We start from the raw sequence: 115,343 nt of genomic DNA on the forward strand, positions 1-115,343 counted from the left end.
TTACCACATGACGGCCATCGGTGCTGAAAAAGGCTGAATTGACAGATTGGTTATGGGGAAGGATGGCTGTTAACTGCCATGATCCATCATCCTTCTGACTATGGATTATTGCAGTGTCATCATGACTGGCGGTCATGACATGACGACTATCGGTGCTGAAGGTGGCTGAACTGATCTGACAATTATGGCGAATGGTGGTGTTTGGTTCCCATGATTCATTGTATTCCAGGTCACATATCCTCGCCTTGCACGCACTAACGGTTAACAGATGGTGACTATCGGGGCTGAAAATTGCTGATATGACCTCCTGATCATGAGGAATTGTGGTTTTAATTTCCCATATTCCATCAGCCTTTTGGCCGTAGATTTTTGCCGTATCGTCTCGATTGGCGGTGACCAGATAGCGGCCATCAGCACTGAGGTCGGCTGAGTGCACTATAGACTCTATATCGATGGTGGCTTTTGTGACTAATTCAAAGGTTTCACATTGAGACATCAACTCAGCCCTGGTGAAAAATAACAGAGCAGGTGAATAAACACTTGTGGGCTGGAGATTTGTAAGTGTTTTGAGTAACGCCTGATCATTAGAAAACGACTCAAACCAGGCTCGGAGTTGATTCTTGTCTTTTCTGGTGATGGTCATCATCAGTTGATTCTGGTGTGCTGAAGAAAACTGTCGATACCAGGCTTTTGCCAGTGCGTTATCTTCTTTGATCAGGTCGCGGAGGCGGGTACATACCTTTTGTAAACTGCGAATATCCCTAAGCTTCAAATGGCGAAAAATCAGGGACAGCGTATCTGAGGTTAAATCCTGAAATGAAGATTTCTTTTCCTTGTCAGGTACTGTAATGGACCTGCCCGCATGGTTTCCCGTTGGTGTTAGCGATAGATCCTGGATATGCGGTAGTGGTGGTTCATTAACGGAATCATTATTTATTCCATGCATGACGGGTTCCTGCAAAGTTGCTATTTATCTTTGATCAACAAGGAGGGTTCAAAATTATTTAGTAGTCAGAGACAATTTCAGAATGAAAGTTCATAACAGGTTGGTCAGTGAAACTAACAAAATGACTTTCGGCACATGCAGAAAGGTATCACTCAGTGACAGCAGACAATAAATGATTCCTCCGTAGTTCAGTGATTTTTACTACGCCATCCACACTGGATGTGATCACCTGGCTGCCATCGGCGCTAAAGGTGGCCGATGAAATAGAGTCATCATGGACAATGTTGGCTTTTTCTAACCATGAGCCATCGTCCTGCTGACCAATGATTTTTGCCGTGTTGTCATAGCTGACAGTCACCAGATGGCGGCCATCAGGGCTGAAGGTGGCTGATGAGACCCAATTCTTGTGGGAAAAGGTGGCTTTTTCTTCCCATAAGCCATTGGCTTTTCGGCCGACTATTTTCACTGTGCGATCTTTGCTGGCGGTCACTACATGACGGTTATCGGGGTTGAAAACGGCCGAATGGACAGTTTTCCTGTGTTGAATGGTGGTATTTTTTTCCCATGATCCATCGGCTTTCTTCTCACAGATTTTCGCTTTGCCATCACTACTGGCGGTAACCAAATAGCAACCATCGGCACTGAAGGTGGCTGACATGACAGGAGCATTATGAGTAATGACACCTTCTACTTCCCATAATCTATCGTCTCTCTGGCTAAGGATTTTCGCCATTTTATCGTCGCAGGCGGTCACCACATGGCGGGCATCGGTGCTGAAAAAGGCTGAATAGACAGGTATGTAATGGGGAAGGGGAAGGGTGGCTGATAACTGCCATGATCTATCATCGTCGTTCCGGCTATGGATTTGCGTTATGCCATCATAACAGGCGGTCAGGACATGTCGACTGTCGGTGCTGAAGCTGGCTGAATTGATGCCTGCATCATGGGAAATGGTAGTGTTTGGTTGCCATGATTCATCGCACTCCCGATTAACTATCTTTACTGTGTCATCATCACCAGCAGTAAGTAGATGGTGACTATCGGGGCTAAAAATCGCTGATTTGACCCTTTCGTCATGGGCAATAGAGGTTATTTTTCCCCAGGTTCCATCAGCCTTTTGGCAGTAGATTTTTGCCGTATTGTCGCCATTGGCGGTGACCAGATAGTGGCCATCAGCACTGAGGTCGACTGAGTAGACTTCAGACTTTATATCAATGGTGGCTTTAGTGACTAATTCAAAGGTTTTACATTGAGACATCAGCTCAGCCCTGGTGAAAAATAACAGAGCAGGTGAATAAACACTTGTGGGCTGGAGGTTTGTAAGTGTTTTGAGTAACGCCTGATCATTAGAAAACGACTCAAACCAGGCTCGGAGTTGATTCTTGTCTTTTCTGCTGATGGTCATTCTCAGTTGATTCTGGTGTGCCGAAGAAAGCTGGCGATACCAGGCTTTTGCCAGTGTGTTGTCTTCTTTGATCAGGTCGCGAAGGCGGGTACATACCTTTTGTAAACTGCGAATATCCCGAAGTTTCAAATGGCGAAAAATCAGGGACAGCGTATCTGAGGTTAAATCCTGAAAAGAAGATTTTTTTTCCTTGTCAGGTACAGTAATGGACCTGCCCACACTGTTACCCGTTGGTGTTAGTGATAGAGCTTGAACTTGCGCTGGTAGTGGTTCAGTGACAGGAGGATTATTTATTCCATGCATGACTGGCTCTTGCAAAGTTGCTAATTATCTTTGATCAACAAGGGCGTTCTAGCAGCCTGTCGGACTTAAGACTGTCCTACTGCGGTTGCAATAAATTGGTCTAAAAATCCCTGTTTCTTCGTCAAATAGCTCGCTATTCTCCTCAGAAACAGAGATTTTTATCCTCAATTTCTTGCAATCCTCGCTACGGACGTTTAAGTCCGACAGGCTGCTAGTTAGTCAGAGACAGTTTCAGAATGAAAGTTCATAACAGGTTGGTCAGTGAAACTAACAAAATTTCTTTCGGTACATTCACAGGATGGCGTCACTCAGTGACAGCAGACAATGAATGATTCCTCCGTAGTTCAGTGATTTTCACTATGCCATCGAAACCGGCTGTGATCACCTGGCTGCCATCGGCGCTAAAGGTGGCCGATGAGATAGGTTTACCATGAACAATATTGGCTTTTTCTGACCATGACCCGTCGTCCTGCTGACCAATGATTTTCGCCGTTTTGTCATAGCTGGCAGTCACCACATGGCGGCTATCAGGGCTGAAGGTGGCTGATAAAACCCAATCCTTATGGGAAAAGATGGCTTTTTCTTTCCAAAAGCCATCGGCTTTTCTGCCGTAAATTTTCACTGTGTAATCTTTGCTGGCAGTCACTAGATGACGGCCATCGGGGCTGAAGGTGGCCGAGTTGACAGTTTTCCTGTGTTCAATGATGAAATTTTCTTCCCATGATCCATCGGCCTTCTTGCTATAAATCCTCGCCATGCCATCCATACTTGCGGTGACCATATAGCGAGTATCGGGGCTGAACGTGGCTGAAAGGGCATTGGCATAACTGGCGATGGTATCTTCTTCTTCCCATAATCCATTGTCTTTCTGGCGATGGATTTTCGCCGTTTTATCCATGCAGGTGGTTACCACATGGCGGCCATCGGTGCTGAAAATGGCTGAATTGACAGATTTTTTATGGGGAAGGATGGCGGTTAACACCCATGATCCATCATCCTTTCGGCTATGGATTTTCGCTGTGTTATCCCAACTGGCGGTCACGACATGACGACTATCGGTGCTGAAGCTGGCTGAACTGATCTCAAGATCATGGCGAATGGTGGTGTTTGCTTCCCAGGTTCCATTGCATCCCAGACCATATATATTTGCCGTGCCATCATCACTGACGGTTACTACATGGTGACTATCGGGGCTGAAATTCGGTGATTGGACAAATTTTTCATGTGGAATGGTTGTTTTTATTTCCCATGACCCATCAGGCTCGTGGCAGAAGATTGTTGCTGTATTGTCTCCATTGGCGGTGACCAGGTATCGTTCATCAGCACTGAGGTTGGCTGAGTAGACTTCACATCTTATGTCAATGGTAGCTCTGGTGACTAGTTCAAAGGTTTCACATTCAGACATCAGCTCAGCCCTGGTGAAAAATAATAGAGCAGGTAAATAAGTACTGGTTGGCTGGCGGTCTGTAAGTGACTCGAGTAACGCCTGATTATTGGAAAACGACTCAAACCAGGCTCGGAGTTGGTGCTTATCTTTAATGGTGAGGGTCATTCTCAGTTGCTTCTGGTGTGCTGAAGAAAACTGGCTATACCAGGCTTTTGCCAGTGCGTTATCTTCTTTGATAAGGTCTCGAAGGCGGGTAGATACCTTTTGTAAACTGCGAATATCCCGAAGTTTCAAATGGCGAAAAATCAAGAACAGCGTATCTGAGCTTAAATCCTGAAATGAAGATTCTTTTTCCTTGTCAGGTACACTAACAGACCTGCCCGTATGGTTACCTGTTGGTGTTAGCGATAGAGCTTGAGCTTCTGTAAGTGATGGTTCAGTAACGGTTTTTTTATTTATTCCATGCATGACTGGCTCTTGCAAAGTTGCTATTTAAGTACTCAACCTTTCGCAGTTCAGTGATTTTCACTATGCCATCCACACTGGATGTGATCACCTGACTGCCATCGGCGCTAAAGGTGGCCGATGAAATAGAGTCATCATGGAAAATGTTGGCTTTTTCTAACCATGAACCATCATCCTGCTGACCAATGATTTTCGCCCTTCCATCCCTGCTTGCCGTCACCACATGGCGGCCATCAGGGCTGAAGGTGGCTGATAAGACCCAGTCGTTATGGAAAAAGGTGGCTTTTTCTTCCCATAAGCCATCGGCTTTTCGGCCGTAAATTTTCACGGTCTGATCTTTTCTGGTCGTCACCAAATGACGGCCATCGGGGCTGAAGGAGGCCGATTTGACATCTTTAGTGTCTTGAATGAAGGTGTTTTCTTCCCATGATCCATCGGATTTCTTCTCATAGATTTTCGCCCTGCAATCTTGCATACCGACGGTAACCACATAGCGACTATCGGCGCTGAAGGCGGCTGACAGGATAGCCTCCTCATGGGGAAAAACCACTTTTTCTTCCCATAATCTGTCGTTCTGGCTATAGATTTTCGCGATTTTATCCCAGCAGGCGATTAGCAAATGGCGGCCATCGGTGCTGAAAGTGGCTGAATGGACAGGACTGTATTGGGGAAGGATGGCAGTTAAATTCCATGATCCATCATCCATCTGACTGTAGATTTTTGCTGTGTGATCAGTACTGGCGGTTACGACATGTCGACTATCGGTGCTGAAGCTGACTGAACAGACTGAAAGATCATGGCTAATGGTGGCCTTTGGTTTCCATGATTCATTGGATTCCAGGTCACATAGCTTCACCATGTCATACGGACTGGCGATGACCAGATGGTGACTATCGGGACTGAAAATTGCCGATACGACCCCTCTATCAAGAGGTATGGTGGTTTTAATTTCCCATGTGCCATCAGCCTTGTGGCCGTAGATTTTTGCAGTATTGTCGCCATTGGCGGTGACCAGATAGCGGCCATCAGCACTGAGGTCGGCCGAGAAGACTCTGTTGTCAGATTCTATAAGCATGAGCTCGTCAGTGCTGGTGGCTGAGTTGGCGTTATAAATTTTTTCAATGGTGGCTTTTGTGACTAATTCAAAGGTTTTACATTGAGACATCAGCTCAGCCCTGGTGAAAAATAATAGAGCAGGTGAATAAACACTCGTGGGCTGGCGAACCGTGAGTGACTCGAGTAACGCCGGATCATTCGTAAACGGCTCAAACCAGGCTCTGATTTGATTCTTATCTTTTATGCTGATGGTCATCCTCAGTTGATTCTGGTGTGCTGAAGAAAACTGGCGATACCAGGCTTTTGCCAGAGCGCTATCTTCTTTGATAAGGTCGCGAAGGCGGGTAGATACCTTTTGTAAACTGCGAATATCCCGAAGTTTCAAATGGCGAAAAATCAAGGACAGTGTATCTGAGGTTAAATCCTTAAATGAAGATTTTTTTTCCTTGTCAGGTACAGTAATGGACCTGTCCGCACTGTTACCCGTTGCTGTTAGCAATAGAGCTTGATCTTGTGTCAGTAGTGGCTCAATAACAGAATTATTATTTATTCCATGCATGACGGGTTCCAGCAAAGTTGTTATTTATCTTTGATCAACAAGGAGGTTTAGACATTATTTGGTTAGTCAGACACAATTTCAGAATGAAAGTTCAAAACAGGCTGGTAAGTGAATTAACAAAATTTCTTTCGGCATATAAGTACTCAACCATACGAAATCATATTTTCTGACTCATTGTTCAGGCACTCGCGGCAACTGCTCCTGCGTTGCTCTAGCTCCTGCATCCATGCAGTCGTGCGGCGTTGCAACTCTGGTCACATAGCTTGCTATGTTCCCGTCGTTGCGCCTTGCAGAGCACCTGCCCAATAAGCCAGAAATATTCGATTCCGTATGGCTGAGTACTTACAGGACGGTATCACTCGGCGACAGCAGACAATAAATCATTCCTCTGTAGTTCAGTGATTTTCACTATGCCATTACTACTGGCGGTGACCACATGGCTACCATCGGCGCTAAAGTTGGCCGATAAGATCCAGTCATCATGAACAACGTTGGCCTTTTCTGACCAGGAGCCATCATCCTGCTGACCAATGATTTTTGCCGTTTTGTCATAGCTGGCAGTCACCAGATGGCGGCCATCAGGGCTGAAGGTGGCTGATGTAACCGAATTCTTATGGGAAAAGGTGGCTTTACCTTCCCAAAAGCCATTGGCTTTTCGGCCGACTATTTTCACTGTGCCATCGTTGCTGGCGGTCACCAGATGGCGGCCATCGGGACTGAAGGTGGCCGAGTTGACAGTTTGCGTGTGTTGAATGACGGTATTTTCTTGCCATGATCCATCGGACTTCTCCTCATAGATTTTCGCCTTGTAATCCATACTGGCGGTGACCACATAGTGACCATCGGCGCTGAAACTGGCTGACAGGACAGCACCATCATGGGGAATGGTATCTTTTTCTTCCCAGCTTCGACCAGCCCTCTGGCTGTAGATTTTCGCCACCATATCGTTACAGGCGGTTACCAAATAGCAGCCATCGGTGCTGAAAGTGGCTGAACGGACAGAAGACTTATGGGGAAGAATGGCTGTCAACTTCCATGATCCATCGTCCTTCCGGCTATGAATTTTCGCTGTGTTATCGGAACCGGCGGTCGCAAGATGTCGGCAATCGGTGCTGAAGCTGGCTGAATTGATGAGACCATCATGGAGAATGGTGGTGTTTAGTTCCCATGATTGATCGCACGCCAGATCATATATCTTCGCCTTTCCATTCAAACTGACGGTGACTAAATGGTGACTATCGGGGCTGAAAATGGCTAACTCGACCCATCCGTCATGGGAAATGGTGGTTTTTTTTCCCCATGTTCCATCGGCCTTTTGGCCGTAAATTTTCGCCGTTTTGTCTCCATTGGCGGTGACCAGATGGAGGCCATCGGCACTGAGGTCGGCTGAGTTGACTTGATTGAGTCCCGCTAAACGGTTGCATTCGACATTGCTGGTGGCTGAGCTGGTTTTATAAGTTTTGTCAATGGTGGCTTTAGTGAATAATTTAAACGTTTCACATCCAGACATCAGCTTAGCCTTGTTAAAAAATAACAGACCGGCTGAATAAACACTTATCGGTTGGCGGTTTGTGAGTGACTTGACTAATGCCATATCATTCGAAAACGACATAAGCCACGCACGGAGTTGATTCTTATTTTTTGTTCTGATGCTCATCCTCAGTTGCTGCTGGTGTGGTAAGGAAAACTGGCGATACCAGGATTTTGCCAGAGCGTTATCTTCTTTAATAACGTCGCGAAGGCGGGTACATACCTTTTGTAAACTGCGAATATCCCGAAGTTTTAAATGGCAAAAAATCAGGGACAGCGTATCTGAGGTTAAATCCTGAAATGAAGATTTTTTTTCCTTATCAGCTACAGTGATGGACCTGCGCGCATGGTTACCCGTTGGTGTTAGCGATAGGTTTTGCGTTATTGGTAGTTCAATAGCGGAGTCATTATTTATTCCATGCATGACGGGTTCCTGCAAAGTTGTTATTTATCTTTGATCAACAAGGGCGGTGAAAAATTATTTAGTCAGTCAGAGACAGTTTCAGGATGAAAGTTCAGAACAGGTTGGTCAGTGCAACTGACAAAATGACTTTCGGTATGTGCAGGACGCTGTCAGTCAGTGACAGCAGACAATAAATGATTCCTTCGCAGTTCAGTGATTCTCACTGTGCCATCCATACTGGATGTAATCACCTGACTACCGTCAGGGTTAAAGGTGGCCGATGAGATAGAGTTATGATGAACAATGTTGGCTTTTTCTAACCATGTCCCATCATCCTGTTGACCAATAATTTTTGCCGTTTCGTCATTGCTGGCAGTCACCACGTGGCGGCTATCAGGGCTGAAGGTGGCTGTGTGAACATAGCCCTTATGGTGAATGATGGCTTTTTCTTCCCATAAGTCATCGGCTTTTCGGCCGCAGATTTTCACTGTGCCATCAGTGCTGGCAGTCACCACATGTCGGCCATCGGGGCTAAAGGTGGCCGAGTTGACACCTTTCATGTGTTGAATAATGGTATTTAGTTGCCATGATCCATCGGCCTTTTTGCTATGGATTTTCGCCTTACAATCCCTACTGGCAGTGGCCACATAATGACCATCGGCGCTGAAGGTGGCTGACAGGACTGCTCCCTCATGGGAAAAAACCTCTTTTTCTATCCATGATCTATCGGTCTGCTGACTATAGATTTTCGCAGTATCATCCTGACTGGCGGTTAACACATGGCAGCCATCGGTGCTGAAAGTGGCCGAATAGACAGCTTTCTCATGGGGAAGGTCGGCCATAAGCTTCCATGACTCATTGAGCATCTTGCTATGGATTTTCACAGTCCCGTCCAGACTGGCGGTAACCAGATGTTGGCTGTCGGTGCTGAAGGTAGCTGATACGATGCAACGATCATGGAGAATGGTGGTGTTTTGTTCCCATGATTCATCACATCCCAGATCGTATATCTTCGCCGTGCCATCCGCACTGGCGGTTACTACATGATGACTATCGCTACTGAAGGTAGCTGATTCGACCCAAGTGTTATGGGTAATGGTGTTTTTTTTATCCCATGTTCCATCAGCCTTTTGGTGGTATATTTTTGCCGAATCGTCGCCATTGGTGGTTAGCAGATAAAGGCCATCGGCACTGAGGGCGGCTGAGTTGACTTTATTGAGGCGTTTTATACGGAGGTATTCTTCGAAGTTGATGGCTGAGTTGGTATTATAAGTTTTGCCAATGGTGGCTTTAGTGACTAATTCAAAGGTTTTACATTTAGACATCATCTCAGCCCTGGTGAAAAATAACAGCGCAGGTGAATAAATACTCGTCGGCTGGAGATCGATGAGTGACTCGACTAACGTCTTCTCATTCGAAAACGACTTAAGCCAGTTACGGAGTTGATTCTTATCTTTTGCAAAGATGGTCATTCTCAGTTGATTCTGGTGTATTGAAGAAAACTGGCGATACCAGGCTTTTGCCAGAGCGTTATCTTCTTTGATCAGGTCGCGAAGGCGGGTACATACCTTTTGTAAACTGCGAATATCCCGAAGTTTTAAATGGCGAAAAATCAGGGACAGCGTATCTGAGGTTAAATCCTGAAATGAAGAATTTTTTTCCTTGTCGGCTACAGTGATGGACCAGCGCGTATGGTTACCCGTTGGTGTTAGCGATAGAGTTTGCGTTATTAGTGGTTCAATAACGGAATCATTATTTATTCCATGCATGACGGGTTCCTGCAAAGTTGTTATTTATCTTTGATCAACAAGGGCGGTTAAAAATCATTTAGTCAGTCAGAGACAGTTTCAGGATGAAAGTTCAGAACAGGTTGGTCAGTGCAACTGACAAAATGACTTTCGGTATGTGCAGGACGCTGTCAGTCAGTGACAGCAGGCAATGAAGGATTCCTCCGTAGTTCAGTGATAATCACTGTACCATCCTCACTGGCTGTGATCACCTGGCTGCAATCGGCGCTAAAGGCGGCCGATGAGATCTTGTCATCATGGGTAATGGTGGCTTTTTCTAACCATGACCCGTCATCCTGCTGAGCGATGATTTTCACCGTTTTGTCTCTGCTGGCAGTCACCAGATGGCGACCGTCAGGACTGAAGGTCGCTGATAAGGCCCAATCCTTGTGGGAAAAGGTGGCTTTCTCTTCCCAAAAGCCATTGGCTTTTCGACCGTAGATTTTCACCGTGCCATCGTAGCTGGCAGTGGCTACATGGCGGCCATCGGGGCTGAAAGTGGCTGTGTTGACGATTCCATTGTGTTCAATGGTGGAAATTTTTTTCCATGATCCGTCGGCCTTCTTGATAAAGATTCTTGCCTTGCAATCCCTGCTAGCGGTGACCAGATAGCGGCCATTGGGGCTGAACCTGGCTGATATGACAATACCATTATGGGGAATGGAGTCTTTTACTTGCCATGATAATCCATCAGCCCTCAGGCTATGAATTTTTACCGTTTTATCGTGACAGCCCGTTACCAAATGGCAGTCGTCAGTGCTGAAAGTGGCTGAATAGACAGAAGACCAATGGGGAAGGATGGCTGTATATTTCCATGATCCATCATCCTTCAGGCTATAGATTTTCGCTCTGCAATCCCAACTGGCGGTCACCACATGTTGACTATTGGTGCTGAAGGCGGCTGATTTGATGCGTCCACTATGGAGAATGATGGTTTTTGGTTCCCAAGACCCATCGCACCCCAGAGCACATATCTTCGCCGTGTAATTCAAACAGATGGTTAATAAATGTTGACTATCGGGGCTGAAAATGACTGACTCGACCCGGTTTTCATGGGGAATAGTGGTGTTTATTTCCCATATTCCATCCGCCTTGCGGGCGTAAATTTTTACCGTATAGTCTCCATTGGCGGTAACCAGATAGCGGCCATCAGCACTGAGGGCGGCTGAATACACTTTAGTAAGGAATTCCATCGGCAGGTGATCAGGAGTATCGATGACTGAGTTGGCAAGATAAGTTTTATCAATGATGGCTTTAGTGACCCGTTCATAGTTTTCACATTTAGACATCAGCTCAGCCCTGGTGAAAAATAACAGAGCAGGTAAATAAACACTTTCTGTTCGGCAATCTGTGAGCCAATTGAGTAACGCCTGATCATTAGAGAACGACTCAAGCCAGGCATGGAGTTGTTCCTTGTCTTTTACATTAATGGCCATCCTGAGTTGATTCTGGTGTGGTGATGAAAACTGGCCAAACCAGGCTTTTGCCAGGGTGTTATCTGCTTTGATAACGTCACGAAGGCGGACACATACCTTTTGTAAACTGCGAATATCCCGAAGTGTTAAATGGCAAAAAATCCTGGATAGTGTATCTGAGGATAAAGCCAGCAATGAAGATTGTTGCCTTATTTCCTTATCAGGTAGAGTGACGGACCTACCCGCATTCCAACCCACTAGTGCTAACAATCGATCTCGAACTCGTTTTAATGGAGGTTTAATACCGGGATTATTATTTATTTCATGCATGACTGGTTCCTGCAAAATTGATATTTATCTTCGATTAACAAGGTCGGTTAACAATCATTTATTTAGTTGGAGCCAGTTTCGGAACGAAAGTTCATAACAGGTTGTTAAGTGCAACTGACAAAGTTTCTTTCAGTACACGCAGAATGGCATCACTTAGTGACAGCAGACAACGAATGATAGCACTCCAGTTCAGTGATTCTCACACTGGCATCCCAACCGGCAGTGATCACACGATGGCCATCGTCGTTAAAACTCGCTGATGTTATCCAGTTAAAATGGGCAATGCTGGCTATTTCTGACCATGAGCCATCGGCCTTCTGAGCAATGATTTTGGCCGTTGAGTCACCGCTGGCAGTCACAATATGGCGGCCATCAGGGCTGAAGATGGCTGATATGACCCAGGACCTATGATAAAAGATGGCTTTTATTTCCCATGAGCCATCGGCCTTTCTGCCGTAAATTTTCACTGTGTCATCTTTGCTGGCAGTGACTACATGACGGCTGTCCGGGCTGAAGTTGGCTATCTTGACATGATCCTTGTGGTCAATGATGGCCTTTACTTCCCATAAACCTTTGTCGTTCTTAGCGCAGATTTTCGCGGTGTGATCCCTGCTGGCAGTGACCACACAGTGGTTATCGAGACTGAAGCTGGCTGAATTGACTACGTCATTATGGTGAATGATGGCTTCTAATCTCCATGGTCCATTGTCCTTCTGGCTATGGATTTTCGCTGTTTTATCCCAACTGGCGGTGACCAGATGGCGGCCATCGCTGCTGAAGGTAGCTGATTGGACAAAATCATCATGGCAAAAGGTGGCTGTTAATTGCCATGATCCATCGTCGTTCTGGCTATGGATTTTCGCTGTCTTGTCCCAACTGGCGGTCAACACATGGCGGCTATCGGCACTGAAGGTGGCTGATTGCACCGAATACTCATGGGTAATGATGGCTTTTTGTGTCCATGATTTATCGCACCCCAGACCATATATTTTTGCCGTACCATCATAACAGGCAGTCACCAGATGCTGACCATCGGGACTGAAACTGACTGAGTTGAGGTCACGGTTGTGTGAAATGTAGCCTTTTTGTGTCCATGATCCATTGGCCTCCTGGCCGTAGATTCTCACTATATTACTGGCGCTGGCCAGATGGCGGCCATCGGCACTGAGGGCGGCTGAGTTGATAGTTCTCTCTTCCTTGATGATGGAATTTGTGACCAGTTTAAACCTTTCATCATGAGACATCAGCTTAGCCCTGGTGAAATACAACAGAGCAGGAAAATAAACACTTTCCCGTTGCCCCACGAGCGAATTGACTAACTCTTTGTCATTCGAAAACGACTGCAACCAATCACGGAGTTGATAGTCATTTTTTCTACTGATGGTCATGCTCAGTTGATGCTGATGGGGTGAAGGAAACCGGCGATACCAGGCTTTTGCCAGAGCGTTATCCTGTTCGACAAGATCGCGAAGGTGGATACATACCTGTTGTAAACTGCGAATATCCCTGAGCTTCAAATAACGAAAAACCCTGGAAAGAGATAATAAGGATAAATGCTGCAGTGAAGGTTTTTCATTTTTTCCTGTGTCAGCTAGAGAGATTGTTCTGCCCGCACGGCTAGCCGCATCTGTTCTTGATTGAACTCGTTCAGGTTCTGAATGAAAGCCTTCAATGCTGGAGTTATTACCTATCCCATTCATGATTTGTTCCCAGAGACTGAGTATTTATTCTTGATTGGCAATTACGTAAAGCATTGAGCTGGTTAATTGCCGAATGGCGTCACTCAGTCAACAGCATTCAATCATTTCTCTGCAGTTCATTGATTTGCACTGTTCCATCCCAACTGGCGGTGACCACATAGCGATTATCGGCGCTAAAAGTGGCTGTCGTAACAAAGTCATCATGGGTAATGCTGGCTCTTTCTGACCACGAACCATCGGTCGCCTGACCAATGATTTTTGCTATACCGTTGTCGCAAGCCGTCGCTATAAGGTGGCCATCAAGGCTGAAGGTGGCTGAAGACACAGCGTCAGGATGTTCAAACACGGCTTTTTCTTGCCATGATTCATGAGCGTCCAGGTAGTAGATTTTCACTGTACCATCATGACTGGCAGTCACTATATGGCGGCTATCGGGGCTGAAGGCAGCTGAGTTAACAGAACGCTCGTGGTGAATGGTGGCTATTTGTACCCATAATCCATTGCTGTCCCTGCCAAAGATTTTCGCCTCTTGGTCATCGCTGGCAGTTACTACATAGCGGCCATCGGGGCTGAAACTGGCTGAATTGATGCTGTATTTATGGGAAATGATACCTTCTAATTCCCATGATCCATCGGCCTTCTGGCTAAGGATTTGCGCTGTGTGATCCCCCCAGGTGATTACTAAATGGTTGCCATCGGTGCTGAAGGAGGCAGATATCTTATTGACGTCGTCGGTCATGGGTTTGTTTTGTTCGATATAACCTCGAGAAATGCTGGCTGTTACTGCCCATGATCCATCGTCCATCCGGCTATGGATTTTCGCTGTGTGATCCCAGCAGACGGTTATTACATGGCAGCCATCGGTGCTGAAAGCGGCTGATTGGACAATACCATCATTGCGCAGGGTGAGGGTGGTTGATAATGCCCATGATTCATCGGACCCCAGGCTATATATTTTCGCCGTGTAATCGGTGCTGATTGTTAGCAAATGCTGACCATCAGGGCTGAAAATGGGTGATTTGACATTGTAGTGACTGGGAATGCTGGTTTTTTTTACCCATGATCCAACACTCTTCTGGTCATAGATAGTCGCCTTAGAGTTATTACTGGCGGTCACAAGATGACGGCCATCGACGCTGAGGGCGGCTGAGTTGATAAGATTATTTTTGTGAATGGTGGCTTCTGTATTCAGATTAAATGTTTCATATTGAGACATTAGCCGGGCTCTGGTGAAATATAACAGGGCAGGCGAATAAACGCTCTCCAGTCTGAGATTTGCCAATGGCTCGACTAACGCCTTATCCTCTGTGAAGGGGTTTAACCAATCACGAATTTGATTACTGTCTTTTGCATTGATGGACGTGCTTAGTTGATGCTGGTGTGCTGAAGAAAACTGGCGATACCAGGCTTTTGCCAGAGCATTGTCGTCTTTGACAGCGGTTTGGAGGCGCTTGCATGACAGTCCTGTATTGTAAATATCTCTAAGCTGCAAACAGCGAAAAATCATGGAAAATGAGGATAAAGACAGTAGTGATGTTCTTGGCTTTTTCTCCTCGCCAGCAACAGTGACGCTCCTGCCTGCGCTGTCAGTCGTTGGTGTTACCAATTGAGCTCGCTCTTTTGGTGGTGAGACTGGACCTTCAACGAAGGGATTATTATCTATTCCGTGCATGTTTGGCTCCTCATAAATCTGGAATTTATCTTCGATCAACAGAGACGTTCGAAAATTATGTGTTCAGCTTAGAGGCTGCTTCGGAATGAAAAGTTCATAACATGTTGTTAAGTGCAACTGACAAAGTTTCTGTCTTTTCGCACTCGCAGAAAGACGTCAGACAATGACAGCAGGTAATGCATCATTCATTCGTAGTTCAGTGATTTGCACCTCGCAGTCCCTGCCGACGGTAATCACATGGCTGCCATCGGCGCTGAAGGTAGCAGATAAGACATTGCCTTTATGGTAAATTCTGGCTTTTTCTGACCATGATCCATCGTCGTTCTGGCCGATGATTTTCGCCGTTCCGTCCCTGCTGGCAGTGACCAGATGGCGGCTATCAGGGCTGAAGCTGGCTGAATTGACCCCATCGTCATGGTTAAAGGTGGCTTTTTTTATCCATTTTTCATCAGCGTTCAGGTAATAGATTTTCACCGTGCAGTCGTTACTGGCAGTGAGCACGTAACGGCCATCGGGACTGAAGGTGGCTGACTTGACAGCACAATCGTGTTCAATGGTGATTTCTGGCAGCCATGACCCATCGGCCTGCCTGCCATAGATTTTTGCTGTGAAATCGCGGCTTGCGGTCACGATATAGTGACTGTCCGGGCTGAAGTTGCCCGTGTAGACGAGACTTTCATGGGGAATGATACCTTTCACTTCCCATGATCCATCGGTCTTCTGACTGTGTATTTTTGCTGTGTAATCAAAACCCGCTGTGACCAGATGGCAGCCATCGGCGCTGAGGGCGGCTGATTCGATACGTGCATTATGGGAAAGGGTGGATGGTAATTCCCATGATCCGTCGTCTTTCAGGCCATGGATCATCGTCGTTCCGTCCCTGCTGGTAGTCAACACATGGCGCTCATCGACAATGAGGCTTAATGCATGACGATTATTTGCCAGGGTCGCTTTATGTTTCCATGACCCATCAGCCTCCTTGTCATAGATTTTCACTGTGCCATCGCCACAGGCGGTCAACACACGGTCACCATCGAGGCTAAAAATAACTGAGTTGACCCAGTCCTCATGGGGAATGGTGGTTATATTTTCCCATGATCCGTCAGTCTTATAAACGTAGATTTGCGGCGTTCTTTCTCTTGGGTCTTCAGCGACGGTTACCATATGGCGGCCGTTAACACTGAGGAGTGCTGTTTCGATAGCCCTGTCTTCCTTGATGTTGGCTTTATTAACCAATTTAAAGGTTTTACACTCGGACATCAGCTTAGTCTTGGTGAAATATAACCGTGCAGGTAAATAAACACTCTCAGGTTTGCAATCTTTGAACGACGTCAGTACCGCCTCATCATTAGTAAATGACTGCAACCAGGCACGGAGTTGATTCCCATTTTTTGTATTGATGGTTTTCCTGAGTTGATACTGGTGTGGTGAAGAAAACTGTCGATACCAGGCTTTTGCCAGAGTGTTATCTTCTTTGATAAGATCGCGAAAGCGGGTACATACTTTTGTTAAGCTGCTAACATCCCGAAACTTCAAATGAGAAAAAATCATGGCAAGTGATAATGAAGATAAACCCTGCAATGAAGGTTTATTCTCGATTTCCTTGTCGGGTTCAGTGACGCTCCTGCCTGCGCAGATAACCTTTGGTGTTTGCAAACGAACTTGCCCGGGTGGTGGGGAGTGTGAACCATCGGTGCTCGATTTATTATCTATTCCATGCATGTTTTATTTCCCTGAAAGTGAGTACTTATCCCTGATTGGCAAAGACGTCCAATATTGATTCAGGTAGTTAGAATCGGATTTAGAGGGAAAGTTCATGACATGTTGTTTAGTTCAACTAACAAAAACAGGACTCTGATTCAGGACAATGGTTAATAATTTCTATCTTTCAACGCAGGCAGAATGGCGTCACTCAGTGACCACCCTTGTTGAGTAAGAAAAATCACATGGTTATACAGACACGCTGAAAAAGGGTTGTGGCAGCAGGCAATAAGTTACTCCTCTGTAGTTCAGTGATTATCACCCTGTTGCCACCAGCGGTCACCACATGGCTGCCATCGTCGCTAAAGCTGGCTGATTTAAGCCAGTATCTGTGGGAAATACAGGCTTTTTCTACCCATGACCCATCGGACAGCTGACCAATGATTTTCGCCGTGAAATCATCACTGGCGGTCACCAAATGGCGGCCATCAGGGCTGAAGGCCGCTGACCTGACACGATCCTTATGGTGAAAGATGGTTTTTTCTACCCATGATCCATTGTTTTTCTGGCCGTAGATTTTCACTCTGCAATCACTGCCGGTGGTCACCAGATGACGGCAGTCGGTGCTGAAGCTGGCTGATGTAACCCGGTCTCTATGAGAAATGCAGGCTTTTTCTACCCATGAGCCATCAGGATTCTGACTAATGATTTTTGCCGTCCAATCGTCGCTGGCGGTCACCAGATGGCGGCCATCAGGGCTGAAGGTGGCTGACTTGACAGGAAGCTGATGATAAAAAATGAAGGCGTTTTTTTCCCATGATCCATCGGTTTTCTGGCGATGGATTTTTGCTGTCTTATCCCAACTGGCGGTGACCAGATGGTGGCCATCGGGGCTGAAGTTACCTGAGGAAACCGCATCATTATGAGAAAATGTGGCTGTCAATTGCCATGATCCATCGTCTTTCCGGCTATGAAGTTGCGCCGTTCCATCCGAACTGCTGGTTATCACATGGCGATCATCGGTGCTAAAGCTGGCTGATATAACCGGGATATCGTGGGAAAAGCAGGCTTTTTCTGACCATGACCCATCGCACCCCAAAAGGTATATTTTTGCTGTACCATCCCGACTGGTGGTCAACACACGCTCCCCATCGTGGCTGAAAATAGCTGAGTTGACCCGGCTTTGATGGGGAATGATGGTATTTGTTTGCCATGATCCATCAGCCATGTGGCGGTAGATTTTTGCTGTATTGTCGGAACTGACGGTTAACAGATGGCGGCCATCAACACTGAGGGCGGCTGAGTAGACAAGTCCATTTTCGTGAATGGTGTCTTTTTTCACCAAATTAAATATTTTATATTCGGACATCAGCCTGGCTCTGGTGAAATATAACCGAGCAGGCACAGAAACCCCCACCGGGTTGAGGTCTGTGAGTGGCTTCAGCAACGCCTGATTATTCGTAAACGACTCTAACCAATCACAGAGTTGACTGGCATCTTTTGTTTTGATGGCTGTTCTTAGTTGATACTGCTGTGGTGAAGGAAACCGACGATACCAGGCTTTTGCCAAAGCGTTATCCTCTTTGACAGCCCTGCGAAGAAAGGTACAGGCAAGTTCCAGACTGCGGATATCTCTAAGCTCCAAACAGGAAAAAATCATGGAAAGTGATAATAAGGATATAGCCTGCAATGAAGGCTTATAATCTATTTTCTGGTCAGATACCCTGACGCTCCTGTCTCTATGGTTACCCTCTGGTGTTTGCAAATGAGCTCGCTTAGGTGGCGAGAGTGAAACTACAATTCTGGAGTTATTATCTGTTCCATTCATATTTTTTCTGTGAAAGCAGGTAGCTATCCTTGATGAGCAACGACGTTCAATCTTGATCCAGCTGCTTAGAGTCGGTTTTAGAATAAAAGTTCATGACATGTTGTGAAGTGCAGCTAAGAAAGTTTATTTCTTTCAACACAGGCCGAATGGTGTCACTCACTGACCACCCGTGTTGAGTAAGAAAAATCACAAGATTGTACAGATACGCTGAAGAAGGGGTGGGGCAGCAGGCAATAAATCACTCCACCGTAGTTCAGTGATTATTACCGTGTTGCCACCAGCGGTCACCACATGACTGCCATCGTCGCTAAAGCGGGCTGATTCAACCCTGTATCCATGGGAAATGCAGGCTTTTTCTAACCATGACCCATCGTGCTGCAGACCAATGATTTTCGCTGTGCCATCATCACTGGCGGTCACCAAATGGCGGCCATCAGGGCTGAAGGCCGCTGACTTGACAGGATCCTCATGTTCAAAGATGGCTTTTTCTACCCATGATCCATTGTTTTTCTGGCGATGGATTTTCACTGTCTTATCCCAACTGGTGGTGACCACATGGTGGTCATCGGGGCTGAAGGTGGCTGATAGAACCGTGCGATTATGGGAAATGCAGGCTATTTCCAACCATGAGCCATCGGGCTGCTGTCTAATGATTTTCGCCGTGCCATCTTCGCTTTCGCTGGCGGTCACCAGGTGGCGGCCATCAGGGCTGAAGGTGGCTGACCTGACACGATCCTGATGGTTAAAAATGAAGGCTGCTTCTTCCCATGATCCATCGGTCTTTTGGCGATGGATTCTCACTGTCTTATCCCAACCGGTGGTGACCACATGCTGGCCATCGGGGCTGAAGTTACCTGAGTAAACAGCATCATCATGGGAAAATGTGGCTGTCAATTGCCATGATCCATCGTCCTTGCGGCTATGGATTTGCGCCGTTCTGTCGAAACTGCTGGTTATCACATGGCGGCCATTGGTGCTAAAGCTGGCTGCCAGAACCGAGTCATTATGGAAAATGCAGGCTTTTTCTGACCATGATCCATCGTACTCCAAACGGTATATTTTCGCTGTGCCATCCCAACTGGCGGTTAACACTTGCTCGCCATCGGGGCTGAAAATAGCTGAGCTAACCCTTCTTCCATGGGGAATGATGGCGTTTGTTTCCCATGATCCATCCGCCATGCGGCGGTAGATTTTTGCTGTATAATCGAGACTGGCGATTAACAGATGGCGGCCATCGACACTGAGGACGGCTGAGTCGACAGATTCATTTGCGTGAATGGTATCTTTTCTCACCAGATTAAATATTTTATATTCGTACATCAGCCTGGCTTTGGTGAAATATAACTGAGCAGGCACACAAACCCCCACCGGGTTGAGGTCTGTGAGTGACTTCAACAACGCCTGATTATTCGTGAACGACTCTAACCAAGCACGGAGTTGAGTGGCATCTTTTGTTTTGATGGCGGCCCTTAGTTGATACTGCTGTGCTGAAGGAAACCGACGATACCAGGCTTTTGCCAGAGCGTTATCCTCTTTGACAGCCTCGTGAAGAAAGGTACAGGTAAGTTCTATGCTGCGGATATCTCTTAGCTCCAAATAGGAAAAAATCATGGAAAGTGGTAATCTGGTTAAAGCCTGCAATGAAGGTTTATCCTTTATTTTCTGGTCAGGTACCTTGACCCTTCTATCTGCATGATTACCCTCTGGTGTTTGCAAATGAGCTCGCTCAGGAGGCGAGTGTGAAACTTCAATTCTGGGGTTGTTGTCTATTCCATTCATATTTTTTTTCTCTGCAAGCAGGTACGTATCCTCGATAAGCAACGACGTTCAATATTGATCCAGCTAGTTAGAATCGGATTTAGAATGAAAGTTCATGACAGGATGTTAAGTGCAGCTAACAAGGTTTGTTTCTTTCAACAGGGGCAGAATGGCGTCACTCATTGACCACCCCTGTTGAGTAAGAAAAATCACAAGATTGTACAGATACGCTGAAAAAGGGGTGAGGCAGGCAATAAATCACTCCGCTTTAGCTCAGTGATTTTCACCATGTGGCCGCCAGCGGTCACCACATAACTGCCATCGTCGCTAAAGCTGGCTGACTGAACCCAGCCATCATGGGAAAGGCAGGCTTTTTCTGACCATGACCCATCGCACCCCAAACTATATATTTTCGCTGTGCCATCGCGACTGGCGGTCAGCGCATGCTCCCCATCGAGGCTGAAAACAGTTGCGTTGACCCAGCTTTCATGGGGAATGGTGGTGATTGTTTCCCAGGATCCATCAGCCATGTGGCGGTAGATTTTTGCTGTATTGTCGCGACTGCCGGTTAACAGATGGCAGGCCTCGGCACTGAGGGCGGCTGAGGCGACATTATTTTCGTGAATGGTGTTTTTTCTCACCAAATTAAATATTCTGCATTCGGACATCAGCCTGGTTTTGGTGAAATATAACCGGGCAGGGAAACAACTATCCTCGCGATTGAGATTTATGAGTGACTCCACCAGCGCCTGGTCATTCGAGAACGACTCTAACCAATCACGGAGTTGATTATCATCTTTTGTTTTGATGGCTGTGCTTAGTTGATACTGCTGTGCTGAAGAGAACCGATGATACCAGTCTTTTGCCAGAGCCTTATCATCGAAGACAGTCTCGGGAAGGGGGGGTGTAAACCCGTTCTGAACTGCGGATATCCCTAGGAGCCTGACCGAGAATAGCGCCCGTAGCGAGGACGGCAGAAAATTGAGGATGAAAATTCGGTTTTGTAAGGAGAATAGCGAGCTATTTGACGAACAAAAGCGGATTTTCAGACCAATTTGCTGCCGCCGCAGTAGGGCAGTCTATTCTCGGTCAGGCTTCTAGGCTCCAAATCGTGAAAAATCATGGCAGATGACGACGGGGAAACTGATAACGAAGGTTTTTCCTTTTCTTCCCTGTCAGATACTGTGATGCTCCTTCCTGCCCTTGTAACCGCTGATGTTTCCAATCGAGCTCGTTTGGGTGGTGGCGGGTGAAGGCCTTCAATGATGGAGATATTGTCTATTTTGTTCCTTGAAAGTGAGTATTTCATCCTTGATGAGCAAGGGGCGCTACAGTCGATACTTGAATTTAGATTCGGTTTTTGCCTGGAAGTTCAGAACAGGTTGATAAGTAAAACCAACAAAATTTTTTCATGACTCGTTCCCACGCTCCAGTGGGTGTCGCAAAACTCTCTCCAGCGTGGGAACGAGTTGACTCCCGTCATTCCCGGCTTCATTCCCGTCATTCCCGGCTTTATTCCCGTCATTCCCGGCTTTATTCCCGTCATTCCCGGCTTCATTCCCGTCATTCCCGCGAAGGCGGGAATCCACACTGACTCTCCGCCAAAACCATACTGCCCGGTGCCCCCCTGGCCTTGTCATCCCCGAGAAGACAGAGACCAACTGTTGGCCCTGGATTCCCGCCTTCGCGGGAATGACGACCTCAGAGCATGGGAACGAGCTGTTGGAGTTTTGCGACACCCTCTCCAGCGTGGGAACGAGTTGACTCCCGTCATTCCCGACTTTACTCCCTTCATTCCCGACTTTATTCTCGGCATTCCTGACTTAATTCTCGTCATTCCCGACTTAATTCTCGTCATTCCCGCGAAGGCGGGAATCCACACTGACTCACCACCAGAACCATTCTGCCCGGTGCCCCCCTGGCCTTGTCATCCCCGAGAAGACAGAGACCAACTGTTGGCCCTGGATTCCCGCCTTCGCGGGAATGACGACCTCAGAGCATGGGAACGAGCTGTTGGTGTTTTGCGACACCCTCTCCAGCGTGGGAACGAGTTGACTCCCGTCATTCCCGACTTTACTCCCTTCATTCCCGACTTTATTCTCGGCATTCCCGACTTTATTCTCGTCATTCCCGACTTAATTCTCGTCATTCCCGCGAAGGCGGGAATCCACACTGACTCACCACCAGAACCATACTGCCCGGTGCCCCCCTGGCCTTGTCATCCCCGAGAAGACAGAGACCGACTGTTGGCCCTGGATTCCCGCCTTCGCGGGAATGACGACCTCAGAGCATGGGAACGAGCTGTTGGAGTTTTGCGACACCCTCTCCAGCGTGGGAACGAGTTGACTCCCGTCATTCCCGACTTTACGCCCTTCATTCCCGACTTTATTCTCGGCATTCCCGACTTTATTCTCGTCATTCCCGCGAAGGCGGGAATCCACACTGACTCACCACCAGAACCATACTGCCCGGTGCCCCCCTGGCCTTGTCATCCCCGAGAAGGCAGAGATCGACCCTTGGCGCTGGATTCCCGCCTTCGCGGGAATGACGACCTCAGAGCATGGGAACGAGCTGTTGGAGTTTTGCGACACCCTCTCCAGCGTGGGAACGAGTTGACTCCCGTCATTCCCGACTTTACTCCCTTCATTCCCGACTTTATTCTCGGCATTCCCGACTTTATTCTCGTCATTCCCGCGAAGGCGGGAATCCACACTGACTCACCACCAGAACCATACTGCCCGGTGCCCCCCTGGCCTTGTCATCCCCGAGAAGGCAGAGATCGACCCTTGGCGCTGGATTCCCGCCTTCGCGGGAATGACGACCTCAGAGCATGGGAACGAGCTGTTGGTGTTTTGCGACACCCTCTCCAGCGTGGGAAGGAACCATATCTAAATAACCAGAAGCACCCTGTTTTATTGCATCGAACTCAGTTCTGAGCTGTCAAGAACTTCTGCTTCCGAGCCATCAATCAATTCAAGTCAGAGCAGTAAGTTGCCTCGTTCCATCCTCACTGGTGGTCTCCAGGATTCGGCCATCGTAGTAGAAGATTAATGATTCGACCGGCCCATCGTGGTGAATGGTGATTTGTTCTGACCATGATCCGTCGGCCGCCTCGCAATAGACTTTGGCCGTGTGATCGTCACTGGCGGTCACCACATGTTTGTCATCAGCGCTGAAGGTGGCTATTCCGATTTTGCCACTATGGCAAATGGTGGCTTTTACTGCCCATGATCCGTCGTCAGTCAATCCAAAGATTTTTGCTGTGTGATCGTCACTGGTGGTCAGCAGATGCCTGTCATCAGAGCTAAAGGTGACTGATCTGATCTTGTCACCATGGAAAATGCAGGCTTTTTCTATCCATGATCCATCTGCCTGTAGGTCAAAAATTTTTGCCGAGTAATCGTTACTGATGGTCACCAGATGCTTGTCATCATTGCTAAAGGTGGCTGATCTGATCTTGTCACCAAGGCAAATACAGGTTTTTTCTGTGCATGATCCATCTGCCAGGTCAAAAACTTTTGCCGTATTATCGTTACTGATGGTTACCAGATGGAGACCATTGAGGCTTAAGATAGCTGAGCTGACAGCACCTCTAGTGGGAACGGTGGACTCTGCTAATGATCCATCGACCTGCCGATTATAGATTTTCGCGCTGCCATCGGTACTGACGGTCACCGAACGGAGGATACCGATACTTCCTTCGGCTTGAAGATGGTGGCTTGGCTGTTGCAAACAGTCATACCGCTCCATACAAAATTGTCTCAGTTCAACTGCAGTAACAACCTTTCCGAAACCAACAGCTGCTGATGCGCTCTGCGGCTGAACAGGTTTTGTTAAGTGTGAGTCTGGAAGTCCGTTAGCACCGGGAGTGCTATTTAAGTTATTCATATCAAGTTCCTTTTTATTAAGTTGGATTTATCCGACATTCATGGATATTGTTTTGAAGGTCATCCAATATTGATTTACTCCATCTATTGAGAGTTCCTTTCAGGATAAAAGTTCATAACATGTTGTTAGTACGACTAACAAATAACAGAGTGTTAATTTAAAATAATCAATGGTAAGTACTCAACCATACGAAATCATATTTTCTGACTTATTGTTCAGGCACTTGCGGCAACTGCTCCTGCGTTGCTCTAGCTCCTGCATCCATGCAGTCGTGCTGCGTTGCAACTCTGGTCACATAGCTTGCTATGTTCCCGTCGTTGCGCCTTGCAGAGCACCTGCCCAATAAACCAGAAATATTCGATTCCGTATGGCTGAGTACTTAAGAAAGTTGAAGTGTGACTTTATGATAAAGTCAGTGCTGATTTTAAATGGTCGGAGTCTTATATTTTTGCATTCTGTAGCTCTAAAAAAATCTCGTATTCTGGTTTTATATTTAAGTGTCTTCTTGAAGCAGAGAATATTCTAAAATACGGACGATCATCCGAGTTTCTTAAAGTTCCAAACAGTGTGGGTACAATCTTCTGATTAAAAATAGCTTTAGAACAGGGTTTGTTCTTTTTTGTTTTAATTGTTTTATTAAATGAGTGTTTGGTGCTTTTTAGTTCTTTCCATATTTTTTTTATTTGATCCATTGTGTTGTTCGGAAAAAGTAATTTCAATTGGCTTTTGCTGTTTAATAAAATTAGATCATTGCCTTTTTTAAAGGTTTTTGTATAGTCCTCTATTGTTGAAGAGTCACCAGTAAGCCATTGATTAAGAGTAAACATACCTGCCATCGATTGTAATATGTGAAAATTGTTGTTTTCTCTGAGAATTACGAAATCGTGACAATACGTTTTAATATTTTCATGTATGTAACTGATTTTATGGATGAATATGTAATCATTTTCTGGGTCGCTATTAATGTAAGTCTTATATAAATGCTGTTCCTCAGATGAAAAAACATAAGGGATTGAACAATTTCCTTTAGCGAGTTTTTCCGCAAGGACTTCTGCTGTTATGTGGCATACATATTGATTCTTTAGTTCATTAGTGCTCAACTCTAATGGAGATAAAGAAGCGCTGCCTGGTTTTATGGGAAACTTTTCACACATGCATTGTTTATCTGCACCCAATGTCTCATCAGTAGCATTGGATAAAAATCTACTACCTGCCTTAATCTCATCTTGAACTGAAACAATTCTTGAAAATGCACAGGAAACTTCTTCTAAAGTGTCCTTAACAAGCTGTGATTCTTCCTCTGGGACAGTTAATTGTGCTGTGCCTGCTAACGGGTTAAAGTTGAGCAATGAAGGTTGACTCTTGTTATAGACAGTGACGTCTCTACCCATACTGACACCCAGTGGTGTCTCTGATTGAGATTGATGAGGTGTTGTCAGGGGGGAGCCAACAATTCTGGAGCTGTTATCTATTCCGTCCATGGTTTTTCCCTGCAAGTTAGCATTTGTCCTGGATTAGCAAGTCGATTAAAAACGGGCGCAGTAATTTAGAGTTGCTTAAGGAATGAAAGTTCATAACATGTTGTAAAGTACAACTAACAAAGTTTCTTTCAGAGCACAAAGAATGGCGTCGCTGAGTGATAACAATCAATTATTCTCTCGTAGTTCAGTGATTTTTACCGTGTTATCCCAACTGGTGGCCATCGGCGCTGAAGTTGGCCGTTCTGAAACCCACCTTATTAACAGAAGAGAACAGACTCTGCCTTGCACAAAAGCCTGATGTATTGGTGTTATATGAATACAAAATAGATAAAATAATTCGAGCTATTGCAATTGACCTTTGTTTTTTATGTGCTATAAGTTTGTTTGCTTTGAAAATGAATACTGATTCATAGCACCTTTCTTGTTATTTTCAGGATATTGAGCTCCACAGCCGTTCTTCCCTGTCGCTCATTGTCATCTTCATTGACTCGGATGTCAGTGAAACTTTTTTTATATGGATTTGTTGAGGCTTTCAATCAGCTATCTAAGAGAAACCATGCAACCATTACAAGATGACCAGACATCAAAAGCCTTATTAAAACCGGCGACGGTTGTTCCATGCACCACAGAATCTGATCAGCCAGCACAGTGGAAACTGGAGTTCTGCCAATACAAGGCAACTATGATGTTGGGTACTGGTGAGCTTAAATTCTTTCCATTTATTCTCAATGGAGAGATTTATCATCGTATAAACAGGTTCACAGGTTGTAATTCTGTTTCAAGAAGTGATGAGGTTTTATTAGAAAATTTTACTGAACGACAAGCAGAAAAAAACAACCTGATTAAAAGGAGACTTTCTGATGTCATAACAAAAGGTTTTAAAAATGTTTGCATAGTTTTAGATAAAGATACAAAAGAACCAATAAAAGGCGTATGTCACGACTTTGCTTACTACTTGAGCCTTGGGTTATCAAATTTTGAGTCCCCGAGATATGATCATGATGCTTTTTTCGAATCACTTCCAAACATAAAAGTCATTGAGTTTACTGGAGAACAGGATTTAAGGTTTGGAGATATTGTGCAAATAACAGAGCAGCCTGCCTGCGTTGAACATAAACCTTTGGTTTACCATAGCGTGGTATATATCGGTGATGGAAAATATATTAGCAAGATTTCTGAACTTGATATTTACTTCCAGGATCTTGAGTCAATATTAGATACTACTGAAGCTCGGAAAAAAGGACGTCTGAGGGTTATCAGAGAGACAGACACCTTGTAAACACCGCAACCCGGAATGATCTTCTCGGATGCCCATTGATGACAGCGATTTAACTCGCTTAGTGATTTTCACTAAGTCGTCACCAATGGCAGTTACCACCTGGCTGCCATCGGAGCTAAAGTGGCTGATAAGACTGAGTTTTTAAATGTCTTTTTAAAGTGAAGAGTTTAAGGCCTCGGCATGAAAAGCGATATGATCGCTGATAAAACTGGCTATATAGAAATAACTATGGTCATAGCCTTCATCCATAGATAGCCTGATGGGGTAATTCACCTTATCACACGCCGACTTGAAATGATTTGTCAGTAATTGCTGCTGCAAGAAATTATCCGACAGACCCTGGTTAATCATAACAGGCAAGACACGATCGTATGCCTGATTCTCAATTAACACAGTGGCATCGTAGGCAAGCCATGAGTCCTGGTTGTGCCCTAAATAATGAGTAAACGCCTTTTGCCCCCATGGGCACTGACTGGGGTTTACGATCGGCGCAAAAGCTGAAATTGACTCATAATGATTGGCATTGTTCAGACCAATCACTAAGGCACCGTGGCCACCCATAGAATGCCCTGAGATTGATTTTTTACCGGTAACGGGAAAGTTGGCCTCGATCAGAGCTGGAAGTTCGTGCACCACATAATCGTACATCTGATAGTGCTCAGCCCATGGCTGCTCTGTTGCATTGACATAGAAACCGGCCCCTGAACCCAAATCCCAGGCGCCTTCAGGATCGTCTGCCACATCCTCTCCACGAGGGCTGGTATCTGGACAAACAATAGCAACACCATGCTCTTGCGCAAACTGTTGGGCTCCCGCTTTTGTCACAAAGTTTTGATCCGTAGAGGTAAGACCTGACAGCCAATACAGAACCGGCAACTTTTCGGACTCGGTTTTACTGGGTAAATAAATCGAGAACTGCATAGTGCAGCGGGTAGTGTCAGCTTCATGCTCATACTGCAGTTGAACGCCACCAAAGCATTTAACACGAGATAATTCTTTCATAGCTGGTTTTGTCTGTTGATTCACTTAAAAAGTATCTGGCGAGTGAGTAGAATTCATGACGCCCCATTCACTCATTTGTCAATATTCGATGACGGTGCGAATCGATTTACCTTCATGCATCAGCTCAAAGGCTTTATTAATGTCTTCTAACGGCATTGTATGGGTGACCATTTCGTCGACTTTAATTTCACCCGCCATATATTTTTCAACATACTCTGGCAGTTGCGTCCGCCCTTTAACCCCGCCAAAGGCGCTGCCGCGCCAGACACGGCCTGTGACTAATTGAAAGGGACGGGTACTGATTTCCTGACCAGCGCCAGCGACACCAATAATCGTCGACTCACCCCAACCTTTATGACAGCACTCCAGGGCACTTCTCATGGTTTCAGTTCGACCGATACACTCGAATGAGTAATCCACTCCGCCGTCGGTGAGTTCCACAATCACTTCTTGAATGGGTTTATCGTAATCTTTTGGGTTGATGCAATCGGTTGCGCCAAGGTCTTTGGCCATTTGAAATTTATCGGGATTAATATCCACCACTAAAATACGTGCGGCTTTGGCCATCACAGCGCCTTGAACTGCCGACAGGCCAACACCGCCCAGACCAAATATAGCCACCGTAGCTCCCTCTTCCACCTTCGCTGTATTCAGCACAGCACCAATACCGGTAGATACACCACAAGCTAACAAACAGACTTTATTCAATGGTGCGGCCTGGTTGATTTTTGCCACGGCAATTTCGGGTAATACCGTATGCTCTGCAAAGGTTGATGTCCCCATAAAGTGATAAATGGGCTGCCCATCTTTTGAAAAACGCGAGGTTCCATCGGGCATCAGGCCTTTGCCCTGTGTTTCACGAATGGCCTGACAGAGATTGGTTTTACCGGAGGTACAAAATTTACATTTGCCACATTCCGGAGTGTATAGCGGGATAACGTGATCACCCACCGCGACGGAAGTAACTCCTTCTCCTACAGCTTCTACAACACCCGCACCCTCGTGACCCAATATACAGGGAAAGATACCCTCGGGGTCCTCACCACTCAGGGTAAAGGCATCGGTATGACATACGCCGGATGCTGTTAATTTTACCAGGACCTCACCAGCCTGAGGTTCTTGAAGGTCAACTTCCTCAATAGTGAGAGGCTTGCCTGGCCCCCAGGCGACAGCTGCACGTGTTTTCATGGTTATACCTTTTTAAGTTGGACAATAACTGAAACTACCTGGCTTTTCTCAAACTGCTGCCGAGCTCAGCAAAATTGTAATGAGAATGAGTCCTGAAATGAAGGTTTTTCCTTTTTTTCTTGTAGAGTGATGGGTCCAGTCTTACTGGTTTGGTGTATTCAGTCAGAATTGCTTCGAACTTATATTTGGAAATCGTATACTTCGAAAAACATCTCATATTTTGGATCAATGCCTAAGTATTTTCTTGAAGCTGAGAATATTCTAAAGTAAGGACGATCATCGGAATTGCTTAAGGTTGAAAACAATGTAGGCAAAATCTTCTGGTTGAAAATAGCTTTAGAACAGGATTTGTTTTTTCTTGTTTTGATTGTTTTATTAAATGATGGTTCTATTTTTTTTAATTCTTTTGTCATTTCTTTTATTTCATCTTCCCTTTCTTTAGAAAAAAGTGATGGCAAATTATTCTCCTGATAAAACAAAATCAAATCATTGGTTTTTTTTAAGCTTTTTTTATTTTTGGCTATTGTAGAAGAGTCACCATTCAGCCATTGGTCAAGACTAAACGCATCTACCATCGACTGTAATATATGAAATCTGTTGTCTTTCCTCAGAATAACAAATTCATGAGAATATACTTTTACATCATTGTCTATGTGGCTGATTTTGTGTGAAAAAGCATAATTGTTTTCTGGATTGCCATTGATGTATTCCTTGTATAATTGTTGTTCGTCAAACATGAAGGTATGAGTTACTGAATACCTTTCTTTTGAGAGATGTTTTTCAAGAACTGATACCGTTGTGTGGCATACATTTTCATTCTTTAGTTCATTGATACTCAACTCTAATGGAGATAAGGTGGCAGCTTTTGCTTCTACGGGAGGCTTTTCAGGCATACATTGTGTATCTGCAGTTAATGTTTCAGAAGCAGCATGAGACAAAAATCTACTGTCTTCCTTAACCTCATTATGAAGTGAGACGCATCTTGAAAAGACAGAGATAGTTTCATCTAAAGTTTCTTTAACAAGCTGTGATTCTTTCTCTGGCGCAATTGATTGGGTTGCACCTTCTGAGGGAGAAATATTGAGTGACAAAGGTTCACTCTCGTTATGTACACTGATGTCTCTACCCATACTGACAACAGTTAGTGTTTCTGATGGCGGTTGATTAGATGTTGATGGGGTGGTGCTGTCAATACTGGATTTGTTATTTATTCCGTTCATGCTTTCATCACTTCAAGTAAGTATTTGTCCTCGATCAGGGGCTAAATCCTTTCCACCTGTCACAGCTAAATCGGCATAGAGAGGCAAACAAAAGGATCAGTAATTTACTCTAAACGGTATTTGTTTTGAATAATATTCAGGCGCTAATCTAACGATCCTTATTGATTCTGAAGGGTATCTCTCTAGAGCACCAGGTAAAGATTGGAAAAATATATCAATCGGACCATGCTTACTTATACATCTACCACCTCCGATATAAAACAGACTATGGATCAATTCTTCATTTGAAAATAATTGCAGAATATCTCCGATGCATAGTTTTGTTTTATCATATGTATGAATAGAAGCAAAAGGAAGTTTTTCATACCACCCATTGAATTTCATATCCTTTTGTTTATCCATACCAAATGCCAAATAATTTACAAGCTGATGACAGACACCCTGAGAATCAATTTCTTTATTTTCAAGAGGCAAAACCGTTTTGCAAACATTCTCAAAGCCCTTTGTAAAGAGACAGGACAGCCTGCTTTTTATTTGATTCAAATAACATGAATCAATATTTGCTTCCTCAGTTAAAGGCAAAGAAACCAAACATTCTTCCTTTAAAATAGGGGTATGGGCTGGCACTTTATAATGCTTAATTCCATTCAAAGTAAAAGGTAAAAGTTTAAGCTCCCAAAACACAAGAGTTTCTTCAGCGTAGATTTCTGGATTGTCAATTTGTTGAAAAAAGGTTGTTCCATCGCATTTTTGGTTAGCATAGAATATTTCCGTGTGGTGCTCTTCATCAAGGAACAAAAGTTTATTGGCGGAGTCAACCTTTGTTTCTGATAAGGATTTCCCTTCAACCTGCGATGGGTGGCTTTGATCAGCTACTCTAAACGGTATTTGTTTTGAATAATATTCAGGTGCTAATCTAACGATCCTTATCGATTCTGAAGGGTATCTCTTCAGAGCACCAGGTAAAGATTGGAAAAATATATCAATCGGACCATGCTTACTTATACATCTACCACCTCCGATATAAAACAGACTATGGATCAATTCTTCATTTGAAAATAATTGCAGAATATCTCCGATGCATAGTTTTGTTTTATCATATGTATGAATAGAAGCAAAAGGAAGTTTTTCATACCACCCATTGAATTTTATATCCTTTTGTTTATCCATACCAAATGCCAAATAATTTACAAGCTGATGACAGAGACCCTGAGAATCAATTTCTTTATTCTCAAGAGGCAAAACCGTTTTGCAAACATTCTCAAAGCCCTTTGTAAAGAGACAGGACAGCCTGCTTTTTATTTGATTCAAATAACATGAATCAATATTTGCTTCCTCAGTTAAAGGCAAAGAAACCAAACATTCTTCCTTTAGAATAGGGGTATTAGCTGGCACTTTATAATGCTTAACTCCATTCAAAGTAAAAGGTAAAAGTTTAAGCTCCCAAAACACAAGAGTTTCTTCAGCGTAGATTTCTGGATTGTCAATTTGTTCAAAAAAGATTGTTCCATCGCATTTTTGGTTAGCATAGAATATTTCCGTGTGCTGCTCTTCATCAAGGAACAAAACTTTATTGGCGGAGTCAACCTTTCTTTCTGATAAGGATTTCCCTTCAACCTGCGATGGGTGGCTTTGATCAGCTTTTAAGTGATTAGTTGCTAATTCTTTTGGTACTGACTCTTTAGTGCCCGAAATGTCTGATTGCGCTAAAGCAGGGCCAAGTTGTAAGTTTGTTTCTGTCACTGGGTTCATTGTCATAGACTCCGTAATATTTTTATAAGTTCCCGATCAGCTGGCTTCGCATTCCTGGAAGGCGGCTTTTTCGTCCTAATGCATTTCAGGCTTGGTTGTATTGACAGATAAAACGAACAGTAATTCATTATTTTGTTAATTAATACTAACCATAAAGTAAGCCAGAATAACAAAGAGTGGCATAGAAAGGATGACAGTTGCGCCGTTACTGATGACCCAGAGCATAAGCAACCTGTTTGCCATACAATGGGCACAAGTATGATTGCAATGGATTACTCACGGTATGTTTGAAACCATAGATGCTCTCAAAGCCCAATTGGATGCCCTCAGGCCCCTGCCAAAAAACAGTGTCCAGTCGCTCCATGAAGCAATGATGCTTGAGTGGACTTATCATTCCAATGCGATAGAGGGTAATACCTTGACTCTCAAGGAAACCAAGGTGGTTCTTGAGGGTATTACTGTTGGCGGCAAGTCAATCAGGGAGCATTTTTAAGCCATTAATCACCGGGAGGCCATTGAGTGGGTAGAGTCTGTAATCGCAAGAGATGAGCCATTCAGTGAACGACTGATTAAGTCTATTCATCAGTTGCTATTAAAAAATATTGATAACACTAATGCGGGTTGCTATCGACAGGAAAATGTAATGATTGCAGGTGCTCAACACATACCTCCTGAACACCTGCACTTGCAGTCGTTAATGACGGAACTGGTGGATGGCTATGAAAATCAGGATTACCACCCTGTTGAGAGGGCAGCGAGACTGCATGTTGATTTTGCAGGAATTCATCCTTTTGTCGATGGCAATGGCCGTACAGCCCGCGTGCTGATGAACTTTGACTTAATGAGCAGTGGCTATTTACCCGTCATTATCAGAGCGGAGAACCGTCTTGCTTATTATGAAGCTTTGGATAAAGCTCATACCAGCCAGTGCTATCAAGACTACATATTAATGGTCGTTGAGGCAGAAGAGGACGCTTTTAAACGCTATCTCAGCATTGTTAGTTGAATTGGAGTATTTCAGTTGGGCTTCCTTAGCCAAAACAGAAGCCTTGTGGGGTTTAATCACAAGGCCAGGCTCCATCATTCTTCTGAAACACCCGGAAATTTGAATCCCTGGCAATCAGTCTTTGTAGTTCTGGAATACCAGACAAGCGTTGGTGCCACCAAAACCGAAGCTGTTAGACATGATGCGGTTCAGTTTCTGCTCGCGAGCTTTGCCGACCAGAATGGGCAGATCCCTGGCTTCCGCGTCCAGGGTCTCTACGTTGGCTGAAGCTGCAATGAAGTTGTGTTTCATCATCAGCAGACAGTAGATAGCCTCCTGCACACCAGCCGCTCCCAGAGAGTGACCAGAGAGGGACTTGGTGGAGCTGATGGTAGGCATTTTGTCACCAAAGACCTCTTTCAGTGCTTTCAGTTCTGCTACATCACCAACGGGAGTCGATGTACCGTGGGTATTGATGTAATCGACAGGACCAGCAACCGTTTCCAGAGCCAGACGCATGCAACGGGAAGCCCCTTCACCGGAAGGAGCAACCATGTCATAACCATCAGAAGTAGCGCCGTAACCCACGACTTCTGCGTAAATTCTGGCACCACGGGCTTTGGCGTGCTCCAGTTCTTCCAGAACCACCATGCCACCACCACCGGCAATGACAAAGCCGTCACGGTCAGCATCGTAAGCACGGGAAGCTTTTTCCGGGCTGTCGTTGTACTTACTGCTCAGTGCGCCCATAGCGTCGAACAGGCCGGTCTGTGACCAGTGCTCTTCTTCACCACCGCCCGCAAAGACAACATCCTGTTTGCCCAGCTGGATCTGTTCAACGGCGTTACCGATACAGTGAGCACTGGTAGCGCAGGCAGAAGTAATGGAGTAATTGACGCCTTTGATCTTGAATGGGGTCGCCAGGCAGGCAGATACTGTGCTGCCCATCGTGCGGGTTACACGGTAAGGGCCCACACGCTTGACACCTTTTTCACGCATGATATCAGCGGCCTCGACAATGTTTTCAGATGAGGCACCACCGGAGGCAGCAATCAGGCCGGTTCTTGGGTTGGAAACCTGTTCTTCTGACAGGCCGGAATCTTCAATAGCCTGCTTCATGGCGATGTAGGCGTAAGAAGCCGCCATACCCATAAAACGCTGGGTTTTACGGTCAATATGTTCGCTAAGGTCAATGTCGACGGTGCCGGAAACCTGACTGCGAAAGCCTTTTTCAGCGTAGCTTTCGTTAAAGCGGATACCGGATTTTCCCTGTTTAAGACTGTCGGCCACGTCACTCTGGGAGCTTCCCAGACAGGAGGTAATGCCGATCCCTGTAACTACAACACGTTTCATTAATCTAAACCTGAATTATCCGAATGAATCAGAATGCGTCGGTGCTCTGGAAAAGGCCTACCCGGAGCCCATCGGCAGTATAAATCTCACGTCCATCGACGCTGACAGTACCATCAGCAATACCCAGCGCCAGTTTGCGGCTGATGATACGCTTGATATTAATCTGGTAGGTCACTTTCTTATTCGTTGGTAGAATCTGGCCGGTGAATTTGACCTCACCGCTGCCCAGCGCCCTGCCACGACCGGGATTACCCATCCAGCCCAGATAAAAACCGACCAGCTGCCACATAGCGTCCAGACCCAGGCAGCCTGGCATCACCGGATCGCCCGGAAAGTGACAGTCGAAGAACCAAAGGTCTGGGGTGATATCCAGCTCGGCAACGATCTCGCCCTTGCCGTATTTACCGCCTTCCTCAGAGATCCGAACGATACGGTCCAGCATCAGCATGTTGGGTGCTGGCAGTTGGGCATTGCCTGGCCCGAAAAGCTCACCCTGTGAACAGCGGAGCAGGTCGTCTTTATCGAAGGATTGTTGCTTCATTCGTTCATTATTCCTGGAAAATGCCATGGTCAGCCTCCCAAGACAGGGGTGACATGGGTACGTCGACTCCCCTTCAGGCTGATCACTGATCACGGGAATTCATTACTATCGTTCCGGTGTGCACTATACCACCGGTCTAAGACTCTCATCATCGAATTCTGTTGAAATTAACAAAAAAACAACAGATGTGGCAGCTCTCGTGACATTTAATCAAGACCTGACCTTAATGGTCAGGTTTTTTTATGCCTTGAAAAACGCAATACCGACTTATGCACTAACTTATGTACTTAGCCCATGCAATAAACGTTTCAGGTATTGTATTATTTATTTGAATCATTTCTCCTAGACTTGAGGGTCAAAAAGATGGTTCTTGACTCATGGCCTGCCCAATAGGCTGATTTGCACCGGATCAAGAGAAATAAAGCCGAAGTTATAATGATGACGCCGAATAACGATAGCAAGCAGTATACCATAGCCATCCTGGGTGGAGGCAGCTTTGGTACGGCACTGTCTGATATATCAGCTCACAACGGCCATCAGGTTAAACTCTGGATGCGCAGTGAAGAGCAGGTAAAGGGGATTAACCAGGATCATATTAATCATCGTTATCTGCCAGATTTTACCATTCATCCTTCGGTTCAGGCTTCTACTGATATCGAGGCCGTGGTCTCATCTGCAGATCTGGTTCTGATTGCCATTCCCAGCAAATCCTTCCGTTCAGTGGTTCAGATGGCAGGCGATGCACTGGAAGGCAAAATGGTGATCAGTACCACCAAGGGGATCGAACCGGTTACCTTTGACCTGATGAGTGAAATTCTGAATGAGGAACTTGACTCAGTCAGAGTGGGTGTTCTCAGTGGCCCCAACCTGGCCAGGGAAATTGTCGCCAAGGCAGTGACGGCAACCGTGATTGCAAGTGAAGATATTGAGTTGTGTGAGATTGTACAGAAGGTGCTGCATTCGGATTATTTCAGGGTCTATTCCAATCGGGATGTCTATGGCGTTGAACTGGCCGGCGCCCTGAAAAATATCTATGCCATCGTCTCGGGTATCGGGGCGGCCATGGGTATGGGTGAAAATACCAAGAGTATGCTTATAACCCGCAGTCTGGCAGAAATGAGTCGTTTTGCTGTCAAGCTTGGTGCAGACCCCATGACTTTTCTGGGACTGTCCGGGGTAGGGGATCTGGTCGCCACCTGTACTTCCAGTCTCAGCCGTAACTTCAGGGTTGGTTATGCTCTGGGTCAGGGGAAAACCCTGAAAGAAGCTGAAGCTGAACTGGGTCAGGTCGCCGAGGGAGTGAATACCTTACAGCAGGTCAGGCAAAAAGCGGTTGAGCTGGAAGTCTATATGCCGATCGTTGAAGCATTGCACATGGTTATCTTCAAAGAGTTTGATGTCAATCAGCTGGTACGCGGTATGATGCTTCGTGAGCAGAAAACCGATGTCGAATTTATGGTCAGATGAAGGGCTGGAGGGCTTTCCTTCCTTATGTTGTCATTTAACGACGCATATCCATTAACAAATACGGCGAGGGTTTTTTTATGGATGAGAAAGTGTTAGACAATCTGAAATCAGAGTCCCGATGGCTCAGACTGTTGTTCATGGTGTTGTTTTACATGCTGGCCCATATTGTCGGATTGCTGATTCTATTGATTGCCATTATTCAGGTGGTTCACGGATTTATTAAATCCGAACCGAACGCACGGTTGCTGGATTTCACAGCCGGCCTGAACCAGTATTTCTATCAGATTATCCAGTTTGTTACTTATAACGCCGACACCAAGCCTTACCCATTCAGCGACTGGCCCGGAGAGAAAAAGCCTGTCAATGATGAGGAAGATGTCTGAAGTTGTGTTGAGTAGTTCAGGTTTATCTATCGTTTCATCCAAAGCTGTTTATACCGTCGTATAACAGTTCATTCAGGCAGGAAGGTATTGAAATGAAACTGATCATAATGCGTCATGGACAGGCCAGCTGGTCGGTGCCAAATGATCAGGAAAGACCTTTAACCGATATGGGTCAGCAAGAAGTGCTCAGCACAGCCTCGAAGCTGACCCATCTTGGCATCAACAGGGTACTGGCCAGCCCTTATCTCAGGGCTCAGCAGTCCGGCAGGATTCTGGCAGAAACGCTGGGATGCTCTCTGGAAACACTGGATTGCATTACTCCAGATGACGATCCGATGGCTGTGATCTCAGAACTGCCTGCTCGAGGCAATATCGCTCTTGCCAGTCATATGCCTCTGGTAGGCACTTTAACCGGACTGCTCTGCGAAGGATCGATTCATCAGGGACCCGGCTTTATGACTGGCAATGCAGCTGTACTTGAAATGGAGCTGCCCGGCCCGGGGTTGGCGACATTGGTTGAGATGATCGTGCCCTGAAGTTGCGCCCTGAAAGTTGTGCCCTGAAAACATTCCGTTCTTCGCCACTTTGGCTACTCTTCCTTCAGGCCGCTTTGGTTAAACCGCTTTGTTTTAAAAGATGGCAAAGAACAGCGGACCGCAAGATAAACATAGCCTTATCGTGAGCTGTGGATTTTTGCCTGGATTTTTTGGCTCGTAACACTTTAGCAGGTATGCTTGGCGGCATTTTTAATCCTGCGTTATCGCAGTTGCAGGACGTTGAACAGGACAGGTTAACTCGAGAATGCCATTACTAAGATTTGACAATATCAACCTTGCCTATGGCGATCATCCCTTGATGGATGGCGCTGAGTTTCAGATACGTAAAGGTGAACGGGTCTGTTTGCTGGGGCGTAATGGTGCTGGCAAGTCCACCATGATGAAGCTGGTATCCGGCAAAATCGATGCAGATGATGGTAGCATCTGGCGAAAGCCAGGTATGCGTATTGGCGTTCTGAACCAGGATCTTCCTGAGCAGGATGAGAAAAAAGTTTACGATGTCGTGGCTTCCGGCCTGGAAGAAGTGGGCGATTGGATCAGTCAGTTTCACCAATTGTCCCAGAATATTCAGTCGGATGAAGATATAAAAGCTCTGGAAAAAGTTCAGCAAAAGCTGGAAGCCGCTGATGGCTGGAGTCTTCAGCAAAAAGTAGACACAGTGATGCAGAAACTGGGTTTGCCGGAAGAGAAGAAAATGAAGGAGCTTTCCGGTGGCTGGCGCAGAAGGGTAGAGTTGGCAAGGGCACTGGTGTGTGAACCTGATCTGTTGTTGCTGGACGAACCCACTAACCATCTTGATATTGTTGCCATTGACTGGCTTGAGAAACAGCTGCTTGATTTTCAGGGCGCACTTCTGTTTATCACTCACGATCGTTCATTCCTGCAGTCTCTCGCTACCCGGATTGTCGAACTCGATCGGGGTATCCTGACCAGTTGGGACTGTGATTATAAAACTTACCTGGACAGAAAAGCTCACGCACTGGAAGTGGAAGCGGAACAGAATGCGCTTTTCGATAAAAAGCTGGCTCAGGAAGAAGCCTGGATTCGCCAGGGTATCAAAGCACGAAGAACCCGTAATGAAGGCCGTGTCAGAGCGTTGAAAGCGCTTCGAAATGAAAGAATGGAGCGCCGGGTAGTTCAGGGTAAGGCAAGCTTCTCTCTGGAGCAGGGCGGTAGTTCCGGTAAGCTGGTGATGGAAGCCAGAGGGGTTTCAAAGTCCTGGGAAGGTCGGCACATTATTAAAGATTTTGATCTCAGGGTGATCCGGGGAGACAAGATTGGATTGATTGGCGCCAACGGTGCTGGCAAATCAACATTATTAAGTATTTTGCTGGGGCAACTTCAACCTGAATCCGGTTCTATCAAGGAAGGTACCAAGCTGGAAGTAGCCTACTTCGACCAGTTGAGAAATCAACTGGATCTTGAAAAAACGGTTATAGATAACGTGGCTGAAGGCCGTGAGAGCATCATGATTAATGGAGCCAGCCGACACGTGATCAGCTATCTCGGAGATTTCCTGTTCCCGGCTAACCGTTGTCGTGTTCCTGTAAAGGCTTTGTCTGGCGGAGAGCGAAATCGTTTGCTGCTGGCAAGGTTGTTCAGTAAGCCCGCTAACCTGCTGGTCATGGATGAGCCAACCAACGATCTGGACGTCGAAACGCTTGAGCTCCTTGAGTCATTACTGGTGGACTTCCAGGGTACGGTGCTGTTGGTCAGTCATGATCGTGAATTTCTCGATAATGTGGTTTCCAGTACCCTCGTATTCCAGCCTGACGGCAGGATTAAAGAGTATGTGGGTGGTTTTGAAGATTGGCTCAGACAGGGAGGCGAGGTCAGTGATCTGGTTGCTGAACCGCAAACCAGTAAGCCAGAAAAGAAGGCTGAACCTGACATTCAGTCCCGGTCAGAACCGAAAAAGAAAAAGCTCAGTTACAAGCTTCAGCGTGAACTGGATGCTTTGCCGGGAGAACTTGAAAAGTTGGAAGAAGAGTTGATTCAGCTAGAAGAAACTATTGCCGATCCTGCCTTCTATCAGAGCGATCAAGAAGTCGTTCAAACTACTCTCGCACGTTTGGAAGCCGTCAATCAGGATATTGAACAGAAGATGGAGCGTTGGGAAGAACTAGAAAATATGAGTTGAAAATGTTCAGTGTTAAGTGTGGAGTTAACAGTCGTTAATGTGCAGTCCTATATCTGCCAGCATTTAACTCACAACTTCTGTTCTTATTAACGGTTGTTGTATTCTTTCATTGGAGAGGGTTACCGGTTTATGTTTAATGTTCCAACAAAAAACAAAACCAAATCAAAAGTAACCCCCAATGAATCAGAGCCACTCTCCTGCCGCTCAATACAAGCCAGCATTATTAGAGCTTGCTGATCACAATAATCTTTCCCGTGCATGCAAAGTCACGGGAGTATCACACAGAGCTGATCGTTCAGGGAAAAATACGCTGTGTTTGTACGTTCATGCAAATTATCGAATCAGGCAGAGTGCTCTTTAAGGAGAACAGGTCGTCTGAGTCTTATCTGACGCCATAGGCGACAATCAGCCGATGAGTGTTTAGATCAGATATTGGTGAGCAGCACATAAAATTGAGCATTATTACGATCCTTGGACTAGCCTGCGAGAGGCTTTTGAAAGCTTCAGGAGGCAGAATGATAAGCCACTCGATTACTCAATTGTCAAAAACAGCAAGGTCATCAAAATTTTCCCATCGTACCAAGGCTACTCAGCTAGTCGCAGGTACCCTTGGTAACATTGTTATGGCTTGCTCCTGCCCGGCAATGCTGGCAGCAAACCCTTTTTTTACGCCATTCGATGAGAGATTTGTTGAAGAAAAGGGGGTAAAAGAGTCTGACTACTTATCCGCTTTAATTAACCATAATTCCCTTACGGGGAGGGTTCCTTTAGCCACCCCTAATGATACTAATTTTATCTTTGCCATGAACGCCGGGAATAAGCATGGCATAAATAAGAGTAAGGGTCGGAAAGAACCGCAGGGAGCTGGAGCAACGCAGATGCAGCCATTAATGGACCTTCCACTCTGGCCAATGTCCCGTGCACAAATCGCTGAAATTATCCGGAAATTGAATTTAGGCCTCTCAGAAGACACTATAACCACTCTATTGAACAATGTTCCGGAAATGCCTCCCGGTGATAACCTGACCATTGCAGGCATGATTGAGCAAGTGAAGACGAGTCTTCAAATTAACTTTGACCAAAATCAGAATGCAATCCTGGAAACTTTATCTTATATTCAGGGGACTGAGACCCCTGTTAATCCGAGCAATTCAGAACATCAACAGCGCCTTGCCTGTTTGTTGCTGGCTTACTATGCGGCCATAAATACAAGCACTGCTTCCCCTCACAATGCCCATGCTTTTTTTACTTCATTTCTGCTTCACGCCGCTGATATGGCTGGAATGTCCGGATTCCTCCACCATCTGCACATAGCTCAACTGTTAGGTAGAGATAAACCGGTAAAAGATAAAGTTTTTTTGAAAGAAAATGTTGCAATATCATCTTTGGTATTCTCTGGTCTGAAAATCTTAGAAACAGAACGCATCAAGTTTTTGCAACTAGTGCTGGATCCATCAGAGTCTGAGCAAGTCAGTATATCAGTCGATGCAATACTAAGAGAAACAGCCAAACTGCTCAACGATGGCATCGACAGGAACGGAATGTCGAGCCATAAGCGACAGCTAAAATCATCCGAACGAATGCTGGAACTTATAGAAGAATATGGTGAAGATAAACCTGAATTAATAGCCTGGAATTATCATTTCCTGAACTTAGTTAATGTCGTATGTCTGATACTTAACCCTTTCGCGCCAGAATGCGAATGTCCGAATGTAACTATTGAAAATATAGAGGATTATTTTAGAGAATCAGGTAAGAGTACGACCTTTTATTCCGGTAGAGATAAAAGAAGGGATTTACTTGAAGAATTAAAAAAAGTATCAATGGACATGATGCTTGATCAAAAAAATCAAGATGTTAAATCATTTAAGAAATTGTTTTTATACATAAAAATATATTTAGCGCAACAATTGAACTTAAATTTTACTGATGAAAATGATTGCGACACCTTAGTGGAAACCCTTGCTATTGGATTTAGGGCTCTATTGGAACAATCATATGATTTATTGGCACTGCTTCCTGATAAAGCTATCGGTTCCAATGATACTGAGCAGGTTGATGAAGTCATGCATGACAAGGCAGCTAAAGAACATGAAGGAACAGAGCCTGGTGAAGAAGAGAAGAGAAAAAGAAACCAGAAAAAACGAATAAAGTACTTAAAAAAACTCGTCGGATGGCTTGAATATTACTTTGGTAGTAGTGAAATGGTTCCTGATCCTACTGACAGTAGTGAATCTGAAAAAAGTGATACTGACAGTAGTGATTTTGACAGTAGTGATTTTGACAATAACCCTGACTGGACTGATTCAGACTGGATTGATTCAGACGGGAGCGATGTTGACACACCGAAGCTGCAACTCAGTAAGTGAAATGTTTGCAGTTACAAAAAGAATTTGCCGTTCCTGGTAAACAGCTGGCGTTTTCCCGTTAAAGCATCATCCGGTGGAGAGCGTAACCGTCAGGAAAAATTCGCTGTGTTAGAACGTTCATGCAAATTATTGAATCAGGCAGAGTACTCTTTAGGGAGAGCATTAAGGAGAGCAGGTTACCTGACGCTAAAGACGACAATAAGCCGGTGAGTGTTTAGATCGGATATTGGTGACCCATACATAAAATTGAGCATTATTGCAATCCTTAGACTAGCCTGCGAAGGGCTTTTGAACGTTTCAGGAGGCAGAATGATCAGTCACTCCATTACTCAATTACCAAAAACAACAAGGTCATCAAAATTTTCCCATCGTACCAAGGCTAAACAGCTAGTCGCAGGCACCCTTGGTACGGTTATTATGGCTTGTCTCTGCCCGGCGCTGATGGCAGCAAACCCTTTATTAATAACGGTGGATGAGAGGTTTTTTGGAGGAAAGGGAACAAAAGAGTCTGACTACCTATCCGGATTGATTAACCATAATGCTCTGAAAGGATGGTTCCCTTCAGTCACCGGGAATGATAATGATCTTATCTTCGTCATGAATCATGGCAATGATCAAGGCGAAGATAAGAATGAGGATCAGGAACAACCGCAGGGAGCTGGAGCACCGCAGATGCAGCCTTTAATGTATCTTCCGCTCCCGCCGATGTCCCGTGAACAAATTGCAGAAATTATCCGGAAATTGAATACAGGCCTCCCGGAGGACACTTTAACCATTCTGTTGAACAATATTCCGGAAGCGCCGCCGGGTGATAACCTGACAATTGCAAGCATGATTGAGCAAGTGGCGTCTTCTCTCCACGTACAGGTTGATCAAAATCAGAATGCAATTCTGGAGACTCTGTCTCATATCCGGGGTACCGGGTCTCCAGTCAATCTGAATAACAGGCAGCAACAACAGAGCTTCGCATATTTGATGCTGGGTTACTATACTGCCATAAATTCAAGTGCTGCTTCGCCTCAAAGTGCCTGTGCTACTTTTACTTCATTTCTGCTTCACGCCGCTGACATGGCTGGAATATTCAGACTTCACTTAAAAAAAGATAAACTACTGGGTAAAGATAAACCGATAAAAAATAAAGATGTTTTAAAAGAAAATGTTGCTAAATCATCTTCAGTATTTTCTGGGCTGAAATATTTTCAAACAGAACGGATTAAACTTTTGCAACAATTAGAAAATGCCTCAGAGACTGAGCAGTCTGATATCTCGGTCGATGCACTATTAAGAGACGTTATCAAACTGATTAACCGTGATATTGACAGGAACGCAATATCGCTTTATAAGCGACAGCGAAAAACAGCTGAGCGAATGCTGGATCTTATAGAGAAATATGGTCGAAATGAGCCTGAACTAGTAGCATGGAGTAATCAGTTTTTTAATTTAATTGATATCATGAGCCTGATGCTTGACCATTTTGCTCCAGAATATGAAGATCTAAATGGACATATTGTCGACATGGAGGATTATTTTAGAAGATCAGGTAAGAAGACAAGCTTTCACTTCGGCATATACAAAAAAAAGGAATTGTTTAAAGAATTTCAGAAAGTCATAGTGGATTCAATAGTTCACCAGGAAAATCAAGATCCTGAATTATTTAAAAATTTGATTCGAGACATAAAAATATATGTAGTACAAAAATTACACTTAACTTTTACTGATCAAAATGATTGCCTGGTTATAATGGTAACCCTTACTACAGGATTCAGGGCTCTTCTGGAACAATCATATGAGTTATTGGCAGTGCTTAGTGATACAACTATTGGCTCTGATTCCACCAGGCAGACTGATGAAATCGTACATGACGAGATGGCAAAGGTACAAGAAGGAAAAGTGCTTAGCAAAAAAGAGAAGAGGAAAAAACACCTGCAAGAACGGCTAAAGTATCTTGAAGAGCTCGTGCAATGTCTCGAGCATCTCCTTGGCAGGAGTAAACTGTTTTCTGATTGTCCTTACAATAGTGAATCTGAAAGTTGTGATTCTGACAGGGAAGATTCTGACAGGGAAGATTTTGATGAGAGTGATTCTGACAGGAGTGATTTAGGCCGGAGTGATCTTTTTACACTAAAAGGTGTAACTCAGTAAGAGAAATGTTCGCAAGTACGAAAAGAAGATAACAGACTGTCAGCGAGTTGATGCAAAATCATAGGAGCACCCAGAGACTCTTATTGTCTTGTTAAATTGCTCGTCAGGAAAGTGCTGTTGAAGTTTTGCCGGTTAAATCCAGGAAATTCCAAAGCAAAAAACAGCTGACTAGATGTAGCTGCTTGCAAACAAGAGCGGCTTTGCCTGCAAACAAGGGGCATTTTGTGCCCGAATTAACTGAGAATAAAAGTCCGGTCATGCTCTCATTAAGTGAGAATATGCCCGAATTAAGTGATAACAGCCTGAAAACAGCCCGTCTTGCCCACATTAAGTGAGAATAACTCAAATACCTTGCTGTACCTGCCCTACAAGTCATGCAGTTCTTTGTTCATGGCTTTAGCTCCAACGCTTTACCAGTTCTTTGGCGAGCCTGATATCTCGCTTCTGGGAAGCCTTGTCACCACCGCAGAGCAGGATAATGAGTTCGTCTGTGCAAGTGTGCAGGGAGGCCGGTTTTCACGGCACTGTTTCATGTTACTGGTAAAGTAAAACTATATTGATGAGCGAGGCGCAGTGACATGACCCATACGCGCTACGGTGTGTAATAGACGGAAAACTGCCAATGTGCTACGGTGTAATTATCTTGTAACACATAAGGACACAACCATGAGCGAGGCAACTTTTACCTTCCGGGTCGATGACGCTTTGAAAAGCCAGTTTGCCCAAGCGGCCAAATCTAGCGACCGTAGCGGGGCGCAACTTCTCCGTGACTTCATGCGGGATTTTGTACGGCAGCAGCAGGAGGCAGCAGAGCATGACGCATGGTTTCGGCGCGAAGTTCAGGCAGGCATAGACTCGGCCAATGCGGGCGAGCTAATAGTCGCTGAGGACGTGGAAGCCGAAGCTGCCGCATGGCGAGCAGAAACGCAGCGCAAACTGTTAGGCTCTAGCTCGTGAGGCTGGTCTGGACCAAACCGGCCAGCCTCGACCGAAAAGATATCCGGGAATACATCGCCCAGGATAACCCGGCCGCTGCCCTCGCCCTCGATGAGTTGATATCGGAAAAGGCTTCGCGGCTGGTCTATCACCCTGGCCTTGGTCGCCCTGGGCGTGTTACGGGAACGCGAGAGCCGATTGCGCACCAGAACTACATTTTGATTTACGACATAACCCAAGACTTGGTGCGCGTGCTGCGTGTTCTCCACACTGCTCGACAGTGGCCGCCAACCCGTACCTGATAAGAAACCGTCTATTCGCTTTCCCTTGATATTTCTGCACTTGACGCAGGTATTACTGCCATAGAGCGTTTCCCCGATTTATGAAATTTGCACGATAGTAGTGTCTGAAAAAACGATCGTTTTTCCAGACTGTATCCCATTGAAACACCTTCTTCCAGGCACCTTGAAAAATAGTATAAATTCGTCGTTTATCTTTTAATCGTCTACCTTTCTCATGAACAGTTGAGTATTCCCTACTATTGTGAGCGGCTTGCGATGAAAATTGGGTATGCCCGAGTCAGTACCAGTGACCAGAACCTGACCTCTCAAATTGATGCACTCAATGCTGCCGGTTGTCAGAAAGTATTCCAGGACATTGCCTGTGGAGCCCGGGCGGAGCGTCCAGGGCTGGATAGTCTGTTAGATTCGATCAGGCCGGGGGATTCTCTGGTCATTTGCAAGCTGGATCGACTGGGACGATCCTTGCGTCATCTGGTCGGTCTGGTGAGTCAACTTCATGAACAGAATGTCGGATTGGTGAGTCTGAATGACCCCGTTGATACCTCGACTCCACAGGGAAGGCTGAGCTTTAACCTATTTGCGGCTCTGGCTGAATTTGAACGGGAGATTATTCGGGAACGAACCCGTATCGGTTTGGCTTCAGCAAGATTACGTGGCCGAAAGGGAGGCCGTCCGAAAGGGCTTTCACCTCAAGCCCAGAAAGTAGCCTGTGCTGCTGAGACACTGTACAAGGAGGGGCATCTGACGGTGGATGACATTGCCAGCCAGCTGGGCATTTGCAAGTCCACCCTGTATTCCTATCTTCGCTATCGAGGTGTACCCATAGGTAGCGAAAGTGTTGAGGGGGTTGTGCCCCATGAACAGAAAAGCGATACCCTCTGAAGCCCTACAGGATATTCATCGGAGACGGTTGACCCTCTCGCCTCGAAGCCCTGAAAAGCGCACCATTATCCGGGAAGCGGCTGAACTATACGGGGTTTCTCAAGCCAGTCTGTACCGTGCGCTTCGGAAAATCGGGAAGCCAGCTTCAACAAAACGAAGTGATTGCGGTCTGCCCCGGGTTATGTCTCATAAGGAGCTGGAGCGTACTGTGAGGTTATCGCCGCCATTAAGGTCAGGACCTGTAATAAAAAACAGCGCTGCCTGCCAACCACTCAAGCCATCAAGCTACTGGAAACCTTTGGTGTGGAAACAGACCAGGGCTTGCTGAAAGCCTCACCCGGACAGTTGAAGCGCACAACGATTGAAAAATACCTCCGCGAGTGGGGATATGATCGGGCCACACTTTCCCGACAACCCCCAGCCGTCCGTTTTCAGGCCCTGAAGAGTAATGAATGCTGGCACTTTGATCTGAGCCCCTCAGACCTAAAGCACATCAAGCGGCCATCTTGGATTCGAGATGGTTCGGGCTCGCCTACCCTGATGATTTACAGTGTTGTGGATGATCGCAGTGGTGCAGCTTACCAAGAGTATCATTGTGTTTATGGTGAAGACGTGGAAGCCGCTTTGCGGTTTCTGTTCACGGCTATGTCACCGAAAGAGAGTAACGACTTCCCTCATGGGATTCCGGACATGATTTACATGGATAATGGACCCATTACAAGAAGCCAGGTTTCCACCGGGTGATGAGTTATCTCAACAAGCATTAACGGTGTGAACTACCTGTTGAGTTCGGAACTGGCGGGTGAAACAGCGGTCATCTGGTGGGGGCTCTATGATGAAGAACTGTTTGTTGAACATCAGGGTAAACGGTTCGGTCCTTTCTATCCGTCCGGAGGCCCTATACCTCTGCATAAGTATCGAGCCCAAAAGAAAACGGTTCGAGAAGAGCGCGCTGATCGCATTGAAGGACTGGCCAAAGTGCTGTCTCTTCCCGATGCGGCTTATCAGGAAATGGGGTTGCCAACAAAGCTGTTGTCTTTGGAGTCAGAAGATCAACCTGCTTCTGTGCCATTTCAGGTTCAAGACCCCTTTACAGAATACCATTGGCCAGACTCACTGACGGCGCGCAGAGCCATAGCAGATTACATTGGCATGCCACTGGCCCGAAAAGGGGTGGCCGAATGCAACGGAATCAGTGGCCGGATACTAACGGAATGGGTGGCCGAATGTTAACGGAATTGGTGGCCGGATGGCTCCGGAATACCCACACACCCTCAAGGAAATCCGACACCATATAAAACACGGTTGCTTGATCGCGCTGGCAGGGATTGTAGGGTGTGGGAAAACCCGGGTGTTGAGGCATGTCCATAGTCTGCTCAGTAAAGAGAAGGATATTCTGGTCAGTCAATCGCTCTCTGTTGAAAAAAATCGGCTGAACCTGGGAACCTTGATTTCAGCCTTGTTCTGCGACCTGAGACGCAGCAAGAACGAAAAAATCCCTTCACAACCTGAACAACGAGAAAGGGAGTTGAGAGACCTGATCAAGAACAAGAAAAAGCCTGTGGTGCTGTTTGTTGATGAAGCCCATGACTTGCATGGTAAAACACTGATTGCACTGAAACGGTTGATAGAAGTGATTCAGGGGGCGGGCGGAACGCTCTCCATTGTTTTGGCTGGTCATCCCAAACTGTCTAATGACCTGAAGCGGCCTACCATGGAAGAAATTGGAGCCCGGGCCACTATCTTTATGCTGGAAGGGGTTCAGAAGAACAAACCGGAATACATACAGTGGCTGTTCAAACAATGTTTTGAAGGCAAAACCAAAACCGACACCATTATTCAGCCTGAAGCACTCAACTATCTGGCTGACCACCTCTCAACGCCCCTTCAGATCAACCAGTATCTGGGGATAGCTCTTGCGGAAAGTTATCGGGTCGGCATCCAGCCCATCACAGCAGAGCGGATTACTTCAGTGCTGGCCGTTGACCTTAACAGTCCTGAAGCCCAGCTTATTCGCCAGGGATACGATATTCGGGCTTTGGCTGAAGTCCTTGATATCAAAGCAAGTGAAGTCCGGAATTTCATCAAAGGCAATCTGCCAGCAACACAACGGGATGAACTCATGACCCAACTTCAAAGCCAGGGAATCAGCCTGTAGGCTCCAGCTATCAAAGGGTCAGCTTATTCTCATTTAATGTGGGCAGGGCGGTCTGTTTGCAATCTGTTATCACTGAATTCGGGCACATTCTCACTTAAAGTGAGCATAGCCAAGCCCTTATTCTCAGTTAATTCGGGCACGAAAGGGCCTCTGTTTGCAGGCAAAGCTGATCTTGTTTGCAAGCAGCTACAACTAGATCGAAGAGCGAACCCGGCAGTGAAAATTTTGCTTTGCTCGGACGTACATTTAAATGAGGATAAAAATTACCGCCTCTAAAATAGCGGGCTATTTGACGAAGAAGAAGGGGTTTTTATGCCTGTTCATTGCAACCAGATGACTGCATGGGTTCAGGAACTAAAGCAATGCAGGAGTAGTTAGCGAAAAGGACGGGCTTAAGTCAAACAAGCTCCTGAAATACAAAATTGAGCATAGTTGTGATCCCTGGACTACTTTTCGAGAGACGTTCGAACACTTGAGGAGTTAGAGTGATCAGCCACTCCATAACTGAATTACCAAAAACAACAAAGTCATCAGTATTTTCTTATCGTACCAAGACTAATCAGCTAGTCGCAGGTTTCCTTGGTATTATTATGACTAGCCCCTGTATGACATTGCTGGCAGCAAACCCTTTATTAACGTCGGTGGATGAGAGGTTTTTTGAGGGAAAGGGAACAAAAGAGTCTGACTTCCTATCCGATTTGATTAACCATAATGCTCTTACAGGGAGGTTTCACTTAGTCACCCCAAATGATACCAATCTTATCTTTGCCATGAACACCGGGAATGAGCTAGACGTCAATGAGAGTCAGGTTCAGGAACAACCGCAGGGAGCTGAAGCAGCGCAGATGCAGCCTTTGATGAACCTTTCGCTGCCGCCAATGTCCCGCGAACAAATTGCAGAAATTATCCGCAAATTAAATCCAGGCCTATCAGAAGACACTCTAAACACTCTGTTGAACAATATTCCGGAAATGCCCCCTGCTGATAACCTGACCATCGCAAGCATGATTGAGCAAGTGAAGTCTAGTCTTCGCGTTGACGTTAACCAAAATCAGAATGCAATCATAGGAGCTCTATCTCATATCCAGGCTACCGAGTCTCCTGTCAATCCGAACAATTCGCAACAACAGATGAGTCACACATATTTGCTGCTGGCTTACTATGCAGCCATAAATTCAAGTGGTGCTTCTATGCGCAGAGCCCATGTTTTTTTTAATTCATTCCTGCTTCACGCAGCTAACATAGCTGGAATATCTATTCTTCACAGACAAAAAATTAAACTATTAGGTGGAAATAAACCGATAAAAGATAAAGATGTTTTAAAAGTTAATATTGCAAAATCATATCCATTATTCTACGTTTTGACGTCTTTAGAAAAAGAACGCTTTAGGTTTTTGCAGTATAAAGATCTATTTGAGGATCCATTTGAGGATCCATTTGAGGATCGCTCAGTAGAATTGGTCGATATCATACTAAGTGACGCTACCAAACTGCTCAATCATGAGATTGATAGGAACGAACTATCAATGTGTAAGCCACATATAACGTCAGCTGAGCAAATGCTCGATCTTATCGAAGAATTTGGTGAAGATGAACCTGAATTAGTAGCCTGGAATAATCAGTTCTTGAGTTTAATTGATCTCATAGGACTGATGCTTGACCCTTTCGCTTCGGAAAATGCAGATTTGTTAGAAAAGATTGATAACATAGACAGCTATTTTAAAAAATCAGATAAGAGGACAACCTTTATCTCTCACGCGAGTGGAAAAAGTAGGGAGTTACTAAAAGAAATAAAAAAAGTAATAGTAGACGCAACGTTCGACCAGGAAAATCAAAGTCATAAATCATTTAAAATAGTCATTCAATACTTAAAAAGCTATTTAGCGCGACAGCTGCACGTTACTTTTACTAATAAAAAGCATCATCAGGTTATAGTGGAAACCCTCACCACAGGATTCAGGTCCCTGCATGAACAATCATATCAATTATGGTTACGGCTTTCTGTTACAATTAATGATATCTCTGAGCAAGCTGGCGAAGCCGGGTATAATGAAGCGGCAAAAGGAGAAGATCTTGGTAGAATAGAGAGGAAGAAAAAATACCTGCAAAAACGCCTAAAATACTTGAATGAATTCGTACAATGGCTCGATTGGTTCTTTGGTAGCAGGACATGTGTTCCTGATTACACATACAGTAGTGAATCTGAAAGAAGTGATACTGATCTTAGTGATTCCAGAAGTTACTCTGACGGGAGTGAATCTGAAAAGGATTGACATTGACTCGCCAGAAGGTGCAAATCAGTATGTGAAATGTTCGCAAGTATGAACGGATGTTCCAGATCCCGGAAAATCTCCCGATAATGTGGTTGCTTGCCATTAACACAAGCCAGTATTCTTATTGCTGGCTGAACAAGCTCAATAATATTTGACCTGACGCCAGGAGTCTATCGGACTGTCCCATACGGCAACTGTTCCTGCGTTGCTCTGACTCCTGCATTCATGCAGCCGTTCGGTTGCGATAATTGATTTGAAAATTTCTTGTAATCGTCGCTGCGGACGCTAAAGCCGACAGGCTCCGAAAGACGACAATGAACCGATGAGTGTCAGATTTGATATTCGTGAACAGAATTGAGCATTATTGCGATCCCTGGTCTATTTTACGAGGGGTTTCAAACCCTTAAGGAAGTAGAATGATCAGCCACTCCATTTCTCAATTATCAAAAACAACAAGGCTATCAATAATCACCCATCTTACCAGGGCTAATCAGCTAGTCGCAGGTTCTCTTGGTGTTATCATGGCTTGCCCCTGTATGACATTGCTGGCAGCAAACCCTTTATTAACGCCGGTGGATGAAAGATTTTTTGTAGAAAAGGGAGCAAAAGAGTCTGACTTTCTATCCGACTTGATTAACCACAATACTCTTACGGGGAGATTTCCCTTAGTCACCCCAAATGATACCAATCTTATCTTTGCCATGAACACCGGGAATGAGCCAGACGTCAATGAGAGTCAGGTTCAGGAACAACCGCAGGGAGCTGAAGCACCGCAGATGCAGCCTTTGATCAACCTTTCGCTGCCACCAATGTCCCGTGAACAAATTGCAGAAATTATCCGCAAATTAAATTCAGGCCTCTCAGAAGACACTCTAACCACTCTGTTGAACAACATTCCGGAAATGCCCCCGGGTAATAATCTGACCATTGCAAGCATGATTGAGCAAGTCAAGGGTAGTCTTCAGATTGACCTTGATGAAAATCAGAATGCAATTATGAAAACTTTATCTTATATCTTGGGTACCCTGTCTCCTGTCGATCTTAACAATTCACAACAACAAAAGAGCTTCGCGTATTTGCTGGTGGCTTACTATGCAGCCATAAATTCAAGTGGAGCTTCCTCTCAAAGAGCCCATGTTTTTTTTACTTCATTCCTGCTTCACGCTGCTGAAGTAGCTGGACTATCCAGACTCCACTGGCATAAAGAGGTACTGCTAGGTAAACGTAAACCAATAGAAGATAAAAATCTTTTAAAAGAAAATGTTGCAAAATCATTTTCAGTCTTTTCTGGTCTTAAATCTTTTGAAATAGAACGCATTAAGCTTTTGCAACAATTGCAGAATCCCTTAGAGTCTGGACAACCCGATAATGCATCAGTCGATGGATTATTAAGAGACGCTGTCAAATTGCTAAACCGCGACATTGACAAGTGCGGAATACCGAAATATGAACGACAGCGAAGATCAGCTGAGCATATGCTGGAGCTAATACGAGCATATGGTGGCGTAAGACCTGAATTAGTGGCTTGGGGCAATCAGTACTTGAAGTTGATTGATGTCATAAGCCTGATGCTTGACCCTTTCGATCATATAAGGTTAATAGACCTAACTGCAGCTATTGATAACATAGAGGAATATTTCAGAGTATCAGGTAAAAAGACAACCTTTTATAACCATGAGCACATAACAAAGAATTTATTTAAAGAAATCAGGAAAGGAATAGTAGAAATAATGATTGACCTGGGGGATCTGGAACCTGAATCATTTCTAAAACTATTGGTACACATCAAAAATTATATATGCCAAGAATTACATGTAGCTTTTCCTGATAAAAATGATTATCTCGCCATACTGGCAACCCTCACTATAGGATTTAAGGCTCTGGTGGTGCAATCAATTGATTTATGGCAACTGCTTCCAGATACAACTATTGGCTTTATAGACTCTGAACAAGCTAACGAAGCCACGTATGACGAGGAAGTAAAGTTACAGAAAAAAGAACTGATAAAACGTCTGAATGACGAGGTAGCAAAGTTAGAGAAAAGAGTCCTGACGAAACGCATGGATTCATTGAATGAATTTTCGAAATGGCTCGATTATTTAATTGGTTGGAGTACGGAGGTTTCTGAATTCGATTACCAGAGTGAATCTGAAAGTAGTTACACTGATAGTAGTGATTCCAGCAGTTATTCTGACTGGGATTATTTTGAGCTGGATTGGGATTGATACAGCAGAAGGTGTAAATTCCACGCAGCAACTGCTCCTGCGCTGCTCTGGCTCCTGCATTTATACTGTCGTTCGGTTGCGATAAATTGGTCTGAAAATTTCTCGCAATCCTCGCTATGAGGTCGCCTGGACGGGGTCGCCTAGACGGGGTCGCCCAGACGGGGTCGCCCAGACGGACGCTTAATTCCGACAGCCTCCCAGAGAAGGCAATGCGCCGGTGAGTGTCAGATCTGATATTCGTGACAAGAATTGAGCATTATTGTGATCCTTGGTCTACTTTCCGAGGGTGCTTCAAACCTTTAAGGAAGTAGAATGATCAGCCACTCCATTTCTCAATTATCAAAAACAATAAGGCTATCAATATTCACCCATTGTACCAGGGCTAGTCAGCTAGTCGCCGGTTCCCTTGGTATTATCATGGCTTGCCCCTGTATGGCATTGCTGGCAGCAAACCCTTTATTAACGCCGGTGGATGAAGGATTTTTTGAAGGAAAGGGAACAAAAGAGTCCGACTTTCTATCCGATTTGATTAACCATAATGCTCTTACAGGGAGGTTTCCCTTAGTCACCCCAAATGATACCAATCTTATCTTTGCTATGAACACCGGGAATGAACAAGACGTCAATGAGATTGAGGTTCAGGAAGAACCACAGGGAGCTGAAGCAGCGCAGATGCAGCCTTTGATGAACCTTTCGCTGCCGCCAATGTCCCGTGAACAAATTGCAGAAATTATCCGCAAATTAAATTCAGGCCTCTCAGAAGACACTCTAACCACGCTGTTGAACAACATTCCGGAAATGCCCCCGGGTAATAATCTGACCATTGCAAGCATGATTGAGCAAGTCAAGGCTAGTCTTCACGTTGACCTTGATCAAAATCAGAATGCAATCATGGAGGCTCTATCTTATATCCAGGGTACTCTGTCTCCTGTCGATCTTAACAATTCGCAACAACAAGAGAACCTCGCGTATTTGCTGTTGGCTTACTATGCAGCCATAAATTCAAGCGGAGCTTCCTCTCAAAGGACCCATGTTTTTTTTACTTCACTCCTGCTTCACGCTGCTGAAATAGCTGGAATATCCAGACTTCACTGGCATAAAGATGAGCTTTTAGGTAAAAGTAAACCGATAAAAGATAAAAATGTTTTAAAAGAAAATGTTGCAGAATCGTCTTCAATCTTTTCCGGTCTGAAATCTTTTGAAACAGAACGTATGAAACTTTTGCAGCAATTGGAGGCTCCCTTAGAGTCTGGGCAATCCAATGATGTATTAGTCGATTCATTATTAAGGGACGCTGCCAAACTACTCAACAAGAACATTAATAGTCATAGAATAGCGATCTATAAGCGACAGCAAAGATCAGCTGATCATATGCTGGAGCTAATACAAGAGTATGGTAATGAAGAACCTGAATTAGTGGCCTGGGGTAATCAGTTCTTGAATCTGATTGATGTCATAAGTCTGATGCTTGACCCTTTCGATCATTCAAGGTGTTCATACGTAGAGACAGAAATTGATAATATAAAGAAATATTTCAGAGCATCAGGCAAAACGACAACCTTTTATAACTATGAGCGCAAAGAAAAGGAATTATTTAAAAGAATCGAGAATTGGATAACTCTAACATACAATGCTTTGGGAAATCTGGAACCTAAATTATTTCGAAAACTATTGGTACACATCAAATATTATATAAACCAACAATTACACAAAGTTTTTCCTGATCAAAATGATTATTGCGTCATACTGGAAATCCTCATTGTTGGATTTAAGGATCTGGTGTTTCAATCATTTGAATTATGGGAACTGCTTCCTGACACAACTATTGGCCTGCTTCCTTCTGACACATCTATTGGCTCTAATGACGCTGAACAAGCTAATGAAGCCATGGACGAGGCAGCAAAGTTACAGAGAAAAGAACTGAGAAAACGTCTACGTGACAAGGCAGCAAAGTTACAGAAAAGAGATCTGATAAAACGTCTATATTATTTGATGGCATTCACGAAGTGGCTCGATTATTTAAGGAAGATGCAAACAAGTCCTCAACCATGAGATACTATTTTTATTAAGTCGGGAGTCAACAGTCAGCAGCGTGCAGTCTTAAGAACAGATATCTGCTAAATGTTAACTCACCACTTCTGTTCTTAAGTAATCAGCCATACGGAATCGAATATTTCTGGCTTATTGGGCAGGTGCTCTGCAAGGCGCAACGACGGGAACATAGCAAGCTATGTGACCAGAGTTGCAACGCAGTCAGAGTGCCTGAACAATGAGTCAGAAAATATGATTTCGTATGGTTGAGTACTTATTTATGGTTGTTATTTTTACCCACTCTTACCGCCAGAACGTCACAGCCCGCACCATGCAGAATGCTGGTTGATGTTGAGCCGAGGATCAGGGCCAGACCGTGCCTGCCGTGGCTTCCAACAACGATCAGGTCAACGTCTGATTCGTCAGCGATGCGATGTACTTCTCTTTCCGGGCGGCCATAAACGACATGCTGTTCGCCCTTGTCCAGATTAATACTCTCTGCCAAACGCGAAATACGCTCTCTGGCCTGCTGGGTGATTTCATCCTGAAGGGTTGTGAGATCCAGTGGGATATCACTGCCATAAGCCACACTCAGTGGTTCAACCACATGCACCAGAGTCAGTCTCGCCTGGTAGGTTTCTGCAAGAGACTTTGCTTTATCCAGAACATCGTCTGCCTCGTCAGACAGATCAATAGCAACGAGTATATGGTTATATTGACTCATAGACTGTCTCTCTCTTCCCGGTGTTTTTCAGAGAAATGCAGCTCAATCCAGTTTCGTAGCCATTTTTGTCATCTGAGCCGGTGAGCTGCATCTCCGGATCATGGCTGTGCACTCTATACAGCTACATAAAGTTGCGATATGAAGTTGTGATATAAAGTTTCGTTTTGCTGCAGGCATCATAGACCAAACGCCTACATTGTATGGCTGTAGCTGGAGTTGTCCAAGTAAATTTGCAACGGTGATTTGTTCTGAATCAGTATTTTTGCGGATATATTGGTATTCATTTCCTTGACATTGATAAAGAATTCAAAGAAGGTAGGCTCAAAAATTCAAACGGTTGTATGAATTTCTGGCGAACACTGTCTGAGATGCATTCACCAGGAGTCTTACTGAGAATAATCTGCCATTTTTGTTAAAGGCACTATTCTCAGTCAGACTTCTGGCGCCATTTGTTCAGACGTCAGTTATCAGGGCAACCTTTTTCAATCCGTCCGGAGAGAGATAAATGATATATCAGGGGAAAGCGTTCAAGGTTCTGGCACTTGAAAGCGGCATCGCTGAGTTGAGATTTGACCTGGAAGGGGAGTCGGTGAACAAGTTCAACCGGCTTGCCATTGAGGATCTGAATGCTGCAGTCCAGGCCATCAAGTCGGACGGCACCATTAAGGGTGTCGTTCTTACCAGCGGCAAGGAAGGCGTTTTCATTGTCGGTGCTGATATCAAGGAGTTCACCTCCAACTTCCGTCAGGAAGACAGTGAACTGATGGAGATGGTCATGGGTGTAAACCAGGTCTTCAGCAGTTTTGAAGATCTGGATATGCCGACCGTTGCCGCCATCAATGGCAGCGCTCTGGGTGGTGGTTTTGAGATCTGCCTGTGTGCTGACTACCGTGTTCTGTCCAACAAAGGCGGTGTCGGTCTGCCTGAGGTTAAACTGGGCATCTACCCGGGATGGGGTGGGACTGTCCGTTTGCCACGTTTGATCGGTGTTGATAACGCTGTTGAGTGGATTGCTGCCGGTCGTGAGCAGAAGCCTGATGCGGCTCTGAAAGTAGGCGCTGTAGACGCAGTCGTTGAAACCGAGAAACTGGTGGATTCAGCAGTAGCTATCATCAAACGCTGCCTTGCAGGTGAGCTGGACTTCAATGCCCGTAAGGATGAGAAACGCGCACCTCTCAAGCTACCTTTGCTGGAATCCCTGATGGCTTTTGAAACAACCATGGCGGTTGTCAAGCAGCAGGCTGGTCCTCATATGCCAGCACCTGTGGCTTCTGTCAAAGCGATCAAAAAGCATGCCGAGCTGCCAAGAGACGAAGCCCTCAAAGTGGAGGCTGAAGGTTTCATCAAGTTGGCCAAGACACCTGTGTCTGATGTTCTGGTGGGTCTGTTCCTGAACGACCAGATGCTCAAGAAGAAGACCAAGGAGCTGACCAAACAGGCAGGAAAAGTTGAGAAGGCCGCTGTTCTGGGTGCCGGCATCATGGGTGGTGGTATTGCTTACCAGTCTGCTTACAAAGGCACTCCCATCCTGATGAAAGACATCGCTCAGGAAGGTCTGAACCTGGGGCTGACCGAGGCCAGCAAGCTGCTGTCCAAACGAGTGGCCCGTGGTCGTATGGACCCTCTGAAAATGGGTGAGGTTCTTAATCACATTGTTCCAACTCTGTCGTACAGTGAGTTTGGTGATGTTGATGTTGTTGTGGAAGCCGTTGTCGAGAACCTCAATGTTAAAAGAGCAGTCCTGGGCGAAGTAGAAAATCACGTCAGTGAGGACGCTGTTCTGGCCTCAAATACTTCAACCATTTCTATAACAGAACTGGCTAAAGATCTGAAAAGACCAGAAAAATTCTGTGGCATGCACTTCTTTAACCCGGTTCACGCAATGCCTCTGGTTGAAGTGATTCGTGGTGAGAAGACCAGCGAAGAAACGGTGGCAACGGTTGTTGCTTATGCCAAGAAGATGGGTAAGGTTCCCATCGTTGTAAATGACTGCCCGGGGTTCCTGGTTAACCGGGTGCTCTTCCCGTACTTTGGCGGTTTCGCTGCGCTGGTGAAAGACGGTGCCGACTTCCTGCAAGTCGATAAAGTCATGGAGAAATTCGGTTGGCCCATGGGTCCTGCTTACCTGCTTGACGTTGTAGGTATCGATACCGGCTCTCATGCGGAAAAAGTGATGGCTGAAGGTTTCCCTGATCGTATGTCCCGTGACTGGAAGAACGCTATTGATGTGATGTTCGAGAATGGGCGTTACGGACAAAAAACCAATGTCGGCTTCTACAAGTACGAGCAGGACAAGAAGGGTAAGCCCAAAAAGGTGGTTGACGAAACGGCTTATGAACTTCTCTCTGAAGTGGCTGGCGAAAGTCGTGAGTTTGAGACACAGGAAATTATTGATCGCATGATGATTCCGCTGTGTATGGAAACCGTTCGCACACTGGAAGACGGCATTGTTGATACGCCCGCCGAGGCTGACCTGGCTCTGCTCAACGGCATCGGCTTCCCGGTTTTCCGTGGCGGTGCCCTGAAGTACATCGATAGCATGGGTGTCGACAAGTTCGTTGAACTGGCTGATCAGTACGCTCACATCAGTCCTCTGTATCAGCCCACTGAAAAGCTGCGGGAAATGGCCCGTGAAGGCAAAACGTTTTACGGCGCGTAAACAGCCTTGAGCCACAGAAAAAGTGGTTAATCACGATCAACAGATTTAAGAGAGAATTGACTATGAGCCTTAATCCGAGAGACGCCGTAATCGTAGACTATGGCCGGACCCCTATGGGTCGCTCCAAGGGTGGCATGTACCGGAATGTTCGTGCCGATGACCTGTCTGCCAACCTTATCACCGGAGTTTTGAACCGTAATCCCGGTGTTAATCCTGAAGAAGTTGAAGACGTGATCTGGGGTTGTGTCAACCAGACTCTGGAGCAGGGTTGGAACGTCGCCCGTATGGCATCTTTGATGACTCCGATTCCTCATACTTCATCAGCCCAGACTGTCAGCCGTCTTTGTGGTTCTTCCATGAGTGCACTGCACACCGCTGCTCAGGCTATTCAAACCGGTAACGGTGATGTCTTTGTTGTAGGTGGTGTTGAGCACATGGGTCATGTGGGCATGATGCACGGAGTAGATCCTAACCCGCGCCTGTCCAAATACGCTGCCAAAGCTGCTGGTATGATGGGCCTGACTGCAGAAATGCTCGGTCTGATGCACGGCATTACCCGTGAAGCCCAGGATGAATTTGGTGTGAGATCTCACATGAGAGCCTGGGAAGCGACCAAAGCAGGTCACTTCAAAGATGAGATCATCCCTATGCAGGGGCATGATGATGATGGCAATCTGGCAGTTTTCACTGAAGATCAGACGATCCGTCCTGAAACCACACTCGAAGGACTGGCGCAGTTAAAGCCTGCCTTTAACCCGAAAGGGACAGTGACAGCTGGTACGTCTTCCCAGATTACCGATGGTGCTTCCTGCATGATCGTTATGTCTGCACAGCGTGCACAGGATCTGGGTCTTCAGCCAATGGCTGTAATTCGTTCCATGGCAGTTGCCGGTGTTGATCCGTCCATCATGGGTTACGGACCTGTGCCCAGCACCAAGAAAGCTCTGGAGCGTGCAGGGCTGACTATCGATGATATTGATCATGTTGAGTTGAATGAAGCCTTTGCTGCTCAGGCACTGCCTGTCCTGAAGGACCTGAATCTACTCGACAAGATGGATGAGAAGGTGAATCTGAACGGTGGCGCTATTGCCCTGGGTCACCCCTTCGGATGCTCCGGTGCCCGAATCTCCGGTACCCTGCTGAACGTAATGAAGCAGAACAACGGTACGATTGGTATAGCTACCATGTGTGTAGGTCTGGGTCAGGGTATTACTACGGTGTTTGAACGTCTGTAAGGCGTCGGCCTTTGCCAGGCAGGTACCTGTCTGGCTGACCCTGCCTGAAAGTACCCGCCCCGGAATTCTATTCCGGGGTCTTCCTCTATTATGTATTTTTATGCAGAAACTCCTCTTCGAAAATGAGTATCTTTTTCAATGTCTGCATAAACCGTTTTGTCGGTAAAACCCGACATTTTTTCCCGTCAATGATCGTCATGAAATCTGCCAGGCTTCACAGTAATTAAATAATCTTTTGATATTCAAGGAAATTATTGCTTATAACTGGCTGGATTAATCATTGAGGCTGTGAAACGATAAATAAGAGGGTCGTTCGAGAAAAATTCAGGATCATTGCAGGGTTTTCCTTGACCGATGTTTTTCTTGACCTTATATATTGAAACAATTTTCAATTCCCGACCTTTCTTGTTTTGGTCGCAGACAGCACTGAGTGTTTTATGATCTTTTTTCCAGGCTGGTCAGCATAACCGGAACAATGGAGCTGATTACAGGACGTGTAAGGTAGCATGGGTAAATCTTTAGTTATCGTCGAATCGCCGGCCAAGGCGAAGACAATAAACAAATATCTGGGCAAGGACTTTGTTGTTAAGTCCAGTGTTGGTCACATCCGTGATCTGCCCACCGCAGGTGGCTCCAAGAAGCCTGTGGACCCCAAAGCTCGGGCAAAGGCTGCTGCTGAGACACGTAAGCTATCTCCTGAGCAGAAAATCATCCACAAGAAGCGCAAAGCTAAAGAGCAACTGATTGAAAGAATGGGCATCAACCCTGAAAAAGGATGGCAGGCCCGTTACGAGATTCTGCCTGGCAAAGAGAAGGTGGTTGATGAGTTGCGTCGCCTGGCCGCATCGGCTGATACAATTTACCTCGCAACAGATTTGGACCGTGAAGGAGAGGCCATCGCATGGCATCTTCAGGAGGCCATTGGGGGGGAGCCTGGTCGTTATCGGCGGGTAGTCTTCAACGAAATTACCAGAAATGCCATTCAGGAAGCTTTCAAAGAGCCCGGCTCTCTCAATATTGACCGGGTTAATGCCCAGCAGGCAAGGCGGTTCCTCGACCGAGTAGTAGGTTATATGGTTTCCCCCCTGCTCTGGGCAAAAATTGCCCGTGGCCTGTCAGCAGGGCGGGTACAGTCAGTAGCGGTCAAGTTGATTGTTGAGCGGGAGCGTGAAGTCAGAAGCTTTATCCCGGAAGAGTACTGGGAAGTGTATGCCGACCTGGCTACGGAAAATGGAGAAGTTATTCGTTTTCAGGTGGCCAAAGAAGCCGGGGATGCCTTCAGACCTGCCAGTGAGGCTGCCACCGGGGTTGTTCTTGAAAAGCTGAGGCAGGCTGATTACAAGCTGACCGTACGTGAAGACAAACCAACCCGAAGTCGTCCTTCTGCACCCTTTATTACCTCAACACTGCAGCAGGCGGCCAGTACCCGTCTGGGTTTCAGTGTCAAGAAGACCATGATGATGGCCCAACGCCTTTATGAAGCGGGTCACATTACTTACATGCGTACTGACTCGACCAATCTGAGCCAGGAAGCGGTGGAGCGTGCCCGGGAGTTTATTGATGGTACGTTCGGCCCAAGGTATCTGCCTGAAAAGCCAAACCGGTATTCCAGTAAAGAAGGCGCTCAGGAGGCGCACGAAGCAATACGTCCTTCCTCAGTGACTGCTGAGCCAGGCTCTATTTCCGGTCTTGAGAAAGATGCAGAGCGACTCTATGAACTGATCTGGAGACAGTTTGTTGCCTGTCAGATGACGCCTGCGGAATACCTCAGTACGTCCCTGACAGTTCGGGTGCACGATTGTGATCTCAAGGCGAGGGGCAGAACCCTCAAGTTTGATGGTTATACCCGGGTTATGGCGGCCATAGCCAAGAAGGGCGAAGACATCATTCTGCCGGCTCTGGAAAAAGGTGATCCGCTGGATCTGAAAAAACTGGACCCGAAACAGCTGTTTACAAAACCGCCAGCTCGCTTCAGTGAAGCGGCTCTGGTAAAGGAGCTGGAGAAGCGTGGAATAGGCAGGCCCTCGACTTACGCTTCCATTATTTCGACTATCCAGGATCGCGGTTATGTTTCCCTGAAAAATCGGCGTTTCTATGCCGAGAAAATGGGCGATATTGTCACAGACCGGCTGGTTGAGAATTTCCATGATCTTATGGATTACAACTTTACCGCCAAGATGGAGTCCAATCTGGATGTAGTGGCTGAAGGTGGTGAGAACTGGAAAAACCTGCTGGACAGTTTCTACAGTGATTTCAGCAGCAAGCTGGAGCAGGCTGAAGACGACAGCGCCGGTATGCGATCCAATGACCCTTCTCCTACCGATATCAAATGTCCTGATTGCGGCAGGGATATGATGATTCGCACGGCCAGTACGGGGGTATTCCTGGGCTGTTCCGGTTACTCGCTTCCACCCAAGGAACGCTGCAAATGTACCATTAATCTGGTGCCTGGCGAAGAAGTTGAAGATGCTGACGATGAGAATGCAGAAGTTAACGCTTTGCGGGCCATGCATCGTTGTCCCAAGTGTTCTACGGCGATGGAAAGCTACCTGATTGATGAGCAGCGTAAGCTTCACGTCTGTGGTAATAACCCGGACTGCTCAGGCTATGAGGTGGAAAAAGGTCAGTTCAAACTCAAGGGTTATGACGGTCCCGTGCTAGAGTGTGACAAGTGCGGTTCTGAGATGCAGCTCAAATCCGGACGCTTTGGCAAATACTTTGGTTGCACCAACAGCGAGTGTAAAAACACCCGCAAGCTGTTGAAAAGCGGGGAGGCGGCTCCCCCAAAAATGGATCCGGTACCCATGCCTGAGCTCAAATGTCTGAAAGTGGATGATCATTATATTCTCAGAGATGGTGCCTCAGGCCTTTTTCTGGCGGCCAGTCAGTTCCCGAAGAACCGTGAGACCCGTGCTCCTCTGGTGAGTGAACTGATCCCGCATCAGGCGGCTATTGATCCAAAGTATCATTATCTTCTGGATGCACCGAGACAGGATGCTGATGGTAATCCCGCAATCATTCGCTACAGTCGCAAAACCAGGACTCAGTATGTTATGAGTGAGTCTGAAGGTAAGGCGACAGGGTGGAGTGCTACCTTCCAGGAAGGCAGGTGGGAAGAAAAAGTCACCAAAAAGCGCAAAAAATCCTGATCTGGCCTCGTCACAAACAAGACCTTCACCGAGATCCGTGGAGGTCTTTCTATTTTTGAGAAAGATTATGTCTGAGCAGTGGCGTTCCCATACCAACAAAAAGTTACACTATGCCCGTTTACAGCTGGATGCCTGGGAAAGGGCAGAAGCTTTTGAGCAGGAGGCTTTTCGAGAGGCATTTCTGATGCATGCCAGTCAAGCCTATTCCTCGATGCTGGCGGAGATACTGTCTCCCTACGGTAAGCAGCTGACCCGGTTGCTGTCTCTGGAAGATGCTTGCAGATTGATGGATAAGCAACCGGCAGAAGTGTCTGAACTCGAGCAGTTAAAGCAACTGGAGTCATCGGACAGTTGGCTGGCAGCTTTACTTAAAGCTTATGACGATATTTCAAATATTAAAGATAATATACAATCATATCCAAGCAGTAGCGATCTGATTATGATCGCTTCGGATACTAGTGAAGTCACCAAAGGTATTAAGACGCCAGAAAGTGCCAAGAGTATTCTTGCCTCCCTCAAGGAGTTGGTAGGGCACTTCAGAAATTTCAATCTTGAATGGTGATTGGATTTTTTACCCGCCTTGGCTGTCGGGTTAGCCATTAAAAAACACACCTTCATTAAGTAGAATTATTATTAGACTGCCAGAGAACGTTTATAAAAACTCAACAAACGATGTTGTCATTGCAGATGATGTTGTCATTGCAGATGATGTTGTCATTGGAGGTGGTGTTGTCATTGCAGAGGATGCACAAACTTCTATACCGCATTCATCAGCATTAACTTCAGCGTTGTATTCGTAGCTGGTAATATTATTATTACAGTTTATTTCTACATTAATAGGTTGCCCTTTAATTATACATTCTGCTAATGGCTGAATCTTAAAAAAACATCATATGTTGACTCATTAAAACTCACAACAGTTAACGATGTATTTGTTGAAGCCTGGAGGGAAAAATTTTGAGGAGCAAGAGTAAAGTTAAAGTAGAAATTTGGAGTTTGTTTAATGTAGATATTTTTTTCCGGGAAGCTACATTGATGTGTTATACCGCAAAGAGATTGGTTTTGTGCAATATTACTAATATTTGGCTGTAGGTTCAATTGAAATTCTGCCCCCACAGAACCAACTAAACCTACTTCCCTCCATTGACCGTGTATCACTACACCTTCGTGTGAAATAGTTGCATCACCGAAGAGTCCTATAGGTGACTTCCAACAGCCTGAGAGGTCACAAAGGATACCGCTCACAAATGTTTCAACATATGAAATGTTATAACCGGTTTCATAAAAATACACTTGTCCGACTGCATGGAAGTTTGCTAAAGAAGAACCGTCTCTCTCAGATATTGTTGTGTTTGCTGAAAAGGTATTATCGTCGTTTAACTTATCTATTTTCAGGGTTCGCAAATATGTGTCTCTGAGGTTTTCACTTATCGAATAACCCTTCCAAAAGCCTAACTGACCATAAGAACTAGATGAAATAAGAGTCAAACATACCAGCAATGAGCATATGTAGCATTTCATTTTTATGCACCAAGACACTAAAGTAAGACGTGGTATAGCAGGCAATACTTATTTTAGCCACATAACGCTGGGTCCAGCTGCTGTGCCGACCGCAGTCAGCTGGAGCCACATGTTAGGCTCGTTCTTTATTCTTGCAGATGTTTTCTTTGTATAAACGCGAGCTCTTCCTCTAACTTTTGTGATTTGAGAAGTTGGTTTTGATAAGAAGACACCGATTTATTTAAATGATGTTCAGACTGACCTATTGCATCATAAGTCACAATGCTGCATGATTTCTCCCTCTTATACGCTATTTATGGAACGAACTATGGCTGCATCGTTTTTGGAAATTGTGGAACTTCCAACAGGAGAGATTGTTCTGCGACGCAGTGATGACGAGGGTGAGCCCCTGCTGACTATGAAGTTTTCAGAGGAAGCCAAACAGTATCTTGAAGGGGACCATCTGCAAGTGGCAAAGGTCATGTTTGATGCTGGCATGCGCGAAGTTGCTGAACTCACTCGTCCGCAATCCTCCGAAGAAGAGATTCCTGAGAACAGAGTACTGCATTGACTCTATTTTCATGAAAATGACAGGCATCATGCAACCTGTCTGCTGCGAATAGCCAGCCCCTGACACTGTCCATTCCTGGCTGCGCTTTCAAGCTTACTTAACCACCCTTTATCCAAATGTCCCAGCCAACTGATGACTGTGTGGCTGGTTCCGGATGCCAGCGCTTTTCTGGTGAGCTCCAATGTCTGATTAATATTGTTGGAGCTAAAGATTTGCACCTTGTCATGATTTAAATCGCAATTCTTTAACCAGTGCAGGGTTCTGTTGTCTGATTTATCGGTCAGAATCAAGGTCAACCAACGATCACTGTCGCTGGAAAGCTGACTGAGAATGGGTGTCAGGAGCTGTTCGGCCTGCCAGGGTTGGCCTGACAGAATGAGTTCATTAATACTGGGTTTCAGAGAATTTTTAGTTTTCCCTGATAAAGTCTTTTTCAGGGGAGGGCGGTTATTACAAACTTTATTGGTCTGAAAGCTTGAGGCTGAAAAATTGTGCCTTTCACTGCTTGTTCGGTACAGCATAAATTCTTCCTCCTGGCATAGCCCGGACGCTTTTTGTTATTCGCACTTCAGCGTAGTGGGGCTTAAACAACAGCCGCGGGTAGTGTCTTTGGAATAATGGTCAATAGCTCATCAAGTTCTGCTTCAGGACTGATTTCTGATGACTCCGACACTTAAACCTTCGATCGCAAAAACATCCTGAGTGAGATCAACGACTATGGTTTCGAATTCGTCGTTTTCCGGATGCAGCAATATTCTGTTTTTTTGTTTCTCGAATCTTTTCACGGTGACATCATCTTCAATCCGTGCGACGACAACCTGACCGTTTCGAACATCTGTTGTCTTGTGAACGGCCAGCAGGTCACCATCAAGAATCCCGACGTCCTTCATGCTCATCCCTTTCACTCTCAGCAGGAAGTCTGCCGACGGATTGAAGAAAGCGGGGTTGAGCATAAGGTGGTCTTCGATATGTTCCTGGGCGAGGATCGGGTTACCGGCAGCAACCTGCCCAATAATCGGAAGGCCTTCAGGCTGGCTGTCTGGAATGCGGATACCACGGGAGGCTCCGGGGGTAATCTCGATAGCGCCTTTACGGGCCAGCGCCCTGAGATGTTCTTCTGCAGCATTAGGTGAGCGAAAGCCGAAAGTCTTGGCGATTTCGGCCCTGGTGGGTGGGAAACCTGTCTCTTCAATATGAGATTTGATCAGGTCCAGTATCTCGGATTGCCGTTTAGTCAGTTTGATCATGGTCACTCAATCTGTTTTTTTATACAGTATCTGTGATTATATACAGTATTTCTGTCCTGGCAAGTTATTATGGCTGGGACGATGAGCAAAAACAAACAACAGGGTTGTCAATGGTGCAGATGCGGCATGCTTTGCCACTATACTGATGAACTGTTGACTGAAATTCGCAAGCTACTTCTCTGAAGCTTTTTTGAATAAAAAATCCGGAGATGGTTAATCTCCGGATTTGGCATTTTATTTATTTATGATTGTGTAGAAGTTAATTTATTTCGCAGTGTATCCCAGGCATCACGTGAAACTTCTACTTCAAAACCATCATAAGTATGCCAAACTTTAACAAAACTATCATATTCGTAACCAAGCCATTCTAATATTTCTTCTTTGATTTCAAAGGCGTTTTCCTTAATATCAGTTTCGATAACTAATTTAGAATTAAATGCATTGGCACTTTTGACATTAAAATCCCCTTTCGGGTCAATCCTATGTTGTATTAGTTTACTCACATCAACACTTTCATCGTCAGACAACCTATATTTTAAAGAATTAATAGTTTCTTCAATAATTTTTGCGTCTTTTTTTGATTCAAGTATTTTTCTGTAATTTGTATTATTTTCGATGGGTGTCATTTCGCTGTCAGCTACCAAGTCATTAGGATTCGCTCTTTTATCAGATTTCAAATCATTAGATTTCAAGCTTTCAGCTGAGTTTTTCCCGGCCGCATAAAATTCTAAAAAACTGCCATCTTTAATCAGCATCTCCACCAACCGATTGCCTTGTCCATCTACAATGGCAATGTAACCAGGGGAGACAAAATGAAAGTGTGGTGGTTTTTTTGCACCGAAGCCTCTGAGCGTTCTTGTTGCGGCAGTGGCAACTTGACCATAAGCTCCCTCTTCATTAATGGATACTTTGGTCTTCTGAAGAATTTCCAGATCACAATTTGAGGGTTGGCCTAATCTTGTTAAATCTTCAGACTTTATGACATCGGCTCCAAATGTCTGAGAAATCTTTTCGAGTAAATTGGTGTCACAACTGCCGTCTATTTTTATTTTGGGTAGCATTAGATCCATCTTTTTTTTACGGCCATTTAATCCGTCAATCAGGTGATTGATTGTATCAGAATCAAGGTTATTAATCCCTGTCGGACTGTCATCAGGCGTTATTATTGCGACTAATTTAAGATCTTCACCATTCACTGATCGGAATTCTTTGCCAATGGCACCAAACTTTCTGTTATCAAAAAATTGAACATTTTCAGTTGATTTCATCATCTTGACGTTTTCAATCATACTTCCGTCTGCGCAAATAAATTTGCCTGAGGCAGTTTTTTCTTTAGAAAATGGACGCTCCCAGAAACCGTCGAATTCCATCACATTGCCAATTACCGTTTTAATCAGTTCTCGTCGAGCTTTAGAATGACCATGAAACAACTTTTTGATTTTTCCATTGGTCTTCTCTTTCACGAAGTCTTCTGCGACGTCGGCCAGGCACCTCTCATGGTCAGGACGTTCCAGCTTTTCGGTTTGATAACATTCAGACAGTATCTGATTAAGCTGCTCATTCATGACGGCAGAGGCAGAACCTATAAAGTTGGTACAAGACATTGCCTGTTTCAGATCCGGATCTTCGGCGTAAGGATGGTTTACACTGAATTCACCGAGTTTTTTATGGATTTGAGTCTCCAGCTCATCAGTTAATTGTTCTTCAGAGATACCCAGAACTGCTGCCTTCCTGGCTTTATCATCCATACACGCAAGAAGCATTCCCAAAACCGGAGCCAGACTGGTAGAAGACACTACTTTGCTTTCGTCGTCCCTGACACCTTTAGCGCTGAGGATGCCTAATGACACTTTGTCCAGCAGTTTTTTAACAATATCAGAAGCTTGTGAGGTGGTCTCAAAGGATGAGTCTGGCAGATTAAATGGCTGCCACTGCGCCGTATTGATAGAAGGTCTGATAGAGTCCATAGTCTTCTCTCCTTTTCCTGATACAAATTAATTAGTGAGAATAAACTCACTGCTTCCATGCTGAGCAAATAGACATAAATGTTGAGTTGCAGCATTGCCATTACTAATTGATATTAAAGTATTTCCTTTCTCTGAAATCACTGACCGGTTAGTTAGTTACGATAACACCTTATTCCCTGCAATAGAGTCTGGTTGCCATAGTGGAGGTATCTCTGCCCGAAAACTTTAATTGTCCGTCTTTGTAACCTATGGGGACCACTATAGGTTAAGCTTTTGTTAATAAAAAATCCGGAGGTGGTTAATCTCCGGATTTGGCATTGTATATATCTATGATTGTTTAGAAGTTAATTTCTCCCGAATTGTATCCCAGGCAGAAAATGAAATATCTACCTTAAAGCGATTAGAATCCTCCCAAATTTCAATAAAACATTGATTTTTGTAATTAAGCCATTCTATTATTTTTTCTTTGATTTTAATGGCGTTTTCCTTGCTGTCAGTTTTGATAGATAATTCAGATTTAGTTGCATCAGCACTTTTGATATTAAATTCCCCATTCGGATCAAAACTATGATGTATTAATGCGCTTACATCAAGACTCAAAAAATATTTATCATCATTTAACTTGTCTTTTATAGATTGAATAGTTTTTTCAGTTGTTTTTACGTCTATTTTGGATGCAAATCTTTTTGTGTGATCTGTAGAATTTTCCATAGAAGTTCTTTTGCTATCAGCTATCAAGTCATTAGGTTTCAAACTTTTATCAGCTTTCATGTCATTAGATTTCAAAGTTTTAGCTGAGTTTTCTTCGCCTGGATAAAATTCAAAAAAGTCGCCATCCTTAACGATTAACTCAAGTAACCGATTACCTTTTTTGTCTACAATGGCCATGTAACCAGGGCAGACAAAACCAAAGCTGGGGATTTTAGAAAGACCCCTTTCAGTAATTTCTGCCTTAGTTGCAACCTTGCCTCGAGCACCTTCTTCATCAATGGTTGTTGTGATCTTCTGAAAAACCTTAAAATCATGATTCCAAAAGTTGCCGAGTCTTGATAAGTCTTCTGCGCGTATTACATCGGTTCCAAATTCCTTGCAAATTTTCTCGAGTAATTGAGAATCACAACTGTTTTCTATCTTTATTTTAGGTAGTGTTATATGAAATTTGGCTTTATTGCGATTTAAACCGTCAATCAGATAATCAATTGTTCCGGAATCAAGTCTGTTAATTGCTGTCGCACTTTCTTTTTGCGGTGTTATCGCAACTAATTTAAGCTCTTCTCCATTCGCAGATCGGAAATTTTTGGCAATGGCACCAAATATATTATTAAAAGAATAGTGACAGACTTCTGTCATTCTCATCATCTTGACATTATCAATACGAGTTCCATCTGCACATAGAAATGAACGCGCGCATGTATTTTTTAGAGGAAACGTATGCTCCCAGCTACACAGGAATTCCATCACATTACCTATGACCGCTGAAATTTTATCCAGTTGAGTTTTCGAATAACCTTCAAACAACTTTTTAATTCTTCCATTGGTTTTCTCATTAATGAAATCTTCTGTAACTTTCCCTATGCAACTGTCATGACACTCCAACTTTTTAGTTTGATAGCATTCAGACAGATTCTGTTCAAACTGCTCATTTCTGGTAGCATCCCTGGTCGCTATAAAGTTAGCGCAAAAGACTGCCTGATCTTCATCACCATGATTACCGTAAGAGTGGTCTTTGCTGAATTCACCGAGTTTTTTATGGATTTCAGTCTCCAGCTCATCGGTTAAGGATTCTTCGGGGATTCCGAGAATCAATGCCTTTCTGGCTTTATCATCCATACTCAACAGAATCATACCCACTACCGGAGTCAGGCTGACAGAAGAGACTACCTTGCTTTTGTCGTCTTTTTCACCTTGAGTACACAAGATCGCTAGTGACAGTTTATTCATTAGTTTTTTAACAATCTTTGAAGCCTGTGAGGTGATCTCGAAGGAAGTTGCTGGTATATTAGATGGCTGCCATTGCATAGTTTGGCTTAAAGATCTAGTTGTTCCGGTTGAGTGGGTAAAAGAGTCCATAGTATTCTCTCCTTGGTTGCTACAAATTAAGTGAGAATAAACTCACTGCTTCCATGCTATTGCAAATAGCCATAAATGACGATTACAGCATTGTCAGGCTTTACTGAAATATCGGTTGGGTTTGTCGTGTTTACTATGCTTAGAAACTGTTGCTAATAAAAAACTCCGGAGCTGATCAGTCCCTGAATTTAGCATTATATTTATTCACGATTTACTAGCAGTTAACTTTTTCAGCAGAGTATCCCATGCATTAGATTTAACTTCAACTCTAAAATATTCGATAAAATTTTCAAACCTAAATAAATCCTTATATTCTTCTCCAATTAATTCTAATATTCTTTTTTTAAGATTTTTGGCGTCATCCAAAGAAGCGACATCGATATCTAGTTCGGGTAAGCACTTTACCCGAGCGTTAATAATATCAAGCTCTTCATCCTGGTTAAATCTATGTTGTATTAAAATAGTCATATCACCATAGCGAAGAGGATTGGAAAGAAACTCATTGATTCTAATTTCAATAGCGTCTTCAATATTTTTTATATTATTTGCGCTTTTTTGAACTGCGTACCATCTAGCATCAAATGTATAGTTTCTTTTGGGAGTTAGATCATCATCGCTATCGGAGTCATCAAAGCTATCAGAGTCATCAAAGCTATCAAACATCAGATCGTCAGAGTCCTGGTTTTCCACGGTTTCCAAAAATCTGTCATCCTTAATGACCAAATCAAGCAACCGATTACCTTCTGAGTCTACAATGCCAATGTAGCCAGGGCATAGAAATTCAAAGTCAGGGATTTCAGGATCGTCCTTTACGGTGGTTTTTTCGGCATTGGTAACTGGCTTGCAAGCATCTTGTTCATCAACGGTTACTGTAATGTTCTGAATCATATTTAAATTTTGGTCTGCCTGTTCGCCTAATTTTGATAAATCTCCTGCTACTAGTGTGTTGATTTCACATGCCTGATGAATTCTTTTGAATAATTGGTTTTCACAAGTTTCCATGTTTATTTTTGGTAGCTTTACGTTTAATGTCATTTTATTATCATTTAATCTTTCAATCAGGTGATCAATTGTTTCAGAATCAAGAAGTGTAATTAAGAACGTAGATTCAATACGCGGTTTTATTGCGACCAATCTAAGGTTTTCTCCATTTATAGATTTTAATTCTTTGGCAATGGCAATGAATTTTCCGTTGTCAGCAATTGGGAAATTATCAGTTGTACTCATCATCTTAACTTTCTTTAAATCAATTTCAGTTGTACACATAAAATTGCCCGTGGTGATTTTATCTGAAGATAGACTTGTCTCCCAGATGCCCTGGAAATCGAAACTCATCGCATTAACTATGGCCGCTGTAATTTCATGCCGTTGAGCTTCAGAATAACCATCAAACAAGCTGTTAATTTTGCCATTGGTTTTCTCCTTAATGTATGTTTCTGTGACGTCCGCTACGCAACTGACATGACACTCAAGTTCGGTTTGATAACATTCAGACAGCCTCTTTTCAAACTGCTCATTCCTGCTGGCATCTTTAATCGCTATAAAGTTAGTACAAGAGATTGCCTGTTTTTGACCAGGATGCTTAACGTAAGCGTGGTTTACACTGAGCTGGCCGAGTTCTTTGTGGATTTCAGTCTCCAGCTCATCCGTTAAGGCTTCTACGGGGATTCCCAGAATCATTGCCTTCTTGTCTTTATCATCCATGCTCGCCAGAAGCATGCCAAGATTGGCAGCCAGGCCAACAGAAGACAGCGCTATACTTGATTCGCCGGTAAAGTCCAGAATTGAGAATTTTACTCTATCCATCAGATTTTTAACGACCTGAGAAGCCACTACGGTGATCTTGGAGGATGTGTCTGGCAGATTTAATGGCTGCGGTGACAGTGATGTTCGTTCTATTGAATATCCGAGAGGTTGCATAGGCTTAACTCCTTTCCTGATAACTAAATAGTCAGCGAACTCACTGCGTCCACGCTTTGAAATAGCTGTAAATCGTGAGTCACGACGCAGCCATTTACATCTAATAGTTAAGAATTTGTTTTCGCAAAAATCACTAACCGGTTAGTCAGTTACGATAACGCCTTGCTCCCTGCAATAAAGTGGTGCGTTTGAATGCACCTGAAGGGTGGCTGTCATAGAGTGTAAGATAATGGGTATGCAAGGTCGTCCAGAGCATTGGCTCGAAGCGCTGACTTGATGTCGATTCAAGCTGCAGCAGCCTTGACAGTTCAGGGCCAGATACGTAGGTTTTAAACAGTCGTTTAATAAACTTATAAAATGCTTTGTACCATGGCACAACTTTCTACTGTCGAAAGAATTCTGGATTCAGCCGAGCTGCTCTTCGCTGAACATGGCTTCTCAGAAACTTCCTTAAGAACCATTACCAAGCAGGCAGGGGTTAACCTGGCTGCAGTGAACTATCACTTTGGCTCCAAAAAAGCCCTGATACAGGCGGTTTTTACCCGTTTTCTGGACCCCTTCATGAAAGGGCTGGATACCACTCTGGATGAGTGGTCCGATCAGAGTGGGCCACCTGATCTTGAAGCTGTGCTTGAGATACTTGTTGACCATATTCTTGCTGTGAAACCCAGAAGACCCGATGACATCTCTATTTTTATGAAACTCATGGGGCTGGCTTTCACACAGAACCAGGGGCATTTGAAGCGTTATCTGACGGAAACTTATGGAACCGTCTTCAGCCGATACTTTGAGTTGCTGTTCAAAGCCTGTCCTGACCTTCCGATAGCCGATAAATTCTGGCGTACCTATTTCAGTCTTGGTTCTGCTGTCTTCTCAGTGTCTGGCGCCGGTGCACTTCTCTCCATTGCCGAGAGAGATTATGACATTGATGACAATCTTGAGAACATTATGAGAAGAATGGTGCCATTTATGGCAGCTGGTCTGCGCGCTCATGCCACCTATGATAATGGTCGATAATGTTTATTCGGGTTGCAGGCTCTCAAGCCTGAGCCACATCAAAGCCAGTCAATACGAGATTCATCTGTGCACATTAATGTTAGAATTGCCTCGCAGACCCTGGAGCTGATACAAAAGGGTGCAGCAACGATTTGTTACTCTGTATCAACCGCCAGTAGGGGAACAGGGCAGCAGGAAGGCAGCTGGCAGACTCCACTGGGGCATCATATTATTCGTGCGAAAATCGGTGAGGGTCTCCCTCTCCATGCTGTTTTTGTAGGAAGACGCTATACGGGTGAGATCTATTCACCCGAACTACTTCGACAATACTCTGAACGTCGGGACTGGATTTTGAGCAGAATTCTCTGGTTAAGTGGTCTTGAACCCGGCTACAACCGTCTGGGAAATGTCGATACCATGCGACGATATATCTATATCCACGGATCGCCCGATACCGCTGTGATGGGCGAGCCGGGTTCAAGGGGCTGTATCAGGATGCATGGTCATGACATGATTGATTTATTTGACCGGGTTCTTCCTGGAACTACTATTGATATTCTGCCTGAGTAGTTTTATCGCATGCAGACGGGTCAGGAGAGCAAGAAAAGTATGTATAGGCATGATCATAACAATGCGAAAAATAATGGCGTTCTGATAATCGACCTTGAGGGTCAGACCCTCCAGCCTGAAGAGCGGGAACTACTCCTGCATCCCGGTGTTGCCGGTGTATTGTTTTTTGCCCGGAATTACCACGATCGCAAACAGTTGTGTGATCTGGTCAGAGACATAAGAAGTATCAGACAGAACCTGATTCTGATGGTGGATCAGGAAGGTGGCAGGGTTCAGCGTTTCAGGAACGACTTTACCCGTTTGCCACCTGCAGAGCGTTACGCCAGCTATTTCAACTGTGATCCCCAGAAAGCCCTGGAGTTGGTTGAGGATTGTGGCTGGCTTATGGCAGAAGAACTACTCTCCTGCGGCCTTGACATGAGTCTGGCTCCAGTTTTGGATCTGAATCTGGGTCTGACGGATATAGTGGGCGATCGAGCCTTGGGCTGTGAGCCAGAAAACGTAATTAAACTGGCTGGTGCGTGGTGCAGTGGTGTCCGTGAATCAGGAATGCCCTGTATAGGTAAACACTTTCCCGGTCATGGCAGTGTTAATGAAGATTCTCATCTGACCCTGCCCAGGGACAGTCGTTCGCTGAATGCCATCCAGCAGCAGGATATGGTGCCATTCAAAGCCCTGATAGAGCAGGGCATAGAAGCGATTATGCCCGCTCACATTGTTTTTCCTGATGTGGATGATCAACCTTGTGGTTTTTCATCAGTCTGGTTGAAAGACATCCTTAGAGAGCAGATCGGCTTTAATGGATTAGTTATCAGCGACTGTCTGACCATGGAGGGTGCAGCTTCAGCCGGACGTTACACGGTCCGTGTTGAAAAAGCCTTGAATGCGGGTTGTGATTTATTGTTATTGAGCAGCAGAGAGGGTGTCCGGGAAGTTCTGCCCTGGCTTGAACGGTCTTCTTTCTCAACGCCTGATCTTTCACCTCTTCAGGCCCGTGGCGGTCGAGCTCTGGAAGAGCTGGTGACTATGGATCGCTATCTTAGTTGCAAGGACAGGCTGGATTACCTTTCTGAACGATTTAACTGATCTGCCATAAAACGTCATTAGAATGATTTCAATGCTTTGGGAATGGAATCATTCTCAGTGTCAAGTGTCCCGTTCTCGATCCGGAAGTTTAATAATGTCTCTTTCTTACCCTTTTCTTCATGAACTGGATATTCCCCACTGGGTTATTCAGATCGTTATTGTCCTGCTGATTTCAGGCGTTATCAATCTGATCTTGTCCAGAGTGTTTGATCATCTTTCCAGAGATGGTCGTGCAGCCCTTACCCCTTGGGATGATGCCGTTATCAGGGGACTCAGAACCCCTGTGACCCTGCTGATCTGGGTCATTGGTTTCTGCTGGATTGTTGCTGTAGTCGCCAAGGCTACGGATTCTGAGTTAATCGATGGTCTGAATAACCTCAGGGATGTCATTATCTTGACTCTGGTGGGTTGGTGCATTATCCGTTTCATTCGTCAGCTGGAACGAAACTTACTGAATCCTGAACTGGCAGGCGATAAGTCTAATGATCCAACGACCATAGTAGCGATTGGCAGATTAAGCAGAATTGTGGTCATCATCACCTGTTTTCTGACTATATTACAGTCACTTGGCTACAGTATCTCAGGTCTTTTGGCATTTGGTGGTGTGGGAGGTTTAGCCGTTGGTTTTGCCGCTAAGGATATGCTGGCCAATTTCTTTGGTGGTCTGATGATTTACCTGAATAAACCCTTCCGGGTTGGTGACTGGATTCGTTCTCCAGATAGAAACATTGAAGGCACTGTGGAATACATTGGCTGGAGAGAAACCCGCATCAAGACATTTGATAAGCGACCACTCTACGTTCCCAACGCCACTTTCAACAGCATTTCTGTTGAGAATCCATCACGAATGGAAAATAGAAGGATCAAGGAAACCGTTGGCCTGAGGTATCAGGATGGCCAGAAGGTGGAAGTGATCGTTGAGGAAATACGACAGTATCTGAACGACAACGATGAAATCGCCAGCGATAAGACTCTTCTCGTATCGCTCAATGCCTTTGGGCCCTCCAGCCTTGATATTTTAATCTATTGCTTTACATGTACCAGAGACTGGGCAGAGTACCTCAGGGTCAAACAGGATGTCCTGGTCAGGATAATGGCTATTATCCATTCTCATGGTGCTGATATTGCCTTCCCGACCCGGACGCTCGATCTCCCGGAAGAGTGGCTCGGCAAGTTGAAGCAGACACCGGCAAAAACCGCTGAGCGAGCTATGATAGATTGATTTCAACCCTTCAGTGTTGAAATCAAAGTAATGTTCGTCCAGCTTTTATCCCTCAGGGATAATTTCAATGGTCCGAATATAACTGGGAGGGTGATGGCCGATATCCCCCTTACCACGGGGTTTTCTTGTGCGAGGAGCAGGCAATGTTTTGGGAGGTTCTTCTTAAAGGGGATAATATCGATCTTCTGACAGCGCCTGTGGCTGCACTTATCGTTTCCTGGTTCAGTCACTTCCTGCTTGGTCGATGGGCTCAATCCGAGAATCAATCGGTGAGAGCCTGTCTGGCCTCAGCTTTTCGTCCTCCGTTGTTGCTTCTTCCGTGGTTATTATGTTTTTTTTATCTCGCTCACTGGTTTGTTGACCACAGTGAAGAAGAAGGCCATGACTGGCTGGCCACATCAGAAACCGTCTCCTCAGTATTACTTCCACTCTGGCTTCTTCTGAGACTCATCAGGCAGTTACCGAAGATTGCCGAGATCTCGGGCGTTCAAGATAAAGATCTCGACTTGGCCAGAACCCTGTCCCGGTTTTTTCATATTGTTCTGATTGTTCTGGCGGTAATGATTCTGGCGCAAAAGTTAGGCTATTCGCTCTCCGCCCTGCTGACTTTTGGTGGCGTAGGCGGCTTGATTGTGGGTATGGCTGCCAGGGAATGGTTGGCCAACTTCTTTGGTGGTTTGATGTTAATGCTGGATAAGCCCTTTAAAGAAGGCGATTGGATTCGTTCTCCGGACCGGCAAATAGAAGGGCACGTAGAACATATTGGCTGGCGACTGACCCAGATAAGAAATTTTGATCGCAGACCCGTGTTTGTCCCGAATTCGGTCTTCACCAGTATCGTTTTGGAAAATCCATCCAGAATGCGTAACCGCCGGGTTGTTGAAAACTTTGGTATTCGCTACGAGGATCTGGACAAGATTCCCGCCGTCATGAATGAGATCACGACTGAATTTCTGCAGCATCCCGAGCTGGATTGTTCGGAGCCCCACTATGCAAGGTTTCTTAAATATGGGGATTCATCACTGGAGTGTCAGGTCCGCGTACATGTCATTCCCAAGGGCAGAGTGGACTTTGTCAGAGTCCAGGAAAGCGTCATGTTGATCATTGCTTCTGCGGTGCAAAAAGCAGGGGCGGAGTTCGCCTATCCGGTGATGAAAGTGATTCATAAAGCGAATCCTGAACCAGAGTCAGGCAACTCACCTGATACTGATACCCACTGATTAAGATGAAATAGGGTCTGGCCGATAAGGGCTAAATGAATATTCTTATCGTTGAAGATGCTCGTGACCAGCGTTTGATGCTCTCCGTGGTGTTGAAAAAGCAGGGGCATCAGGTACTTGAAGCCGGAAATGGCATACAGGCTCTGGAGATTCTGCAGGAACATCAGGATGTCAGAATTATCATCAGCGATTGGATGATGCCTGAGATGGATGGTCTGGAACTGCTCAGGCAGACCCGAAAAACAGATCTTGGACGTTATATCTATTTTATCCTGCTCACCGGTAATGCAGATCATGAGGCGGTTGTTGAAGGCATGAATGACGGGGCAGATGACTTTCTTGCCAAGCCGGTTAATTTTGATGAGTTGGCTGCCCGCCTGAAAGCAGGGATTCGTATCATCGAACTTGAGACGCAGCTCGAACAGCAGAACACACAATTGGTTGAAGCGATTCAGACCGTTGAAAAAGATCTTGAATCAGCGGCCAAAGCCCAGGAAGTTTTGCTGGCTCAACCGGCAACCATACAACATGTTTCTTTTGACTGGTTTTTCAAGCCCAGCAAAATACTGGGTGGGGACATGTTTGGTTATCAGGCTATTGATGGCGAAACGCTCGGGTTCTATCAACTGGACGTGGCCGGGCATGGTATTCCCTCAGCGCTCTTCTCGTTTACTCTGAATAATATTCTCTCAGAAACATCGGGCAGAGGCTCCATCGTCAAGGAAACATTGGATCATGAGCCATTCAATAAGGTGCGTGCGCCCGAAAAGGTTCTGGCCTCATTGAACAGGCGGTTTCAGCTGACACCGGAATCAATGCTTTATTTCACCATCGCCTATGGACTTATTAATAGTCGCACAGGTCAAGTCACATTATCCCAGGCGGGTCATCCGCAACCCTTATGGATTCATCGTGATAAAGCCTTTGTAGAGCCCGTAGCGGGTGGAGGAGTACCCATCGGTATGATGCCGGATATGGAATACACTTCGAGCACTTTGCAGTTTCAGCCGGGTGACCGCCTGTTTCTCTATTCTGACGGTGTGACAGAATGTGAAAACACTGAAGGTCAACAGTTTGGTGAGACCCGTTTGTTGCAATGCCTGCAAGATACTTTAGATGAAGATTTAAAATCAGTTATTGACCAGGTAGAGAAAAATGTCAGAGACTGGAGTGAGCTGGACCGTTTCGATGACGATGTGACCTACCTGTTACTGGAATGGAAACCTTAAAAGCCAGGAGGATGGCATGGCGTTTGAACACCACGAGGAAGGCCACATTACGGTGGTCCGGATTAATGAGTCCCGTCTGGATGCTTCCGTTGCCGAAGCGTTTAAAACCTATGTGTTTGATCTGATTGAAGAGGGCAAATCCGATATAGTTGTCGATCTTGCTGAAGTACGTTTTATGGACAGCACAGGCTTGAGTGTGCTGGTAGCCGGTCTTAAGAAATTGTCAGGTGACGGATCATTCGGTCTGGCTTCTGCTCAGCCTGCGGTGCAGGATCTGTTTGATCTTACGTCCATGGATAAATTGTTCAAACTCCATGGTTCAGTGGCTGAGGCAGTTAAAGGGAGCTGACATGTCACAGGTGCTGAAGCTGGAAATCGACAGCCAGTTATCCAATACAACGCTAGTGGCTATGGCGGTCAGAGGTGTCTGTGCCATGACCACCCTATCTCCTGTTGAAATTAATCGGTTAGAGCTTTGTCTGGTAGAGATTGTCAACAATGCCATTGAGCATGCTTACGAGAATGAAGCGGGTCATCCGGTGGAAGTGTGTATCAATCTGGACAAGACCATGATGAATATCTCTGTTAGTGACTGGGGACAGAGTATTCCGGACGATGTCATGCAGAATAAGACTGAAATGGTGGTTGATCCGGAGCATCCTGAAGCCTGGTTATGCAGTGGTCGTGGTCTGCACATTGTGAACAAGCTGATGGATCAGGTGACCTACGAGTCAAACCAGGACAAGAACAGCTTTATCATGAAAAAAGAGCTGCGCCACTGACAGCTCTTATTGTACCAATCGAACTTTCTAACCCCCTGTTGCGCTAAAGATTTGAGCCTTAATCCTGCGTTTGCGATCGTCGCCATAGCTAAGGGTATGACTCCTCACGCCGTCTTGTCTTAGGCTCAAATCTCCATGCTCATCACGGGAGTTAGAAAGCACGATTGGTATTAATTCGAATCAGCTGCCTTTCTGATCAATAATTCCGGGTAGAATGCCAAGATCCGGGCTTTTTTCCTGGTCAACTTCCATTTCAGGTAGCAAAGGCTTATCCGGTTTTTTATAAGGCGTCAGCTTGAACAGAACGCCAATGACCGGACTGTCCAGGTACTGAACCTCATCACTGTTTTTGATTCTGCGACTTTCCTGTAAATGAAAATTACGGGAAATCTTCATGGGCTGACCGTCAGGTGCCGTGACCAGTTGCAGATTTTTATCCAGGGTTGGTTGCTTTTGAGATTCCGGGTGCGACTGAACATTCTCCATGTTTTTTGCCAGTGCTTCCCAGGCCAGTTCGCTGTACCAGAGATTAACTTTTACGTGCAGATAACGACTGGAGCTGACCGTAACGGTACCTTCCAGCATACTCGGTTTTTTACTTTGTGTGTTGTAGCTGCGGATCCTGATTGGCCTCGAACTTTTGCCTTCCTTGAGCGGCATCAGCCAGGCTTTTTGATCGAGAATCCGGTAGCCATCATTTTTGGACAGGGCACTGCTTTCGCTCTGCAACAACTGTGATGGGTAGGGCAGGGACACAAAGGCATCCCGTTCCAGATCTGTTGCAGGCTTTTTGTCAGGACGATCCAGAACGTCAGTGAGATCAGAAGAGGTTCCTTTTGCCTCCGTCCCGGAGTTGAAGGATTTTAGTTTAATGGTGTCAGCGGGAAGAGGGTGAGCAGTAATCTCAGGCCATTTCTCATTGCCACTCATACTCTGCTCGTTCAAAAATACAATCATGTCGGCCTGGTACCACTGCGTATCCTCACTGGCAATGGCCGTCATGGAGATTGTGCCCAGAAGTAGGGTACCGATCGCTTTTTGAATCATGCCGAGGGCGACATTTTGATTAACAGTCGTTTTTATCAGCTCAAGGCGTTTCATAAAATCCCTGCTCAATCCTGAAACTCGTTGACCTTCAGTCTGGTGTGCAGCTGTGTGCCACTGCCGAGGTATCTGAATAGTGGACTTCAAAAGTGTGGTCATGCCGTTTCGTAAACAGTTTTAAAGGACTCAGAGCCGTATGAAGCAGTCATTGATCGAAAAGACGCATGACTGCTTCTCACTCTTGTGGAGCCAGTCGATCATGCCGCCAGTCGATCCAGTAGTTGCTCAAGCAGCTTGAATCGAGCTTCGGCTTTTTCCATGGAGCCACTGTACTTCAACACGCTGCTACCTTCCAGTTTGTATAGGTGCGGCTCGGATTGAATCAGCTGAATGATCGCAATGGGGTCGATGTCCGGTTGATTGTTAAATTCGATTCGGGCGCTGGCGGCACCGGCATCGATTTTAATAATACCCATTTTTTCGGCTTTTAACCTGAGGCGGGTCTGCCGAAACAGGTTCTTGGTCTGTTCCGGTAGCAGGCCGAATCGGTCAATCAGTTCAACCTGAAGGTTTTTCAGATCTTCGTCGTTATTCGCTGCAGCAATTCGTTTATAGAGAATCAGTCGGTTATGAACATCATGAATATAGTCTTCAGGAAGCAGTGCGGGTAGGCGCAGGTTCACATCGCTGCCTTGCTGCAAAGGTTTGTCCAGGTCCGGTGTTTCACCTTTTCGGATCGCTTCCACCGCTTTCTCAAGCATTTCGGTATAGAGTGTAAAGCCAACATTCTGAATCTGCCCACTCTGTTCTTCACCCAGCAACTCACCCGCCCCCCGAATTTCCAAGTCATTGGATGCCAGCATAAAGCCAGCTCCCAAGTCCTGGGCTTCGGCAATGGCTTCCAGTCTTTTCAGGGCATCCTTGGTCATGGATTTTGGTGAAGGTGTCAAGAGATAAGCGTAGGCCTGATGATGAGATCGACCGACCCGACCTCTCAACTGGTGCAATTGTGCCAGACCAAACTTGTCCGAGCGGTGGATGATAATGGTATTGGCATTCGGTATATCAATACCTGTTTCAATGATGGTAGTACAGACCAGGATATTATGTCGCTTGTGATAGAAGTCGGACATGACCTGCTCCAGCTCTCTTTCACGCATCTGACCGTGACCGACTGCAATACGTGCTTCAGGAATAAGCTCCCGCAAATCAGAAGCCGCCTTCTCGATACTGGAAACTTCGTTGTGCAGGTAATAGACCTGACCGCCGCGCAATAGCTCACGCAGAATGGCTTCTTTGACCAGTAATTTGTCGTTTTGCCGGACAAAGGTTTTAACTGACAGCCTTCGGGCAGGTGGTGTGGCGATGATTGACAGGTCGCGAATACCCGACATTGCCATATTAAGTGTCCGTGGGATCGGGGTAGCCGTCAGAGTCAGAATATCAACTTCGGAACGCAGGGATTTTAGCATTTCCTTGTGCCTGACTCCGAAGCGGTGCTCCTCATCAATAATCAATAGACCCAGATTCTTGAACTTGAAATCACCCTGAATCAGTTTGTGGGTACCAATAATGATATCCAGTTTGCCTTCTGCGACTTTCTCCTTGAGCCCTTGAATCTGCTTTGCCGATTTGAAACGTGAGGCTACGTCGATTTCAACGGGCCAGTCGGCAAAACGGTCACGAAAGCTTTCGTAATGCTGCTGAGCCAGCAGGGTGGTCGGGACCAGGATCGCTATCTGCTTGTCACTTTGAACCGCCAGGAAGGCAGCTCTCATGGCCACTTCTGTCTTGCCAAAACCGACATCACCACAGACCAGTCGGTCCATGGGTTTACCCTCAGACATGTCTTTTATGACATTGATAATCGCCTGCTGTTGGTCCGGTGTTTCCTCAAACGGAAAGCCGGCAGTGAATGCGTGATACTGCTGATCCGGTGCCGAAAAAGCAAAGCCCTTTCTGGCTTCTCGTCGGGCGTAGATGTCCAGTAGCTCTGCTGCGGCATCTCTGGCCTTCTCAGCCGCCTTGCGACGAGCCCTGGTCCATTGTTCGCTGCCAAGACGGTGCAGGGGAGCAAGCTCATCATCCGTGCCGGTGTAACGGGCAATAAGATGCAGAGAAGCGACAGGAATGTAGAGTTTAGCTTCGCTGGCGTACTCCAGGGTCAGGAATTCAGTTTCCTGATCATCAACGGACAGGGTTTGAAGACCACGATACCGTCCTACGCCATGATCAATATGGACCACTGGAGCACCTTCTCTCAGCTCGGTCAGGTTACGGATGGTTTGATCGGTATCGGTCTGGGTATCGCCCCTTCGCCTGCGGCGCTGCATAACTCTCTGGCCCAGAAGCAGAGATTCCGGAATCAGGGCAATATTCAGATCTTTGAGAAAGAATCCTGACGCTAAAGTACCCACGGTAATCCCCAGCGTCTCTTTTCTGCTCAGGAAGGTATCCCAGCTGTTGAATGGATCGGGGCGAATATCGGACTGTGCCAGCATTTCCAGCAGGACTTCCCTGCGACCCGCGCTCTCAGTCACCAGAAGAACCCTCGGCCCTGATTTGATCAGGTCTTCAAGAGGCTGCAAAGGATTGTTTGCACGGGCATTCAGGGTCAGCTCAGGTAATGGCTGGTGATCAAGGTTGAAGCTGTCCGAGGCGTCAACACACTCGGCTGACAGGATAATACGCGGGTATTGTTTCAGGGCCCGGTTGATTTCTTCTGAAGGCATCAAAACCTTTGCGGGAGGCAGAAGCGGACGGTTTTGATCGACTTTCCGGTTTTCGTAGCGATCCGTCAGATCCTGCCAGAAGTGCTCAATCGCTTCCTGCACGCCCTGATATTGAATGATCGTTGTGTCAGTGGACAAATGATCAAACAGCGTGGCTGTCTTTTCGAAAAACAGGGGGAGGTAGTATTCAATACCCGGACTTGCCATTCCCTGTCCTATGTCCTGATATACAGGGCACTCTCGATGATCCACATCAAACGCTTCTCTGAACAGACTGCGGAAGCGATCCCTGGAGGTTTTGTCCATCGGGAATTCATGGCCCGGAAGCAGTTCTATATGATCAACCTGTTCAATGGAACGCTGGCTTTCCGGATCAAAGACTCGCAGGGTATCGATTTCATCATCAAACAGGTCAATCCGGTAGGGGGTATCGGAACCCATGGGGAAGATATCCATGAGTGAGCCCCGAATAGCGAACTCACCATGCTCATAGACGGTTTCAACACAACGATAACCCGCCTGTTCCAGTTGTTGCCTTTTCTCGGCAAGTACAAAGGTTTCACCCCGCTTCAAAACCAGACAGTTGGATTCCAGATAATCCCGGGGGCAGAGTCGGTGCAGCAGGGTGGAAACCGAGATGATCAGCAGGGTCTTTTCGCTGCGGGGCAGGCGATAAAGGGTTTTCAGCCGCTGGGAAATGATGTCCTGATGGGGAGAAAAAGCATCGTAGGGCAGTATTTCCCAGTCGGGGAAGTGCAGGATCCGGATGGACTGATCACCTTTAAGGAAGAAGCTCAGTTCTTCTTCAAGGGCATTGGCCTGAGCGGAATCCGGGGTAATAACCAGTAGCGGGCGACGGGTTGACCGGGCGGCGCTGGCTACGGCGTATGAGCTTGTTGACTGGCTCAAATGACCCCAGAAGGTTTTATGCCCTGGAGTCTCTGGAAGCTGGAAAGAAGATGAGTTCAAGTTGGCCTGCGACATGAAAGGTGACTTGTTCTGTATACGCTAGATCCGCAATTGTAGCTGCTCGGAGCGCCAGATACCATGCACTATCGCACCAACAGTCTCCTAAATATCGAAAGAGCGATTGGATGCGGTGTTAAAGTTTGTTGTACTTTGTTGCCAAGTGGGGGTGAACTCTGGATAATAGCCCCTGAGCCGAAAGGCCAAAAAAACGTAGACCTATGTTGTTTGAGGTAACCTGCCGGTTGCTTTCGGGTGACAGTCTGCCAGAAGTAAACAGCCTTGAGCTGATTGACAGCCTTGAGTGCATAAAAATTACAGGATTGGAACCGTGGGAAAAGACCATTTTCAGGACTGGAGAGAACGTGAAGCCTTAGCCGAATCCATGATTCCATTGATCGGCCGCTTGTATCGCGAAAACAACGTTGTGACCTCGATCTATGGCCGCTCAATCATCAACCGTTCTGTGATTGACATCCTTAAATCTCACAAATATGTCCGCCAGGTGGAAGGTTCTGCCCTCTGTGTACGTCAGACATTCCCTGTCATTGAATTGCTGAGCAAGCTGAACCTGGCTCCGGGCAGAATTGATATTGGCAAGCTGGCATCCGGCTACGAAAAAAGTGAAGGCAACCAGACCCTGGAAGCGTACGTTCGCAGTCAGGTCTCCGGGCTGGTGGATGGCAAGAATGGCAATGGCCATGACGATAAAGATGTCGTTCTTTATGGCTTTGGTCGTATTGGTCGACTCATGGCTCGTATTCTTATCGAACGAGCGGGTGGTTCCGGTCTGAATCTGAGAGCGGTTGTTGTTCGCAAGGGCAAAGCGGAAAACGATCTGCAAAAGCGTGCCAGTCTGCTGAGACGTGACTCGGTGCATGGTTCATTCAACGGCACGATCAGTGTGGATGAAGAGAACAACATCATCTACGCCAACGGTGTGGCAATCCAGTTTATCTATGCCAACTCTCCGGATTCCATCGACTACACAAGCTACGGTATTAACAACGCCATCGTCGTAGACAATACCGGTGTATGGCGTGACCAGGAAGGTCTGAGTCAACATCTTCAGTCTAAGGGTGCTTCCAGAGTTCTGCTGACTGCCCCGGGCAAGGGCGATCTGAAAAATGTTGTGTTTGGTGTTAACCATGACATCATCAATGATGAAGATCAGATTATTTCTGCTGCATCCTGTACCACCAACGCGATCACACCCGTACTGAAAGCGATCTGCGACAAATTTGGTGTTGAGAACGGCCATGTGGAAACCGTTCACTCCTACACCAATGACCAGAACCTGATTGACAACTACCATAAAGGTTCCCGCCGTGGTCGCAGTGCCGCCCTGAACATGGTGATCACTGAAACTGGAGCTGCCAAGGCCGTTTCAAAGGCGCTGCCTCAGTTGCAGGGTAAGTTGACCGGTAATGCCATTCGGGTTCCGACTCCCAACGTATCCATGGCGATCCTGAACCTGAATCTGTCCAAAGACACCACCGTTGAAGAGCTTAACAGCTATCTCCGCGAGATGGCGCTGTTCTCTGATCTGAAGAAGCAGATCGATTACGTCACCTCTTTTGAAGCGGTATCCAGTGACTTTGTCGGTAACCGTAATGCGGGTATTGTTGACAGTCAGGCCACCATTGTTGATGGTAACCGCTGCGTACTCTACGTTTGGTATGATAATGAGTTTGGTTACAGCTGCCAGGTCAATCGTATTTTGCAACACATGACCGGTAATCACCACAAGACCGTGCCTCTTCAATAACAGGCATTAGTCGTTTATTCTTCATTATCAAGGAAGACGAACTGACATCATCCTGAAAAAGCTCATCTGATGAGCTTTTTCAGGGGGTGTAGTGTATTTCCGAGGTGCAGTAACTGTGTTGTACTACACCTTTAGCGTCCACGGAATTCAACCGTACGTCAAACCCCCATAGCAGGTGCAGGTGTTTGAGAATTTCCATAGCTGTTCCTGCGTGGAGGTTCTGGCCCAGGTGCATGGTATGAATCAGGGTCAGTGAGCGGTCTCCTCTTACATCAACATCATAAACCTGGATATTAGGCTCCTGATTACCCAGATTGTATTGATTGGACAATGCCTCTCTGAGTGCTTTGTAACCGGACTCATCGTGTATGGCGCTGACTTCCAGGAAGGCTTTTTTGTGGTCGTCATCAATGCAAAATAACTTCATATCCCGCATCACTTTGGGTGAAAGGAACTGGAGTATAAAGCTCTCGTCCTTGTATTGAACCATGGCGTGATGGATAGCTTTCAGCCAGTCACTGCCCGCCAGATCAGGAAACCAGAGCCGGTCTTCCTGAGCAGGATGCTCGCATATCCGGCGAATATCCCGGTAGATATTAAAGCCCAGGGTATAAGGATTAATGCCACAATAGCGTGGATCATCAAAATCCGGCTGAAACACGACATTACTGTGGGAATGCAGAAACTCGAGTATGTAGCCTTCGTTTATCAGACCTTCCCGGTAGAGCTGATGCATCAGTGTGTAATGCCAGAAGCTGGCCCAGCCTTCATTCATGACCTGGGTCTGTCGCTGAGGATAAAAATACTGGGCTATCTTGCGGACAATTCGAATCAGTTCCCGCTGCCAGGTTTTTAACAGTGGGGCGTTTTTTTCAATAAAGTAGAGGATGTTTTCTTCCGGCTCTGGAGGGAAACGTCTTCTCAGTTTGGCAGGGTCTTCCTTTTTGGTCGGGACCGTACGCCAGAGGTCATTGATATTTCTCTGGATATATTCTTCTCTCTCCCGTGCCTGATTTTTTTCCATTTCTGCAGAAATAGCGGAAGGGCGCATATACCGATTGACCCCCTGGTTCATCAACGCATGACAGGCATCGAGCATCTCTTCAACGGCATCCACACCGTATTTCTCTTCGCACTGATAAATGTAGTTTCTGGCAAACAGTAAATAATCGACTATCGAGTCCGCATTGGTCCACTGGCGAAAGAGATAGTTGCCTTTGAAAAAAGAGTTATGACCATAACAGGCATGGGCAATCACCAGCGCTTGCATGGCCATGGAATTTTCTTCCATCAGATAGGCAATGCAGGGGTTAGAGTTTATGACGATTTCATAGGCCAGACCCATGTGGCCACGCTGATAGTTTTGAAGGTTGGTGAGAAATTTTTTACCAAAACTCCAGTGATGGTACATCAGGGGCATGCCTACTGAAGCGTAGGCATCGATCATCTGTTCCGAATTAATGACTTCGATCTGGTTCGGGTAAGTATCAAGCTTGAATTTTTCTGCCAGCTGGCCAATGGCTCTGTCATAAACGTCAAGTAATTCGAAGGTCCATTCGGAGCCGGTTGAAAGGTACTGGCGAGTCATGGCTATTCCACTTTCTTTTCAAAAAGACGTCGGAAGACCGGATAGATATTGCTCTGGTCACGAATCTGCTGCTGGGCAAACTGTTCACTGAAGTTTTTTTCGATGTCCTTGTAGGTATGCCAGAGGTTCTGGTGCCGGTTGGCGATTTCTACGTAGGCAAAATACTGGACCAGAGGCAAAAGCTTCCGGGTGATGGCGTCATGACAGAGTGGGTTATCGCTGTCCCAGTTATCGCCATCTGAGGCCTGGGCAACATAAATATTCCATTTTGCCGGCGGATAACGGTCGTCAATGATCTGCCTGGCCAACACCAGTGCTGAAGAGACAACGGTGCCTCCCGTTTCCCTGGCGTAGAAAAAGTCGTGTTCGTTACATTCTCGTGCTTCCGAATGATGTCTTATAAAAACCACCTCAGTGGCTTCATAATTTCTTTCCAGAAACAGGTAAAGCAAAAGAAAAAACCGTTTGGCTATATCCTTGATCTCCCGGGTCATGGAACCTGAGACATCCATGATACAGATCATAACGGCTTTGCTGGAAGGTTGTGGCACCCTCACCAGATTGTTAAACCGCAGATCAAAGTCGTCAATAAACGGCAACCGACGCAGCTTTTTGTTCAATTCATTGATTTGATTGCGCAGCTCCTCTTCCTTCTCCCTGTCACGATTACCCGGTTGTACCTCAAGCTCCCTGAGTTGACGCTTCAACTCCCTGATCAATTTGCGTTCCTTGCCGAAAAGTGCAATTCTGCGGGCATTAGCAGCCCTGAGTGAACGCACTATATTCAATCGGTCGGGAGAACCATACAGGGTGAATCCGGCACGCCTGAGAGAGTATTCTGTCGTGTCCATCAGGTTTTTCTTGATCAGGTTGGGCAGCTCGAGATCTTCAAAGAGATACTGAAGAAATTCATCCCGGTTGATCTGGAAGACAAAGTCATCGATGCCCGAGCCCTGATGGCTGGCTTCGCCTTCACCTGTCTCGTGACCTTGACTACCCTCTGGGCGCTTGAACCTGTCACCAGAGTGGAACTCCTTGTTGCCGGGATGAACATGTTGTCTACGACCATTGTCGCCATGATGAAAGACCGGTTCTGATACATCCTTCCTGGGAATAGCGACATCCGTACCACGCTCCATATCTGTAATCGAGCGTTGGTTGATTTGCTCCTTTACAGACTCCTTGATGGTGTTTTTGTACCGTCGCAGAAAACGTTGACGGTTAACGGTACTTTTTTTGCCGCTGTTCAGGCGTCGATCAATGATGATACTCATGGCGGTCACTTGCTGGGCTACTGGGACTTTCTGACCCTGATGTACCATTCAGACAGCAGCCTGACCTGCTTTTCGGTGTAGCCATGTTGGACCATGCGGTCCACAAAGTCGGCATGTTTCTTCTGGTCGTCATGAGAAGCCTTGGCATTGAATGAGATGACCGGCAGCAGATCTTCTGTGTTGGAGAACATCTTTTTCTCAATCACGGCTCTCATCTTCTCGTAACTGAGCCAGATAGGATTCTTGCCCTGCATGTCAGCCCTGGCCCTGAGCACAAAATTCACTACCTCATTGCGAAAGTCTTTCGGGTTGGCTATGCCCGCTGGTTTCTCAATTTTTTCCAGCTCATCATTCAGTGCCTTACGGTCAAGAATCTGTCCGGTATCCGGGTCTCTGAACTCCTGATCCTGAATCCAGAAATCCGCGTAGGTAATGTAGCGATCAAATATGTTCTGGCCGTACTCAGAATAAGACTCCAGATAGGCCGTCTGTATTTCCTTACCCAGAAACTCAACGTATCTCGGCGTCAGATACTCCTTGAGAAAGCCGATGTATCCTTCTTCCAACGCTTCAGGGAACTGTTGTTGTTCAATCTGCTGCTCAAGGACGTACAAGAGGTGAACCGGGTTGGCCGCTATTTCGGTAGGGTCAAAATTAAAGACCTTTGAGAGAATCTTGAAAGCAAAACGGGTTGATAATCCTTCCATACCTTCGTCAACGCCAGCGGCATCCTTGTATTCCTGAAGCGATTTGGCGTTGGGATCGGTGTCTTTGAGATTCTCGCCGTCATAAACCCGCATCTTCGAGTAAATGGAAGAATTCTCCGGATCAACAATTCGGGACAGGACGCTGAATTGAGCAAGCATCCGCAGTGTGTCCGGGGCACAGGGCGCCTTGTTCAGAGAGCTGTGCTCAAGCAGCTTATGATAAATTTTTATCTCTTCACTCATGCGGGTGCAGTAGGGCACCTTGATGATATTGACGCGATCAATAAAAGCTTCATTGGTTTTGTTGTTTCTGAATGCCTGCCACTCTGATTCGTTCGAGTGGGCAAGAATAATGCCTTCATAAGGAATGGAGCCAAGACCTTCTGTGCTGTTGTAATTACCTTCCTGGGTGGCCGTCAGTAAAGGGTGGAGTACCTTGATCGGCGCCTTGAACATTTCGACAAATTCCATGATGCCCTGGTTGGCTCTACAAAGTGCCCCCGAGAAGCTATAGGCATCCGGATCATCCTGGGAATACTCTTCCAGTTGTCGTATATCCACCTTGCCCACCAGGCTGGAAATATCCTGATTGTTTTCATCGCCGGGTTCAGTTTTGGCAACGGCAATCTGTTTCAGTCGGTTAGGGTAGAGTTTGACGACTCTGAATTGGGTGATATCACCCTTGAATTCCTCAAGGCGCTTAACAGCCCAGGGGGACATAATGTAACGCAGACAGCGGCCAGGTATACCGAATTCTTTCGCAAGCAGTTCTCCGTCCTGCTCCGGGTTGAAAAGACCCAGGGGTGATTCGAACACGGGTGACCCCTTAATGGCATAGAAGGGCACTTTTTCTATCAGTTCCTTGAGTTTTTCTGCCAGAGAGGACTTACCACCGCCCACCGGGCCGAGCAAGTAGAGAATCTGCTTTTTCTCTTCCAGTCCCTGGGCGGCGTATTGAAAGTAAGAAACCATCTGTTCAATGGCTTCTTCCATACCAAAGAAGCCATCAAACGCCGGATAGCGTTTGATCAACTTGTTGGAGAAAATTCTGCTGAGCCTCGGGTTTCTGGAAGTATCGATAAGCTCCGGCTCACCAATTGCCTCAAGAATACGTTCGGCGGCACTGGCGTAGGTTGCGGGTTCATTCTTGCACAGTTCCAGGAAAGCCTGGAGGCTCATCTCTTCTTCCTGGGTCAGGTCATATCTTTGCTGGTAATGTTCAAACAGGGACATACTGCTCACTCCGACGGGATTCGTCTGCAGGTGAAGTGAAGATAGTTGAAAAGTGAGTGATGACAATGAATCAGGGAGTGAAGTATTTCATCATCTCCATAAAAGAATGATGAAATACTCTCAGGATGCAGACTGTTTTTCCTGCCAGGAATCAGTGCCGCTGATGGCTTTCGAAGGCGGCTTGAAGCAGCTCGCGGGTGTATCCTGTTTGCGGATGGTGAAAGATCTGTTCGGTTGAACCCTGCTCAATTATCTCACCGTCTTTCATTACCAGAATCCTGTGGCTCATAGCTTTCACTACTGCAAGGTCATGGCTGATAAAAATATAGCTCAGGTTGTATTTTTTCTGCAGGTCTCTCAACAGCTCAATAACCTGAGACTGGACAGTCCTGTCCAGAGCCGAAGTGGGCTCATCAAGAATAATCAGTCCGGGCTTCAGAACCAGGGCCCTGGCTATGGCAATACGCTGTCTCTGCCCGCCAGAAAACTCATGGGGATATCGGTGCCGCCATTGAGGGTCAAGACCGACTTCTGCCATGACTTTTATGATCAGATCGTCCCGTTCACTGTCGCTGGCCAGCTGATGGATATCGAGTCCTTCGCCAATGATATCGGCTATGGTCATTCTCGGACTCAGACTGCCATAGGGGTCCTGAAAAACAACCTGCATCTGTCGTCGGTATGGACGACACTGTTTCTGGTTCAGGAGGTGGAGGGCTTCTCCTTCAAAGTAGATCTGACCCTGACTTTCCTGCAACTTAAGCAGGGCCATACCCAGTGTGGTTTTTCCAGAACCGGATTCACCGACAATACCCAGCGTTTCACCTTTTGCAACTGAGATGGAAAGATCGGTGACGGCTTTGATATGGTCAACCGTTCTTCGAAAGAATCCGGCTTTGACTGGAAACCAGACCCTGATGTCCCGTCCTTCGATAACCTTATGGTGCTCACCAGAGACTGGAGCAGGAGCCCCTGAAGGCTCAGCATTGAGCAGCTCTATCGTATAAGGATGTTTTGGCTGATTAAAAACCGCTTCTGTGGCACCGGTTTCAATCAGTTCTCCATGTTTCATGACGCAGATTCGATGGGAAACATGATGGATCAGGTTGAGGTCATGACTGATAAATAAAATAGCCATACCCAGTTTCTGCTGCAACTCTGCCAACAGTGTCAGGATTTGCCTCTGGACGGTCACATCCAGTGCCGTGGTGGGCTCATCTGCGATAAGGATCTTTGGCTCGCAGGCCAGAGCCATGGCAATCATGGCTCTTTGGCGCTGGCCACCGGACAGTTCGTGAGGATAGGCTGAAAGCTTTTTGGCGGGCTCCTGAATGCCCACCACTTCAAGCAGCTCCAAAGCACGCTGGTGGGCTGGCTGAGGGCGCATTCCCAGGTGCAGACTGAGGACTTCGCAGATCTGCTTCTCTATGGTATGCAGTGGATTGAGAGCGGTCATGGGCTCCTGGAAAATCATACCAATCTGATGACCCCGAACGCCTCGCATTTCTCTTTCTGACAGAGCCAACAGGTTTTTGCCAGCAAACACTATCTCGCCCTGGTGACTGGCATTTTCAGGAAGCAGTTGCAGTATGCTCAGGGCAGAAATGGATTTACCTGAGCCAGACTCACCCACCAGACCCAGCGTCTCTCCGGGAAACAGTTCAAAACTGACGTTTTTTACCGCATCGCTGCTGCCACCGTTATGATTGAAGCGGACTTTCAGGTCTTTGATTTGGAGCAGGGGACTTGTCATTGCTTAGTGACCTGTAACGTATTTGCGTGGATCCAGAGCGTCACGGGTGGCTTCCCCGATAAACACCAGCAGGGTCAGCATCACTGACATTACCATGAAGGCTGTAATGCCCAACCATGGCGCTTGAAGATTGTTCTTACCCTGGGCGATCAGCTCACCCAGTGAAGGTGATCCGGCTGGCAGACCAAAACCCAGAAAGTCCAGAGAAGTCAGGGTGGTGATGGCTCCGGTCAGAATAAAGGGCATAAAGGTGACTGTTGCAATCATGGCGTTGGGCAAAATATGACGAAACATTAACCGGCTATCGGTCATCCCCAGGGCTCTGGCTGCACGGACATATTCAAGGTTTCGGCCACGCAGAAATTCGGCACGGACCACATCCACCAGTGCCATCCATGAAAACAGCAGCATAATCCCCAGCAGCCACCAGAAACCGGGCTCGACAAAACTGGAAAGAATGATCAGCAGATACAGACTGGGCATACCTGACCAGACTTCAATAAACCGTTGTCCTATAAGATCAGTTCGTCCGCCGTAAAATCCCTGTATGGCGCCTAAGGCAACCCCTATGAGGGAGCTGAAAAGCGTCAGAATCAGGCCAAAAAGCACGGATATTCTGAAACCATAAATGACTCTTGCCAGCACATCTCTGCCCTGGTCATCGGTGCCCAGAATATTGTCAAACGTGGGAGGTGCCGGAGCAACTCGGGCATAGTTGATAGTATCGTAGCTGTAATGAATCGGTGGCCACAGCATCCAGCCGTGGGGTTCAATCAACTCTTTTGCGTAGTCCTGGCGGTAATCCATTTCCAGTTCAAACTCGCCACCAAACGCTGTCTCGGGGTAGATGTGAAGAATGGGGGTATAGATTTCACCTTTGAAATACACCAGAAGGGGTTTGTCATTAGCGATGAACTCGGCAAATAACGTGGTGAAAAACAAGAAACCGAAAATCCAGAGTGAGTAATAGCCCCGCCGATTACTTTTGAAACTGTTCCAGCGTCGCTGGTTGAGCGGGCTTATACGGGAAGGTTTTATGCTTCGAGACGATGCCATATTAGTCCCTCGCCTCAAAGTCAATTCTCGGGTCAACCAGCATGTAGGTCAGATCGCCCAGCAGTTTTACCAGCATGCCTATGAGAGTGAAGATAAAGAGAGATCCGAAGACCACAGGGTAATCGCGATTAATGGCGGCTTCATATCCGAGCAGGCCCAGTCCATCCAGCGAAAAAATAATTTCAATCAGCAGTGAACTGGTGAACAGTATGCCAATCAGGGCTGCTGGAAATCCGGATATCACCAACAGCATGGCGTTTCTGAAAACGTGTCCGTACAGCACCTGGTTATCATCCAGACCCTTGGCGCGGGCTGTCTGCACGTACTGGCGATGAATCTCATCGAGAAAAGAGTTTTTGGTCAGCATCGTTAATGTTGCAAAACCACCAATAACAATACAAAAAACCGGGAGAACCATATGCCAGGCGTAGTCTGCCAGTTTGCCGATCAGAGTAAGTTGATCAAAGTTTTCCGAAGTTAACCCGCGCAGTGGGAAGAAGTTCCAGTAACTGCCACCGGCAAACAGGACAATTAGCAGGATGGCCAGCAGAAAGCTGGGAATGGCATAGCCTGTGGTAATGACCGCGCTGGTCCAGACATCGAAGTGGCTACCGTGCTTTATTGCTTTTCGAATACCCATGGGAATGGAGATCAGATAAATCAGCAGTGTGCTCCATAAACCCAGAGAGATTGAGACAGGTAACTTTTCCTTGATGAGGTCGATGACTTTCGCATCCCTGAAAAAGGAGTCGCCAAATTCAAATTGAGCGTAGTTGACAACCATCTGTATAAAGCGCTCGTAGGCCGGTTTGTCGAAACCGTAAAGCTTTTCGATGTCTTTGATCAGTTCCGGGTCCAGTCCCCGCCGTCCTCGATACTCACCGGATTCGTCCACACTTAATTGCTGAATCTCGGCACTGCTGGAGCCTCCGATGCGACTGGTGGCATTGATTTCAAAACCTTCCAGTTTGGCAATCATTTGCTCAACAGGGCCACCTGGTGCAGCCTGAATGATGACAAAGTTCAGAAGCAGAATACCAAACAGTGTCGGAATCATTAACGCCAGACGGCGCAGAATATAGCTTTTCATAATCAGTTGCGACGTTTTGAACGGCGGATGACCCATCCCAGAAACAGGATGACTAATAGAATGCCGACAGGCCAGAGCGGTATGCCTTCATTTTTTTCTTCGCCATCGGCGGTTGTGTCTGAAGAAGTCTTGATGATTGTCGGTTCCATCCACCAGGAGTCCAAGTCCAACTGATAAAGAGGTTCCTGATCAGGTCGGCTCAAAGGGTGTTTAAGGGGCTTCCAATAGGCAACCCGGTTACTGGCCAGATACCACTGGGGGATCATGAAATGATTCCAGAGCAGCACCCGATCCAGAGCCTTAACGGCGGCGACCAGATCCTCTCTGGAGTCGGCATTGATTACTTCCCTGATCAGGCCATCAACTACCGGGTTTTTAATCCCTATAAGGTTTCGACTGCCTGGCAGGTCCGCTGATTCGCTGCCCCAGAAGTCCCTTTGCTCGTTTCCGGGCGAACTGGATTGGGGAATGCGACTGACCAGCATATCGAAGTCGAAGCTTCTGAGGCGGTTTATATATTGTGAAATATCCACGATTCGCAGGTTGGCATCGATGCCCATAGCTTCAAGGTTTTTCTTCAGTGGCAGGGCCACTTTTTCCATGCTTGAATCATACAGAAGAATTTCGAATTCAAAGGGCTTGCCGTTTTTCCGGAGCGAGCCATTTTCCAGTGTCCAGCCTGCCTGTTCCATCAGGGAGAGAGCTTCGCTGAGCTGACTACGGATTCTGCCACTGCCATCGGTGACAGGCAGCTTGAAGGGGTCGTTGAATAGCTCAACGGGCAGTTGATCTCGCCAAGGCTCAAGGTAGGCCAATTCTTTACCTTCAGGAACGCCCGTTGCTTCCATATCAGAGTTGGCAAAATAGCTCTGTGTTCGGGTGTAGCTGTTAAAGAACAGATTTTTGTTAAGCCATTGGAAGTCCATGGCGTAATTCAACGCTTTTCGAACTCTGACGTCCTTGAAAATATCTCTGCGCAGGTTAAAAGCAAAACCCTGCATACCCTGAGGGGCTTTGGTTGGAATGGATTCCTGAATCAACTCACCTTTTTTAACCGCCGGCGTGTCATAGGCGGTGGCCCAGTTTCTGGCAATATTTTCAAAGCGGAGATCGTATTCCCCGGCTTTCAATGCTTGCAGAGATACGTTGGCATCCCGGTAATAGTCATAACGACGCTCATCAACGTTATAGCGACCTGTGTTGACTGGCAAATCCTTACCCCAGTAGTCAACAACTCTCTCGAAAACAATACTGCGACCCGGCTCGGCAGAGCGGATTTTGTATGGACCGCTGCCCAAAGGGTGAGTCAGGTTGCCCTCTTCGAAGTTATTCGACTCCTTTTCCCAGAAGTGTTTTGGAAGAACCGGAAGCTGGGAAATGATCAGGGGAAGTTCAGGATTACGGTTGTGTTTGAAAACGAAGCGCACACTGCGTTTGGACAGGGCTTCTGCTTTGACTATATCGCCATAATATGTCCTGTAAAAAGGTGAACCTTTATCTCTGAGTAATTCAAAGCTGTAAACAACATCGTCAGCCGTTATCGGTTGTCCGTCGTGAAACCGGGCTTTTGAATTGAGATGGAAAGTGATACCACTGTTATCAGCAGCAGGCTCCGCATACTCAGCGACCAGGGCGTACATGGAGAAAGGCTCATCGGCACTGCTGGTCATCAGAGTATCGTAAATCAAGCCTAATCCCGAAGCCGGAGTTCCCTTGTCTATATAGGGATTCAGGCTGTCAAAAGTCCCCATGCTGGCCATTCGCAATGTACCACCCTTGGGGGCATCGGGATTCACGTAGTCAAAATGTTTGAAATCTTTTGAGTATTTGCTGTCGCCGTACAGGGAGAGGGAAGTGAGTTTATTAACTGCGTCTTCTGCTTTTACCGGTACAGGCATCAAAGACAGGGAAAGCAAGAGGGTCGCAATAGGGAGGGACTGGAAAATCGTTCTCTTCAACGATCTTTTTATCATCATTGTATGATTCATGGTTAGCCTGGGTCGCATTGTTATAACTTTTGCCTCAAAACTATAGTCGGCTCCTCGACTACAGGTATTGCTTCTTGCGCAGTGATCTCGATATTCTGACAATATTGTAAACACCTATCAAACCTGACAGGCAAGGTCTAATTCATCATAAAAAGATCATTAATATCTTTAGATGACGGTAAAAGTTGATCTGAGGCAATTAAAATGCCTATGTTGCTAAAGAATTCACACTTACGGATCAGGGAACCAGAGAGTTCCTGATTTTTAGCATCGCGATGTAACCGATCACCCAAGCGGTTAATGTGCTTTCTCAAGTGTTGAACCAGCATTAGCTCTGGCTGTTGGTGGTTTTTTTGTCTGATACCACCATGTACTCAGGTCAAGAGCATAAAGAGGTGTCGTCTCAGGATGCTTCAGAGTATCCCGGTAGAGAACATTCCAGGAAGGTGAGTACCAGAGAGGCAGCGAGTAGTGTCCCCACAGCAGGACTCTGTCCAGGGCATGAATCATTGACAGCAGTTCTTCACGGCTGGTGGCTGATGGAATCAATTGAGCTATGTGATCGACCACCGGTGAATGAACACCCGACAGGTTTCTGGTTCCCGGTTGATCAGCGGTTTCTGATCCCCAGAAGGATACCTGTTCGGTGCCGGGTGATGCAGTATGTCGGTAGGTATGCAGTACCAGTTCAAAATCCAGTTCACGGAGTCTGGCTACCATCTGGAGTGGGTCTATACGTTGAACATTTAAGGTAATACCAAGACGACTCAGACCATCCTTGATGGAGAGCAGAACTTTTTCGTGTTCTTCATTGGCCACCAGTGCGTTCAGGACCAGTGGTTCCCCCAGAGCATTAACTTGTTGATTATCTTTTATTTGCCAGCCAGCCTGTTTTAACAACTTAAGTGCGTTTGCCATACTCGACCGGTCGCCCGATGCCAGTCGGCTATCAGGTACTTTGAAGGGTTCATGGAAGAGGGCTTCAGGCAGTTGTTGCTGAAAGGGGGTCAGCCATTTCAGTTCTTCAGGTGAGGGTATTCCACTGGCTGCCAGTTCAGAGCCTGCAAAAAAGCTTTCAGCAGGTCGATACATTCCAAAGAAAAGGTGGTCGTTGATCTGTTTAAAATTAAAAGCGTATCCCAGACTTTCCCTGACTCTGGTATCTTTTAGAAAAGGTCGCCGGGTATTGTAGGCTAACGTCAGGGTTTGGGGGTTATGGTTCTTTATGACTTCTTGTACCAGACGATATTTTTTAATACGGTTCTCGCTCAGTTGGGTATTCCAGATTGTTGGGTCTGTGATCAGTCTGAAGTCATATTGATTGCTGAACATTGCTTCTAAAAGCACAGATTCGTTTCCGTAATATTCGAACAGCATGCGGTCAAAATTATACCGACCCCGGTTTACAGCCAGATCTTTTGCCCAGTAATCTTCGTCTCTTTTATAAGTGATGGATCGTCCGGGATTGATTTTATCGACTTGGTAAGGGCCGCTGGTGACAGGGACTTCAAATCCGGAGGGCGGAAAATGCCTGTCTTTCCAGTAGTGTTCGGGAAGTATAGGCATTTGCCCCAGAATCAGAGGCAGCTCCCGGTTTTTGTTGTTTTTAAAGGTAAATAGTACCCTCATAGGCGCTGTGACTTCAGCTTTCTCGATATCATCATAGAAGTGGCGGTAGAAGGTTGAGCCTTTCTCCCTCAGAAGATCAAACGAGAATTTTACATCACTGGCTGACACCTTATGGCCATCATTAAAACGAGCTTTGGGATTAATATGATAGGCAACCCAGCGGTTATCAGGGTCCAATTCTATGTACTGGGCAATCAAACCGTATTTACTTAAAGGTTCGTCCCAGGATCTTTGCAGCAGGCTGTCATACAGCAAGTCGCTGCCAGCCGCGGCCGAACCGCGATCTACAAAAGGGGTAAGACTGTCAAACTGGCCGGTTACAGCCTGTCTGAATTCACCGCCTTTTGGTGCGTCCGGGTTGGCATAGTCAAAGTGTTCAAAATCTTTATGGTACTTCGGTTCACCATACAGACTTATGGCATGCTTCAAAGGAATGTTTTCTGCTCCCACTGCCAAAGAGGTCGCTACTATAAGAACTATTCCCGCAACCAGACGTTTCATTTTGGTTCTTTCTCCCACCAGATGCTAAGGTCCACAGAGCCATAAAGACCTCCGTTGTCAGGATAGTTATAGCCGCTTCTGTGTGCTACCCGCCAGTAACGATGGTAGAGCTGGGGAATGGTGTAATTTTCCCAGAGCAGGATGCGATCCATAGCGCTGGTGGCGGCCTGCAACTGGTCGATGGTTTCAGCCTTGATAATAGACTCAATCATGGCGTCAACCGCAGGGTGATTGACACCTGCGAGGTTCTGCGTGCCCTGTTGATCGGCAGTACTGCTGCTCCAGTATTCTCTTTGTTCGTTGCCAGGCACATCAGGCTGGTGGAAGGTTCTGAGCAGCATATCATAGTCGTGATTGCGCACTCTTTGAATGTACCGGGAGACATCCACTGAGATGATCTGCATTTCAATACCGAGCATTTCCAGATTACTTTTGAACGGTATGGCAACACGTTCCTGTTCTGGCACCGCCAGCATCAATTCAAACCTCAGTGGCTCACCGGTTTCCTTGTTGACCCTTTTGCCGTTTTTGAGTTCCCAGCCTGCCTGTTTCAGAAGTCGATTGGCATAGCTGAGTTGTTTTCGGATATTGCCAGTGCCATCTGTTTGTACACCAGTCCAAGGTTGTTTAAACAGCTTCTCAGGAAGTATGTCCCGATAAGGCTCAAGCAGTTGGATTTCAGCTCTATCGGGTATGCCTGAGTGGGCAAAATCCGAGTTGGCAAACAGACTTCCGGGCGCTGAATAAATGCCATAAAGAAGATTGGCGTTGGTCCAGGCTACATCGTAACCCTGGCTGATGGCTTCTCTGACCCGTTGATCCTTAAAGGGGCCTTTTCGACTGTTAAAGATAAAGGACTGAACCTGAAAGCTCTTGCGAGGGTAATTTTTCTTGATGATCTTCCCGCTCTCTACGTCCTTACCCTTGTAGGCGTAAGTCCAGTTTTTGGCCAGGTTCTCTATCCGGATATCGTAGTGGCCGCTGAGAAAAGCCTCGAGTGAGAGGGTAGAGTTCCTGAAATACTCCAGTCTGATCTGCTTAAAGTTATTCCGGCCAATATTCACAGGTAGCTTCTCAGCCCAGTAATCCTTGTTTCGCTCAAGAAAAACGGTCTGGCCAAGCTCATATTGTTTGATGGTGTAAGCCCCTGAGCTGACAGGAATGTGGATCTTACTGTCAACATCTTCAGACTTTTTCCAGTAACTACTGTGAATGATGGGTAGCCGGGCCAGTAGAAAAGGCAGTTTTTTGTCTTCGGGGACATTCAGGGTCAGTTTTACCCGGTTTCCGGGTTCAACTTCTATTTGATTAACATCTTTCAACAGGCGCTTGAAGTTGGAGAAGTCGCCATTTTTGTATTGAAGAAATGTATCACTTACGACTTCGGCAGTAATCGGGCTGCCGTCGGCAAAACGGGCTTTCGGGTTAATAACGAAACGTACCCAGCGATTGTCATCAGGGTATTCGACAGCTTCCGCAATCATTGGATACAGACTGCCGAGTTCATCCCGGCTGGCAAACATCAGGCTATCGTAGATGTAGGGACCAACGGCAGCAGGCACACCTTTGGAACTAAAGAGATCAAAGGTATCGTAAGTGCCAAGAACCGCCAGTCTGACCTTGCCCTGACGGGGAGCATCAGGATTGACATAGGAAAAGTGTTGAAAGTCAGCAGGATATTTGGGAGTGCCGATCAGGCTGATGGCATGAAGTGTGTGACAGGATTCCTGAACACTGGCCTGTAAAGAAGGATAAAACCAGGCAATGTTCAGCGCTATAAGTGTCCTTACCCATCGTTTGATAGTCATTCTTTTCCTTGTTGTGGAAGGGCTTTAGAGGTTGGTTTCATCCACCATGAAGTGAGACGAATGCCAAAGGGTGGAAAAGTGTCAGGAGGTTGTAGATGCTGCCAGTAAGCGATTCTGACAAAACGCCCCTGCCAATTGGGAATAAAGTAATATTCCCAGAGCAAGAGACGATTCAGACCCTGCATAGCGGTACAAAGAGCCTTTATGGTGTTGGCTGCCAGGGCATGATCAATTAAGCCATCGACGGCCGGGTTATGAATGCCGGCCAGATTTTGGCTGCCTTCAACGTCCGCAGACTCAGAGTGAAACAGCCCTTTAAGGCCTTCGCCGGGAAGAAAAGGCACGATCAGGGTTGTTTGAACCATCTCAAAATCCCTTTGTCTCAGTCTGCGCTGATATTGACTCAGGTCTATGGCACGAAAATCCATTTTGATTCCCACACTGGCAAGGTTGGCCGCAAAAGGTAGTATGTAACGATCAGCCAGTTTTGAGTAGTGAAGAAATGTAAAGTGAAAGGGTTCATTCCGGGCGTTTAGTAATTGCCCCTGATGATAATGCCAGCCGGCCTCTTTCAGGAGTTTCAGGGCCTGTCTTCGTTGGCTTGTGATATTCCCATCTCCGTTAGTTTTTGGGAGTTCAAAAGGGTCGGAATAGAGCCCCGGTGGCACTATCGACTGAAAAGGTTTAAACAGTTCCTTTTCACTCTGTGCCGGGACCGCTGATGCATTATTCTCATGGGCACCAAAGAAACTGGTGGTGCGAACATAGGCGTTATGGAAGAGGTTTGCTGAAGACCATTCCCAGTCGAATAACAGGCTGATAGCCTGCCTGACTTTTCTATCCTGAAACAGTGGGGATCTGAGATTAAAGACAAAGAACCTTCTGCCATAATGCATCTTGTCCGGAATGTTCAGCTTGATTGTCTTACCTTGTTGCATCGCTGGAAAGTCATAAGCTGTTGCCCAGTTTTTCGCCTCGCCTTCATAGTGGACATCGGTCTCACCGTTCTTAAAAGCCTGAAAGCTGACATGACGGTCACGGTAGAAATTCAGAGTGACTTTATCAAAATTATAAAGCCCCTTATTAACGGGCAGCTCTTCTCCCCAGTAGTCTGGCACTCGTTCAAAGACGATCGTTGATCCCGGCTTGACCCTGGAAATCTTATAAGGACCACTGAGTAAGGGGGGGACCAGTGTGGTTTTTTCAAAATCACGATTCTGCCAGTAATGCTTTGGTAAGACAGGTAGCTCGCTGAGCTTAATTGGGAGCGCTTTAGAGGATGAAGGTTTTAGATAGAAGTGGATAACGTAGCGATCTTCGATTTGGATATGTTCAACTTGCTCTAGTGTGAGTTTGAAGTTTGGGTGCCCCTGTTCCAGCAGTATTTTATAGGAAAACTCAACATCTTCCGTGGTAATGGGATGCTGGTCATGAAAACGGGCATTTGGTCTCAGCTTGAATGAGAGCTTTTGTTTTTCCGGATCATAAGCCACCGCTTCAGCGATTAAACCATAGGCTGTATTCTTATGTTCCATGGAAGGTGCGTAAGGACCAGTGCCCACCATCAGGGGTTCGTTCAACTCCAGAAAGCCAAACCTGAAAGTGTTATTCGCCAGCGAGGGGGCTATCCCTTTGGCACTGTAAGGATTCAGAGTATTAAAGGTTCCAAGGGCTGCTAATCGCAGATGGCCACCTTTGGGCGCTTCAGGATTGACGTATCGGAAGTGTTTAAAATCTTTCTCATACAGAGGCTCGTCCATGATGGACAGATAATGCTGCCATTGCTCACCCGCAGCCATTGCGTGCGCAGCCAGAAAAAAGAGCAGAAGAGAGAGCGTCAGTCGTTTCAATGATGCATCCCGGTATTGTTGAACCGAATGAATATAGCATCGACAGGATAGGGGAGTGGTTTATAGAGAAACACGTCAGACCCGAGAAAAAGCGGGTCTGAGCATTATAAATGTATCATTCGTAGGCGCGAGTCACATCAACATAGAGAGTCAATTGTTGACCAGGCTGCAGGTATTTGCTGTCAAAGGTATTCCAGGTTTTGATCTGGGCCACGGCTACATTGAACTTGTCAGCGATTCGAGACAGGGAGTCGCCATTGCGAACCTTATAATTGACCCTGCGAACAACACCGTCCCGGGGCGCGTTGGTTTTGGTCCATACCACCAGTTGCTGTCCGATCCTGAGATTATCTCTGGGTGACATACCGTTCCAGCGAGCCAGTTCCTGGACACCGGTATTGTACTTTTTGGCTATGCTCCAGAAGCTGTCTCCGGATTTAACAGAGTGATTCAGTCTGTGTCGTCCGGCACGCTGGGTGTTTTGCTTGGCGATACGGCGCTGCGGTGCTGTCAGGGCGTACTCTTCCTTCTCTTTGACAGCGACGGGAATCAACAGACTCTGACCAACCCGGATCAAGTCTGTCTCCATCTTGTTCGCTTCCTTGATGAGCCCGGGCTTGGTATTAAAGGTATTGGCAATCCTGATCAGGCTATCACCAGACTTCACTGAGTAGCGCTGCCATTGCATACGTTTCTCCGCTGGCAGTTGAGCCAGTTCAGCTCGGAAGGATTCGGCTTTGGCAACAGGCACCAGCAGATGGTGCGGACCAGAAGGAGGAGTGGACCAGCGATTAATCCCGGGATTCAGGCGATATAACTCATTCAGTGTAATGCCAGCCAAATTGGCGGCTTTGGCCATATCCAGCTGGCCACCGGTTTTAACCTTGGCAAAATGAGGTTTGTTAGGAATTGACTTTAGCTTGATACCGTATTTGGCCGGATCACGAACGATCTTGCCCAGGGCGATAAGCTTTGGAACGTAAGCGGTGGTTTCACTAGGCAGGTCCAGATCCCAGAAGCGGGTGGATTTACCCCGTCTCTTGTTCTTGTTGACTGCATTCATGACTCGCCCGGGTCCTGAGTTGAAAGCAGCCAGTGCTAATTCCCAATCATCGAACATTTTGTGCAGACTAACCATATAGTCGAGTGCTGCGCGAGTAGCTTCAACCACATCACGACGACCGTCATACCACCAGTTCTGCTCCAGTCCGTAATGTTCTCCGGTAGCTGGCATGAATTGCCATAAGCCGGATGCACCTGCGTGGGAATAGGCAAATGGATCGAAGGCACTCTCCACTATGGGCATTAGTGCCAGTTCCAGAGGGACGCCACGTTTCTCGGCTTCCATCAGGATGAAATAGAAATAGGGACTGGCACGATTAGAAACGCGGTTGAAGTAGCCCTGGTTTTTCTTGTACCAGCGTAATTCTGCCAATACCCGGGGATGATTATTATCCAGGTCCATAGCGAGGCCCTGACGAGTTCTATCCCACAGGTCGGTCAATGGTTTTTTGGCTAGCTGATTCTTCAGTGCTTTTTTGGCCGTTTTCCCTTTGGCAACTTTTTGCTCAACTTTGACTGGTGGAGTAGCTGCCTGCTCTGGAGAATGACTCTGACAGCTTGTAAGAGTCATCACGAGTGTCGCGGCACTCAAGACTCGAACCAGGGGTTTAACTTCAGGTCCGGTACAGCGACCGGACGTTTGCTCTGTAATCAAAGGTTCAGACATAAAAACTATATTTATTTTGAAGGAACACAGGGTTTATCGTCATCAAAAGTGATCCTTCCAATGACGCAATGCTCCAAATACCTCTGCATCGTTTGACAGAGCGGCATTTGGGGCGTGCTCCTTAACAGCAATAATGACACTCTTCTGGTCAGTACGCATGAATGGATTAATGGTAAGTTCCAGCCTGATGCTAGAGGGCAGGCTTGGCCTGTTCTGTTCGCGAAGCCGGATGACTCTGTTGCGATACTCCTCAATAGATTGGTTGTCGGGTTCTACGGTCTGGGCAAAAGCCAAGTTTGCCAGCGTGTATTCGTGTGCACAGTATACACGGGTGTTTTCGGGTAGAGAGCGGAGTTTATTGAATGAGCTCTGCATTTGTTCAGCAGTCCCTTCAAACAGTCGGCCACACCCGGCTGAAAAGAGGGTGTCGCCACAGAATAGAATGGGATCATCCTGATCAGGATGAGCGAAATAGGCAATATGATCGAGCGTATGGCCCGGAGTTTTCAGAATACTGAATTCGGTACCAAGTACTGTCAGTATCTCTGTGTCATTCAGGTTGTGGGTAATGCCGGAAATTGCTGGATTATCAGGGCCATAGACTGGAATGCTACGGTTCTTTGTTAGTTTTTCTATGCCGTTTGTATGATCCCGGTGATGATGGGTAATCAAAATGCCCGACAATTCCAGATTGACTCTATCCAGTGCTTTTTCGACCACGTCAGCATCGCCTGGATCAACCACCAGACATTGTTGACTGCAATCTTCACAGAGCAGCCAGATGTAGTTATCTTGAAAAGCCGGGATAGCTTGAATGTGGATCATAGGACATTCTGTCGGATAATGGTCAATAACATTCTAATGCCTGAAATAGACAAAAGATCATTTTTACAAATTTTGCGTGTAAAGTCTGTACTATTTTCTTTACGATTGTCATAGGGGATGACACCGATGCTGGTTGAATCCTGCCGTGCCAGATAAGATGTGTATTTGAGCAGGACAACAATCTGGCTCGAGGTTTTTGCTGATTTAACTGCAGCATACACGGAAAAAGCCTGATGCAATGGTTTAAAAAAACGACCAGACCTGAAATACCTCAAAAATTGCAGGCCCTGCAGGGTTGGATGCAATCCGGTGCAGGGGAGTTTGTACTTGAGACAGAACGCTGTCATATAGAACATGAGTTAAAGTACATCTTTGGTTATCATGCAGTTGAATTATCTGTATCTCCAGCTGCGGCTCTGTTGTCAGGGTCTCAGGTAAGCCGAAACTTTCAGTTTCACCCCTTAAACTCTGAGCCGGCGTCTTCATTGTTGCTTGATCCTTACCACTGGCCGATAGCTCCGGGCAGCCTTGACCTTGTCTTGCTGCATCATATGGTAGAAGTGTCTGATCGCCCGCACCGACTTCTCAGCGAAGCGGCGCATACCATCATCCCCGGAGGCAAGATGATTGTAGTCGGTTTTAACCCTCTGAGTCTCTGCAATATCAAGTGTATGATACTTCCGGGTTATCGAAAGTTATTCAGTGGTGTCCAGTTCATTAGTCCAAGTCGGATGAAAGACTGGTTAACCCTCTTGGGGTTCAGTGTTGAGAAGGTGATTCATGGTGCCTATCTGCTCCCTTCCAACCACTCAGCCATGGGCTTGAAGTCGGAATTGATTGAGCAGCGCTGTCATAATTGGATGCTGCCCTTTGGCAGTTTTTACATCATAGTTGCCACGCGGGAAGTGGCAGGCATGACACCCATCAAGCCTGTCTGGTCCTCCGTGGGGCAATCCCTGGTCGGAAAACCGATTACAGGGTCCAGTCGAGTGGGAGATAATCGTTGAGCAAGCTCGTTGAGCTTTTTACAGATGGTGCCTGCAAAGGGAACCCTGGCCCCGGTGGCTGGGGTGTCATTCTGCGTTACGGTACTGCAGAAAAAGGACTGTATGGTGGCGAGAAGCAAACCACCAATAACCGCATGGAATTGATGGCCGCCATTGTCGGATTGGAAACATTAACCCGGCCCTGCGAGGTGCGTGTCACAACCGATTCCCAATACGTACGCAAGGGCATAACAGAGTGGTTGTCCGGCTGGAAACGCAAAGGCTGGAAAACAGCGGCGGGTAAAGCTGTAAAAAACAAAGATTTATGGGAGCGGCTTGATGCCCAGAATACTCATCATAAGATTGAGTGGTGCTGGGTAAAAGGTCATGCCGGACACCGGGAAAATGAAATGGCGGATGAACTCGCCTGTCGTGGTGCTCAAGAGATTATTGAAGGTAAGAAACAATGAACCGCCAGATCATAATGGATACGGAGACCACCGGGATAGACCCTTCTCAGGGCCACCGGATTGTCGAAATCGGTTGTGTGGAGATGATTGACCGTAAGCTGACGGGTAATACTTATCATGTCTACATCAATCCTGAGCGGCATATGGATGATGAGGTCATTCAGGTTCATGGTATTACCAACGAATTTGTTCAGGACAAACCGCTCTTTGCAGCAGTGGCCAAAGATTTTCTGGATTTTATCAAAGATGCCGAGCTGATTGCTCACAATGCACCCTTCGATATTAACTTTCTCAACCATGAGCTAAAGTGGCTGGATCCTGCCCTTGGGCAGGTTGAGGATTACAGCAAAATTACCGACTCTCTGGCTATAGCCAGAAAGAAGCACCCGGGTCAGAAAAATAACCTGGATGCACTTTGTAAACGTTATTTTATCGATAACTCGGCCCGTACCTTCCACGGAGCACTGCTTGATTCTGAGATATTGGCTGAAGTCTACCTCGCCATGACGGGTGGACAGACTTCTCTGCTTTTGGGAGGAACCGGAGAAGGGGCTGATGATGTAACGGTTATCAGACGTCTAGCTTCGGACAGGCCCGTTTTGAAAATCATCAGGCCGACCGATGCTGAATTAAAGTTGCATCAGGAAAAACTGGAAAAGATAGGCCAGCAAAATTGGTAGTTGCTACCAGCTCAGGTTCGCAATGACCGATTGACCATTGACTCACCATCGAAAGCAGTGACATACATGCACCAATACCAACCTGAAAACGGCTGGACCCCGGAAGGGGGGCTGGCTGATCGTTATCTGATTCTGTGTGGTCATGACATCCTGATGAATTCCGAGGGTGAGTTCCTCTGGGAGAAACGCCCCTGGATGGATGACCACGAATCAATCAGAACTGGAAATCTGGACGAATATTCGGTGTCGGTTATAAAAACAGACCAAATTCCTGAAGAGGGGAGTGCCGTTAATGCCCGGCAATATATGGCAATGCAACCTGAATCGATGGTGGCGTTATACAGTCATGCTGCTCAAATCCTGAGATCCAGAAAAGACCACCAATTCTGTGGACGCTGTGGTAGCCCATGCATGTCAAGCGAAGGGGATTGGTCAATGGTTTGTTCAGCCTGTGAGATGACTTACTATCCAAGGATATCTCCGTGCATCATAGTTCTTATCCATAAAGGGGATGAAGTACTGCTTGTTCAGCATCAGCGACATTTGCGTGATACAACAATGCATACCGTTATCGCGGGCTTTGTAGAGCCGGGCGAGAGTGCTGAGGAAGCTGTTATAAGAGAGATCAGGGAAGAAGTCGGTCTGGAGGTCGGTGAAATAAAGTACCAACTCAGTCAGAGCTGGCCTTTTCCCCATGCCTTGATGCTGGGCTATCACGCTGAATATAAATCAGGTGAGATTAGCCTTGAAGAGGAAGAGCTGGTGAGTGCTGAATGGTTCCGTAGAGATGATCTGCCGGACATACCCCCTAAATTCACAATATCCAGGATGTTGATAGATATTTGATATTATACAATCATATTATTTATAGCTTTTAAAATATCTAGCTCCGTGCAATTTCTTAACATACGAAAAATACGGAACAAAAGGTCATCAAACCGACTGTCTCCACCAGAAACGATAGCCGTTCCGAGTTTGCAAACAATAATAGGTAAACCCAAAAAACTCGAAGGTTTCTGGACGTTTACCTTTATTAGCTTTTGCAACCCGTTGTGCGAATTTTTCCAAAACGGATCAGGAGTGTCTTGTTCTCATGCAAGGACAAACCAAAGTCACTGAGGCGCTTCTTCAATTCAAACAGGAAACGATTCGCATCAGATTTTGACCGGAAACCCAGTACACTATCATCCACAAAACGACGGACTTTTCACATTCTCTTTTTCAGGTATCCTTAAGCACTCATATTGAAATGAATTATTGGAGGCTCTCTTGGAGTATCTGGCGGAATACGGCTTATTCCTTGCCAAAGTGGTCACATTTGTTGTGGCACTGCTGATCATCATTGTTGCGGCAGCAACAATGGGACAAAAATCCAAAAAGATCAGTAAAGGGCATCTTGAAATCAAGAAACTGAATGAACATTATCAGCACCTGAAGGATGATCTTCAGCATGCGACTCTCGACAAGGAAGGTCTGAAGCAGCTGGCAAAGGAAAAAAAGAAAGCCGACAAGGAAAAAAAGAAGGACAAACAAAAGGAAATAAAACCACGTTTGTATGTCCTTGATTTTCACGGCGATTTGAAAGCTTCGGCGGTCAAGTCCCTTCGGGAAGAGATCACTGCAGTACTGTCTGTTATCACAGATAAGGATGAAGTACTTCTAAAGCTGGAGAGTGCAGGTGGTATGGTGCATGCTTATGGTCTTGCAGCTTCCCAGCTACAACGCATCAGGGATCGTGGTGTTAAGTTCACTATTGCAGTCGATAAAGTGGCTGCCAGTGGCGGTTATATGATGGCCTGTACGGCTAATCAGGTTGTTGCTGCGCCTTTTGCCGTAATTGGTTCCATAGGTGTGATGGCTCAGCTGCCCAATATCAACAAATTGCTTAAGAAACATGATGTTGATATTGAACTGCACACTGCCGGTGAATTTAAACGCACTCTGACGGTTCTTGGTGAAAACACTGAAAAAGGTCGTGATAAGTTCAAGCAGGATATCCAGGACACTCATGAGCTGTTCAAGGAGTTTATCAAGGAAGAACGTGAGCAGGTCAACATAGAAGAGGTCGCTACCGGTGAAATCTGGTATGGCCGTCAGGCGATTGAGAAAAACCTGATTGATCTGGTCATGACCAGTGATGAGTATATCTATAGCAGGGTAGACTCCTCAGACATTATTCAGGTCAGTTATGAAGTGAAGAAAGGAATGGCCAGTAAACTGGGCTTGGCTGCTGAAACGACTCTGGACAATGCCTTCGGAAAAATCTGGGAAAGATTGTCTCAGGGTCGATACTTTTCTTAACTGCTCCAAGTGATATCTGGATAGTTCCCATGCTCTAGCGTGGGAACGAGTTGACTCCCGTCATTCCCGACTTCATTCTCGTCATTCCCGACTTCATTCTCGTCATTCCCGCGAAGGCGGGAATCCACACAGACTCACCACCAGAACCATACTGCCCGATGCCCACTTGGCCTTGTCATCCCCGAGAAGGCAGAGATCCACCGTTGGCGCTGGATTCCCGCCTTCGCGGGAATGACGACCTCAGAGCATGGGAACGAGTTGTAGTGTTATCTGGATGGGAGAACCCCGTATTGTGCGGTTTTTTTTGTTTTAGTCTCTTCTCAGCTTTTCCGATACCGCTATGGGTGATTCATAGTTAAACACCACCACGTAGGAAGAGATGATCAACGTTAATATGGCAGTTGCCTGGACGACGTGAGCTGCGATCTCTCCCATCAACATCTGTCCCGCTGCCAGTACTGCAATCAGAATAGAAAACTCACTGGTCTGGCCCAATCTGAAACCGACTTCCCATGCCGTAGATTTGTTCTCATTGGCACTCAGTAAAATACCAAATGTGGCAGGTTTCAGAAGCAGACAAATAACGGTCATGATAACCGCAGGCAGCCACACATCTCCGAACAGATTGAGGTTAAAGCTGGCACCGATTGAGAAGAAGAACAGAACCAGGAAAAAATCCCTCAAAGGCTTGAGATTAATGGCTATGTACTGGGAAATCGGGCTGGTAGCAATGCTGACCCCGGCAATAAAGGCACCAATTTCATAGGAAAGATTCAAGGCATGGGCCAGTTCAGCGAAGCCAAGACACCAGCCAATGGCTAACAGGAACATGTATTCATGAAACCGGTCAAAGCGTGCCATCAATGGCAGCAGAGCATAACGAACTGCCAGAAAAGCCGCAGCTATGATCATAGGAAGTGCGGCGAGAGCCATCAGAACATCCATTTTACTGTTGGCAAATCCACCATCAAAGTTGTAAAGCAGCAGGAGAACCAGAATCGCCAGCAGATCCTGCAAAAGCAGCAGGCTGACAAGAATTTCTCCTGTATGTTTGTGATGCAGCACCGTGGTTGGCAATAATTTGATACCAATAATGGTACTGGAAAACATCATTGTCGCGCCGGTTATGACGGCTTCTTTTTGGCTGAAACCAAACGCCAGTCCCAGCCCATATCCGGTGAGTGCAAATATGATCGAACTGATTAATCCTACCGTAGCTGTTTTCTTGAGCAGATGACCCAGGTGAGCGGGCTGCATATCCAGTCCAAGCAAAAACAAAAGGAATATAATTCCGACGTGGGCAATATCATTCAAAAGCCCGGTATCCGTAACCATTTCCATGCCATAGGGGCCCAGGAAGGCACCCAGTACAATGTAGGCGACCAGAAGCGGTTGACGGGTAAAAAGTGCAGCAGTAGCGAGTATTGCGGCACCACTGAAGATAAGGAAAAAAGAGAAGAGCAGGGAACCACTTTCCATTAGACTCGCCAGATAAATGATTGTTTATAAAAAGGCTATTCCAGCCCGCATTTTGCTCGAAGCTAAAAGCCCAAGTATATACCCAAGGCTGTGAGTCCGTTAAACAAGAGAAGGGCAGGGCCGCTGACAGCAGCCCTTAACAAGATGGATCAGGCATCTTCTATGATGCCTTTCTTTTTCTGTAGAGAGGTTCAGGATCATCACTGCTTCCCTGATACCTTAGGGTAAAAGTATCCAATGCCTTGATAGCATCTTCTGCTTTCTGGTCTTCTCTGAGGTAATAGCTTGAAAAGCCACACCGCTGCAACATAAAAATCTGATCGATAAGCACGTCGCCCACGGCTCTGATATCCCCTTTGTAATGATAACGGTCCCTGAGGGTGCGGCACAGGGAGTAGCCTCTACCATCAATAAACTTGGGAAAATTAATTGTGATCAGGTCGAAGCTGGACAGTATGTCAGCATAACTTTCGACTTCATCATCACTATCAAGGAACAAGCCTGTTGGCTGCTGCTTTTGTTCAAGCAGTTTCTTATATCGACTGAGTTCCTTGGCCGGAATCAGCAGTGTCCCTGCAAATGCCTGATCTGCAGATTCTGAATCCAGAATCCGATAATCATTCTCCAAGACTTCATTATTTTTAAGCAGCCTGGGCATACACACGCTCCTTGAAAGGGGTTATGCCAATGCGCTGGCAGGTATCGATAAACAGTTCATCTTCATGACGCTGCTCTATGTATACGTTGAGGATCTTCTCCAGCACGTCAGGAATTTCTTCACGCTTGAAAGACGGTCCAATAATCTTGCCCAAGGCAGCTTCTTTTGAAGCAGAGCCACCAACCTGAACCTGATAATATTCAATGCCTTTTCTGTCGACACCCAGAATACCTATATGACCCACATGGTGATGGGCACAGGCATTCATGCAGCCTGAAATGTTCAGGTCCAGCTCACCGACGTCATGCAGATAGTCAATATCTTCGAACTTGCGCTGAATCTCTTCTGCCAGAGGAATAGACCGAGCATTGGCCAGTGCACAGAAATCACCACCCGGGCAGCAGATCATATCGGTCAACAGGCCACGATTGGCCGTCGCCAAACCGACAGCTGACAATTTTTCCCAAAGTTCAATCAGTGCCGTTTGTTCTACGTCTGCGAATATCAGATTCTGCTCGTGGCTGACTCTGAGCTCTCCCAGACTGTATTGATCGGCAAGATCTGCAATGACATCCAGTTGTTCTGCAGATACATCACCAGGAGCATCCCCGGTAGCTTTCAAAGTCAGGGTGACGGCACAGTAACCTGATTTCTTATGGGGAAACACATTCTGTTTCAGCCAGGAATGGAAACCTGCCGGCGCTTTTAAAGCCAGATCATTAAAGTCCTGATCCACCAGTCCCTTGTATTCCGGATCAATAAAGTGCTGGCTGACACGCTGTATTTCGGCTTCAGGCAGAAGGGATGCAGAGTCTTTGATCTGCTCCCATTCTGATTCCACTTTCTCAGTGAACACTTCAGGTGTCATGGCTTTTACAAGAATCTTGATACGCGCCTTGTATTTGTTGTCACGACGGCCGTAGCGGTTGTAAACCCTAAGAATCGCATCCAGATAGGTCAATAAATGCTCAGGTTCTATGGACTCTCTGATGACACTGGCGACCATGGGAGTTCGTCCCAGCCCACCACCGGCCAGTATCTTGAATCGCACATTGCCGTTCTCATTTCGGAAGGCATGGACGCCAATGTCATGAACCATGGTAGCTGCACGATCTTCTTCAGAACCACAAACAGCGATTTTGAATTTACGGGGCAAGAAGGCAAATTCCGGATGGAATGTGGACCATTGACGGATGATTTCACACCAGGGTCTTGGATCTACAATTTCATCTCGTGCAATACCGGCAAACTGATCAGTCGTCGTGTTACGAATACAGGCGCCACTGGTCTGCACTGCATGCATCTCCACTTCTGCAAGGTCAGCCAGGATATCAGGAACCTGCTCAAGCAGAGGCCAGTTCAACTGTACGTTCTGGCGGGTAGTGAAGTGCACATAGCCTTTATCGTATTTGCGCGAAATTTCAGAAAGTCTTCTAACCTGGCGGGTATTCAACATGCCGTATGGGATTGCGATCCGCAGCATGGGAGCAAAACGCTGAATATAGAGGCCATTCTGCAGACGCAGGGGTAAAAACTCGTCCTCTGCGATCTCACCGGCGAGGTAACGTCGAGTCTGGTCTCTGAACTGACTCACTCTTTCGTCGACGATGCGTTGATCGTACTCATCGTATTTATACATGGGAATAATTTTTCTAATTGGGTTGGCGAGCTATCCAGAGGCCTGACTGTATCAGGCTTCTGGAAATCTGTTTCAGGCTCGATGCAGATTCCAGCTACGACCGAGAGTAGACAAGATAACAGTATTTTTGTACTTAGTAATAAAAATTTTTTTTATATAACTAGATGAAAACTGCATATCCGAAGAAATCTATGTACAAGAGAGACTGAATATGTCGCTTCGCTACAATGCCATGAATACATTATTTCAGACAAATGTATCAATCAAGGCTTATGGTGTGGAAAACGTTCATTGTGCAGTTGCCCGAAAAACGATAATCAGCTAGCTTGGAGGAGCGCCATCAAATAACTGATTGAGGAGATGAGAAATGTCTCAGGGAAAGCCCATGAAAGACAGTACTGTTGATGCTATTGCAGCTGTTTCAATCGTAACACTGATTGTTGTTACTGCCGTATACTGGGTCAGCCATCAGTAAGCTAGCCAGACTGACTGAGCACCAGTTTTACCACCAGCACCAAGATCAGAATAAAAAAAAGTGTTCCCAATATACCGGCGATAACGAAGTGCGCCGGGCGTCCATGGGAAAAATCACGCGCCCTGTTTTTCTCACTTTGCACACCAAACGCAGACGCCAGAGCGCTCTGCAACGTTGACAGGAAGCCAGTGCCCTTTGCCATGATAATTCCCTGTTTCGTGAGCCCATCTCATCTTATTACATGCCTGCGATGAAGTCGCAAGTGATATGACAGAAGAAGAAGTGACAAAGCATGATAATCTTAGAAGTCACCTCAGCGCAGTTGTGTGAAAGTAGAGTTCAGACAATGTCATAAACGTTGTGGTTGCCCAGATCATGAGATATTTTGCGTAGCGATTGGTGAATCCGCTCGCAAATGTCTTACTGAATGAGTAGTTGCTGTAACTCATAAAAAGAGTGCCAGCCGTTAACGCTGAATAGCGGGTTAAGTCACTGGCCCCCTGAGCCATCAGATATTTATCGACACCATCAATCAATGCATACCCGGCCCCTTTTATATAATGTCCACCGCATACGGTCATTCCAAGGCCATTAAACGCTTTTCCTATAGCAGCCTGTGTTATGGCTGATGGGATATAAGAAAGACCAGATGTCACTTTTTTGGCCGGTTCCAGACTGGTAGCAGGAACAATGGTAATATCAGCTTCACCCAGAATACGATGGAAGAACAGCTGAATGCAGGCACCATTGACACTGATCGAGCAGGAGAGGAAGTGATCTGCCGGTACAGCCTTCAATATATTGTTGGCATAGGTATTACCCGTAAAGGCAGTGACCATTAACTTTGTTCCATAGGGAAGGGCTGTTACTAAACTGGTGAACAGCGAGGATTTGATTTTATTAATCTCGCTATCGGTCTCTTTGGCAAATATTTTCTTCTCGGCAACCTCATTAATCGCTTTGGTCGCAATATTCGCAAACAGCTTCCACGTATAGAATAGCCGCACATCAGACTCAGACATCTCTTTCTTGTTCAGGACCAGACCCAGATTATCCCGATAATGTAAATAGGTGCCAAAAATAGCAAGAGACAAAGTGTAACCGCTGGCATCTATCTGAGGTGTGATGTAAGACCAATTATGATCTCTGATCAAAAGCGGTATTATATCCCCCAATGCCAGAGCTTCTGCCAGTATTTGCGCGTTGGCGAAATGTCCATAATATCCGTTACTGGTATCAACAGGTCCCGAACGGAAGAGCAGGGAATTAAAAAGTTTGAGAAGAACAGTCAGTGATTTACCGGTGTAATAAACAATGTTATCCCTTATGACCAGACTGTCTCCATTCTCCTTATTTTGATACACATGGACTTTTTCCAGCCAGTCCGTACCAAGTTCAGGCAGATCTGACTCCTGAAATAAAGCCGTTTTTGTTTCCGAATCAGTAGCAGTAGGACAGCCCATTTTCGCAGTACAATGTGACTCGGAATCTTTTTCTAATGATGAATGATCAGAGCCTAAGGATACTTCGGCTGGTTTTATCTGCGTAAGTACTGTAAAGCGTATAATCTCTGTCAGCTGCTTTGAAGTTTCCTGTTGATTGAAAAGGTAAATCTCAACATCACACTTGAGTCTCTGCTGATTACAGGGTGCTCGAATTTCGTGATCCAGACTTCTTGCCTTTAACAGGTGAGGTAACGTCACCTCGAGAAATGCTCTTGCATCTTCCGAATACATATCCGGTAGCTCAGTTATTATAAATTCTCCGGTCTCCTGCTCTTGTAAAGCATCAACACCAAAGTGCTGCTGAAACCAGGCAGCATGTACATCGATTCCCGTTTCAAAATCTGTAGCAGGAGCAGAATGAGGATCGCGCAACTTCAAGTTTGATTGGGCTGCACAGAGAGAAGTGAAGCAAACAAATAAAACCAGAAAAATGTACTGTTTGACCATTGATTGCATAGAGCGTCCTTTAATAATTAAAACACCTGAAAGCTTAAGGTGTTTGATGACTGAGCCTAGGAGCCTGTCGGACTTAAGACTGTCCTACTGCGGTTGCAATAAATTGGTCTAAAAATCCCTGTTTCTTCGTCAAATAGCTCGCTATTCTCCTCAGAAACAGAGATTTTTATCCTCAATTTCTTGCAATCCTCGCTACGGACGCTTAAG

86 protein-coding genes (1 of these 86 running past the window's edge) are annotated in these 115,343 nt (G+C 46.1%); 39 read left to right on the forward strand and 47 right to left on the reverse strand.

Annotated elements, in window-relative coordinates; translation table 11 throughout:
* The 13 genes from P6910_RS11835 to P6910_RS11895 all read right to left on the reverse strand — a co-directional run.
* A protein-coding gene (locus tag P6910_RS11835; RefSeq protein WP_317146443.1) for an F-box/WD40 repeat-containing protein crosses the window boundary here: on the reverse strand, positions 1-946 show its 5' portion. The gene continues 602 nt to the left of window position 1, outside the view; 946 of the gene's 1,548 nt are visible here — the first part of the coding sequence; the start codon lies at positions 944-946; its stop codon lies off the left edge, out of view.
* Positions 947-1,094: 148 nt separating this feature from the next.
* Positions 1,095-2,654, reverse strand: a complete 1,560-nt coding sequence (locus P6910_RS11840; protein WP_317146444.1) for an F-box/WD repeat-containing protein — start codon at positions 2,652-2,654, stop codon at positions 1,095-1,097.
* A gap of 304 nt (positions 2,655-2,958) precedes the next feature.
* On the reverse strand, positions 2,959-4,509 hold the full coding sequence (locus P6910_RS11845; RefSeq protein WP_317146445.1) for an F-box/WD repeat-containing protein: 1,551 nt from the start codon (positions 4,507-4,509) through the stop codon (positions 2,959-2,961).
* Positions 4,493-6,121, reverse strand: coding sequence for an F-box/WD repeat-containing protein (locus P6910_RS11850; RefSeq protein WP_317146446.1), 1,629 nt, complete (start codon positions 6,119-6,121; stop codon positions 4,493-4,495). The genes P6910_RS11845 and P6910_RS11850 overlap by 17 nt, the downstream gene beginning before the upstream one ends.
* 355 nt (positions 6,122-6,476) lie before the next feature.
* Positions 6,477-8,075: an F-box/WD repeat-containing protein gene (locus tag P6910_RS11855; RefSeq protein WP_317146447.1), complete on the reverse strand. Its 1,599-nt coding sequence runs from the start codon at positions 8,073-8,075 to the stop codon at positions 6,477-6,479.
* A 149-nt stretch (positions 8,076-8,224) separates the two neighbouring features.
* On the reverse strand, positions 8,225-9,823 hold the full coding sequence (locus tag P6910_RS11860; RefSeq protein ID WP_317146448.1) for an F-box/WD40 repeat-containing protein: 1,599 nt from the start codon (positions 9,821-9,823) through the stop codon (positions 8,225-8,227).
* A gap of 149 nt (positions 9,824-9,972) precedes the next feature.
* Positions 9,973-11,586: an F-box/WD repeat-containing protein gene (locus tag P6910_RS11865; RefSeq protein ID WP_317146449.1), complete on the reverse strand. Its 1,614-nt coding sequence runs from the start codon at positions 11,584-11,586 to the stop codon at positions 9,973-9,975.
* 149 nt (positions 11,587-11,735) lie between these two features.
* Positions 11,736-13,286: a hypothetical protein gene (locus P6910_RS11870; RefSeq protein WP_317146450.1), complete on the reverse strand. Its 1,551-nt coding sequence runs from the start codon at positions 13,284-13,286 to the stop codon at positions 11,736-11,738.
* A 97-nt stretch (positions 13,287-13,383) separates the two neighbouring features.
* Positions 13,384-14,958: a hypothetical protein gene (locus P6910_RS11875; protein WP_317146451.1), complete on the reverse strand. Its 1,575-nt coding sequence runs from the start codon at positions 14,956-14,958 to the stop codon at positions 13,384-13,386.
* Between the two features lie 156 nt (positions 14,959-15,114).
* Positions 15,115-16,680: an F-box/WD repeat-containing protein gene (locus P6910_RS11880; protein ID WP_317146452.1), complete on the reverse strand. Its 1,566-nt coding sequence runs from the start codon at positions 16,678-16,680 to the stop codon at positions 15,115-15,117.
* Positions 16,681-16,900: 220 nt separating this feature from the next.
* Positions 16,901-18,487, reverse strand: coding sequence for a WD40 repeat domain-containing protein (locus tag P6910_RS11885; RefSeq protein WP_317146453.1), 1,587 nt, complete (start codon positions 18,485-18,487; stop codon positions 16,901-16,903).
* A 186-nt stretch (positions 18,488-18,673) separates the two neighbouring features.
* Positions 18,674-20,266 carry an F-box/WD40 repeat-containing protein gene (locus tag P6910_RS11890; protein WP_317146454.1) on the reverse strand — a complete coding sequence of 531 codons (1,593 nt, stop codon included), beginning with the start codon at positions 20,264-20,266 and terminating at the stop codon, positions 18,674-18,676.
* A gap of 188 nt (positions 20,267-20,454) precedes the next feature.
* Entirely contained in the window at positions 20,455-20,886 is a 432-nt protein-coding gene (locus P6910_RS11895) for a WD40 repeat domain-containing protein (protein WP_410493932.1), read from the reverse strand.
* Between the two features lie 795 nt (positions 20,887-21,681).
* On the opposite strand from P6910_RS11895, the gene P6910_RS11900 reads away from it, so the two are divergent.
* Entirely contained in the window at positions 21,682-23,181 is a 1,500-nt protein-coding gene (locus P6910_RS11900) for a hypothetical protein (RefSeq protein WP_317146456.1), read from the forward strand.
* Positions 23,182-23,218: 37 nt separating this feature from the next.
* Here the strand turns inward: P6910_RS11900 and P6910_RS11905 are convergent, their stop codons facing one another.
* Positions 23,219-24,133, reverse strand: coding sequence for a hypothetical protein (locus P6910_RS11905; protein ID WP_317146457.1), 915 nt, complete (start codon positions 24,131-24,133; stop codon positions 23,219-23,221).
* A 440-nt stretch (positions 24,134-24,573) separates the two neighbouring features.
* Positions 24,574-25,614, reverse strand: a complete 1,041-nt coding sequence (locus P6910_RS11910) for a hypothetical protein (protein ID WP_317146458.1) — start codon at positions 25,612-25,614, stop codon at positions 24,574-24,576.
* 556 nt (positions 25,615-26,170) lie between these two features.
* On the opposite strand from P6910_RS11910, the gene P6910_RS11915 reads away from it, so the two are divergent.
* Positions 26,171-26,893 (forward strand): hypothetical protein, encoded by a 723-nt coding sequence (locus P6910_RS11915; RefSeq protein ID WP_317146459.1) that lies wholly within the window; start codon positions 26,171-26,173, stop codon positions 26,891-26,893.
* Between the two features lie 153 nt (positions 26,894-27,046).
* Here the strand turns inward: P6910_RS11915 and fghA are convergent, their stop codons facing one another.
* From fghA to P6910_RS11935, 4 genes are all read right to left on the reverse strand, one after another.
* Positions 27,047-27,895 carry an S-formylglutathione hydrolase gene (fghA, locus tag P6910_RS11920; protein ID WP_317146460.1) on the reverse strand — a complete coding sequence of 283 codons (849 nt, stop codon included), beginning with the start codon at positions 27,893-27,895 and terminating at the stop codon, positions 27,047-27,049.
* 78 nt (positions 27,896-27,973) lie between these two features.
* Complete coding sequence (locus P6910_RS11925; RefSeq protein WP_317146461.1) at positions 27,974-29,083, reverse strand: S-(hydroxymethyl)glutathione dehydrogenase/class III alcohol dehydrogenase; 1,110 nt, start codon at positions 29,081-29,083, stop codon at positions 27,974-27,976.
* Positions 29,084-29,262: 179 nt separating this feature from the next.
* Complete coding sequence (locus P6910_RS11930) at positions 29,263-30,303, reverse strand: hypothetical protein (RefSeq protein WP_317146462.1); 1,041 nt, start codon at positions 30,301-30,303, stop codon at positions 29,263-29,265.
* 96 nt (positions 30,304-30,399) lie between these two features.
* A complete protein-coding gene (locus tag P6910_RS11935; RefSeq protein WP_317146463.1) occupies positions 30,400-32,055 on the reverse strand; it encodes a hypothetical protein in 1,656 nt (551 codons plus the stop codon).
* A 283-nt stretch (positions 32,056-32,338) separates the two neighbouring features.
* Here P6910_RS11935 and P6910_RS11940 point away from each other — a divergent pair, with 283 nt between their 5' ends.
* Both P6910_RS11940 and P6910_RS11945 read left to right on the forward strand, forming a co-directional pair.
* The gene (locus P6910_RS11940; protein WP_317146464.1) at positions 32,339-32,548 is read left to right on the forward strand and encodes a hypothetical protein; all 210 of its coding nucleotides are present in this window, start codon (positions 32,339-32,341) and stop codon (positions 32,546-32,548) included.
* 42 nt (positions 32,549-32,590) lie between these two features.
* Complete coding sequence (locus tag P6910_RS11945; protein WP_317146540.1) at positions 32,591-33,061, forward strand: Fic family protein; 471 nt, start codon at positions 32,591-32,593, stop codon at positions 33,059-33,061.
* A gap of 114 nt (positions 33,062-33,175) precedes the next feature.
* Here the strand turns inward: P6910_RS11945 and fabB are convergent, their stop codons facing one another.
* Together fabB and fabA are read right to left on the reverse strand one after the other, a co-directional pair.
* A complete protein-coding gene (fabB, locus tag P6910_RS11950; RefSeq protein ID WP_317146465.1) occupies positions 33,176-34,393 on the reverse strand; it encodes a beta-ketoacyl-ACP synthase I in 1,218 nt (405 codons plus the stop codon).
* Between the two features lie 28 nt (positions 34,394-34,421).
* Complete coding sequence (gene fabA / locus P6910_RS11955; RefSeq protein WP_317146541.1) at positions 34,422-34,934, reverse strand: 3-hydroxyacyl-[acyl-carrier-protein] dehydratase FabA; 513 nt, start codon at positions 34,932-34,934, stop codon at positions 34,422-34,424.
* Positions 34,935-35,369: 435 nt separating this feature from the next.
* Here fabA and P6910_RS11960 point away from each other — a divergent pair, with 435 nt between their 5' ends.
* The 15 genes from P6910_RS11960 to P6910_RS12030 all read left to right on the forward strand — a co-directional run bounded on the left by P6910_RS11960 (position 35,370) and on the right by P6910_RS12030 (position 54,820).
* Positions 35,370-36,401, forward strand: a complete 1,032-nt coding sequence (locus P6910_RS11960) for an NAD(P)H-dependent glycerol-3-phosphate dehydrogenase (RefSeq protein WP_317146466.1) — start codon at positions 35,370-35,372, stop codon at positions 36,399-36,401.
* Between the two features lie 77 nt (positions 36,402-36,478).
* The gene (locus P6910_RS11965; protein WP_317146467.1) at positions 36,479-36,784 is read left to right on the forward strand and encodes a DUF4389 domain-containing protein; all 306 of its coding nucleotides are present in this window, start codon (positions 36,479-36,481) and stop codon (positions 36,782-36,784) included.
* A gap of 92 nt (positions 36,785-36,876) precedes the next feature.
* Positions 36,877-37,320 (forward strand): phosphohistidine phosphatase SixA, encoded by a 444-nt coding sequence (gene sixA, locus P6910_RS11970; protein WP_317146468.1) that lies wholly within the window; start codon positions 36,877-36,879, stop codon positions 37,318-37,320.
* Positions 37,321-37,585: 265 nt separating this feature from the next.
* Complete coding sequence (locus P6910_RS11975; RefSeq protein WP_317146469.1) at positions 37,586-39,481, forward strand: ATP-binding cassette domain-containing protein; 1,896 nt, start codon at positions 37,586-37,588, stop codon at positions 39,479-39,481.
* A 515-nt stretch (positions 39,482-39,996) separates the two neighbouring features.
* A complete protein-coding gene (locus P6910_RS11980; RefSeq protein WP_317146470.1) occupies positions 39,997-41,850 on the forward strand; it encodes a hypothetical protein in 1,854 nt (617 codons plus the stop codon).
* Between the two features lie 309 nt (positions 41,851-42,159).
* Positions 42,160-43,992 carry a hypothetical protein gene (locus tag P6910_RS11985; protein ID WP_317146471.1) on the forward strand — a complete coding sequence of 611 codons (1,833 nt, stop codon included), beginning with the start codon at positions 42,160-42,162 and terminating at the stop codon, positions 43,990-43,992.
* A gap of 666 nt (positions 43,993-44,658) precedes the next feature.
* Positions 44,659-44,949: a hypothetical protein gene (locus P6910_RS11990; RefSeq protein ID WP_317146472.1), complete on the forward strand. Its 291-nt coding sequence runs from the start codon at positions 44,659-44,661 to the stop codon at positions 44,947-44,949.
* A complete protein-coding gene (locus tag P6910_RS11995; protein WP_317146473.1) occupies positions 44,946-45,230 on the forward strand; it encodes a type II toxin-antitoxin system RelE/ParE family toxin in 285 nt (94 codons plus the stop codon). Before P6910_RS11990 ends, P6910_RS11995 begins: the two co-directional genes overlap by 4 nt.
* Positions 45,231-45,485: 255 nt before the next feature.
* Positions 45,486-46,112, forward strand: a complete 627-nt coding sequence (locus P6910_RS12000; RefSeq protein WP_317146474.1) for a recombinase family protein — start codon at positions 45,486-45,488, stop codon at positions 46,110-46,112.
* 303 nt (positions 46,113-46,415) lie between these two features.
* A complete protein-coding gene (locus P6910_RS12005) occupies positions 46,416-46,856 on the forward strand; it encodes a hypothetical protein (protein WP_317146475.1) in 441 nt (146 codons plus the stop codon).
* A 27-nt stretch (positions 46,857-46,883) separates the two neighbouring features.
* Positions 46,884-47,345 carry a hypothetical protein gene (locus tag P6910_RS12010; RefSeq protein ID WP_317146476.1) on the forward strand — a complete coding sequence of 154 codons (462 nt, stop codon included), beginning with the start codon at positions 46,884-46,886 and terminating at the stop codon, positions 47,343-47,345.
* Positions 47,346-47,361: 16 nt separating this feature from the next.
* Positions 47,362-48,270, forward strand: coding sequence for an AAA family ATPase (locus P6910_RS12015; RefSeq protein WP_317146477.1), 909 nt, complete (start codon positions 47,362-47,364; stop codon positions 48,268-48,270).
* Between the two features lie 485 nt (positions 48,271-48,755).
* Positions 48,756-50,543, forward strand: coding sequence for a hypothetical protein (locus P6910_RS12020; RefSeq protein WP_317146478.1), 1,788 nt, complete (start codon positions 48,756-48,758; stop codon positions 50,541-50,543).
* 416 nt (positions 50,544-50,959) lie between these two features.
* A complete protein-coding gene (locus P6910_RS12025) occupies positions 50,960-52,768 on the forward strand; it encodes a hypothetical protein (protein ID WP_317146479.1) in 1,809 nt (602 codons plus the stop codon).
* Positions 52,769-53,080: 312 nt separating this feature from the next.
* Complete coding sequence (locus P6910_RS12030; protein ID WP_317146480.1) at positions 53,081-54,820, forward strand: hypothetical protein; 1,740 nt, start codon at positions 53,081-53,083, stop codon at positions 54,818-54,820.
* A 253-nt stretch (positions 54,821-55,073) separates the two neighbouring features.
* Here the strand turns inward: P6910_RS12030 and P6910_RS12035 are convergent, their stop codons facing one another.
* Entirely contained in the window at positions 55,074-55,523 is a 450-nt protein-coding gene (locus P6910_RS12035) for a universal stress protein (protein ID WP_317146481.1), read from the reverse strand.
* Between the two features lie 505 nt (positions 55,524-56,028).
* Here P6910_RS12035 and fadB point away from each other — a divergent pair.
* The 4 genes from fadB to P6910_RS12055 all read left to right on the forward strand — a co-directional run bounded on the left by fadB (position 56,029) and on the right by P6910_RS12055 (position 63,128).
* On the forward strand, positions 56,029-58,182 hold the full coding sequence (gene fadB, locus P6910_RS12040) for a fatty acid oxidation complex subunit alpha FadB (RefSeq protein WP_317146482.1): 2,154 nt from the start codon (positions 56,029-56,031) through the stop codon (positions 58,180-58,182).
* A 62-nt stretch (positions 58,183-58,244) separates the two neighbouring features.
* On the forward strand, positions 58,245-59,417 hold the full coding sequence (gene fadA, locus P6910_RS12045) for an acetyl-CoA C-acyltransferase FadA (RefSeq protein WP_317146483.1): 1,173 nt from the start codon (positions 58,245-58,247) through the stop codon (positions 59,415-59,417).
* Between the two features lie 506 nt (positions 59,418-59,923).
* Positions 59,924-62,566: a type I DNA topoisomerase gene (gene topA / locus P6910_RS12050; RefSeq protein WP_317146484.1), complete on the forward strand. Its 2,643-nt coding sequence runs from the start codon at positions 59,924-59,926 to the stop codon at positions 62,564-62,566.
* A 55-nt stretch (positions 62,567-62,621) separates the two neighbouring features.
* Complete coding sequence (locus P6910_RS12055; RefSeq protein ID WP_317146485.1) at positions 62,622-63,128, forward strand: DUF6586 family protein; 507 nt, start codon at positions 62,622-62,624, stop codon at positions 63,126-63,128.
* Between the two features lie 302 nt (positions 63,129-63,430).
* Here the strand turns inward: P6910_RS12055 and P6910_RS12060 are convergent, their stop codons facing one another.
* Positions 63,431-64,054, reverse strand: a complete 624-nt coding sequence (locus P6910_RS12060) for a hypothetical protein (RefSeq protein ID WP_317146486.1) — start codon at positions 64,052-64,054, stop codon at positions 63,431-63,433.
* A 340-nt stretch (positions 64,055-64,394) separates the two neighbouring features.
* Here P6910_RS12060 and P6910_RS12065 point away from each other — a divergent pair, with 340 nt between their 5' ends.
* The gene (locus P6910_RS12065; RefSeq protein WP_317146487.1) at positions 64,395-64,637 is read left to right on the forward strand and encodes a hypothetical protein; all 243 of its coding nucleotides are present in this window, start codon (positions 64,395-64,397) and stop codon (positions 64,635-64,637) included.
* A gap of 26 nt (positions 64,638-64,663) precedes the next feature.
* On the opposite strand, the gene P6910_RS12070 is transcribed toward P6910_RS12065, so the two are convergent.
* From P6910_RS12070 to P6910_RS12090, 5 genes are all read right to left on the reverse strand, one after another.
* Positions 64,664-65,158: a SulA-like leucine-rich domain-containing protein gene (locus tag P6910_RS12070; protein WP_317146488.1), complete on the reverse strand. Its 495-nt coding sequence runs from the start codon at positions 65,156-65,158 to the stop codon at positions 64,664-64,666.
* A 123-nt stretch (positions 65,159-65,281) separates the two neighbouring features.
* On the reverse strand, positions 65,282-65,884 hold the full coding sequence (lexA, locus tag P6910_RS12075) for a transcriptional repressor LexA (RefSeq protein ID WP_410493908.1): 603 nt from the start codon (positions 65,882-65,884) through the stop codon (positions 65,282-65,284).
* Between the two features lie 242 nt (positions 65,885-66,126).
* On the reverse strand, positions 66,127-67,851 hold the full coding sequence (locus tag P6910_RS12080; protein ID WP_317146489.1) for a serpin family protein: 1,725 nt from the start codon (positions 67,849-67,851) through the stop codon (positions 66,127-66,129).
* Between the two features lie 327 nt (positions 67,852-68,178).
* Positions 68,179-69,921: a serpin family protein gene (locus P6910_RS12085; protein WP_317141549.1), complete on the reverse strand. Its 1,743-nt coding sequence runs from the start codon at positions 69,919-69,921 to the stop codon at positions 68,179-68,181.
* A 204-nt stretch (positions 69,922-70,125) separates the two neighbouring features.
* The gene (locus P6910_RS12090) at positions 70,126-71,841 is read right to left on the reverse strand and encodes a serpin family protein (protein ID WP_317141550.1); all 1,716 of its coding nucleotides are present in this window, start codon (positions 71,839-71,841) and stop codon (positions 70,126-70,128) included.
* Between the two features lie 369 nt (positions 71,842-72,210).
* On the opposite strand from P6910_RS12090, the gene P6910_RS12095 reads away from it, so the two are divergent.
* From P6910_RS12095 to P6910_RS12130, 8 genes are all read left to right on the forward strand, one after another.
* A complete protein-coding gene (locus tag P6910_RS12095) occupies positions 72,211-72,858 on the forward strand; it encodes a TetR/AcrR family transcriptional regulator (RefSeq protein WP_317141551.1) in 648 nt (215 codons plus the stop codon).
* A gap of 66 nt (positions 72,859-72,924) precedes the next feature.
* A complete protein-coding gene (locus P6910_RS12100; protein WP_317141552.1) occupies positions 72,925-73,407 on the forward strand; it encodes a L,D-transpeptidase in 483 nt (160 codons plus the stop codon).
* Between the two features lie 39 nt (positions 73,408-73,446).
* Positions 73,447-74,493: a beta-N-acetylhexosaminidase gene (gene nagZ, locus P6910_RS12105; protein ID WP_317141553.1), complete on the forward strand. Its 1,047-nt coding sequence runs from the start codon at positions 73,447-73,449 to the stop codon at positions 74,491-74,493.
* A 94-nt stretch (positions 74,494-74,587) separates the two neighbouring features.
* The gene (locus tag P6910_RS12110) at positions 74,588-75,715 is read left to right on the forward strand and encodes a mechanosensitive ion channel family protein (RefSeq protein WP_317141554.1); all 1,128 of its coding nucleotides are present in this window, start codon (positions 74,588-74,590) and stop codon (positions 75,713-75,715) included.
* A 143-nt stretch (positions 75,716-75,858) separates the two neighbouring features.
* Positions 75,859-76,935 (forward strand): mechanosensitive ion channel family protein, encoded by a 1,077-nt coding sequence (locus tag P6910_RS12115; RefSeq protein WP_317141555.1) that lies wholly within the window; start codon positions 75,859-75,861, stop codon positions 76,933-76,935.
* Positions 76,936-76,970: 35 nt separating this feature from the next.
* Entirely contained in the window at positions 76,971-78,164 is a 1,194-nt protein-coding gene (locus tag P6910_RS12120) for a PP2C family protein-serine/threonine phosphatase (protein WP_317141556.1), read from the forward strand.
* A 16-nt stretch (positions 78,165-78,180) separates the two neighbouring features.
* Entirely contained in the window at positions 78,181-78,513 is a 333-nt protein-coding gene (locus P6910_RS12125) for an STAS domain-containing protein (protein ID WP_317141557.1), read from the forward strand.
* A gap of 1 nt (position 78,514) precedes the next feature.
* The gene (locus P6910_RS12130; protein ID WP_317141558.1) at positions 78,515-78,946 is read left to right on the forward strand and encodes an ATP-binding protein; all 432 of its coding nucleotides are present in this window, start codon (positions 78,515-78,517) and stop codon (positions 78,944-78,946) included.
* Positions 78,947-79,126: 180 nt separating this feature from the next.
* On the opposite strand, the gene P6910_RS12135 is transcribed toward P6910_RS12130, so the two are convergent.
* Positions 79,127-80,047: a CsiV family protein gene (locus P6910_RS12135; RefSeq protein ID WP_317141559.1), complete on the reverse strand. Its 921-nt coding sequence runs from the start codon at positions 80,045-80,047 to the stop codon at positions 79,127-79,129.
* Between the two features lie 200 nt (positions 80,048-80,247).
* The gene (gene mfd / locus P6910_RS12140; RefSeq protein WP_317141560.1) at positions 80,248-83,691 is read right to left on the reverse strand and encodes a transcription-repair coupling factor; all 3,444 of its coding nucleotides are present in this window, start codon (positions 83,689-83,691) and stop codon (positions 80,248-80,250) included.
* Between the two features lie 328 nt (positions 83,692-84,019).
* On the opposite strand from mfd, the gene P6910_RS12145 reads away from it, so the two are divergent.
* Complete coding sequence (locus tag P6910_RS12145; protein ID WP_317141561.1) at positions 84,020-85,456, forward strand: glyceraldehyde-3-phosphate dehydrogenase; 1,437 nt, start codon at positions 84,020-84,022, stop codon at positions 85,454-85,456.
* Between the two features lie 79 nt (positions 85,457-85,535).
* Here P6910_RS12145 and P6910_RS12150 read toward each other — a convergent pair whose 3' ends face one another.
* The 12 genes from P6910_RS12150 to gloB all read right to left on the reverse strand — a co-directional run bounded on the left by P6910_RS12150 (position 85,536) and on the right by gloB (position 104,487).
* On the reverse strand, positions 85,536-87,044 hold the full coding sequence (locus P6910_RS12150; protein ID WP_317141562.1) for a SpoVR family protein: 1,509 nt from the start codon (positions 87,042-87,044) through the stop codon (positions 85,536-85,538).
* 2 nt (positions 87,045-87,046) lie between these two features.
* Complete coding sequence (locus tag P6910_RS12155; RefSeq protein WP_317141563.1) at positions 87,047-88,318, reverse strand: YeaH/YhbH family protein; 1,272 nt, start codon at positions 88,316-88,318, stop codon at positions 87,047-87,049.
* A 17-nt stretch (positions 88,319-88,335) separates the two neighbouring features.
* Positions 88,336-90,258, reverse strand: a complete 1,923-nt coding sequence (locus P6910_RS12160) for a PrkA family serine protein kinase (protein ID WP_317141564.1) — start codon at positions 90,256-90,258, stop codon at positions 88,336-88,338.
* 151 nt (positions 90,259-90,409) lie between these two features.
* On the reverse strand, positions 90,410-92,011 hold the full coding sequence (locus tag P6910_RS12165) for an ABC transporter ATP-binding protein (protein ID WP_317141565.1): 1,602 nt from the start codon (positions 92,009-92,011) through the stop codon (positions 90,410-90,412).
* Positions 92,012-92,014: 3 nt separating this feature from the next.
* Positions 92,015-93,067, reverse strand: coding sequence for an ABC transporter permease (locus P6910_RS12170; protein ID WP_317141566.1), 1,053 nt, complete (start codon positions 93,065-93,067; stop codon positions 92,015-92,017).
* 1 nt (position 93,068) lies between these two features.
* A complete protein-coding gene (locus P6910_RS12175) occupies positions 93,069-94,157 on the reverse strand; it encodes a microcin C ABC transporter permease YejB (RefSeq protein WP_317141567.1) in 1,089 nt (362 codons plus the stop codon).
* A 2-nt stretch (positions 94,158-94,159) separates the two neighbouring features.
* Positions 94,160-96,133, reverse strand: a complete 1,974-nt coding sequence (locus tag P6910_RS12180) for an extracellular solute-binding protein (RefSeq protein ID WP_317141568.1) — start codon at positions 96,131-96,133, stop codon at positions 94,160-94,162.
* 309 nt (positions 96,134-96,442) lie between these two features.
* Positions 96,443-98,275, reverse strand: a complete 1,833-nt coding sequence (locus P6910_RS12185; protein ID WP_317141569.1) for an extracellular solute-binding protein — start codon at positions 98,273-98,275, stop codon at positions 96,443-96,445.
* Positions 98,272-100,083, reverse strand: a complete 1,812-nt coding sequence (locus P6910_RS12190; RefSeq protein ID WP_317141570.1) for an extracellular solute-binding protein — start codon at positions 100,081-100,083, stop codon at positions 98,272-98,274. Before P6910_RS12190 ends, P6910_RS12185 begins: the two co-directional genes overlap by 4 nt.
* The gene (locus P6910_RS12195) at positions 100,080-101,933 is read right to left on the reverse strand and encodes an extracellular solute-binding protein (RefSeq protein ID WP_317141571.1); all 1,854 of its coding nucleotides are present in this window, start codon (positions 101,931-101,933) and stop codon (positions 100,080-100,082) included. The genes P6910_RS12190 and P6910_RS12195 overlap by 4 nt, the downstream gene beginning before the upstream one ends.
* A gap of 115 nt (positions 101,934-102,048) precedes the next feature.
* Positions 102,049-103,566, reverse strand: a complete 1,518-nt coding sequence (locus tag P6910_RS12200; protein WP_317141572.1) for a LysM peptidoglycan-binding domain-containing protein — start codon at positions 103,564-103,566, stop codon at positions 102,049-102,051.
* Between the two features lie 138 nt (positions 103,567-103,704).
* Complete coding sequence (gene gloB / locus P6910_RS12205; RefSeq protein ID WP_317141573.1) at positions 103,705-104,487, reverse strand: hydroxyacylglutathione hydrolase; 783 nt, start codon at positions 104,485-104,487, stop codon at positions 103,705-103,707.
* A gap of 233 nt (positions 104,488-104,720) precedes the next feature.
* Here gloB and P6910_RS12210 point away from each other — a divergent pair, with 233 nt between their 5' ends.
* The 6 genes from P6910_RS12210 to P6910_RS12235 all read left to right on the forward strand — a co-directional run bounded on the left by P6910_RS12210 (position 104,721) and on the right by P6910_RS12235 (position 109,283).
* Positions 104,721-105,494, forward strand: coding sequence for a class I SAM-dependent methyltransferase (locus tag P6910_RS12210; protein WP_317141574.1), 774 nt, complete (start codon positions 104,721-104,723; stop codon positions 105,492-105,494).
* Entirely contained in the window at positions 105,491-105,943 is a 453-nt protein-coding gene (gene rnhA / locus P6910_RS12215; protein ID WP_317141575.1) for a ribonuclease HI, read from the forward strand. The genes P6910_RS12210 and rnhA overlap by 4 nt, the downstream gene beginning before the upstream one ends.
* On the forward strand, positions 105,940-106,623 hold the full coding sequence (gene dnaQ / locus P6910_RS12220) for a DNA polymerase III subunit epsilon (RefSeq protein ID WP_317141576.1): 684 nt from the start codon (positions 105,940-105,942) through the stop codon (positions 106,621-106,623). Before rnhA ends, dnaQ begins: the two co-directional genes overlap by 4 nt.
* Positions 106,624-107,469: an NAD(+) diphosphatase gene (nudC, locus tag P6910_RS12225; RefSeq protein WP_317141577.1), complete on the forward strand. Its 846-nt coding sequence runs from the start codon at positions 106,624-106,626 to the stop codon at positions 107,467-107,469.
* A gap of 423 nt (positions 107,470-107,892) precedes the next feature.
* Complete coding sequence (gene sohB / locus P6910_RS12230; protein ID WP_317141578.1) at positions 107,893-108,924, forward strand: protease SohB; 1,032 nt, start codon at positions 107,893-107,895, stop codon at positions 108,922-108,924.
* A 50-nt stretch (positions 108,925-108,974) separates the two neighbouring features.
* Positions 108,975-109,283, forward strand: a complete 309-nt coding sequence (locus P6910_RS12235) for a hypothetical protein (protein WP_317141579.1) — start codon at positions 108,975-108,977, stop codon at positions 109,281-109,283.
* Here P6910_RS12235 and P6910_RS12240 read toward each other — a convergent pair.
* The 5 genes from P6910_RS12240 to P6910_RS12260 form a co-directional block, all read right to left on the reverse strand.
* Positions 109,234-110,403, reverse strand: a complete 1,170-nt coding sequence (locus tag P6910_RS12240; RefSeq protein ID WP_317141580.1) for a cation:proton antiporter — start codon at positions 110,401-110,403, stop codon at positions 109,234-109,236. The genes P6910_RS12235 and P6910_RS12240 overlap by 50 nt on opposite strands.
* A gap of 160 nt (positions 110,404-110,563) precedes the next feature.
* Positions 110,564-111,061 (reverse strand): DUF934 domain-containing protein, encoded by a 498-nt coding sequence (locus tag P6910_RS12245; protein WP_317141581.1) that lies wholly within the window; start codon positions 111,059-111,061, stop codon positions 110,564-110,566.
* On the reverse strand, positions 111,045-112,700 hold the full coding sequence (locus P6910_RS12250) for a nitrite/sulfite reductase (RefSeq protein WP_317141582.1): 1,656 nt from the start codon (positions 112,698-112,700) through the stop codon (positions 111,045-111,047). The genes P6910_RS12245 and P6910_RS12250 overlap by 17 nt, the downstream gene beginning before the upstream one ends.
* Before the next feature lie 476 nt (positions 112,701-113,176).
* Positions 113,177-113,377 (reverse strand): DUF2970 domain-containing protein, encoded by a 201-nt coding sequence (locus P6910_RS12255; protein WP_317141583.1) that lies wholly within the window; start codon positions 113,375-113,377, stop codon positions 113,177-113,179.
* 106 nt (positions 113,378-113,483) lie between these two features.
* Positions 113,484-115,058, reverse strand: coding sequence for a hypothetical protein (locus P6910_RS12260; RefSeq protein WP_317141584.1), 1,575 nt, complete (start codon positions 115,056-115,058; stop codon positions 113,484-113,486).
* Positions 115,059-115,343 lie beyond the last annotated feature (285 nt).

It is taken from the genome of Endozoicomonas sp. 8E, assembly GCF_032883915.1.
In the GTDB taxonomy this organism is placed as follows: domain Bacteria; phylum Pseudomonadota; class Gammaproteobacteria; order Pseudomonadales; family Endozoicomonadaceae; genus Endozoicomonas_A.

What these genes read in the sequence shown, in the direction of transcription:
- P6910_RS11840 (WP_317146444.1), bottom strand. Translation starts at nt 2,654, where the DNA reads ATGCATGGAATAAATAATCCTCCTGTCACTGAACCACTACCAGCGCAA.
- P6910_RS11845 (WP_317146445.1), bottom strand. Translation starts at nt 4,509, where the DNA reads ATGCATGGAATAAATAAAAAAACCGTTACTGAACCATCACTTACAGAA.
- P6910_RS11850 (WP_317146446.1), bottom strand. Translation starts at nt 6,121, where the DNA reads ATGCATGGAATAAATAATAATTCTGTTATTGAGCCACTACTGACACAA.
- P6910_RS11855 (WP_317146447.1), bottom strand. Translation starts at nt 8,075, where the DNA reads ATGCATGGAATAAATAATGACTCCGCTATTGAACTACCAATAACGCAA.
- P6910_RS11860 (WP_317146448.1), bottom strand. Translation starts at nt 9,823, where the DNA reads ATGCATGGAATAAATAATGATTCCGTTATTGAACCACTAATAACGCAA.
- P6910_RS11865 (WP_317146449.1), bottom strand. Translation starts at nt 11,586, where the DNA reads ATGCATGAAATAAATAATAATCCCGGTATTAAACCTCCATTAAAACGA.
- P6910_RS11870 (WP_317146450.1), bottom strand. Translation starts at nt 13,286, where the DNA reads ATGAATGGGATAGGTAATAACTCCAGCATTGAAGGCTTTCATTCAGAA.
- P6910_RS11875 (WP_317146451.1), bottom strand. Translation starts at nt 14,958, where the DNA reads ATGCACGGAATAGATAATAATCCCTTCGTTGAAGGTCCAGTCTCACCA.
- P6910_RS11880 (WP_317146452.1), bottom strand. Translation starts at nt 16,680, where the DNA reads ATGCATGGAATAGATAATAAATCGAGCACCGATGGTTCACACTCCCCA.
- P6910_RS11885 (WP_317146453.1), bottom strand. Translation starts at nt 18,487, where the DNA reads ATGAATGGAACAGATAATAACTCCAGAATTGTAGTTTCACTCTCGCCA.
- P6910_RS11890 (WP_317146454.1), bottom strand. Translation starts at nt 20,266, where the DNA reads ATGAATGGAATAGACAACAACCCCAGAATTGAAGTTTCACACTCGCCT.
- P6910_RS11905 (WP_317146457.1), bottom strand. Translation starts at nt 24,133, where the DNA reads ATGAATAACTTAAATAGCACTCCCGGTGCTAACGGACTTCCAGACTCA.
- P6910_RS11910 (WP_317146458.1), bottom strand. Translation starts at nt 25,614, where the DNA reads ATGGACGGAATAGATAACAGCTCCAGAATTGTTGGCTCCCCCCTGACA.
- P6910_RS11915 (WP_317146459.1), top strand. Translation starts at nt 26,171, where the DNA reads ATGCAACCATTACAAGATGACCAGACATCAAAAGCCTTATTAAAACCG.
- fghA (WP_317146460.1), bottom strand. Translation starts at nt 27,895, where the DNA reads ATGAAAGAATTATCTCGTGTTAAATGCTTTGGTGGCGTTCAACTGCAG.
- P6910_RS11925 (WP_317146461.1), bottom strand. Translation starts at nt 29,083, where the DNA reads ATGAAAACACGTGCAGCTGTCGCCTGGGGGCCAGGCAAGCCTCTCACT.
- P6910_RS11930 (WP_317146462.1), bottom strand. Translation starts at nt 30,303, where the DNA reads ATGAACGGAATAAATAACAAATCCAGTATTGACAGCACCACCCCATCA.
- P6910_RS11935 (WP_317146463.1), bottom strand. Translation starts at nt 32,055, where the DNA reads ATGAACCCAGTGACAGAAACAAACTTACAACTTGGCCCTGCTTTAGCG.
- P6910_RS11940 (WP_317146464.1), top strand. Translation starts at nt 32,339, where the DNA reads ATGTTTGAAACCATAGATGCTCTCAAAGCCCAATTGGATGCCCTCAGG.
- fabB (WP_317146465.1), bottom strand. Translation starts at nt 34,393, where the DNA reads ATGAAACGTGTTGTAGTTACAGGGATCGGCATTACCTCCTGTCTGGGA.
- fabA (WP_317146541.1), bottom strand. Translation starts at nt 34,934, where the DNA reads ATGAAGCAACAATCCTTCGATAAAGACGACCTGCTCCGCTGTTCACAG.
- P6910_RS11960 (WP_317146466.1), top strand. Translation starts at nt 35,370, where the DNA reads ATGATGACGCCGAATAACGATAGCAAGCAGTATACCATAGCCATCCTG.
- P6910_RS11965 (WP_317146467.1), top strand. Translation starts at nt 36,479, where the DNA reads ATGGATGAGAAAGTGTTAGACAATCTGAAATCAGAGTCCCGATGGCTC.
- sixA (WP_317146468.1), top strand. Translation starts at nt 36,877, where the DNA reads ATGAAACTGATCATAATGCGTCATGGACAGGCCAGCTGGTCGGTGCCA.
- P6910_RS11975 (WP_317146469.1), top strand. Translation starts at nt 37,586, where the DNA reads ATGCCATTACTAAGATTTGACAATATCAACCTTGCCTATGGCGATCAT.
- P6910_RS11980 (WP_317146470.1), top strand. Translation starts at nt 39,997, where the DNA reads ATGATAAGCCACTCGATTACTCAATTGTCAAAAACAGCAAGGTCATCA.
- P6910_RS11985 (WP_317146471.1), top strand. Translation starts at nt 42,160, where the DNA reads ATGATCAGTCACTCCATTACTCAATTACCAAAAACAACAAGGTCATCA.
- P6910_RS11990 (WP_317146472.1), top strand. Translation starts at nt 44,659, where the DNA reads ATGAGCGAGGCAACTTTTACCTTCCGGGTCGATGACGCTTTGAAAAGC.
- P6910_RS12000 (WP_317146474.1), top strand. Translation starts at nt 45,486, where the DNA reads ATGAAAATTGGGTATGCCCGAGTCAGTACCAGTGACCAGAACCTGACC.
- P6910_RS12015 (WP_317146477.1), top strand. Translation starts at nt 47,362, where the DNA reads ATGGCTCCGGAATACCCACACACCCTCAAGGAAATCCGACACCATATA.
- P6910_RS12025 (WP_317146479.1), top strand. Translation starts at nt 50,960, where the DNA reads ATGATCAGCCACTCCATTTCTCAATTATCAAAAACAACAAGGCTATCA.
- P6910_RS12030 (WP_317146480.1), top strand. Translation starts at nt 53,081, where the DNA reads ATGATCAGCCACTCCATTTCTCAATTATCAAAAACAATAAGGCTATCA.
- P6910_RS12035 (WP_317146481.1), bottom strand. Translation starts at nt 55,523, where the DNA reads ATGAGTCAATATAACCATATACTCGTTGCTATTGATCTGTCTGACGAG.
- fadB (WP_317146482.1), top strand. Translation starts at nt 56,029, where the DNA reads ATGATATATCAGGGGAAAGCGTTCAAGGTTCTGGCACTTGAAAGCGGC.
- fadA (WP_317146483.1), top strand. Translation starts at nt 58,245, where the DNA reads ATGAGCCTTAATCCGAGAGACGCCGTAATCGTAGACTATGGCCGGACC.
- topA (WP_317146484.1), top strand. Translation starts at nt 59,924, where the DNA reads ATGGGTAAATCTTTAGTTATCGTCGAATCGCCGGCCAAGGCGAAGACA.
- P6910_RS12065 (WP_317146487.1), top strand. Translation starts at nt 64,395, where the DNA reads ATGGCTGCATCGTTTTTGGAAATTGTGGAACTTCCAACAGGAGAGATT.
- P6910_RS12070 (WP_317146488.1), bottom strand. Translation starts at nt 65,158, where the DNA reads ATGCTGTACCGAACAAGCAGTGAAAGGCACAATTTTTCAGCCTCAAGC.
- lexA (WP_410493908.1), bottom strand. Translation starts at nt 65,884, where the DNA reads ATGATCAAACTGACTAAACGGCAATCCGAGATACTGGACCTGATCAAA.
- P6910_RS12080 (WP_317146489.1), bottom strand. Translation starts at nt 67,851, where the DNA reads ATGGACTCTATCAGACCTTCTATCAATACGGCGCAGTGGCAGCCATTT.
- P6910_RS12085 (WP_317141549.1), bottom strand. Translation starts at nt 69,921, where the DNA reads ATGGACTCTTTTACCCACTCAACCGGAACAACTAGATCTTTAAGCCAA.
- P6910_RS12090 (WP_317141550.1), bottom strand. Translation starts at nt 71,841, where the DNA reads ATGCAACCTCTCGGATATTCAATAGAACGAACATCACTGTCACCGCAG.
- P6910_RS12095 (WP_317141551.1), top strand. Translation starts at nt 72,211, where the DNA reads ATGGCACAACTTTCTACTGTCGAAAGAATTCTGGATTCAGCCGAGCTG.
- nagZ (WP_317141553.1), top strand. Translation starts at nt 73,447, where the DNA reads ATGTATAGGCATGATCATAACAATGCGAAAAATAATGGCGTTCTGATA.
- P6910_RS12110 (WP_317141554.1), top strand. Translation starts at nt 74,588, where the DNA reads ATGTCTCTTTCTTACCCTTTTCTTCATGAACTGGATATTCCCCACTGG.
- P6910_RS12115 (WP_317141555.1), top strand. Translation starts at nt 75,859, where the DNA reads ATGTTTTGGGAGGTTCTTCTTAAAGGGGATAATATCGATCTTCTGACA.
- P6910_RS12120 (WP_317141556.1), top strand. Translation starts at nt 76,971, where the DNA reads ATGAATATTCTTATCGTTGAAGATGCTCGTGACCAGCGTTTGATGCTC.
- P6910_RS12125 (WP_317141557.1), top strand. Translation starts at nt 78,181, where the DNA reads ATGGCGTTTGAACACCACGAGGAAGGCCACATTACGGTGGTCCGGATT.
- P6910_RS12130 (WP_317141558.1), top strand. Translation starts at nt 78,515, where the DNA reads ATGTCACAGGTGCTGAAGCTGGAAATCGACAGCCAGTTATCCAATACA.
- P6910_RS12135 (WP_317141559.1), bottom strand. Translation starts at nt 80,047, where the DNA reads ATGAAACGCCTTGAGCTGATAAAAACGACTGTTAATCAAAATGTCGCC.
- P6910_RS12150 (WP_317141562.1), bottom strand. Translation starts at nt 87,044, where the DNA reads ATGACTCGCCAGTACCTTTCAACCGGCTCCGAATGGACCTTCGAATTA.
- P6910_RS12155 (WP_317141563.1), bottom strand. Translation starts at nt 88,318, where the DNA reads ATGAGTATCATCATTGATCGACGCCTGAACAGCGGCAAAAAAAGTACC.
- P6910_RS12160 (WP_317141564.1), bottom strand. Translation starts at nt 90,258, where the DNA reads ATGTCCCTGTTTGAACATTACCAGCAAAGATATGACCTGACCCAGGAA.
- P6910_RS12165 (WP_317141565.1), bottom strand. Translation starts at nt 92,011, where the DNA reads ATGACAAGTCCCCTGCTCCAAATCAAAGACCTGAAAGTCCGCTTCAAT.
- P6910_RS12170 (WP_317141566.1), bottom strand. Translation starts at nt 93,067, where the DNA reads ATGGCATCGTCTCGAAGCATAAAACCTTCCCGTATAAGCCCGCTCAAC.
- P6910_RS12175 (WP_317141567.1), bottom strand. Translation starts at nt 94,157, where the DNA reads ATGAAAAGCTATATTCTGCGCCGTCTGGCGTTAATGATTCCGACACTG.
- P6910_RS12180 (WP_317141568.1), bottom strand. Translation starts at nt 96,133, where the DNA reads ATGATGATAAAAAGATCGTTGAAGAGAACGATTTTCCAGTCCCTCCCT.
- P6910_RS12185 (WP_317141569.1), bottom strand. Translation starts at nt 98,275, where the DNA reads ATGAAACGTCTGGTTGCGGGAATAGTTCTTATAGTAGCGACCTCTTTG.
- P6910_RS12190 (WP_317141570.1), bottom strand. Translation starts at nt 100,083, where the DNA reads ATGACTATCAAACGATGGGTAAGGACACTTATAGCGCTGAACATTGCC.
- P6910_RS12200 (WP_317141572.1), bottom strand. Translation starts at nt 103,566, where the DNA reads ATGACTCTTACAAGCTGTCAGAGTCATTCTCCAGAGCAGGCAGCTACT.
- gloB (WP_317141573.1), bottom strand. Translation starts at nt 104,487, where the DNA reads ATGATCCACATTCAAGCTATCCCGGCTTTTCAAGATAACTACATCTGG.
- P6910_RS12210 (WP_317141574.1), top strand. Translation starts at nt 104,721, where the DNA reads ATGCAATGGTTTAAAAAAACGACCAGACCTGAAATACCTCAAAAATTG.
- dnaQ (WP_317141576.1), top strand. Translation starts at nt 105,940, where the DNA reads ATGAACCGCCAGATCATAATGGATACGGAGACCACCGGGATAGACCCT.
- P6910_RS12240 (WP_317141580.1), bottom strand. Translation starts at nt 110,403, where the DNA reads ATGGAAAGTGGTTCCCTGCTCTTCTCTTTTTTCCTTATCTTCAGTGGT.
- P6910_RS12245 (WP_317141581.1), bottom strand. Translation starts at nt 111,061, where the DNA reads ATGCCCAGGCTGCTTAAAAATAATGAAGTCTTGGAGAATGATTATCGG.
- P6910_RS12250 (WP_317141582.1), bottom strand. Translation starts at nt 112,700, where the DNA reads ATGTATAAATACGATGAGTACGATCAACGCATCGTCGACGAAAGAGTG.
- P6910_RS12255 (WP_317141583.1), bottom strand. Translation starts at nt 113,377, where the DNA reads ATGGCAAAGGGCACTGGCTTCCTGTCAACGTTGCAGAGCGCTCTGGCG.